The organism is Streptomyces abyssomicinicus, assembly GCF_008974245.1.
Lineage (GTDB): Bacteria > Actinomycetota > Actinomycetes > Streptomycetales > Streptomycetaceae > Streptomyces > Streptomyces abyssomicinicus.
The window spans coordinates 255154-343894 of record NZ_BBZI01000007.1 but is presented as its reverse complement, the minus strand read 5'-3'; the positions used below and the strand labels follow the sequence as shown (position 1 = coordinate 343894).

Genomic DNA, 88741 nt, shown 5'->3' with positions numbered 1-88741 from the left:
AGGGGCGCGGGGCGGCGCGTAGGGGCCGCCCGGCGCTACGCCCCCGTGCCCCCACCGGCCCCGGCCACGCGCCGCGGGCGGCTGACCGGGGCGAGGAGCATCCCGGCGATCGCGTCGGAGAGGAAGTCGCCGACGGCCGGCCAGTCGGGCTCCTCGCCGTCCCGTTCCGCGCGCTCCTCGATCTCGGCGCACGCCGAACTGATGAGGTGGGCCATCAGCGCCGTCCGGCCCCGCACCACCGCAGGGTCCAGATGGCTCAGCCGGGCGCCCACCGACTGCGCGATCCGCGCGGTGACCGGCGCCGTCGCGGCGGTCCGGCGCATCAGCTGCGAGACCGAGGGGTCGTGGAGCGCGAGGCTGAAGAAGCGGGCCCGCCACGTCGGCCTCGGCAGCTCCGCCAGCACCTCGGTCACCGGGACGACCAGGGCGCGGACGTCGCCCAGCAGCGAGTCGGAGCCGTCGAAGACGGCCCGGCCCCGCACCTCGACCTCCTCCATGTGCCGCTCGACCAGCGCGCGCAGCAGGCCGTCGCGGCCGCCGAAGTGGTAGCCGACGGCCGAGTGGTTGTTGTTGCCGGCCGCCTCCGCCACCTTCCGGTCGGAGACCTGGGCGATGCCCTGCTGGGCGAACAGCCGCTCGGCGGCGTCGAGCAGGGCGGCCCGCGCCCGCTCCGATCTGGCCATGGACGGCTCCTGGGCTCCGTGTGAGATGTCCGACGTTCAGCGCCAAGTTAACCCACCCGAAGAGAGTAAGACACCTGACTTGATTTACTCTGGGCGCTCAAGGCTAAGTCGGGCGACTTAGTTCGGCTCGCTGCACGGAGGAGCACCACACCTTGGACACCGCCACCGCACCCAACGGGGAAACCGGCGCCGCCGGGCTTCCGTCCGGTCGGCCGCCGGAGGACCGCAGGACGCGCATCGGGCGTTACGTCGCCCTGTTCGTGATGCCGTTCCTGATGGTCACGATGATGTACGCGAGCTACGTCGGCACCATGCACGAGCCGACCGCCGACCACATGCCGGTCGCGGTCGTCGGCACCGGGCCCGCCGCCGAGGCGGTCGTCTCCGCGCTCGACGACTCCCCCGGCGGCACCGTCGACGCGCGGCTGGTCGGCGACGCCGACCGGGCGGTCGGCCTGCTGCGGGACCAGGAGGTCGCCGGTGTCCTCGAGGTACCCGCCGAGGACGGCGGCCCGGCGGTCCTCACCACCGCGTCGGCGGGCGGCGCCTCCCAGGCGAGCACCGTCGCACAGCTCCTCACCCCGGTCACCGTGGGGCAGGGCTGGGACCTCGAGACGAAGGACGCGGCGCCCCTTCCGGACGGGGACATGGCGGGCATCGCCGTGCTCTTCGCCGCCATGGGCATGATGCTGGCGGGCTACGTACCGCTGAGCGTGCTGACCATGTCGATGCCGTACCTGCTGTCGGTGCGCCGCTTCGTGCCGCTGCTGGCGGGCTGGTCGTTCGTGACCAGCAGCGTGATCTGGCTGATCCTCGGGCCTCTGGTCGGCGCGGTCGACGGGCACTACCTCCAGTTCGTCGGCATCGGCATGCTGGCGACCGGTGCGGTGGGCTGCGCCCAGATGCTCTTCACCAAGCTGGTCGGGCCGCTGGCCGTGCTCGTCGGCATGCTGCTGTGGGTGTGCTTCGGCATGCCGGCGTCGAACCTGGCGCTGTCCGTCCACACCATGCCGGGCTTCTTCCAGTGGCTGCACGGCGTGCTGCCGCTGCCCGCGGCCGGCGAGTCCCTGCGCAGCCTCCTCTACTTCGACGGCCGCGGCCTGGACGGCCACCTGATCACCCTGGGCGTCTGGCTGGTCGCCGCGCTGGCGCTCGCCCTGCTCAAGGAGCGCAAGGGGCACCTGATCCCCGCCGCTCCCCCGGTGACCGACGGCAGCACCCCGCTGCCCGCGCTGGCCGGCGGGCCGGTGCGGCCGCTGTGGGTGCGCCGCCTCGCGGCGGTGGCGTTCCCGCTGTCGATCCTGGTGATGGTGGTCGGCCTGATGGGCGCCTCCATGCACAAGCCGCAGATCCACGACATGCCGGTCACCGTGGTCGGGGCGACCACCGGGCAGGCCGGGCAGGTGACGGCGGCGCTCGAGCCCGAGCTGGGCGGGATGCTCGAGCTGTCCACCGGCGACTCGGTGGAGGAGGCCGAGGAGCGGATCCTCGACCAGGAGATCGTCGGCGCCTACGTCCTGCCCACCGAGCGCGGCGGGGCGGCCACCCTGCTGACCTCCTCGGCCGCGGGCAACAGCCAGCACATGGCGCTGCGCCAGATGTTCCAGCAGATCGCCGCGGGCTCGCAGACGCCGCTGGAGACCAAGGACGTCAAGCCGCTGACCGCGCACGACACCATGGGCAGCAACAGCATGTACGTCGGCATGTCGTGGATCATGGCCGGCTTCCTGCTGATGGCGGTGCTGCGCGGCGGCGCGCCGGAGCTGACCCGGACCCGGCGGATCCTGCCGTTCCAGGCGGGCTGGGCGGTGGGAATCTCCGCCTGGCTGTGGCTGCTGTTCAACGTCATGATCGGCGCGATCGACGTCCCCGCGTGGCAGTTCGTCGCCTGCGGTGCGCTGACCGTGTTCGCCGTGTCGCTGGCCACCGCCGTGTTCACCCGCACGGTGGGCCTCGCGGCCATCGTGCCGGTGATGGTCGTGATGATGCTGGCGGGCGTGCCGGCCTCGGGCGGCGGCATGTCGGTCCACATGGTCCCGGAGGTCTTCTCCCACCTGAAGGACGTGCTGCCGCTGCCGGCGGCGGTGGACGTCGCGCGCAGCATGGTCTACTTCGACGGCCACGGCATCGGGCGGAACATGCTGGTCGTCGGCGTCTGGGGCGCGGCGGGCCTGGTCCTCAACCTCGTGGTGGACGTGTGGCTCAAGCGGCGCGAGGCACGCGCCGGCGGGGCCCCGGCCGCCGCTGTCCCCGCCGGGGGCGCCGCGGCCGACGCCACGGGCGGGGCCTCCGACGCCTCGCGGGCCCGGGACGCCTCGGCGGCCTCCCTCCGCGCCCCCGTGGGCGCCGACGCGGAAACCGGGGCGGCCACCGACGCGGACCTGGACGAACCGCAGCCGGCCGCGGCCCGCTGACCCCACGGCGCCTGACGCGCCGTGAGCAGTGAGGGAGGGCCGGCCCGGGGATCCCCGGGCCGGCCCTCCCTCACGTCACTCCCGGCGCGTCAGGCGCCGGAGGCGAGGCGGCCGGAGCGCAGCGCGGCGACGACGCCTCCGTCGACGAGGAGATCGGTGCCGGTGACGAAGGTGGCCTCCGGGCCGAGCAGGAAGGCCGCGGCGGCCGCTATGTCGTCCGGCGTGCCCAGCCGGCCGGTGCCGGAGGCCTCGACCATGGCCCTCATGTGCCGCCCGCTCTCCCCGGAGAGCTCCTGCCGGCCCATCGGCGTCGAGATGACGCCGGGGCTGATGGAGTTGACGCGCGCCCCGCGCCTGCCCCATTCCGTGGACGCGGCGTGGACGCGGAGCCGGTTGGCGTACTTCGACAGCGGATAGGCGCCCTGCGCGCCGAGGGCGTCGGCGTCCAGGAAGGGCAGCGCGAGCAGCTCGTCGGCGGGCGTGTGGGCCAGCGCCTGCTCCGTCTCGGCGGTCAGCGCCCCGGGCGGCAGCATGTGCCCGGCCATGCTGGCGATCACCACGCCGGCGCCGCCGGGGGCGACCACCCTGCCGAACTCCTCGAGCACCACGGCGGTGCCCAGCAGGTCCACCGCGAGGATCGCCTTCGCGGGGGCCTGCACCGGGGAGAGGCCCGCCGTGTGGACGACCTGGGTGACCCGCCCGAGGCCCGCGGCGGCGTCCGCGAGGGCGGCGACGGAGGCGCGCGAGGAGACGTCAACGGCGTGGGTGACCACCGAGTGGCCCTGCCCCCGCAGCTCCTCGCCCACGGCCCCCAGCGCCTTCTCGTCGAAGTCCGCGAGCACCAGGGTCCCGCCGGCGCCCTGCCGGCGGGCGATCGCCCGGCCCATGCCGCCGACGCCGATGACGACGATCACGTTGCTGCTGCTCATACACATCTCCATTAACGTTACGATCCGTTTCGTTAAGTATTTTACCGCTCGTAGAATGACCCGCATGGCACCGGAACGGCGACGTGGCAGGCCCCGCGACACGGGCACGGACGAGGCGATCCTGGACGCCGCGCGCGACCTGCTGCTCCGCGACGGCTACGCCCGGCTGTCGATGGAGCGGATCGCCGCGGAGGCGGGCGTCGGGAAGCCCACCGTGTACCGCCGCTGGCCGTCGAAGGCGGCGCTGGTCGCGGACGTCACCCGCCGCGCCTCGCTCGCGGTCGTCCCGGACGGGGAGTTCCCCTCCCCCGCCCCGGGGGAGGTCGTGCGGACCCTGGTGGCGTGGTTCGGGGCGCACGCGAGGACGGTCACCGACCCCCACAACGCCGCGCTGGTCCTCGCCCTCACGGCGGCGGCCGCGGAGAGCCCCCAGGACGCCGAGTCCCTGTACCACGCCAACACCCGCCACCAGCACGCCGTCATCGCCGGCCTGCTGCGCACGGGCGTCGAGACCGGCGAACTGCGCCCCGACACGGACGTGGACGCCGTCGTCGGGGCGCTCATCGGGTCGAGCCTCTACCTGCTGCTCACCGGCAGGCCCGCGGAGGCGCCGGAGCGGGCGGAAGGACTCGTCCGCGCCCTCCTGGACGGCCTGCGCCCACCGCCTGCCTCCGCCCCCGCCGCGCCGCGCGGCGGCCGCAGCGGCTCTCCCGGCTGACCCGCCGGCCCATGACCCGGGCGGTGCCGCGACCGCCGCGCCACCTGCCGGGCCGCTCGCCGCGGCGCCTGTCGCACCACTCGCCGCACCACATATCATGCCGCGCTTCATGCTGTTATATGACTGATCAGTCGTCACCCACCCGATCGCGCGCTCGCCCGGAACCCCGTGCGCCCCAGGGGTCACGGCACCGGCGTTTCGGCCACCGCCCGGACCTCCGGGGACCTCCCGGCACTGCGACGGCGCTCCCCGTCCCTTGCGCCGTACGGGTTGCGGCCCGTCCGAAATCGAGCGCGTTCGATTCGCCGGTCGCGTCGTTGTGCTGTGCACCGGCGCATCACCGCACCGTCGTGAACCCGACGCACCGTTCAGGAGGACCGCGTTGACCGCACAGGAAGCAGTACCCCCGCCGACCTCGGCGTCCGGCCCGCCCTCGTCCCCTCCCCCGCCACCCCCGCCACCCCCGCCCGCACCGGCGGAGATCACCTACCAGGGGCACTACTCCGTCAACCCCCTGGCCCAGGTCTCGTTCCGGGCCATGTGCGCGCAGATCCCCCGGGTCCTGGGCCGGATCGGTGCCCTGTGCCTGCGGACCGACCGCCGGGCGGTGCGGCTGCTGGTCGGCTGCCAGGTGGTGACGGGCGTGTCCGCGGCGGTCCTGCTGACCGCGACGGCCCGCGCGATGGGGCCCCTGCTGGCCGGCGGGGCGGTCACCGACCGGCTGCGGGGCGCGCTGCCCGCGCTGCTGGTGGTGGCCCTGGCCGCCGCGCTGGCACGCGTCTGCGGCGCCGTGGCGGTCTACGCGGAGCGGCGGGTGACCCCCGTGCTGACCACCGCGACGGACACCATGCTGGTGGAGGGGGTGTGCCGGGTGGAGGCCTCGGCCTACGCCGTCGACGGCTTCTCCGACCGCCAGGAGGCGGCCGAGATGGGGGTCATGCGCACCCAGGTGATGGTCGGCGACGCGCAGCGGTTGCTGTCCGCGCTGATCCGGATGGTGACGGCCGGCGGCGTGCTGGCGGTCCTCGATCCGGTGATGCTGCCCCTGCTCCTGCTGGCCGTGCTGCCCGCCGGGGTCGGAGCGGTGCTCACGGCCCGGGTGGACTACGGCATCCACTACGCCAACGTCGCCGACCGCAACGTCCGGGGCATGATGCGCTGGTGGGCGACGACACCGAAGTACGGCGACGAGGTCCGGGCCAACTCGATGACCGACTACCTGGTCTTCTGGTACCGGGCGCTGTCGGAACGCTGTGACCGCCGGACCCTGTCGGCGGCCCCCCGCACCTTGTGGATCTCGCTGCTCTCGGCGCTCGCCGGAGGCGTCTTCCTGGTCGCGACCTGGGGCACGCTGGCCTGGCTGGCGGCCACCGGGAGGATCGAACTCGCCGTCGCCGCCACCGCCGTCGTCGCCGTGCAGACGACGCTCGCCGCGCTCTCCCAGGTGGTGGTCAACGGGGCCGCCGTCTTCCACACCAGCCTCTACCTGGGCGACATGCAGACCTTCCTCGACGACGCCGCCGCCCGCGCCCCCAGGCGCGGCGGGCACGCCCTGACCGCCCCGGTCGAGGAGATCCGGCTGGAGGAGGCCGTCTACCGCTACCCGGGCAAGGACAGGCCCGCCGTGGACGGCGTGTCACTGACTCTGCGCCGCGGCCAGATCCTCGCCGTCGTCGGGGCCAACGGCTCCGGCAAGTCCACCCTGACGCGCCTGCTCACCGGCGTCTACCTGCCCGACCAGGGCAAGGTCACCTGGAACGGCGCCGACCTCGCCGGCACCGACCCCGCCACCGTGTGGGCCCACACCGGGCTGGTGCCGCAGATCTTCGCCCAGTGGCCGCTGCGCGTCCGGGAGAACATCACCCTCGGCCAGCCCCGCGGCCACGACGACGGGCCGGTCTGGGACGCCGTCGACGCGGTGGGCCTGCGCGAGGCCGTGGAGGACCTGCCCGCCGGGCTCGACACGCTCCTGGCCCGCGACGTGTTCGGCGGGGCGGAACTGTCCGGCGGCCAGTGGCAGCGCATCGCGTGCTCCCGCGCCCTCTACCGCAAACCCGCCCTGCTCATCCTGGACGAGCCGACCTCCCAGATGGATCCCCGCGGCGAGCACCGGATCTTCGAACGCGTGAAGGCCATCGCGGCCGACCGGATCACCATCGTCGTGACCCACCGCCTGGAGAACACGAAGATCGCCGACCACATCGTCGTCATGGAGCACGGCCGGATCACCGAGCAGGGGCGCTACGACGACCTCGTCCACGCCGGCGGCACCTTCGCCGAGCTCCTCACCCTCTCCCAGGACCGCTGACCCGGGAGACTCTGAGACCCGGCAGACTCTGGAGACCTTGGAGACCCGCCGGCCCTCCTCCCGCGCGGGGGGAGGGCCGGCGGCTTCCGTCAGGCGCAGTACTGCGCCTGCTTGCCGATCGACCGGTACATGCAGTCCGCGTTCTCCAGGAGCTGCAGCACCGCGTCACGGTTGCGGGACGTCTCCCGCTCGATCACCTCGTCGGGCGGGTAGAAGCCGCCGCCGGAGCTGGACGAGGGGTACATCTCGAAGGTGTACGAGAAGATCCTGTGCACGCCCCAGAGGTAGTCGTTGATCGACCCGTCCGTGATGTACAGGTCGCTGGACTGCTCGGCGGTGTAGCCGTTGCTGGCGGCCATCTTCTGTCCCACCGCGGCGAAGGCGTTGCGGTCGTCGGCCGTCATTCCGGTCGCCGTGTCGGAGTAGGTGTAGCCGTACGGCCACAGCACCAGCTCGCTGTAGGTGTGGAAGTCCACGCCCGCCTTGATCTGCTGCGTGCCGCCCACCACCCGGCTGCGCACGAAGTCGGCGACCACCTTGACCTCCTTGGCGGACTCCCCCGCGGTGCCCCGGTAGGTGTCGGAGGACGCCGAGCCGGAGGAACCGCCGCAGCAGCCCCAGCGGTGGGCCCAGTTGCGGTTCAGGTCCGTACCGACGTAGGAGGAACCGGAGTTGGGCTGGCGGTTCTTGCGCCAGGAGCGGTAGGAGCCGGAGGCGATGTCGTACTCGCCGCCGTCCGGGTTGAGATCCGGGACGATCCAGATCTCGCGGCCGTTCACCATGCTGGTGACCCGGGAGTCGGTGCCGTAGTCGCTGGTCAGTTCACGCAGCAGGTACAGCGCCATCTCCACCGTGAGGTGCTCACGGGCGTGCTGGTGGTGGGTGAACAGCACCTCCGGTTCGGCCTCGTCGGTGCCGACGTTGTCGCTGATCTTGACGGCGACGATGTTGCGCCCCTGGTACGAGGTGCCGATCACGCGCTGGGAGGCGATCTGCGGGTTCGCCTGGACGATCGCGTTGATCTCGCTCGTCATCTCCGCGTAGTTGTGGTACCTCGAGTCGGCGGACGGGAAGTCGAGCGGGGTGACGCCGTCCGCGCCGGCGGAACGGTCGGGGACCGCGGCGAGCGGGGTGATGTCGTAGCCCTGCGCGCGGAGTTTCTTGATGTGGCCGGCGGTGCCGGAGACGACGACGCCGTGGCCGTGGACCTCGTCGACGGTCACCCCGGCCCGCTGGATGGCGGTGCGGTCCTCGGCGGTGGAGTGCAGGTGGACCTCGTACTGGCGGATCTCGTCCGCCGCCGCGGCGCCCGTGGCCGGGGTGTCGTCGGCGGACGCCGAGACGGGGGCCGCGATGGCCAGGGCGAGCAGAACGGCGAGGGCGGCGGTGCGTCGGCGGCTTCGGGGTACCGGGCCGTGGAGGCGGAGTCGCATGAAGTCTCCTCGATTCTCCGGGAGTTCGGGATGGTTCCGGATCTGGGGAGTGGCGCGGGGTGGTGCCTCGGTGCGACGTGCGCGGTACGACGTGCTGGCGCGGGTGTGGCGCCATCGTGCGGCGATGGCATGCCCCGGTCAAGAGCGGCGAACCGGAACCTGGCCGGAACCGGCCCGGCCGCGCGGTGGTTGAATGCCCGCATGCCACAGCAGGAGACACTCGTCGAACGCCTTGCCGAGGCGGGCTTCACCGCCGTGGCGGTGGAGGAGGCCACCGGCGGAGCGATAGCCGTCGCCGGCCTGGCCACCCTGCGGGACGGCACGGAGGTCTTCGCGAAGACGGTGCGCGGGCCGGGGCCTGACCTGTTCACCGTGGAGGCCGCCGGGCTGGCCGCACTCCGCGGACTCGGCGGGGTGCGCACGCCGGACGTGCTGCTGGCCTCTCCACGGCTGCTCGTGCTGGAGCGGATGCGGCCGCGGGTGGACACCGAGGCGTTCTGGGAGGCGCTCGCACGCACCGTCGCCGCCCTGCACCTGTCCACCGTCACCGACCGGTTCGGCTGGCACCGCGACGGCTGGCTCGGCCGCATGCGTCAGGACAACACGTGGGACACGGACGGGCACCGGTTCTTCGCCGAGCGGCGGATCCTGCGGTGGCTGCCGGAACCGCGGGTCGAGGCGGCGTTCGACGCGGAGGACCGCCGGGCCCTGGAGCGGCTCTGCGCGGCCCTGCCCGAGCTGGTTCCGGACGGACCGGCGTGTCTGACCCACGGCGACCTGTGGGGGGCGAACGTCGTCGCCACGGCCGAGGGCGCACCGGTGCTCGTCGATCCCGCCGTCTCCTGCACCTGGCCGGAGGTCGACCTCAGCATGCTCTGGTGCTCGCCGCGCCCGGCCGCCGCGCGGCGGTTCTTCGCCGCGTACCGGGAGGTGGCGGGCCTCCAGGACGGCTGGGAGGAGCGCATGCCCCTGCTCAACCTCCGCGAACTGCTCAGCGCGGTCGCCCACGGCGACGACAGCTGGGGCGCGGTGGAAGAGGTCCGCAGGCTCGTCCGGCCGTTCCGCCGCACGGGGAGCGCCCCCGGGCGTCAGGCGGTCACGCCGTCGTGAGCCTCTGCTTCGACCCGGTACCCCTGCTCGGAGAGACCAGGACGGTCTTCGGCAGTGCATGGGAAGACCGTATGCGGCTGAACGTGCCCGGCCCCTTCCACGGCGCGCGGACGGGCGACGGGCCGCTCGCCCACGCCGGACGACCGGCTGCCGGATCTGTGACGGTGCCGTACGCCGGAACCGGGTCCGCACATGGCGGAACCCGGGAGCGGTATCCGGCTCCCGGGCCCCTGGGGATGCCACCCGTTGCGCACGCCGACGGCGTTTCAAGAGGCGGGATCAGACTCAGAACCTCGTGTTCTTCCATTGAACTACCGCGCCGGGAAGAGGCGCAGGCGAGAGTCGAACTCGCACTTCGAGGAGGTTCGTCCCACCCCGGTCGAACCGGCGATAGGTGGCGATGCTGAAATTCGAGCGAGAGTCTGAGATTCAGGCGGCGTGCCTCTGCCGATTGGGCCACCCCGGCGCGTGGTGCCGGGGGAAGGATTCGAACCTTCACCGTCGCCGCTTGTTCAGGCTGATGTCGTTCAGTTTCAGCTTGCGCTCGCGGTACGGACCGGTCCTCACCCGGTCCGCGCCCGATACGCACCCCCGCGCTCGCACGCGGGGGCGATCATGGGGCCACCCCTGCGACCTCAGTCGAAGAGGTAGCCGAACACCGCGTCGCCGACCCGCTGGTCGGTGACCTCGGCCGAGTTGGCCTCCTCGCGGGCGAACTTGACCGCCCGCTGGAGCTTCTCGACCCGTTCGAGCAGCTCGTTCACCCGCCGCGCCGGCAGCGCTCCGGAAAACTTCACCGTGGTCCAGTAACCGATCGGCACGTCCTCGTAGTAGACCTCGACCTGCGCCGGGTGCTTCTCGGTCGCCTCGGCCTTGACGTGGTTGCGCGGCACCTTCTTGGTGCGGATGGTGCGGACCGGGTCGGTCTTCCACCAGTCCGTGGACGGGTCGAGCGACCAGGACTCGGCGGCGTCGAGCACGGGGAGCTTCTTGACGAAGGTGTGCAGGTCGGTGAGCTGCTTCTCCAGGAAGAGCAGGTAGCTGACGGGCACGTCGGCGGCGAGCGTCCGGCCGTCGACCGTGACGTCGGCGGAGGCCGTGCGGTTGGCCCAGTCCTTGGTCGCCGTCACGTCGAACAGACGGGTCAGGGACGCGGCGGTCTCCCGCAGCACGTCCTCCGCCTTGACCTGCACGCGCGTCGACTCGGGCGGCAGCTGCTCGCCCTCCTCGTCCTTCGGCTGGTACGACCGCGAGATGCCCGCCAGCAGCGCGGGCTTCTGCACCTTGTGGTGCGCCGCGGTGATGTCCTGGAACGACTTGCTCTTGACGCCCTTTTCGACAGCGATGATCTGGTTGAGCTTCGCCATTGCGTCCCCCCTTTCGAACACGAGGACCATAGACCACGGAGGCCGGGCGTCTCCTCCGGTTTTCCGGGCCGCCGGGGCCGGCGGCACCGTACCGGAGCGCGCCGCCTTCTGGCACCATGCATCACCGGTCCCGGCCCGCTCCCCCGCCCCGGAGGACACATGCGTATCCGCTCCCTGCCTGCCCTCACGATCGTGGCGCTCTCCCTCCTCGCAGGCTGCTCCCAGGACGACGAAGCGGCGGACCACGGGTCCGGGGCCGCGTCGTCGGAGTCGTCGTCGGAGAACAAGCCCTCCGCCGGGGAGGCCAGCGCCCTGGAGCGGGCCGTGGAGGCCTATGTCACCGCCTATTTCGGCAACGACGCCCCGACGGCGCTCGGCATGATGTCGCAGCGCTGCCGGACCGTGCTCGTCCACGAGGCGGAGCACGCCGACAAGCGGGGCGAGGAGGCGTACGCGGCCGCGGTGGAGCAGGTCGCCGGGGAGCACGGCCCCCGGAAGGCCGCGGACGTGACGGTGGACGAGGTCACCGGCGACCGGGCGCGCGTCTCCTACCGGGTCGAAGGCCTCCCGGAGTTCGACCAGAAGGGGCAGCCCTGGGCACGCGAGGACGGGGCGTGGAGGTACGACGCCTGCTGACGCCCCCGCCGCCCGCGCGGCGGGCGGGTCCTCACGGCCGGGGCAGCACGAGGCGGAACGTGGCCCCGCTCCCGGGTCCCGGGTCGAGTTCGAGCCGCCCGCCGTGTCCTTCGGCGACGGCCGCGGCGATGGCCAGCCCCAGCCCCGACCCGCCCTGGGCGCGGGAGCGGGACGGATCGGCCCGGTAGAAGCGCTCGAAGACGTGCTCGGCGTCGTGCGGCGACAGCCCCGGGCCCTCGTCGGCCACCTCGACGACGACCACCCGGGTGCCGGGCAGGAAGGCGGGCGCCGTGCTGACGCGCCCCGGCGCGTCGGTCCCGCCGACGCGGGCGCCGGCCGGACCGGCGCCCACCCGGACGTGGATCGGCGTGCCGGGCGGTGTGTGGGTCCGGGCGTTCGAGAGGAGGTTCTCGACGATCTGCCGCAGCCGGTGCGGGTCGCCCAGGGCCTCGACGACGTCCAGTTCCGGGGCGTCGTCGCCGCCCGGTCCGTCACCGAGGGGTTCCAGGGTGACGGGGTGGCCCGGACGCTGGAGGGCCGCGTTGCTCACCGCGTCCGCCGCCAGCGACAGCAGGTCGACGCCCTCCCGCTGGTAGGCGGGCTCGCGGTCCAGCGTGGCGAGCAGCTGCAGGTCGTCGACGAGCAGGCCCATGCGCTCGGCGTTCTGCGCGACGAGCCGGTCGGCCTCCCGTCGCTCCCCCTCGGTCCGGCCGTCCGCGCGGAGGGCGAGCTGGGCGAAGCCCTGGATGGCGGTCAGGGGGGTGCGCAGCTCGTGACCGGCGTCGGCGACGAACTGGCGCAGCCGGCTCTCCGATGCCTGGCGTTCCTGCAGCGCCTTCTGCAGCCGGTCGAGCATGGTGTTGAGCACCCTGCCCAGTCGTCCGATCTCGGTACCGGGATCGGTGTCCGGCAGCCGCAGGTCCAGCCGTCCGGCGGTGATCGCCCCGGCGGCGCGCTCCATGCGGGTCAGCGGCAGCAGGCCGAGGCGCACCACCCCGCGGGCCAGTGCCAGCAGGGCCGCGACGGTGACGGCGAGCAGCAGGGCGTCCATCCAGAGGAGTTTGGACGTCGCCCCGTCCACGGTGTCGAGCGGCAGGGCGACGACGGCTCCCATGCCCTGCGGTCCGGTGCGCAGCAGCACCCGCCAGTTCCCGTCGCCGCTCTCCGCCTCCACCGTCTCGGGCCGGCCCTCCGTCAGGCCGAGTTCCTCCTCGGTGCCGGGGAGCCGTGGGCCCGGCGTGTCGTCGGAGCCGAGCACATAGTCCAGACGCTGTCCGGAGGCGTTGTAGAAGTAGACCCGGAAGTCCGACGGCAGTGCGCCCGCGCCCGCCACGGGCGGGGGGCCGTCGGGCCGCCGGGCGTCGCTGAAGGCCGGCGGACGCGGCTGGAACGCGGCGAGCTGCTGGTCGACCCGGTCGAGGAGCCACGACCGCAGCACGAAGAACCCGGCCAGTTCGGACGCGAGGACCGCCACCGTGGCCAGCACGGTGACACCGAGGACGAGGCGGCCGCGCAGCGAACGGGGGGCGACGGGACGACGGAACGCGCTCACTGCTCGGAGTTCCCCTGGTTCTCGCGCGGCAGCCGCAGGCAGTAGCCGACCCCCCGGACCGTGTGGATGAGCGGCGGCTCGAACCGGTCGATCTTCTTGCGCAGGTACTTGACGTAGGTCTCCACCACGCGGGTGTCGCCGGCGAAGTCGTAGCCCCACACGTGGTCGAGGATCTGCGCCTTGCTCAGCACCCGGCCGGCGTTGTCGAGGAGGTAGGAGAGCAGCTTGAACTCGGTCGGTGAAAGCTGCACGTACTGACCGGCCCGGTGCACCTCGTGCGCGGTCTCGTCGAGTTCGAGGTCGGCGTAGCGCAGGACCGTGTCCGGCAGCAGTGCCTCGGATCCCAGGGTGCGCCGCAGGATGGCCTGGATGCGCAGCAGCACCTCCTCGATGTTGAACGGCTTGGTGACGTAGTCGTCGGCGCCGGCGCTCAGCCCCTTGATGCGGTCGTCGACGCCGGCGCGGGCGGTCAGGAACAGCACGGGCACGTGGTTGCCCGCCTCGCGCAGCCGGCGGGTCACCTCGTAGCCGTCCAGGTCGGGCAGCATGACGTCCAGGAGCAGCAGGTCGGGGTGGAGCCGGTCGGCCTCGGCCAGGGCGGACCGGCCGGTCCCGACGCTGCTCACCCGGTAGCCGCTGAGCCGCAGGGTCGACTCGAGCAGGGTGCGGATGCTGGGTTCGTCCTCGACGACGAGGAGCCGGTGCTGCGGCTCCGCTCCGGAAGGGTCGGTCATGGTGCTGTGCGGTCCCGTTCTTTCGCTGAGGTCCACGGCGTGCCGGGGCGTGGGCCCGTACCGGACGTTACCTGCGGTGGGCCGCGAGCCGTGCTCGCGGCGGGCATGTCTCCTCCGGCAGGAGCGGGGGCGGGAGCATGCCCGGGCGCCCGGACGGGGCCTCGGGGGGCTCCGTCCGGGCGCGGGGGTCAGCCGGTGACCTCCTCGTCCTTCGCCAGCGCCGCGGCGCGTTCGGTGACCGTCGTGCGCAGGTTCTCCACGGCGGAGTCCAGGCCCTCGCCGTCGGCGCCCGACTCGCGCGCCGCGTCGGCGACCCGGTCGAGCGATTCCACGGCGGCACCCGAGCCGTAGAACTTCTCGTACAGCTCCTGGTAGGCCTTCTTGTACACGTCGTCGAACGCGTCGGACTCCAGGAAGCGGTCCTTGAGGGCGTGGCCCGACATTCCGCCGCCGCCCATGCCTCCCCGGCCGCCCTCGCCCTCGGCGCCTTCCTCGCCCTGGGCCGCCTCCGGGCCGCCCGGCACGCCGCCCTCCGGCATCCCTTCGGGCATTCCCCCGGGCATCCCTTCCGGCATTCCCTCGGGCATCCCTTCCGGCATTCCCTCCGGCGTCCCTCCGGGCGCGCCGCCCATGCCGATCTCGTCGTCCGGGCCGGCCGTCGCGTCACCGGAGAAGGTGAGGTTGTAGTCCCAGCCCAGAACGGTGAACTTCTTGGTGCCCAGGTCGTACCGGAGCAGGTAGTTCCTGCCCGGTCCGGCCATGTCGTCGAAGTTGAGCAGCAGATTCTGCGCCGCCACGTAGGTGGCGAAGGACTCCACGTCGACGTGCTGGCCGAGCTCCGCCGCGAACTCCTCGTCCGACGCCTCCTCGACCCACTTGACGAGCTTCATGACCGGTTCCAGGTCCTGGCTGCCGACCTTGTTCAGCTGCTTGAACGAGGACTCGTAGTCCGTCGGGTCGTCCCCCACGTAGGCGAAGCTGCTGCCGGCCCGCGCCTTGTACACCACGCCTTCGCCGTCCCCGGAGGTCTCGGCGTACTCGGTGTCGGGGCTCTCCACCATGAGCCGGGTGGTGACGGGCCGCCCGTTCACCTCGAACGAGGTGAACGCGTAGCGCTCGTTCTTCAGGCCGCTGGAGTCCATCAGGCTCAGCGCCAGCGCCTCGTTGACCGGGAGTTGCTCGTCGGTGCCGGGGCGCAGCGAGATCTCCCGCTCGCCCTGGTAGGCGCGGCCTTCGACGAATTCGTCGATCTTGATGAGCCAGGGCAGTTCCTCCGGCTTGTCCTCGGACAGGTCGTACTGCGTCATCCCTCCCCGGCCACCGCCACCGCCCTGCTGCGGGTCCTGCGCGGTACCGCCCTGCCCGGCTGCCTCCTGCGCGGTGCCGCCCTGCCCGGCCGCGGCGCCTTCCGGCGCCGTGCGGCCGCCGCCGGGCATGCCCGCACCGCCGCCGCGCAGGGACATGAGCGTGGAGTTGCCCTTGAGGCGCAGTCCGACGTCCTCCAGGTACACCCCGTCGACAGTCAGGTCCGCCTCGATGTACTCCTTGTTCCCGTCGTCCTGGAACTCCTTCATCATCTTGTCGAACTCGGTCTGGGCGTAACTGACCTGCACGCTGTGCGCCACCGAGGTGTCGTACAGGTCGACGGTGCCCTTGATGTCCTGGGTGATGGGGTCGCCCTCCGCCGTGGAGGAGGAGGTGACGTACGGCGAGATCCGGGCGTCGCCGAAGCCGTACACCATGACCGCCAGGCCCGCGCAGAGCGCCCCCACCGGTTTCCAGTGGTGCCGCAGCCGGACCGGAACGCGGTCACGCAGGCGGCGCCGGGGGGCCTTGACGTCGCCGGCCATCACAGATCGGTCGTGTCGTAACCGGTCAGCACGGTCACCCGCTGGCCGGAGGTGCGTGCCTGCAGCGCGCTCACCAGCTCGCCCGGCTCGGCACCCTTCTTCATGCGCACCGTGTAGAACACCTCGTTCAGCGCCCCGCCCCGGATCGTCTCGGTGCTCACCAGCTCGAACTCGGTGGTGTACTTGATGAGCACGTCGCTGATCGCGGGCGCGTAGTCCTCACCGGCCGGGACCTGCACCTTGACCACCTGGCGCTGGACGTTCAGGGCGAACCAGTTGAACTTGGACATCACGAGGACGACGGCGCAGATCACGACGGCGCCGACCGCGGCCAGCGTGTAGAAGCGCGCACCGCAGGCCATGCCGATCGCCATCGCCAGGAATATGAAGCCGACGTCCCTGGTCTCCTTCACCGCGTTGCGGAAGCGGACCACGGACAACGCGCCGACCAGGGAGAACGCCCGGGCCAGGTTGGAACCGACGACCAGCATGATCAGCGCGACGATCATGCCGACGATGACCAGCGTCTGGACGTACGACTGGCTGTAGGAGACGTTGCGGTGCGTGTAGCGGTACACGTAGCCGATCAACGTGCTCAGGACGAACGACAGCGCCATGGCCGCCACGACGTCGGCGACGCTGAACGTGCCGCTGAGTTCCTGCAGTTCGAAGTTCACTGTGCTCCTGCTTTCACCGGCGCATCGGACGCCGGCCGCTGCGCGGGCAGCGGCTTGTCGGTAGGGGTGGTGGGCGGCGGGTAGTCCGCCTCGTGGACGTGGAAGACGGACCGCGGGGCCCGCCCGAACGCCTCGATGGACTGCACGTACTTGGAGACCCGGACGAGGTTGAGGTTCCGGCGCGCGGTCAGGTCGGTGATCCAGTGCGGGGTGCGCTCGTTGACCTTGATCTCCATCACCGCCAGGTGGGGCGGGACGGTGAAGCGGTTCTCCGGACGGGGGGTGCCGAAGTGGAAGTCGCGGTCCCGGCCCCGGATCCGCCGGTCGAAGGTCACGCGCAGACCGGTGTCCGCGTCACGGCCGACCAGGGCCTCGCGCTGGTACCCGGTGATCGCGGTGGGCCGCAGGTTCAGCCGTACGACCAGTTCGAGGACCTCCTGGACGAAGGCGCTCTCCTTGGCCGAGTGCTCGATGAGCTGCCGGCCGTCGCAGAGCTGACGGGCGGCCCCGTAGCCGAGGGTGATCCGGCGCTTCTGGGTGACCCGGTTGACCCGCTGCTTGATCTCCACGCACACGGGGGACTCGTCGGTCACGCCGTCGAGGTCCCCGTAGTGGCGGATGCGGAGCTTGCGCCGGAACTTCAGTCCCTCGATCTTCTCCCAGTAGAAGCGCAGGTCCGGAGTGTCGTAGTAAAGGCTCCAGACTCCGTAGCCGCCGACCGGGCTGTGCAGGTCCCGGTCCATCCGCCCGGCCAGCTCGTCCCTGATGCCGGCGGCCTCCTCCACCGGCACGAGGTACTTCAGCTCGAACCGGTTGAACGCGTGCAGCCTGCTGGCCACGTGCAGGGGTTCCGTCACCCTGGGCCTCCTTCGTCGTGCGGTGCCGTTCGATCGGCACCGCACACGGAAGCAGCGCTGTGTGAGAGAACGCCGAGAATTGCGCGGCAAACGCGAGAGAGACCAGGGATGGCCGGAAGGTGAACCCGCGCCTTCCGCCCGGCACGCGTCCCCCGACGGCGGGCGCCCGCCGCCCGGCGCGGAGGGTTACCGCACGTCCGGCGGGCGGGGCGCGACGCGCGTCGTCAGGTCCTCGTCCGTGATCTTCCGGACCACCCGGCACGGCGTCCCCACCGCGACCGTCATCGCGGGGACGTCACGGCTGACGACGCTGCCCGCACCGATCACCGAGCCGTGTCCGACGCGGACGCCGGGCAGGACGACCACGTTGCTGCCGATCCACACCTTGTCCTCGATGTGGATAGGTTCCGAGAACCGCCCGAAGCCGGCGCGGCGTGCGGGGTGGACCGGGTGGCCCGTCGTGGTCAGGGTCACGCTGGGCGCGATCATCACCGCGTCACCGATGCGTATGTCCACGTCGTCGACGAAGGTCAGGTTGACGTTGCCGAAGAAGTCGTCGCCGATGTGGACGTTGCTGCCGTAAGCGGCGTGGAACGGCGGCAGCAGCACCGGGCGCTCACCGATCGAGCCGAAGATCTCGCGGAGCAGGGCCAGACGACGCCCCGTCTCGCTCGGCGGTGTCCGGTTGTAGGCGAAGACCTCGTCCGCGCGGCGCAGCGGGTCCATGAAGGCCGCGTCCGACTCGTTGTACAGCAGTCCTGCCGCGATCCGGGCCCGGACCTCCTCCTCGCGGGCACGGTCGTGGGCCTGTCCGTCCGTCACAGGGGTGCGCCCTCCCTCTTCCGCCCCCGACCGGGGGTACACCTGTCCGATCCTCCGATCCCGACCGTACGCGGACACGTGCGGTGCGCGTCGGGACTCCCGGAAAGTCGGGGCCCCCGGGGCGGTCGGCAGGGGCACCGGCCGAAGGATGTAGTCCTCGGGTCGTCCCTGACGACGATGTGCCGGTCATGTGATGTATGCGACGTTTGTGGTGTCCCTGATTCCGGCCTTTCCCTTCGAGGGAGGAACCCGATCATGACCGGCACCATGGCCCTGCCCGGCAGCTCCACCGAGGTCACCGCGGCCACCGTGGCCCCCGGCCCCGCAAGGCCGCGCCCGGTGGCCGTGACCCACGAGTGGGGCGTCCTCGAGGAGGCCGTGGTCGGCCGGACGGCGGACTTCGTCGTGCCCGCCGACCTCGCCCACGGCTTCCCTCCCGAACTCACGCACCTGCCGGAGCCTCTGCGCGCCGCTCTGCGGCGGTGGGCGGGCAGGCGCTGGTCCGAGGCCGATCCGGGCCACTACGCGGCGGCGGTCGAGCAGCTCGACGCCCTGGCCCGCTTCCTCGGACGGCGCGGTGTGACCGTGCACCGGCCGCGCGAGCTGACCCCGCACGAGATCCACGCCTACCCGGAGGGCGGCCCCGACCCGGCGGGCGAGGACGGCGCCGACCGCTTCGTGTCGCAGACCTATGTGCGCGACCCGATGGTCGTCGTCGGTGATCAGGTGATCGAGGCCGCGATGCGGCTGCCGAACCGCTTCCCCGAGCGGTTCGGCCTGCGCCCGGTCTTCGAGCTGGCCGCCGCCCGGGGGGCCCGCTGGACGGTGATGCCGCCGCCCTCCCCCGTGCCGTTCGGCGAGCTGTCCCGCGCCCGGGGTCCCTTCCTGGAGGGCGGTGACGTGATGCTCTTCGGCCGGGACGTCCTGGTCGGCTGCGGGGCGTCCTCCGACGAGGCCGGGGCCCGCTGGCTGGCCGGCCTGCTCGGGGACGGTCACCGCGTGCACCCGGTGCCGCTCGCGGCCGAGGCGATCCACCTGGACGTCGGCATCACCGCGGTCCGTGAGGGCCTGGCGGTGGTGTGCCGCGAGGTCTTCCCCCACGGCCTGCCCGCCGTGCTCGACGGCTGGGACCTCGTCGAGGTGGGCCTGAAGGAGGCGGTGGAGCTCCTGGCGGGCAACAGCCTGGTGCTGGGGCCGGGTGAGGCACTCGTCGACGACCGCCTCACCCGCCTCGCCGAGGACCTCACCGCCCGCGACGTCACGGTCCACACGCTGCCGTACGACGCGGTCTCCCTGTTCGCCGGCGGCCTGCGCTGCTCCCACCACCCGCTGGTGCGCGCACTCCCCGGCGGGCGCTGATCCCGGCCCGCGCACGCCGGCCGACCTCGCCGGCTGGGTCCCGGGCACCGCGGGCCGGGCGGCGCCGTCCACCGGCCGACCGCCGGCCGCCGCCCCCGCGCGACGGTCGCGGGCCGCGGCCGTCGTCGCGCGCGCCGGGCGAACGGATCCGGCCGCCTCGGCTCCGGGGGCTGTACCGGCGGCCCCCGAGGCCGAATACTCGGCCCGTCAGCCGAACGCCCGCCGTCCACCACTCCGCCGCCCCTCCTTGCGAAAGGCATGCGCAAATGCGACTTCCGGAGCGTCCCGTCGTTCCCGGGTTCCACCCCGACCCCAGTGTCTGCCGGGTGGGGAGCAGCTACTACCTGGTCTGCTCCAGTTTCGAGTACGCCCCCGGCGTTCCGGTGTTCCGCTCGCAGGACCTGCGGACCTGGCGGCAGATCGGCAACGTGCTGGACCGTCCCTCGCAGCTCGCGGTGAACGGGGCCGGCCCCTCCGGCGGCGTCTTCGCGCCGACGCTGCGGCACCACGACGGCCGGTTCTGGATGATCACCACCAACCACACCCACCGCGCGGGCCTGTTGCTGGTGACCGCCGAGGATCCGGCCGGGCCGTGGTCGGACCCGGTCTGGATCGACGCCCCGCCCGGTGTCGACCCCGACCTCGCCTGGGACCAGGACGGCACCTGCCTCGTCACCTGGTCGGGCGCCGACGCGTCCGGGCGCTCGGTGGTCGTGCAGGCGGAGCTCGACCCCGTCGCCGGCAAACTCCTCGAGGAGCCGCGGCAGTTGTGGAGCGGCACCGGCGGAAAGTACCCCGAGGCGCCTCACCTGTACCGGATCGGCGAGCACTGGTACCTGCTGATCGCCGAGGGCGGCACCGAGCGCGGGCACACCGTCACCATCGCCCGGGGCCCGTCCCCGGCCGGGCCCTTCGAGCCCTGCCCGGACAACCCGCTGCTGACCGCCCGCAGCCTGGCCACGACGGTGCAGAACACCGGGCACGCGGATCTCGTCCAGCGCCCGGACGGCAGCTGGGCCATGGTCTACCTGGGCGTGCGGGCCCTCGGCGGCACGCCGCACTGGCACGTGCTGGGCCGTGAGACCTACGCCGGCGAGGTCGTCCTCGACGACGACGGCTGGCCGCGCCTGGGAGACCCGATCGAGCCGGACGCGCCGGCCGCCCTGACCGAGGAGCTGACCGGGCCCGCCCTGCCGCTGTCCTGGGTGGCGGCGGAGAGGTTCCCGGCCGAGGTGCTGCGCCCGGCGGAAGGCGGAGGATGGCGGCTGACCTCGGCCGCCGGTGCCGACCCGGTGTTCGTGGGACGCCGTCAGCAGCACCTGACCATGCGGGCGCGGACCACCCTGGACGTCTCCGGCGGCACCGGCGGGCTGGAACTGCGGGTGGACGCCCGGCACGCCGTCACCCTGGAGGCCGGTCACGGTGCGGTACGCGCCGTGGCGACGATCGGCGAGGTCCGCGCGGTGCTCGGGGAGCGCGAGGCCGGTCCCGACGTCACCCTCGAACTGCGCACCGGCCCGCCGTCCGGCCCCGGCCTCTCCCACGGCCCCGGGCCGGACGAGATCGTCGCCGGCGTCGTGGACGGCGCGGGATTCCACGCACTGGGCAGGCTGGACGGCCGCTACCTGTCGACGGAGACCGCGGGCGGCTTCACCGGCCGCATGATCGGCCTCACCTGCTCCCGGGGCCAACTCGCGGTCGCCGCCTTCTCCTACCGGGGCAGCGACGAGCCGGCCCCGCCCGAGGGCGCCGGGGCGTGAGGAGGCCCGCCGGCACCCGGTCGCCCCTCAGGGCGTCCGGCGTGCCCCGGTCTCCTCGGCCGCCTCGGCCTCCCTCGCCTCCCGCGCCTTCTCGGTGAGGAACGCCGCCAGGCCGTCGAGGAGGCGCTGGAGCCCGAACTCGAACAGGGCGTCGAGGTCGAAGTCGTAACCGCCCGTGGTGACGAGGGAGAGCATGGGGAACCGGCCGGTGGCCATGACCTGCTGGAACGCGGCCTCCTGGCTGTCCAGCCACTCCTCGTTGTCGAGGCCGGTGTGCGCCTCGGCCTCCCGTTCCGTCTCCAGGTGGACGGCGATGCCGCGGGCGTGGTTGAGCAGCGTGAGATGCGTGGTGAACGCGGTCTGCGGGTCCAGCCCCTCGCCGAGCATCGTGGTGAGCATCCACTCGCTGTACTGCATGCCCGCGAGGAGCATCTGAGGGCGGGTCACCGACATGGCAGGTGCCAGCCAGGGGTGGCGGCGGAAGACGGTCCAGAGCTGCCGGGCCGCCAGCTCGACCGCCTCACGCCAGTACGCCGGCCGCTCGGCGGGCAGCGGATGCTGGGCGATCACGGTGTCCAGCATCCGCGTCAGCAGGTCGTCCTTGTCGGCCACATGACGGTACAGCGACATGGTCGCCACCCCGAGCTCGGCGGCCACCCGGCGCATCGACACCGCGGCCAGCCCTTCCGCGTCGGCCACGGCGACCGCGGCGGCGACGATCCGCGGCAGGGTCAGCGCCCCCGCGGCAGGCTGCGCGGCGCCGGGCGCGACGGGGCGCGGCAGTGCGGCGGCGGCGCGGGCCGGGCGCGCCGGGCCGGGGCCGCCCGGGGTCTCCACCACGGTCCCGACGCCGGGAACGGCACGCACCAGGCCCTCGTGGCGCAGCTCGGTGAGCACCTTGGTGGCGGTGGCCATGGCGACGCCCCACTCCTTGGTGATCTCCCGGGTCGAGGGCACGCGCTCGCCGGGCGCCAGTTCGCCGCTCGCGATCCGCTGCCGGAGTTCGGCGACGATCCGGCTGTACCGCGGTCCCGCCTGCTCACCCATGGACACCCTCCGCACTAGTGCACTCCGAGGGGGTCCATCCTAGCCGCGTCGACTGCGGATCCGCGCCGGAGCGCCGCCCGACCACCTTGAGCGCACTAGTGCGCAATACGCCAACGACCCACACCAGCAAGGCTTTTACCGCTTGCGACACATTGAGCGTACGGCGTATATTCGCCGCCATGACGAACAACGAGATACTCGTGTCCGGTGCCGGCATCGCGGGCCCCGCCCTGGCGTACTGGCTACGCAAGGGCGGTTTCACCGTCACCGTCGTGGAACGCGCGCCGGAGCCCCGCCCGGGCGGGCAGACCGTGGATCTGCGCGGCGCCGGCCGTACCGTCGTCGAGCGGATGGGCCTGATGGACCGGGCGAGGGCCGAGAGCGTGGACCAGCGGGGCCTCGCGAACGTGGACGCCTCCGGCCGCGTCACCGTCCGGGTTCCCGCCGACACCTTCGGCGGCGAGGGGATCGTCTCCGAGATCGAGATCCTCCGCGGCGATCTCGCCCGCCTGCTGTACGAGGCCACCGTGCCCGGCACCGAGTACCTCTTCGACGACACGGTCACGGAGCTGGCCCAGGACTCGGACGGCGTCACGGTCTCCTTCGAGAAGGCCGCACCGCGCCGGTTCGGGCTGGTGATCGGCGCGGACGGGCCGCACTCGGTGGTGCGCGCGCTGGCCTTCGGGCCCGAGGCACGGTTCGTCCGGCCGCTCGGCCTCTACAACGCCTGGTTCACCGCCACCGACGAGCTGGAGCTCGACGGCTGGTACCTGATGCACAACGCTCCCGGCGGCCTGGTCGCGTCAGCGCGGCCCGGGCGCCTGCCGGGCGAGATCAAGGCCGGTCTCAGCTTCCGCTCCGCACCCATCGCCTACGACCGCCGCGACGTCGACGCCCAGCGGGAGATCGTGGCCCGGCGCTTCGCCCACGTCGGCTGGGAGACCCCTCGCCTGCTGCGCGCCATGCGCACCGCCCCGGACTTCTTCCTCGACTCGATGGACCAGGTCCTCCTCGACAGCTGGTCGCGGGGCCGGGTGGCGCTGCTGGGCGACGCCGGGTACTGCGCCTCGCCGTTGACCGGCCTCGGGACCAGCCTCGCCCTGGTCGGGGCCTACGTCCTGGCCGGGGAGATCGCGGCCGCCGGGGGCGACCACCGCGTCGCGTTCCGGCGGTACGACGAGGTGATGCGCCCGTACGTCGACCGGGCCCAGCAGCTTCCGCCCGGCGGCGCCGCGGGGTTCGCCCCCTCGGGCCGGCTCGGCATCCGCCTGCGGGACCTGTCGATGCGGCAGATGACCCGCTGGCCGATGAAGTCCCTGTTCGCCGCCCAGTTCGCGAAGGCCGGGGACATCGCGCTGCCGTCGTACGAACGGTGACGAAACGCCGCCTGAGAGCGCTCTCAGACGATCGGCCGGCGACCGTGGCGAAGCCCTCGGGTGACGTCCGGCTGTGCGTCAGGTGTTGACACCCACCCCTCGGAGCCCTACGTTTCCCGCGACTTGAGAGCGCTCTCTGAACTCTCGGGTGATGTCCCAACGCTCCTTCCCCCCCGTTCCATCACGTCCCCCCGCCACCCCCGTGATGACAAGAGGTGTCCTCCATGCCAGCCCTCCCCCTGCGGCCCCTGCGGGCCTTAAGGCCGGCCTCCGTGCTGGCCGTGGCCGCGTCGCTGGCCGCCGTCGGACTCGGTCCGGCGGCGGCCCCCGCGGCGGCCGCCACCGTCCCCGTGGGTGCCGGAAGTTATTCCGACACCCGGCCTTCCGGTACGTCCGGACCCACCACCAACACCGGCACCCCGGTCAAGCCGAAGGTGACCGCTGCGGCACAGGGCAAGCCGGTGCCCACCAACGACTGGTGGTCCTCGCTCGCCTTCCAGCGTTACGGCGACAACCCGTACTCGACGCCGATGTACGGGCACCCGCTCACCTACCAGGCAGTCTCGGGCGGTCTGGAGGTCGGCTACCCGACCTCGGCCACGATCGTCGGTGAGGGCCGGCAGTACGAGTTCGCCCACAAGCGGGACCTGACCCTCGGCCTGGCGGGGCTCAACTCGCCGGACACCAAGGCGGACGCCTGGTCCGACTGGACGGTCACCCCCTACTGGTCCGACGGCTCCCGCACCCTGCGGACCACCATCGGCCACGGCCTGCCCTTCGTGTACGCGCAGGGCACCGGCGGCAACGCCCGGATCAGCACGGCCTCGACGCCGTCGGTCTTCTCCGACCAGGGCAACGTCCTGGGCATCACCGTGGGCGGCCACCACTACGCGCTGTTCGCCCCGACGGGCGCGGACTGGAACGTCTCGGGCACGGAGATCACGGCCGGGCTGGCCGGCAAGGACTACTTCTCCCTGGCCGTGCTGCCGTCCACCGACGCGCTGGCGACCTTCCGCAAGTACGCCTTCAGCTTCGTCACCGGTTCGAAGGCCGACTGGAGCTACTCCTCCGGCTCGGTGAAGGCCACGTACTCGCTGACCACGGAGGCCAAGGAGGGCACCGAGCGCGGCACCCTGCAGGCCCTGTACCGCCACCAGTGGCTGTACACCTCCGACGCGCTCACCTCGTACACCTACGTCTCGCCGCGCGGCCAGATGAAGGTCCGTGAGGGCGCCTCCTTCAGCACCACCATGAAGGCCGCCCCGTCGCTGCCGCAGATCCCGAAGAGCAGCGCGCTGGACACGGCCCGGCTGCGCACCTACGTGAACGAGGTCGCCAACTCCTCGGACCCGTTCTCCGGGGCCACGGACACGTACTGGACGGGCAAGGCCCTGGGCAAGCTGGCCCAGCTGGTCACCATCTCCGACCAGATCGGTGAGACGGCCACCCGCGACAAGCTGCTCGGCCTGATCAAGGGCAGGCTGCAGGACTGGTTCACCGCCGGCGGCGCCAACGAGTTCTCGTACGACAAGGACTGGAAGACCCTGACCGGTTACCCGGCCTCGTACGGCAGCGACACCGAGCTCAACGACCACCACTTCCACTACGGCTACTACGTCCACGCCGCCGCGATCGTCGCCCAGTACGACCCGTCGTGGGCCGCCGACTCGGCGTGGGGCGGCATGGTGAAGACGCTGGTCCGCGACACCGCCAACCCGAGCCGCACCGACAGCGCCTTCCCGTTCCTGCGCGGCTTCGACGTCTACGCCGGTCACGGCTGGGCCTCCGGCCACCAGGGCTTCGCGGCGGGCAACAACCAGGAGTCCTCCTCGGAGTCGACCAACCTGAGCGCCGCACTGGTCCTCTACGGCTCGGCCACCGGCGACACCTCGCTGCGCGACCTCGGCATCTTCCTGCTCACCACGGAGAGCGAGGCCATCGCCCAGTACTGGTTCGACAAGGACCAGCAGGTCTTCCCCTCCTCCTACACCCACGACACGCTCGGCATGGTGTGGGGCAGCGGCGGCGCGTACTCCACCTGGTGGACCGCCAACCCGGAGGAGATCCACGGCATCAACACCCTCCCGGTGACGGCCGCCAACGCCCTGCACATGGGCGCCCACAAGGACGCCATCCGGCGCAACCTGGCCGAGATGGAACGGGAGAACGGCGGTCCCGCGGTCGAGTGGCGGGACATCCTGTGGGAGTTCCAGTCGCTGGCCGACCCGGCCACCGCCAAGGGCAAGTTCGACGCGCAGAACGGCAACTACACGCCGGAGGACGGCGAGTCCAAGGCGCACACCTACCACTGGCTGTACGGGCTGGACTCGACGGGCGCCCCGGACACCTCGGTGACCGGTGACATCCCGACCTCCGCCGTATTCGCCAAGAACGGCACCCGCACCTACGTGGCGCACAACCACGGCTCCAGCGCGCGGACGGTCACCTTCTCCGACGGCCGCACGCTGAGCGTCCCGGCGCGCTCCACGGCGACCGCGACCGGGGCCGGGGGCACCGATCCGGGCACTCCCCCGGCGTCGGGGAACACCTTCCGGCTGCGGACCGGCGGCGTCCTCACCACGGCCACCGACGGCTCGGCGGGCAGCGACACCGTCGCCTCGGCGGGCGGGACCAACCGTGACGGCACCCCGTACCAGCCGCTGGTCTACGAGGTGAAGGGCGTCAACGGCACGCTCACCCCGGGCGGTTCCACCTCCTTCCGGCTGGCCGTGGACGCCGGCACCGCGGTCGGTCTCGGCCAGCAGGCCCGGATCAGCTACGACCTGACCGGTGACGGCACCTTCGACCGGACGGAGACGTACCACTACTTCGCCACCGACCCGGTGGCGGGATGGGAGCGCTACGACCAGACCCGCGGTCTGAGGTCCGCCACCGGCACGCTGGGCAACCTGCGGGGCGGGACGGTCCGGCTGGAGGTCTGGAGCGCGATCGGCAACGCGACCTCCAGGCTCCAGACGAACTCCGACTCCTCCGTGGTGGTGATTCCGTTCGGCTGACGCCGTCCGACGGCACCGCGACAGCGGCGGCGGTCACCGGGTTCCCCCCGGTGACCGCCGCCGGCGCGTTTCCCGGCCGGGCCCCCGTCAGGCCCGGCCTCAGGCCCGCTGTCCCCTGACGTCGAAGCTGGACCGTTTGCCACTGAAGTTGGATCGGGGAACGGCCGGCTGTGGCTGGTCGGGTAGGCGTCGGCTGTATCGGCGATCACAGCCCTCGTGCCCGCGCTCTGCCCGGACGCACATCGGACGGCGGCGCGGGGCCGGACAGTGGTGCTCGAGCGGTGCTCGGAGGTCAGGCGGAAATGCCGGCCCTGTCCAGAACGGCGGCCATCTCGTCCTCGGGCAGTGCCGGGTTGCCACCCGCGCTGAAGGCCAGTTCGGCGACATGGAGCGCCTCGCGGAGCCGGCGGAGCGGGAGGCGCGGATCTCCGGCCGCCGCCTGGCGCGTCCAGACCTCAGGGTCGTGGCTCAACCGTTCGATCAAGGCGGGCGTGGCGGCCGGGTCCCGGACGGCCAGCCGACGGTAGTTGCCGTCCGGGTGGTCCGCGTAGCGGGCGGCGAGGCCCTCGCGGGGGAAGCGGGGGTGGGTCTCTGCCATCCAGGCGGAGAACGTGCCACCGAGCCGCGCGTACACCCGCATCAGGACCTCCTCCGAGGCGTCGGGGTGGTGAACGCCCAGGCGGTTCTCCACCACCGGGTCCTCGGTGCGTGCGAGCAGACGCAGAAGGTCGAGCGGCAAATGGGGACTCTGGGCGGCGGCGCGCCGGAGCAGCGGGTGGGCAGAGGCCGCGGCCCGTCGCAGCACCTCGAGGTCGGCGAGCCCCTCTCGTACCCACCACACGCCGTCCCCCCTGTCCAGGTCCCCGACCGTGAAATCGATCGACATGCGCCGTGCCTCGTCCAGCTCCGGCCTGAGGGACACCGCGAGCCGTACGGCGTCGTCGGGGTCGACAGCGAGCCGCTCCACAAGGTCGGCGGGCAACGACGGGTTCTCCGCGAGGGCGGCCAGATGCGCCCCTTCGGCGACGCACCGCTCGGCGTCGGCGCGGCGCAGGAGCCCACGTCGCAGCGCCTCGGCGGCGGAGGTCGGATCGCGGAGGAGTTCGGCGGTGACGCGTGCGTCCCGTCGGCACTCCCACAGCGCGGCGGCCCGCCGCACCTCGGGTTCAGGGTCGGCCAGCAGCGCCGACCGCTCGCCCGGCATCAAGATCTCCCATGCACGCGCCGCGCCCCGGCGCGCCGCCGGATCGCGGTGCGTGGCCAGCGAGGCGACGAACGACGGCGCAAGATGGGGCGAGTCCAGCAGGGCCGCCCGTACGGAAGGGTCGGGGTCGTCGAGCAGTCGGGCGCACACGTCGTCCGGCAGTGGTGCGACTGTCGTACGCGGTTCGCGCCACTCGGGTCCGTACGCGAGAGCGGCCCGCACCTTGGGGGAAGGGTCATCCGCGAGCCGGGCCCGCTGCGCGGGCTCGGTCCTGGCGCTCATCGCGAAGTCGACGCGGGCGCGCGGGTTCGGGTGAGCCAGGATCACCGCGACGGCCTGCTCGGGAAGCCCGGCCCTCTGCAGGGCGTGACGGGGTGGTCCGTCATCGCCGTCGAAGGTGAGCAGGCGCAGAAGCAGTGGTGTCGGCAGCGCCGGGTTGAGGGCGACTCCGTCCAACGCGGACGAGTGGAAGGCGGCCATGATCCCCCGATCTCTCCGTCGACCTCGCGGCCTTCATCGATATCCCCACGCAAGAATGACCAGATCAGGGGCAAGAACCGCAGCGACCTCGTACGCAGGAGCCGGTGCCTCGCCCTGCCCCAGCCCTCTCGGTCCAACATCAATGGCAGGAACGTAGTGGTTGTCCAATTTCCCTGGCAACCGGTCCAGGTTCGGCGTCGGAGGACACCCGCCGTCACGCCCGCCGTCAGGCCCGCCGTCACGCCCGCCGTCACGCCCGCCGTCACGCCCGCCGTCAGGCCCGCCGTCAGGCCGATGCCCGGCGGACCAGCGTGGTCGGGGTGATCACGGACCCGGGCGCCTCGTCGCCCGGCCGGTCCAGCAGCCGCATCAGGAGCCTCACCATCAGCCGGCCCATGCCTTCGATGTCCTGGCGGACCGTGGTGAGGGGCGGGTCGGTGACCCCGGTGACCGCCGCCATGTCGTCGAAGCCGACCACGGCCACGTCCTGCGGCACCCGCACGCCCCGCTCGCGCAGGGTGCGCAGTGCGCCCGCCGCCATCAGGTCGTTGGCCACGAAGACGCCGTCGAGGCCGGGGCACCGCTCCAGCAGTTCGGCCATCGCCCGGGCGCCGCTCTCCTCGGTGAAGTCGCCCTGGCACAGCAGTGATTCGGGGGCGTCGACCAGGACGTCCCGGTAGCCGTCGATCCGGTCCAGGGCGGCGAACTGGTCGCGCGGCCCGGCGATGTGCGCGATCCGAGTGCGGCCCAGCGACACCAGGTGACGCACCGCCTCCCGGGCGCCGCCGCGGTTGTCGCAGTCGACGAACGGGGCGGTGGGCCCGTGCCCCGCCGCCGGGCGGCCCCCGAAGACCGCGGGTATCCGGGTCCGGGCTATCAGGGCCGCCAGCCGGTCGTCCTTGTGCAGGGAGAAGGCGAGCGCCCCGTCCACGTGGCCGCCCTCCAGGTAGCGGGCGATCCGTTCGTGGTCACCGGCGCCCTCCACCCAAAGCAGCACCAACTGGGTTTCGTGCACGCTGAGTTCACGGCTGATCCCGCGGATCTTCTGCTCGAAGAACGGGTCGGAGAACACCCGGAACTCGGGCTCCGCGATGATCACGGCGACCGCACCGGTGCGCCGGGTCACCAGGGACCGGGCCGCGTGGTTCGGGACGTACCCCAGTTCCTCGACGGCCTTGCGCACCTTGTCGACGAGCGGCGGACGCACCCCGGCGCCACCGTTGACCACCCGGGAGACCGTCGCCCGGGACACCCCGGCGCGTTCCGCGACGGCCTCGAGCGTCGGCCGGGGTCCCATGGTCTGCTCGGGCAACGGTCGGCTCCTTGTCTGCGTCCGCGGGCTCCCTCGCCCATAGCGCGCCGGTAGCCCGGCGCGGACCAGGATAGGCGCTGCGGGGGCCGCCGCCGGGAGCGCTCACGGCGAGGCCGCCGAACCGTGACCTGCCGCCGAGGCCCCGGTCAGGCGTGGGTCTCGCGCAGTTCGACCTTGCGGACCTTGCCGGAGACCGTCATCGGGAAGGCGTCCAGCACGGCCAGCCGGCTGGGGACCTTGTAGTGCGCCAGCCGGCCCTCGCAGAACGCCCGCACCTCCTCCAGGGTCGGCGGGTCCGCGGGGTCGCGGGGGATCACGCAGGCGAGCACCTCCTCGCCGTACCGCTCGTGCGGCACCCCGACGACCTGGACGTCGGAGACCTTGGGGTGGGCGTACAGGAACTCCTCGATCTCCCGGGGGTAGATGTTCTCGCCACCGCGGATGATCATGTCCTTGATGCGGCCGACGATCTCCACGTAGCCGTCCTCGCGCATCACGGCCAGGTCCCCGGTGTGCATCCAGCGGGCGGCGTCGATCGCCTCGGCGGTCCGCACGGGGTCGTCCCAGTACCCGAGCATCACGCTGTAGCCGCGGGTGCGGAGTTCGCCGGTCGCGCCCCGGGGCACCGTCACCCCGGTCGCCGGGTCGACGACCTTCACCTCGATGTGCGGCAGCGCCCGGCCGACGGTGGCGGTGCGGTGCTCGAGGTCGTCGTCCATCCGGGTCTGGAGGGAGACCGGCGAGGTCTCGGTCATGCCGTAGCAGATGGACACCTGCGCCATGTGCATCTCGGTGACCACGCGCTTCATCACCTCCACCGGGCAGGGCGAGCCCGCCATGATGCCGGTGCGCAGGGTGGACAGGTCGTAGGAGGCGAAGTCGGGGAGGGCGAGCTCGGCGATGAACATGGTCGGCACCCCGTACAGGGAGGTGCAGCGCTCCTCCTGGACGGCCCGCAGGGTGGCCGCCGCGTCGAAGGCGGGAGCGGGGATCACCATGCAGGCGCCGTGCGAGGTCGCCGCCAGGTTCGCCATGACCATGCCGAAGCAGTGGTAGAAGGGGACCGGGACGCAGATGCGGTCCTGCTCGTCGTACCCGATCGTCCGGCCCACCCAGTAGCCGTTGTTGAGGATGTTGTGGTGCGAGAGGGTGGCGCCCTTGGGGAAGCCGGTGGTGCCGGAGGTGTACTGGATGTTCACCGGGTCGTCGCAGCTCAGCCGGGCCGCGATCTCCGCTGTCCGCCCCTCGGGCACGGAGGCGGCCCCGGCGGTGAGGGCGTCCCAGGTGGGGTCGCCGATGTAGACGGCCTCACGCAGCAGCGGACAGGCTCCCGCGACCTCCTCCACCATCGCCCGGTAGTCGCTGCCGCGATGGGCGAGCGAGGAGATCAGCACCGAGACGCCGGACTGGTCGAGGACGTACTCCAGCTCGTGCGTGCGGTACGCGGGGTTGATGTTCACCATGATCGCGCCGATCCGGGCGGTGGCGTACTGGACCATCACCCACTCCGGGCAGTTCACCGCCCAGATGCCGACCCGGTCGCCCGTGACCACGCCCAGGGCGAGCAGTCCCCGGGCCACCTCGTCGACGGCGGCGCCGAACTCGGCGTAGGTCCAGCGGCGTCCGGAGGCCATGTCCACCAGGGCCTCGCGGTCCGGGTGTGCGGCGACGGTCCGGTACAGGTTCGCGCCTATGGTGTCGCCGAGCAGCGGGGTCGTGCCGGTGCCGTGGGTGTACGACGGCTCGGCCGGGGTCCGGGTGGTCATGGGCTCCTCCTGGAACTGGTCGCGGCACCATTGCCGGGCGGCTCCCCGCCATCGTGTAATCCGTGACACGGATCTCACCACCCCCGAACGGGGGTACGGCGGAAGACACGGAAGACGACGAAGGGCGGGGCGAGTCGTGCCGAGGGAAGGGACACGGGCCGCGGTCGGCGGGGACGCGGCGGCCGCCGCCGCGCTGAGGGCCGCGCTGACCCGGCTGAGCCGCGGCAGCGGACTGCCGGTCGTCTTCGGCGGGCTGGTGGAGTCCGCGCGGCCACGGATCCGGATCAGCGAGCTCAGCGGCACCCGCACCTCGGCGCTGCGCTCCCTGGCCGTCTCCTCGGGCACCGGGCTGGGCGGCCGGGCCGCGGTGCTGCTGCGGCCGTGCGCGGTCAGCGACTACGCGGCGTCCCGGCGGATCAGCCACGAGTACGACGCCGCGGTCGCCCAGGAGGGCCTCCGTTCGGTGCTGGCGGTGCCGGTGGTGGTGCGGCACCGGGTGCGCGGGGTCCTCTACGGCGCCCTGCGGACCGCCGAGCCGCTGGGCGACCGGGCGCTCGGGGCGGCCGTGGAGGCGGCCCGGCAGGCGGCCCGCGGGCTCGTCACGGCGGAGGCGGCGGCGGAGGCGGCCGTGGCGGCGCGGGAGGAGGCGTGGCGGAAGCAGGCGTGGCGGGAGGAGACGTGGCGGCCCGGGCCTCCCGAGCCGCCGCGCGAGCCCACCGGGGCCCCGCTGCGGGAGCGGGCCCGGGACGCCTACGCGGCCCTGCGGGCGCTGGCGCCGCAGGTGACCGATCCGGCGGTGCGCGCCGGGCTGGACGAGGTGTGCGCGCTGCTCGGCCCTTCCCCGGCCGACGCCGCGTCGGCGCCCCCGGCCGTCCTGACGCCGCGGGAACTCGACGTGCTGGCCTGCGTGGCCACCGGCGACAGCAACGCGGCCGCCGCCCGGCGGCTGGGACTGCGGCAGGAGACGGTCAAGGCCTACCTCGGCTCGGCGTCGCGCAAGCTGGGGGCGCGCGGACGCTGGGCGGCGGTGACGGCGGCGCGCCGGTCGGGGCTGCTGCCCTGACCTCACTCCTGCGAACGCGGACAGCGCGGAGAGCGCGGAAGGCGCCCGGCCGCGCGACGCGGGCCGGACGCCCCTTCCGTGGTTCCGTTCCCCGGCCCGCCGGCGACAGGCGGGCCGGTGGGCCGAGGACGTGCGTGGCGGCCGGGCGGCCGGCACGTCGGGCAGTCTGACCGTCAGGCGCTCGCCCCGTCACGCCGGCAGGACGTGGCGGCTTCCCTCCCCCGGTCACCGCGGTCGCCGGGCTTGCCGTGGCAGTCCTTGCCGTGACCGTGGCAGGGCTTGCCGTGACCGCCGTCGCACGGCTTGCAGTGCTTGCCCTCGCACGGCTTCCCCTCGACCTGGACGGTCACCGAGTCGGGCTCGGAGCGGACGCCGCCCTCGGCCGTGGCCACGGCCGTGTTGGTGATCCGGCCCCGCCTCGCGTCGGCCGCGGTCACCGTGTAGGCGCCGGTGCACGTCATGTCGTCGCCCGGTTCCAGCGTCGTGGAGGGACAGACGACGCGACCCACCCGGTCGTCCCGGACGACCACGCGCGCGAGGGCGGAGTCGCCGGTGTTGGTGACGACGTACCGGTAGGTGACGACCTCACCGGCCCGGTAGGTGCGGTCGTCGTCGACCCGCTTGTCGACGGTGAGTCCGGGCTCGCCGCCCCCGCCGACGCCGATCCGCGCGGTGTCCGGCTCGGACCGGACCTCGGAGCCGTCCAGGTCGCCGACGGCCCGTGCGGTGTTGGTGACGGATCCGGCCTCCGCGTCGGCCTCGGTGACCACGTAGGTTCCGGTGCAGGTGGTGTCCTCACCGGGCTCCAGGGTGGTGTCGGGACAGGTCACGGTCGCGACGCGGTCGTCCTCGATCCGCACGCCGGTGAGCGTGGTCCCGCCCGTGTTCCTGACGACGTACCGGTAGGTGACGACGTCACCGGCCTGGTAGGTGCGGTCGTCGTCGACCTGCTTGTCGACCGACAGCCCCGGCCGCCGGCCGGTCACCTCGACCAGCGCGGTGTCCGGTGGGGACACGACGTCGGTACCGCCGGACTCGCCCAGCGCCCGCGCCACGTTCACGACGGATCCTTCCGCCGCGTCCTCCTCGGTGATGGTGTAGGTGCCCCGGCAGGTGGTGGCGACGCCCGACGCCAGGGTGGTGTCCTCGCAGGTCACCCGTTCCACCCGGTCGTCGTCCACCCGGATGCCGGTGATCTCCCGGTCACCGGTGTTGGTCACCGTGTACACGTAGGCGACCTCCTCGCCCACCCGGTACTCGCGCGGGTCCTGCACCTCCTTGACGACGCTGAGGCGGGGCGCCCCGGGAGTGATGATCTGGATCTCGGCGCTGTCCGGCTCCGACACCGTCTCCCGGCTGCCGGAGCGGCCCCGCGCGAAGGCCAGGTTGACGACGCCGCCCTCGGCGGCGTCCTCCTCCCTGACGGTGTACGTTCCCCGGCAGGTGGTGAACGCGTCCGGCGCCAGTGTGGTGGCGTCGCAGGTGATGCCGGTGACCCGGTCGTCCACGACGGTGAGGCCGGTGATCTCCAGGTCGCCGCTGTTGGTGACCCGGTACTCGTAGGGGACCGTCTCGCCCACCTCGTAGGCGCGGGAGTCGTCGACCGACTTGTCCAGGAGCAGCACCAGGCTGTTGGCCACGCCGACGGTCGCCTCGGCCTCCGGGGACCTGACGTCGTCACCGTTCGCCCGGCCCGCGGCGGTGACCTGGTTGGTCACGTATCCGGTGTCGGCGTCCTGCGCCGTCACCGTGTAGGTGCCTCTGCACTCGGTGCTGTCACCGTCCCGGCCCTCGGGCGCGAGGGTCTCGGCCGCGCAGGTGATGCCGGTGACGTGGTCGTCGTCGAGCGTCAGCCCGGTGATCTCCACCGGCCCGGTGTTGGTCACCGTGTACCGGTACTCGACCACCTCACCGACCCGGTAGGCGCGGGTGTCGTCGGCGGTCTTCTCGATCCGCAGGCCGGGGCCGCGCTGGACCGGCAGGGTCATTTCGGCGGGTGGCGCGTCGACCTCCGTGCCGTTCGATCTGCCGGAGGCGCCGGCCACGTTGTGGACCCGGCCCGCCGTCGCGTCCGCGGCGGTCACCGCGTAGGTCCCGGTGCAGGTCATCGATGCGCCGACGGCGAGCGTGGCCCGGGGACAGGTGATCTCCGGTACCCGGTCGTCCCTCACCGCGACGTCGGTGAGCGGGGTGTTCCCGCTGTTGGTGACGACGTACTGGTACGGAACCTGCTGGCCCGGCACCAGCGGCAGCGGCACCTCGGGCTCCCTGGCCACCTGCTTGACCAGGTTGAGCCGGGGCAGTTCGGCGGCCGGGTGCACCGTGACGTTGCGGATCAGGTGGACGTCGGTCCAGAGCCCGGTGGACGCGGCGAGGCCGAACTTGTAGCTGGCGGGAACCGGCTGGGGGGCAGGCGTGCTCAACACCTGCTGGAATCCGCGGCCGTCCCTGAAGTCGATCCGGACGGTCACCGTCGGGTTCGGTCCGGGCGACACCTCCACCTGCACGGTGCGGCGGGACTCCTCCAGCAGCGCCTCGGCCTCCTGCGGGGTGGCGTTGGGCGGGATGGCGGTGGTCGGCCCGTGCAGCTGGCCGGGCAGGGTGCTGGGCCAGGGCCCCGTGGGGCTGTTCAGGTTCTCCGCGGTGGACGTCAGGAAGCAGTAGCCCTCGGTGCCGTCGCCGGGGCCCCGCAGGGTGACCTTGTTCGGCTCGGACTCGCGGATGGGCGTGCCCGCCGGCGAGCGGGTCTCGCAGCCGTTGCCCCGGTGCTCCCAGTCGCCGAAGAAGTTGCCGAGGACGTCGAGGCCGACACCCAGGTAGCCGTGGTCGACGCCGGGCAGGAACTCGTTGGCCGGATTGTTGTCGGGCAGCTTCTGCGCGTACCCGAGGCTGCCGCCGAAGGCACCGGGGGCCGTCAGCTCGGCCGCGCCGTCGATCAGGAAGAAGGAGATGCCGTCGGCGGACCTGGCGGTCGTACTGCCGTACTGCCACTGGTCGAAGGTGACCACCACCCCCTGGTTGGCGGGCAGGGCGTGGTCGTACAGCACGGCGGCGGACTGGTCGTTGTCCGCGGTGGTGAGGCGGAGGTAGCCGTGCGGCGCGGCGTTGTTGGGCGGGAGCGGACCGGCCCCGCCGGGCGGACAGCCCGTCAGCGGGTGGGGGCCCGTCGGGGGCGTCGGCGCCTCCGGCGCACCGGTCAGACACGCCGGGCCGTACCCCAGGAACTCGGAGTCGGCCGCGGCGCCCGTAAAGGTCTCGTCGACCAGCGGCACGCCGGCCGGCTGTGCCTGGGCCACGGGATGCAGTCCCAGGCCGGCGGCCACCATGCCGGCCACGCCCAGTGCGCACCCGACGCGGCGACGGGCGGCGCCGCGACGCTCGGACGGCAATCGCAGAATTGATCTCATGCCCGGAAAGTAGCGTTACGGCCTGGTGTACGCCTTTCTGGTGCGCAGACGGAGGAGACGACACGCCGTGACGCGGGCGTGTCGTCCCTGCGTCCCGGTGCGCGGACGTGCCGGGGCGTCACCTGCTCGACCACCGGGACGTGGCGCCGCCCCGGCCCGTCCGTCACCGGCTCCGCGCGGGCGGGCGGCTCACGTCGAAGGCACGAAAGGAATGCCGGAGGGCTTCGCCTTCTCCAGATGGGAGACGTAACTGCTGTCCTTCAGGCCGAAGTTGGCGCTGCCCCAGTTCGCCTGCGCGAGCTTGTCGCGCAGCCCCGCCGGATAGCCGTCCCAGCCGACCAGCGGCGGGTACTGCCAGGTCCCCTCGTGGTTCTCCGGCGGCTCGTCGCCCGCCGTGGCGGCGCGGAAGCAGTGGGTCCCTATGCCGTCCTTGTGGTAGACGACCTTGGGGTGGGTCCCCTCCCACGGGATGCGGTCACGGCCGTGCACGGTGAAGTCGCCGTGGTTGGACGTCGCCACGTACCGGGCGGTGCCGGTGGACTGCTCCACCCAGACCACGATGTGCTCCCAGTCGTGCCGGTGCCCGCCGATGCTGGTGCCGGCGAGGGCCTGGTCCTTCTCGAAGTAGAGCCCGTAGACCACGGCGCACCAGCCGTTGTTGCAGGTGGCGCGGGAGTAGGCGTTGGTGTTGTCGAGGTCGAAGGCGTCGCGGCAGGAGCCGTTGAGGGCGCCGGTCGGGTTCAGGCCGCCGTTGAGCGAGCCGTCGGGGCCGATGGCGGGGGTGGCGTAACAGCCGTCCCGGTCGTAGTCGAGGGCGGGCTGGAACTGCCGTTCCATCGCTGTGGCGTTGGCCGGCAGCGCGGCCGGCGGGGCGGCCTGCGCGGGCCCGGCGAGCGCGAGCAGCAGCGCGAACGCGCCGCCGGTGATGCCGAGCGCGCGAGTGGTGCGGCGGGTGCGGGATCTGACGGGGCGAGAGGTTCGTCCGGACAAGGGTTTCTCCCTGACTCGTCTGCGAGCGGCGTGACGTGAGCGCAGGGGACACTCTGCCGGGAATCGATGACGTGCTCATGAAAAACGCCCCAACGGGGGCGGGAGATACGGGGGTTGGCCGTCGTGCGGCCGGGGGACTCCCCGGCCGCACGGAGGCCCGCGGCCGTCAGAGCTGTTCGGTCACCGCCATCGCCGCGTTGTGGCCGCCCAGCGCGGAGACCGCGCCGCCGCGGACCGCGCCGGAACCGCAGAGCAGCACCGAGGGGTGGCGGGTGGCCACGCCCCAGCGGGAGGCGGGGGTGGACAGGTCGGCGTCGTCGGCGGCCCAGGGCCAGGACAGGTCGCCGTGGAAGATGTGGCCGCCGGGCATCGCCACGTCGGCCTCGACGTCCTGCGGGATCTTGGCCTCGACGCAGGGCCGCCCGTCGGCGTCCCGGGCCACCACCGAGTCGATCGGGTCGAGGAGGTGCTCGTCCAGCGAGGCGACGGCCCGCCGCACCGCCTCCGCCGTGCGTTCGGCGCGGGTGGCCGGGTCGTCGAAGAGGGTGGCGGGCAGGTGGAGGCCGAAGTAGGTGAGGGTGTGGGTGCCCTCCGGGACGTCGCCGAGGACGGACGGGTCGGTGAGCGAGTGGCAGTACACCTCTCCGGGCAGACGGCCCGGGACGCGGCCCGCGGCGGCCTCGGCGTACGCGGTTTCCAGCTCGTCGTAGTCCTCGCCGAGGTGGAGGGTGCCGGCGAAGGCGACGCGGGGGTCGGCGCCGGACCTGAGCCGGGGCAGCCGGTCGAGCAGGAAATTGATCTTCAGCTGGGAGCCGACCGGCTTGTCGGCCGGGTCGCGGTGCTCGCCGAGGAGCCCGTCGAGCACCCACGGCGCGGCGTTGGCGAGCACGAACCGGGCCTCCAGGGCGGCTCCGCCCGCGATCTCCACCTCGGCGCCACTGGGGCCGGGCCGGACGGCGGTGACCTCGGCGCCCCTCACCAGCTCGGCGCCCGCGCGGACGGCGGACGCGGCCAGGGCGTCGGTCACCGCACCCATCCCGCCGACCGGGACGCGCCACTCCCCGGTGCCGTTGCCGATGAGGTGGTAGAGGAAGCAGCGGTTCTGGATCAGCCGCGTGTCGTGCAGGCCGGCGAAGGTGCCGATCAGCGCGTCGGTGGCGACCACGCCGCGGACGGTCCGGTCCGCGAAGCGCCGCTCCAGCGTCTCCCCCAGCGGCCGCCGCACGATCTCCTCCCAAAGCCCGGCGTCGACGCGCCGCCGCAGCTCGCCCTCCCTCGGCAGCGGCTCGGTGAGGGTGGGTGCCAGGACCTCGGCCAGCTCGCCGACCTGTGCGTAGAACGCGCTCCACGCCTCGTACTCGGCGTCCGACCCGGTGAGGCGGCGGAAGCTGTCCCGGGTCACCGGGCCCTCGGGGCGCTCCACCAGGAGTCCGCCGGGCACCCCGTCACGCAGCACCGGCGTGTAGGAGGCGGTGGAGCGGGAGGCCAGCTCGAGGTCCAGGCCGAGGTCCCGGGCGATCCGCTCCGGCATCAGGGAGACCAGGTAGGAGTAGCGCGAGAGCCGGGTCGGGCGGCCGGGGAACGCCTGGGCGGAGACCGCGGCGCCGCCGGTGCGGTCCAGGCGCTCCAGCACGGCGACGGACAGACCGGCACGGGCCAGGTAGGCGGCCGCGGCGAGACCGTTGTGGCCGCCGCCGACCACGACGACGTCGTAGGCGGTGCGGCTCGTCCTGATCGGTTTGATCGATGTCATGGCCCATACCCTGGCGCACGGTTCGCGGCCGGCGTGCATGGGACCGCGCTCCCGCGGTGACCCGGAGGGGGTACGCGGAGGCTGCCGGGCCCCTCGAGGGAACCCCGCGGCCCGAGGGACACGTTCCACCACTGCGGGTACTGTGAGCGCACGCCGCCAGGGGGAAGGACCAGAAGATGATCATTTTTGGCACCAAGGGCTACCTGTACCAGCTCGCCATGCTGACGCTGGTGTGCGGCAACTGCGGCAATCCCGCCGCGCACGCGCTGCGCAAGCACGTCACGAAGTTCACGCTGTTCTTCGTGCCGCTCTTCCCGGTCTCGGTGAAGTACTCGACGCAGTGCACCTTCTGCGGTGCGCAGCGGCGGCTGAACGCCGCGGAGGCGGAGCAGCTCCAGGCGGGCGCGGCGAGCGGCCAGGGCGATCCGGTCCAGGGCCGGCCGCAGCAGCCGTACCAGTCCTGACCTCACGGCGGTCTCGCGCCCTGCCTCGCCGTGCGGGACGGCGGCGGGCCGGGTGCGGCCCGCCGCCGTCGCGCGTCCCTGTGCTTCCGGCGGTACTCCCCTACCGGTGGGAGCGGAACTCGACGACCTGCTGGTAGGTGGGACGGTTCTGCCAGCTGACCGGGGCGTGGGTGATGCCGCCCAGCGCCCGGTGGATCACGGCGTCGGCGCACCACTGGTCCCCCGCGTCGCAGTGCTCGTCACCGGGGTAGACCTGCGCGGCGGTCCGGCCCGCGGCCTCCTTGAGCGTCCGGGCCAGCACCGCCCGGCAGTCGGCGAGGTCGCCTGCGCCGCAGTAGGGGCGGGCCAGGCCGCCGTCCACCTCGTCGCCGAGGACGGCCCGCACGTCCTTGTCGACATAGCTCCACCAGCCGTACTGGAAGGCGCTTCCGGCGTGACCGCCGGTGGGGCCGTGCGAGGCCCCCGGCGGTTCGTCGACGGGCAGGTTGGCCTCGAACGCGGTGTACAGGTCCTCGCCGAGGCCCGGCTGGAACTGTGCCTCGACCAGCAGCGGCCACCACGCGTCGAGGATGCGTATGGCGTCGGCGTGGGCGTACCGCTCGGAGCCGGCCGAGGTCTCGGTGCGCAGGGATCCGGCCGACACCCAGGCGGAGAGCCTGCCGACCGCCTCGGTCACCGCCGGGTCGTCCACCGGGCCGCTGCGCAGCACCCGCAGCAGCTTGGGCAGGACCTGTTCGGCGCGCAGGTCGGCGAGGCCCGCCTCCGCCATGGCGCGGGTGAGTGACGCCCGGGTGACGTTCCCCTCGTCGACCAGTTCCCGGACGCGGTCGTCGAGCAGGTCGCCGCGGTGGACGGAGCCGTTGCCCCAGGAGGCGGCGGTGTAGCCGTCGGCGAGCTTGTTGTTCCAGGAGATGTAGTAGTCCTGGTCGACGGACTGCGGGTGCTCGGCCGGCGGCGTGTAGGAGGCCCGGTTGTTCTCCGGGTTCCAGTTCCGCCACTCGTAGCGGGGGTCGGCCCAGGCCGGGAAGTCCGGGTCGACCCCGGCGGCGCGGACCGGGTTGTCGCCGCTGTTGTAGTAGGCGGTGTGGCCGGCGTCGGCGTAGAGCCAGTTGAAGGTGAAGTTGATGTGCTGGGTGGCCTGCTGGAAGGACTGCGGGCCGGTGACGTGTCCGGGGTCGTTGAGCATCTGGAAGCCGACGATCGAGTCGACCTCGTGCCGGTAGGAGGTGCGCAGCGTGGTGTAGGCGACCTTCTTGCCGCCGACGGTGGCGCGGTACTCGACCGGACCGTACTTGGTCAGCCAGGCGCGCATCGTGTAGGAGCCGGCGGGGGTGGAGTCGGCGACGGTGGGCTTCCAGGAATTGGTGTGCTCCACCTTCTCCATGGCCACGCACTGGCCGCGGTACAGGTAGTGGAAGTCGTCCTGGCACAGTTCCACGGCGTAGGTGTCGATGATGTCCTGCGCCGAGGTCGTCGCGGACCAGGCGTAGTCCTGGCCCCGGCCGAGCTGGACGTACATCGACAGTCCCGCGAAGGAGGCGCCGCGGGCGCTGATGCCGGGGCCCTGGATCTCCTGCAGCAGCAGGAGTTGCGGGGCGAAGTAGCCGGTCTGCGGCCCGAACACGGCGACGGGGTGCCCGCTCGCGGTGTGCTCGCCGCTGACCACCAGGGCGTTGGACATGCCGCGCCGGGCCGAGCCGACGGCGGCCTCGGTGGCCGCCCTGGTGGCGGCGTCGGCCTTGGCCGTGGTGGCGCTGCCGGTGCGGTTGTGCACCAGCGGTTCTCGGGTCACCGAGCCCGGGTCGGGCAGGGCCGTGCCCTGCGGGTCGTCGGGCTTCGCGGCGTAGGGGAACGAGGCGCCGCGGACCGTGACGGCCGCTTCCGGGTCGTCGCGTTCGCGGAAGGACTCCCAGACCCGGGTGCCCTCCTCGACGCCGTAGCGGGACTGTGCGGCGAGCAGCGACAGGGCGTTCTCGACCTCGCCGCCGCCGCCGGAGCCGAAGAGGGCGCCGATGACGGAGGCCAGGGCGACCAGGTCGGTGAGCTTGAAGCGCTCGATCCTGCCCAGGTTGAGGATGGCGTCCTTGTGGCCGGTGAGCACGTACTCGCCGGGGAAGTAACGGCCCTTGTCGGAGGCCTCGATGTAGGCGTTGATGCCGTCCACGTAGGCCTGTGCGTCGGCCAGGGCCTGGCGGCCGCGTTCGCCGTTCTCGGCGGCCACCCGGTCGATCTGGGCCTGGAGTTCGGTCTCGGTGTAGGGCGCGGAACGCCAGAACTCCTGCTCCAGGGCCTGGTTGCCCAGGGCGCCGCCGGCGAAGGAGGTGAGCCGGCCGCGTCCCACGTGCCGGAAGACGTCCATCAGCCACAGCCGGTCCTCGGCGGCGGCGTACCCGGCGCCGAACTCGGTGCCGTAGCGGGTGGTGCCGGTGATGTGCGGGACGCCGGTGGCCTTGTCCCGGACGATGGTGACGTCGGTGCGTCCGGCGGGCCGCTTGGTGGAGGCGACCTGGTCGGCGGGGACCCCGAAGGAGGCGTCGTTGAAGAACTCGTCGATGGTGGAGTCGGTCAGCTCCGGATAGCCGGTGGCCAGGTCGGCGTAGGGGCCCAGCTGGTCGTCGCTGTGCGCGGGGACGATGCCGACGGTCTGGTCGAGCAGGATCTCGGCGAGGGTGGCGGTGCCGTCCGCGCCGGGCGGCAGGATGTCCGCGCAGCCGTCGCCGCAGTGGTCGGTGGCCGCGGCGGGCGCGGCGGGCGCGGCCGCGGGGGCGTTCGGTGCGGCGGCCGACGGGAGGGCGGGAGCGAGCAGGGCGCAGATCATGGCGCCGGTCAGCAGGCCGGCGGTTCTCCGGCCGGCGCGTCTGCGGGTGGTTCCTCTGTCAGGGGCGGTGCGTACGGTGTGCCGGGTCACGGCGGCTCCTCCCGACGGGGACGGGAGCAGGAGGTTACCGCCGGTAGTTCGGCAGTTGAAGATGCCGGTGCGCCAGTTTCCGTGCAGGAGTCCCGGGGTTCATGGCGGACCGGTGGAGGGTGACCACGCGTCCGTACGCCGGCCGGGCCGCGGCGTCGCGCCCGGCTCGTGACACTCGCGCCCGGTCCTGCCCGGTCGTACCCGGAGTTCCCAACTGGTCTCTTTATTCCGGAAATTGGGCTCCTTCACCACCCAGACCCTCGCGTAACGACCCGGTGGAGGAGGCCCGGGAGCCGGGGACGGGCCCGGCGCCGGGAGGTCCCCCGTATCGTGGGCGCATGGATCTTCGATTGCCCAGGTGGCCACGGAACCGTGTGCTCGCGGCGGCAGCGGCCGCCGTCGTGCTGGCGGGCGCCGGGACCTGGACGGCCGTGGCCTCCGGCGACGACGCGCCCGCGGTACGGCACACCGAGCGGATGATGACGATGGACGGCGGGGTGCGGATCGACACCTCGTACTTCACCTCCGGCCCGTCCGGCGAGCGCCGCCCCGCGGTCCTCCTCGGCCACGGGTTCGGCAACGACAAGAAGGAGGTCCGCGGGCAGGCGGAGGAACTGGCGAGGAACGGGTACGCGGTGCTGACCTGGTCGGCCCGCGGGTTCGGGGAGTCCACCGGCAAGATCGGACTCAACGACCCGAAGGCCGAGGTCGCCGACGTCTCCCGGCTGATCGACTGGCTGGCCGCCCGCCCCGAGGTGCGGCTGGACGAGAAGGGCGACCCCCGGGTGGGCGCGGCCGGCGCCTCCTACGGCGGCGCGATCGCCCTGCTGGCCGCCGGGCACGACGGCCGGATCGACGCGCTGGCACCGGCGATCACCTACTGGAACCTCTCCGACGCGCTCTTCCCCGACGGGGTCTTCAAGAAGCTGTGGGCCGGGACGTTCATCAGCTCCGGCGGCGGCTGCTCCCGCTTCGAGGAGGAGCTGTGCCGGATGTACCAGCGGGTCGCGGAGTCCGGCGAGCCGGACGTCGAGGCCATGGAACTGCTGGCCGAGCGCAGCCCGGTCGCCGTCGGTGACCGCATCAAGGCGCCGACGCTGCTGATGCAGGGCCAGAGCGACTCGCTCTTCCCCCTGGACCAAGCCGACGCCGCCGCCCGGACCATCGGCGCCAACGGAGCCCCGGTGGCGGTCGACTGGCTCGCCGGCGGGCACGACGGCGGCGACGTCGAGGGCGACCGGGTCCTGGCCCGCACCACGGCCTGGTTCGACCGCCACCTCAAGGGTGACGAGAACGCGGCCACCGGGCCCGCCTTCCGCGTCACCCGCACCGGGGGCGTGGACTCCCGGGACGGCGACGCGCAGCTGGCCGGCGCGTCCGGCGCGGAGTACCCCGGCCTGAACGGCGACCCGCTGCGCATCCCGCTGTCCGGGAAGGAGCAGCGGATCGAGAACCCCGCGGGCGCCGCGCCGCCCGCCGTCTCCTCGCTGCCCGGTCTCGCCGCGGGCGGCGGCATGTCCCAGCTCTCCTCGCTGGGCGTCGGCGTCTCCCTGGACATCCCCGGCCAGTTCGCGGCGTTCGAGTCGCGGCCGCTGGCCGAGGACGTCCGGATCACCGGGTCCCCGACCGCCACCCTCCACGTCGGGTCCACGGCGGACGACGCCGTCCTCTTCGCCAAGGTCTACGACGTCGGCCCCGACGGCCGTCAGCAGGTGCTGCCCTCCCAGCTGGTCTCCCCGCTGCGGGTGCCGGCCGGCCAGGACGCGCGGATCGCGCTGCCGGTCATCGACCACGAGGTCCGCGCCGGGCACCGGCTGCGGCTGGTCCTCGCCGCCACCGACCTCGCCTACTCCTCGCCGGTGGCACCCGCGACGTACACGGTCTCCCTGCGCGGGGACCTGATGGTCCCGACCGCGCAGGACGTGAGGACGGCCGCCACCCCGCTGCCGGCCAGGATCTGGTGGCTGCCGCTCGCCGGTCTGGTGATCGCGCTGGCGCTGCTGCTGGCCGGCCGCCGCCGCGCGGCCACCCCGCCGCCGTCCGGCGAACTCGCCGGTGTGCCGCTGCAGATCACCGGACTGAGCAAGCGGTACGCCGGTTCCGCCGACCGTTACGCGGTGCGGGACCTGTCGTTCCGGGTGGAGAAGGGCCAGGTGCTGGGCCTGCTCGGCCCCAACGGCGCCGGCAAGACCACCACCCTGCGGATGCTGATGGGCCTGATCCGGCCCGACGAGGGGGAGATCCGGGTCTTCGGCCACGCGATCCGGCCGGGCGCCCCGGCGCTCTCCCGGGTCGGCGCCTTCGTGGAGGGCGCGGGCTTCCTGCCGCACCTGTCCGGCCGCGAGAACCTGGAGCTGTACTGGCGGGCCACCGGCCGCCCCGCCGTGGACGCCCACCTGGACGAGGCGCTGGAGATCGCGGGCCTGGGCGACGCCCTGCAGCGCGCCGTGCGCACCTACTCCCAGGGCATGCGGCAGCGCCTGGCCATCGCCCAGGCCATGCTGGGGCTGCCCGACCTGATGATCCTCGACGAGCCCACCAACGGGCTCGACCCGCCGCAGATCCGTGAGATGCGCGAGGTGATGATCCGCTACGCCGCGGCCGGCCGCACGGTGATCGTCTCCAGCCACCTGCTCTCCGAGGTGGAGCAGACCTGCACCCATCTGGTCGTGATGGACCACGGCCGGCTGGTGCAGGCCGGTCCGGTCGCGGAGATCGTCGGCACCGGCGACACGCTGCTGGTCGGGACCGCCGAACCGGTGGCCGCGCCGCTGGTGGAGAAGGTGGCCGCGCTGCCCGGGGTGGACACCGCGGTGGCCACCGACGACGGCCTGGTGGTCCGGCTGAAGGCCGGCGGCGCCTCGAGCCACCTGGTCGCCGAGCTGGTCCGGCTCGACGTCCCGGTGGAGTCGGTGGGCCCGCACCGGCGGCTGGAAGACGCGTTCCTCACCCTGATCGGAGGCCCCGCATGAGCACGACGCTCACCGAGCCCGAGGCCGGCCCGGCGACCACCGCGACCGCCGAGGGCTACCGGCCGGGGCGGACCCTTCCGCTGCGGGTGGAGTTCGCCCGGCAGCTCAAGCGCGGACGCACCCTCGCCATGGGGGCCGTGCTGACGCTGCTGCCGGTGGTGATGGCGGTGGCCTTCGCCGTCGGCGACGACAGCGAGGAGGGAGCGGGCCGCCGGATCAACCTGATGGACACGGCCACCGCGTCCGGCGTCAACTTCGCCGCGACCTGCCTGTTCGTCTCGGCGAGCCTGCTGCTGGTGGTGCCGGTGGCGCTGTTCTGCGGCGACACCGTGGCCTCCGAGGCCAACTGGTCCTCGCTGCGGTACCTGCTGGCGGCGCCGGTGCCGCGGATGCGGCTGCTGTCGTCCAAGCTGGCCGTCGGGCTGGCGATGAGCCTGGCCGCCATGGTGTGGCTGCCGCTGGTGGCGCTGGCGGTGGGGTCGGTCGCCTACGGCTGGGGTCCGCTGCGCATCCCCACCGGAGGCTCGCTGCCGCTGACCGAGGCCCTCTGGCGCCTGCTGCTGATCGTCGGCTACCTGTTCGTGTCCCAGCTGGTCACGGCCGGCCTGGCGTTCTGGCTCTCCACCCGTACCGACGCGCCGCTGGGCGCGGTGGGCGGCGCGGTCGGCCTGACCATCGTCGGCAGCGTCCTGGACCAGGTCGAGGCGCTCGGGCACTGGCGTGAGTTCCTGCCCGCGCACTGGCAGTTCGCCTGGGCGGACGCCATCCAGCCGCAGCCCGTGTACGACGGGATGCTGCAGGGCATGTCGGTCTCGGTGACCTACGCGCTGGTGCTCTTCGCGCTGGCGTTCCGCGGGTTCGCCCGCAAGGACATCGTGTCCTGACCGGCACGGGCCCGCGTGCGCTCGCGGACGTACGCGTGGGGCGGCCGGGATGCCGTACGGCATCCCGGCCGCCTTTTCTCACGCGCCCCGGTCAGGCACGCCAGGTGTCGTTCAGCGTGATCTGTCCGGTGGACGGCACCGTGAGGGTGCGGTTGGCGCCGGACTCCCAGGTGACGGCGCCGGCCGCGTTCTTGCGGATGTACTTGTAGGAGCAGGTGGTCCCCGCGGGCACGGACACGTCCAGGCTCCAGACCGGGTAGGCCGCCGGGTCCAGCTTCGGGGCCTTGGAGGTGTCCCAGCCGCCCAGCTGCGAGCAGTCACCGGCGACATGGATGTTCTCACCGAGGACGGTGGTGGCGTTCACCCGGAACGCGGCCCCGGCGGTCGGCTGGACCCCTCCGGAGCAGTTGCGCGCCCCGGTGTGCAGTGCCAGCGCGGTGCCGGCGCCGAGGGTGGCGGTGAACTGGCCGGCGGAGTTGACGGTGACGGCTCGGCCGGACTGCACGTCGCAGTAGTCACCCGCTGCCAGCGAGGTCTGGAACGTCCGGGAGAACGACGAGGTGGTGTGGTTGATCGCCACGTACGCCTTGCTGCCGCGGCCGAAGGCGATCCGGTCCCCGCCGTCGTCCCACCAGTTGGTCACCGCCTGCCCGCGGGCGGTGTTGCGGAGGGCGACCATGGAGGATATCTCCCGCCAGGCGTGCTGGCACTTCCACCCGTCGCTGTAACAGGCGTTCACCTGGCCGCCGTTGGGCGGGCCGGCGTCGTGGTCGGTGAACTCGTAGCCGGAGTGGACGTCCGGCGAGCCGTAGGGCCAGGCCAGCATGAAGACGCTCGCGAGGGTGTAGGCCGAGCCGGCCTTGTAGTTGAGCGTCTCGCCGTTGCGTTCGGTGTCGTGGTTGTCGACGAAGACGCCGGCCCTGGAGGAGCCCAGGTAGCCCCAGGACTCGCCGTAGTTCTTCAGGTGGGCGAGGTTCTCGTTGGTGAAGACCCGCTTGAGGTCGCGGGCGTAGCGGAACTCCTGCACGTCACCGGTGTTGACGTACTCGTCCGGCTGGACAGCCTCCCCGGCTCCGTGGATCACCTCCTGCTTCCAGTAGGCGTTCGGGTCGGTCAGCCGCGACTTGATCGCCGCGAGGTCGGCCGCGGGCATGTGCTTCGCGGCGTCGACCCGGAAGCCGTCGGCGCCGAGCGAGAGCAGGTCGTTCATGTACGCGGCGATGCGGCCGCGGACGTAGTCCTCGCCGGTGTCGAGGTCGGCCAGGCCGACCAGCTCGCAGTTCTGGACGTTGCCGCGGTCGCCGTAGTTGCTGATCTGCGCCGTGCAGTTGTCGAAGTCGGGGGCCGAGTAGATGCCCGGGTAGTTGTACTTCGTGTACGAGGAGCCGCCGGTGCCGGTGCCGGACCCGGCCGACATGTGGTTGATCACCGTGTCGACCACGACCTTCACACCCGCCGCGTGGCAGGTGTCGATCATGCTCTTGAACGCGGTGCGGTCGCCCAGGCGGCCGGCGATCCGGTAGCTCACCGGCTGGTAGGAGGTCCACCACTGGGAGCCCTGGATGTGCTCCTGCGGGGGCGAGACCTGAACGTACCCGTAGCCGGCGGGACCGAGCTGGTCGGTGCACGCCTTGGCCACCGAGGCGAACTTCCACTCGAACAGGACCGCCGTGACGTCCTTGTCGCCGGGCGGTGCGGCCTGGGCCGGCGTCGGAGCCGCCACGACGGCTGTCGCCGCGCCCGCCACGAGGGCGAGAGCCGCGGCCGTGATCCTTCTGGCCATGTGTCCTCCACTGGGGGGAGAGGGGAACGGTGCGGGTGATTGCGGGGGGAGGTGCCGAGGGACACGCGACCGACTGCAAGAAATGGATGAGGCTTGCTGCAAGCTCTTGCAAGGACGCGCGGTCGCGACCGTACGAGCGGCCTGACCGGGCGTCAACCCCTCTCGCACGCAGGGGTTTCGCTGATCGTCGGGGAAATGCGGGCGCTTCGCCCGCCACCGCCCAGAACGCACGCCGCGACGCCGCCCACGCGTCCCGGGCGGATCGCGGGCGGATCGCGGGCAGGCACCCCGCGCCCTCCTCCGCGCTCGCCACGCCCACCGGAGGCCGTTCTCCACACCCCTTGACAGCCCTCCCGCACGGCTGAATTACTGGCCCTGCGCACGAATACCGAATGTTCGGTCGGTTACACAGGGTGGTGGAATCCGTGACGCGGACTACTCAGGGCTCCCTTGACACGGCGGAGGCCATGTTCGCCGCCGACGAGGCCTCGGCCCGGCTCGGCATCGAGCTGGTCGAGTCCTGCGCGGGGAAGGCCGTGTGCCGGATGCGGGTGACCCGCGCGATGGTGAACGGGCACGGCATCGCCCACGGCGGCTACCTGTTCCTCCTCGCCGACACCGCCTTCGCCTGCGCCTGCAACAGCCGCGGCCCGGTGACCGTCGCCGCGGGGGCCGACATCGCGTTCGTCGCCCCCGTGCACGAGGACGACGTCCTGACGGCGACCGCGGAGGAACGCATCCTTTTCGGCCGCAACGGCGTCTACGACGTCACGGTCCGGCGCGGGGACGTGGTGGTCGCGGAGTTCCGCGGCCGCAGCCGCGCGGTCGGCGGCGGAGCCGGCCGCCTCCAGCACCCGAGGAGTCGTGATGACCGCTGACCCGTCCGCCGTGCGGACCCGCCCCGCCCGCCTCGGGGAGCCGCTCCCCGGGGAACTGCTGGACGCGGCCGAGCGCCTGACCCGGGAGGAGTTGCGGGACCTCCAGCTGGAACGGCTGCGCTCCTCGTTGCGGCACGCCTACGACAACGTCGAGCCGTACCGGCGGAAGTTCGACGAGGCCGGGGTCCGCCCGGAGGACTGCCGTTCCCTCGAGGACCTGTCCCGCTTCCCGTTCACCACCAAGAGCGACCTGCGGGACACCTACCCGTTCGGCATGTTCGCCGTGCCGATGTCCGAGGTCCGCCGGGTGCACGCCTCCAGCGGCACCACCGGCCGCCCCACCGTGGTCGGGTACACGGAGAACGACCTGTCGGCCTGGGCCGACCTGGTGGCCCGCTCCATCCGCGCCGCCGGCGGGCGCCCCGGCCACAAGGTGCACGTCAGCTACGGGTACGGCCTGTTCACCGGCGGTCTCGGGGCCCACTACGGCGCCGAGCGGGCCGGCTGCACGGTCATCCCGGCCTCCGGCGGGATGACGGCCCGCCAAGTGCGGATCATCCAGGACTTCCGTCCCGAGATCATCATGGTGACGCCCTCCTACATGCTGACCCTGCTCGACGAGTTCGAACGCCAGGGGATCGATCCGCGCACCACGTCGCTGCGCGTCGGCATCTTCGGGGCCGAGCCGTGGACGGAGGAGATGCGGCGTGAGATCGAGGAGCGCGTGGGCCTGCACGCCGTCGACATATACGGCCTGTCCGAGGTGATGGGGCCGGGCGTGGCCCAGGAGTGCGTGGAGACCAAGGACGGGCTGCACGTCTGGGAGGACCACTTCCTCCCCGAGGTCGTCGACCCGGTCACCGGCGAGGTGCTGCCGGACGGCGCCGAGGGCGAGCTGGTGTTCACCACCCTCACCAAGGAGGCGCTGCCGGTGGTCCGCTACCGCACCCGCGACCTCACCCGGCTCCTGCCGGGCACCGCCCGGCCGGCGTTCCGCCGCATCGAGAAGATCACCGGGCGCTGCGACGACATGATCATCCTGCGCGGGGTGAACGTCTTCCCGACGCAGATCGAGGAGGTCGTGCTGCGTGTCCCCGGCCTCGCCCCGCACTTCCAGGTGCAGCTGACCCGGCGTGGCCGGATGGACCACATGACGGTCCTGGTGGAGGCCGCCCAGCGGGACTCCGGCGACCGGCGGCGCGAGGAGGCGGCCCGGGCCGTGGCCCAGGGGGTCAAGGACGGTGTCGGCGTGACGGTCGAGGTGCGGGTCGTCGACCCGGAGACGCTCGAGCGGTCGGTCGGCAAGCTGAAGCGGGTCAAGGACCTGCGGGAGGACTGACCCGGGGCCTGCCGGGGGGTGCCGTGGGCCTCCGGGAGAACCGTTCCGCCCCGCCCGGCGGTTTCCCGGTACCGTGCCGCGACAGAGCCTCGACCACTCGATCGGGGCGGGCGGGGCGGGGCGGGGCGGATGAGGATCGACGGCCGGACGGTACGGGCGCTCAACGGGCTGACGGCGCGGTGGGCCGACGAGGCGCCTGCCGAGGGCAGGGGCACGGTGTTCTCCGCGGCGGGCGTCTGGCCACTGCTGGCGTTCCTGGCGGACGGGGCGGGCGGCGCGGCCCGGGCCGAACTGGCCGGCGCCGTCGGCCTGGCGGCCGGTGAAGGGGCGCGCGCGGCACGGGAGCTGATGGCCGCGCTGGACGCCGAGCAGGCGCTGGGCTTCGCACTCGGCCTGTGGACCCGCCGCACGCTCGGGATCAGGCCCGAGTGGTCGAGCCGTCTCCCGCCCGGTACGCACGGAGTGCTCACCGACGATCCCGTGGCCGACTCCGCGGCCCTGGACGCCTGGGCCGGGGAACGCACCCGCGGCCTGGTCGACCGCATGCCGGTTCCCGTCCGCGAGGGGACCGAGATGGTCATGGCCACCGCGCTCGCGATGACCACCGAGTGGTACCGGCCGTTCCAGCCCTGCGAGGCGCTGCCGGACTCCGGTCCTTGGCGGCGGGGAGAGTTCCTCACGGCGCTGCACCGCTCGAGCACCGTGCTCGACCGGCTCGACCTGGCGGACACCCCGCACGGCGCCGTCACCGGACTGACCGTCATGGGCCGTCAGGGTCTGGACGTGCGGCTGCTCCTGGGCGAGGAGTCGATGCGTCCGGCCCAGGTCCTCCGGACCGGGCTGGACGTGCTGGAGCGCCGCCGCCCGGTCGTCCGCGGCGGGCGGCTCCCGCTCGGTGAGCCGGGCCCGGGCCTCGAGGTGAGCCGGGAACTGAGCGTCGCGCCCGCACCTCCCACGCTGCACGTCCTGACCGTGCCTTTCACCGTGGAGGCCCACCACGACCTGACGCGCCACCGGGAGCTGTTCGGCCTCACCACTCTCCTGGACACCGGCCGGGGCCACCTCCCCGGCGTCGGCGAACAGCCGCTGGCGCTGGGGGCGGCGGCCCAGACCGCGACCGCCACCTTCACCGGACACGGCTTCCGGGCAGCGGCGGTCACCGCCGTCGGGATGGTCGGTGGCTGCGCCCCGGACCGGCCGCGTTACCGGGTCACCGAGATCGACGCCCGCTTCGACCGGCCGTTCGGCTTCCTCGCCGTCCACCGGCGGAGCGGGCTGGTCCTGGCGGCCGGCTGGGTCGCCGAACCCAGCCACCAGGAGTTCCCCGCGGACGATCCCGACGCCGAGGCGGACGACCGGGGCGACCGGGGCGGCCCAGGCGCCTGAACGGAGGCCGGAGCGCCGCGTGGCAGGATCGTCGGCATGTCCACGGCCAGCCACGCCCTCGCCCACCTCGGCGTCGCCCCCTCGGCGTCACTCACCCGCGTCACCGGCGAGCACGTCGCCGCCCTGACCGCTTTCCTCGACGAGGCCGACCTCACGCTCAGCGGTCTGGACGCGCCCTCCGTGCGGCTCTGGGCCGACCGCGGCCCGGACGGGACGATCACCGGAAGCACCGGGTACGAGCTGAGCGTGGACCGGCGGCACGCGCTGATCCGCAGCGTGGCGGTGAGCCCGGCGGCACGGCGCGCCGGGTACGGCTCCGCCCTGGCCCGCTTCGCCCTCGCCCGCGCCGCCGAGGAGGGCGCCGAGCACGCCTGGCTGTTCAGCCGCCGCTCCGGCCCCTTCTGGCAGAAGCTCGGCTTCGTCGCCGCCGACCGGGACGCGATGGCCACCGCCCTGGCCGACACGCACCAGGTCCGGCTCTTCGCCTCGACCGGGCAGCTGGCACGCGAGGTCGCCTGGTCCCGCCCGCTCACGGGCGGCCGGGGGGACGGCTGAGGGGTCACGGCAGCTCGGGCAGCACCAGCGCGTCGGCGACGGGCGTCCCGGTCCGCCCGGCGTACGCCAGCCGCTCCCGCACCTCGCGCAGGGTACGCGGGCGGTACCCGGCGCCACAGCCGCTGCAGTCGTTCACGTGGAAGCGGACGCCCGCGTTCAGCAGCACGGTGAGCACTCGCCACCCCTCATGGTCCCGCCGCGCGGGCGCCGCGAACACCGAGCCGGCGAGGATCAGCGGCCCCGCACAGCGCGGGCACACACGCGTCCGCCCCGCCTCACCCCGCTCGGGGAACCCCTGCTTCCACGAGGCCCGGCAAGGCAGGCAGACGAACGACGTCCTGGCGATCCCCATGCCGCCACGTTAGCGGCGGCGGTCCGCGACCGCGACAGTTCTGTGGACTGGTCCCCGACCGGCCGACGACCTGGGTCGGACGCCCCAGCTCCGCACCCGAGTGGAAGACGGAGTTCCACTACGCCATGGACCGCCCACAGCCGAACGCCGGCGGCGTACCAAGAGGTGACGTCGTCGACGTTGGCCGCGATCGTGATGACCTTGAGCGGGGTGCCGCGTCCGCCGCGCCGGTCGGCGGCGCGACGGACCGGTGTCGGCTCCCCCTTCCGGGCGCGGACTTGGGAACCGTCGACGCACGCCCTGGAGGGTCCAGCTCGCCGGCCGCGGGCAGCTTGGCGAGCAGGTGCGGCGCAGATGCTCGATGACTCCGGCCTGCTGCCATCGCCCGAGGCGCCGCCGGCAGGTCCGTCCCGAGCCGGACCCCAGCTCCAGGGTCAGCGGTTGCCAAGCGATGTCGTTGTGCGGCACGTGGAGGATGCCCTGCAGGCGCAGCCGGTCCGGCACGGCCTGGTTCACGCCGCCCAGTAGAAGTTCTTGAAGCCGCCGTCCTCGAACAAGAAGCGGAACTTGACGCCGTCCTTCACGTCCGTGGCGACCTCGTTCCACTGGCCCGCGTACCCCGAGGTCCAGCTCGCCTGGCAGTAGTTGAGCGTGTTGTCGCTGTAGTAGAAGCAGACCTTCACGCGCCCCATCGGACCGTACCCAGTCGGTTTGATGTTGATATCGGCGCAATTGCTCGTCGTTTTGGGAGGGGTCGTCCCGGTGGGGGCGATGTAGATGTTGCCGGTGGAGACAAACTGCTTCGCGCCGCCGTAACAGGTCGCTGCGGCAGCAGGCGTCGTGGTGACCATCAGGCTCCCGCCCACGATGGCGCCGGTCACGGCCAGGGCAGCCAGTTTCCTCATGTCGCGTTCCCCTCGTAGTTGCTGACCGCCGCGGCTTCCGCAGCGGCAGAACGACCATCCGGCACCGATCGTGAACGGACCTTGCGGAAACCTGGAACCGCCTGATGAACCGCCGTATCGGATCAGGTGGTGTTTGCCGCCGTCTTCCGCAGGTCGACGAGCGACGGACCGGTGTCGGCCCCCTCCTTCGGTGCGGACGGCGGAACCGTCGACGCAGGCGCTGGACCGGGACAGCTCGCCGGCCGCGCGGCGTGATCAGCGTCTCCAGCGCGGCCGCCGCCTCCTCGGCCAGCCGGTCGCGGAGCGAGCCGGCCCGCGCGTGGTACTCCGACGAAGCATGCGGGGGCATGCGTTCGACTCAGGGTGTGACCCCGTCGCCGCGCCGGCGCGTCGGGGCGGCCGGGGCGGCGCCGTCCATGTCCACGTCGGCGAAGAGGTCGAGCATCCGGCCGAGGACCTTCAGGCAGGCGTCCACCTCCTGGTGCGTGAGGTCGCCGCCGACCTGGCGGAGCAGCGTGCGTTCGTGGGCGGTGACCGCGGCCACGGCCTCCGCCCCGGCGGGGGTGAGGGCGATCAGCGGGGAGCGGCGGTGGGCGGGATTGGGGCGGCTCTCCGCGTAGCCGAGCGCGACCGCGTCGTTGACCATCCGCTGCACGAACTGCCGGCTGAGGGCCTGCGCCCGGCTCATCCGGGGCACGGTCAGCGGTCCGTGGCGGTGCAGCAGGTCGAGCACCGCGCGCACGCCGACGCTCACCCCGTCGACCGGTGTCTCCTGCTCCACCTTGCGGAAGACCTTGTGGTACAGCGGGCCGACCAGGTCGAAGACCTCCATCAGCCGCCGGGCCCCCTCGTCGGGGTCCATGGGGCCGGGTGCCGCCCGCCGCGCGTCGTCGCTCATCTCGTTCACCCCTCCATAGTGACACCTCGGTTGTCAAAAGAGCGAAACAATGACACCTTGGTTGTCATGAAGACCTTCGTCAGTCACGACGGCCCTCTCGCCTACGCCGAAGCGGGATCCGGCGCCGGCCCCTTGGTCGTCCTCCTGCACTCCGGCTACACCGACCACACCACGTGGGGACACCAGCTCACCGCGCTGGCCGAACGCTTCCACGTGGTGGCGCCCGACCTCCGTGGGCACGGCGAATCGGCCAACGCGAGCCGCCCCTTCCGCCAGGCGGACGACGTGGCCGCGCTGGTGCGCCATCTGGACGCCGGCCCGGCGGTCCTCGCCGGTGTCTCGATGGGCGCGTTCGCCGCCGTCGAGACGGCGCTCGAGCACCCCGGAGCGGTACGGGCCCTGGTGCTGTCCGGTGGCGGGGTCGCGGAGCCGCCGCCGGGCCACGACCCCCTGGAGCCGCCGCCGGTGCCCGAGTTCCCCTCCGACTGGCCGCTCTCCCTGCTGCACCGGAAGGATCCGGAGACGGTGCGCGTGCTGCGCGAGGCGCTGGCCAGGACGTTCGCCAAGCACACCGCGGACGAGGACAACCCGCTGGTGCCCGTGCCCGACGCCGCCGCGCGAGTGGGCGCGGGTGAACTGTCCGCGCTGCCGGTCCTGGCGCTGGACGGCGAGTACGAGGAACCAGGTCACCTCGCCTGCACCGCCGCGGTGACCGGTGCGGCCACGCGCGGCGAGAGCGTCCGCGTCCCCGGGGCGCTGCACCTTCCGAACATGGAGAACCCGCAGGCCTACAACAGGGAGCTGTTCGCCTTCCTCGACTCCCTCTGAGGGTCCGCGGAGACCTCCACGGGGTGAGGGGGGCGGGAGCGGGGGCGGCCGGTCAGACCTCGACCGGCAGCGGGACCTCCCAGGTCAGGGTGGTGCCGCCGCCGGGCGGGGTGGTGAGTTCCAGCGAGCCGCCCCGCTGTTCGGCCCGTTCGGCCATGTTCCGCAGCCCGCTGCGCCGTCCGCCGGGGGCCACGCCCACACCGTTGTCGCTCACCGTGAGCCGCACGGTGCGGCCGTCGGTCTCCACCACCACGTCGGCCCGGTCGCCGTGGGCGTGGCGGGCTATGTTGGCGAGTCCCTCGGCGAGCACCGCCACCAGGTCGTCGGCGGTCCGGGCCGGGACGACGGTGTCCACCAGACCCTCCATGCGCACGCCGGGCGCGAAGCCCAGCACGGGCGCGGCCTCCCCGGCGACCCGGACCACCCGGGAGCGGAGTGTGTCGGCGCCCTCGCCGTCACGGGCGCGCAGCCCGAAGATGGTCGATCGGATGATCTTGATGGTCTGGTCGAGGTCGTCGACCGCGCGCAGCACGCGGTCGGCCGCCACCGGGTGCTCGATGAACCGCCCGGCGCTCTGGAGGGTCATCCCGGTGGCGAACAGCCGCTGGATGGCGAGGTCGTGCAGGTCGCGGGCGATCCGGTCGCGGTCCTGGAGCACGGCCATCTGCTCCGCGTCGCGGCGCCGCTCGGCCAGCTCCATGGCGATCGCCGCCTGTGCCGCGAACGCCTGGAGCTGTTCGGTCTCGTCACCGGTGAACGCGGCGCCGCCGGCCTGGCGGGCGAGCAGCACGACACCGCGGACGCCCTGGCCGCCGTCACCGATCGGCACCGCGACCGCCGGGCCTTGGCCGGGCAGCAGCGAGACATCGTCCGGCAGTCCGCCGCCGTCGGCCCCGGACGCCCAGAAGGCGGGCGCGGCCGTCGAGAAGGAGCGCCCCATCAGGCTCTCCCCGGCGTCGAGGACGAGGCCGCCGAGTTCGTCGGCCCCCTCACCGGTGGCCAGCTCCACCCGGAGGGAGGAGCCGTGCGCGTCGTCGTCCAGCGGCACCGCGACGACGGCGCGGGCGGCGCGGGTGATCTCGCGGGCGCGCTCGGCCATCAGGCCCAGCACGTCGGCGCGGCCGGTCCCGGACATCAGGCTGTGGGTGATCTCGGCGTTGGCGCGCAGCCACCGCTCGCGCAGCCGCGACTCCTCGTAGAGGCGGGCGTTGTCGATCGCGACGCCGGCCGCGACGGCGAGCGTGGAGAGGACCGACTCGTCGTCCTCGTCGAACTGGGCGCCGCCGCGCTTCTCGGTCAGGTACAGGTTGCCGAAGACCTGGTCGCGCACGCGGATCGGGACGCCCAGGAAGCTGTTCATCGGCGGGTGGTGGCGCGGGAAGCTGTGCGAGGCGTGGTGCTCGGAGAGCTTGGTGAGCCGCAGCGGCTCCGGATGGCGGATCAGCTCGCCGAGGATGCCGTGCCCCTCGGGGTAGGGGCCGATCCTGGCGATCTCCTCGTCGCTCACCCCGATGGTGAGGAAGGCGGAGAGACGGCGGCCGTCCGGCCCGATCACGCCGAGCGCCGCGTACTGCGCGTCGACCAGCACGGCGGCGGCCTCGACGATGCCGTGCAGCGCCTGCTGGAGGTCGAGTTCCCTGCCCACCGATAGCACGGCCTCCAGGAGGCTGTGCACGCGGTCGCGGGTGCCCCTGGCCGCGTCCAGCCGGGCCTGCACCTCGCCCAGCAGTTCGTCGAGCCTCAGCTGCGGCAGCCGCACCCGCGGCTCCAGAGCTTCCTCAGCCACCGGTCGGCCCCCTCCATGCTTCTCCGACAACGGGTTTCTCCGACAACGGCCCGCAACCGTGAAGATTACGTGACCGGCACCGGTTCGTGGGGTGAGGGGCCGGGAAAGCCCGTCACCCCCGCGCGGCACGCGCGCGGGGGTGACGGGGCGGGGCGGAGCCGCGGGAGGGCGGGCGTCCGGGGCGTCAGCGGCCGGCCTGGAGGGCTCCCCACGTGCCGGAGCCCACGATGCCGTCGACGGTCAGGGTGCGGCTGCTCTGGTACTCCCGGACCGCCGCGTCCGTGCCCGGGCCGAAGACGCCGTCGGCGTCCACCGTCCGTCCGAGCGCCGCGGTGAGGCCTCGCTGCAGGCGTTCCACGGCGGCGCCCGTGCTTCCCTGCTGGAGGACGGGCCTGGTTCCGGCGGTGAGCAGTGCGGTCCAGGTGCGCTTGCCGACCACGCCGTCGGCGGTGAGGCCCTTGGCGGTCTGGAAGGACCGCACGGCGCCGGCCGTGCCGGAACCGAAGATCCCGTCGGCCGTGCCGGCGTTGTACCCCTGCTGGTTGAGCAGGTACTGGGCGGCGCGGACGAGGTCACCCGTGGACCCGGTGCTGACCGAGGTGTAGGCCGGGAAGGTGAGCCGGACCTCGCCGCCGGAGTTCGAGCCGCCGACCAGCTGCATGTAGTACGACCAGTCCCAGTACGGCCCGGGGTCGGTGTGGTCGTTGCCGGGCACCTCGACGTGGCCGACGATGTGCGCGCGGTCCTTGGGGATGCCGTAGCGGTCGGCGAGGTGCTTGGTGAGGGCGGCGGACGAGCGGTACATGGCGTCGGTGAACCACGCGGGCTCGCTCACGTACCCCTCGTGCTCGATGCCCACGCTGTAGGGGTTGCCGGAGCGGGCGTGCCAGGCGGTGTCCTTCTCGCGGACCGACTGGGTGACCTGGCCGTCCGAGGAGCGGATCGTGTAGTGGGCGCTCACGTCGGAGGAGGGGTTCTGGAACCAGCTGATCGACCCGGCGTACGACCCCTGGGTGACGTGCACGACCACGTGGGTGATGGCGGAGGTGCGGCCCACCGTGAAGTTGGAGGAGTCCGCGGGGACCCACAGGGCCGGCGCGTAGTCGGTGCTCTGTATGCCGAACTCGTCCCCGGCGGCCCGCTCCAGCTTCCCCCGGTCGGGCTCCACCGGACGGGGGGCGACCCGCAAGGTCTCGCCGCCCGCGGCGCGGGCGGCCAGGCCCTGGCCGAGGAAGTCGTAGACCGCGTCGGCGTACAGCCGGGCGGTCGCGTCGTCCTCGGCGCCGCCGTAGGCGGCCACGGCCTCGTACCAGGCCCCCGCGTCCCGGCGGTCGGCGGCGCTCAGGCCCCGTTCGTCGGCGAGGGCCCGCAGGACGGCGGCGCCGCCGCGGATGTTGGCGGCGGTGTCCTGACGCAGCCGGTCCGGGGACAGGCCGGTGAGCCCGGCGGCCTGCTCCAGGGTCCGGTGGTCCGGGTTGCTGACCAGGTGCATCACGCCGTAGCCGTTGGCCTGGCTGGGCCGGCCGTCGTGGTCGTCGAGGCGGCTCTCGCCGTAGGCGACGGCGACCAGCAGGTCGCGCGGCACGCCGTACTCGGCGGCCGACCGTTCGAAGGCCCGGGCCAGCGGCCCGGCGGACGCCTCGGCCGCGGCACCGTGGTCCGCGGCGCCGCGGTCCGGGGCCGCGACGCCGGCGGGGGCGCCCGTGACCATCAGGGCGGCCGCGAGCAGCGCGCCCAGGGCGGGGACGGCGGTGCGTCTGAACAACGCCGTACGTGCCCGGTGCGCCGTTGGTGTGGTCACAGTTCCTCCAGATCGCCGGAGCGGGCCCTGGGGCCGCCGATGTCGTGCGTGGCGCGCACCACTCCAGCCGATCCGTCATGCACGCGTCAAGAGCGCCGTGGTGTTCCGAGGGCCTGCGGCACGCGTGGTGACGGGGCATCGGCGGGAATCCGCTCCAGGACCCCGCCCGCGAAGACGTCGTACAGCGGCAGTGTCTCCAGGTGGACGTAGCCGATGTGACAGTCGCAGACCGCGAGCGGGCAGGTACGGGGCCGCAGAGCCGCACGGAAGGAATCGTCGTACAGGTTGCCCAGTTCCGCACGGACGAAGTGGCAGCGGCGGACCGTCCCGTCGCCGTCCACGGAGACCACCGACTCCCCCGTCCGGCAGGGCAGGCCTGCGCTGCGGTGCGGGTGACGGCTGTACGGGAAGAGCGGGTCGAGCTCCGTCCACGGTTCGGCCCCGGCGTCGGTATAGGTGTGTCCCTCGGCCGCGTTGACCCACAGGTACACCCGCTCGGGGAGGTCCGCGCGCAGCCGCCGGGCGTGCTCCAGGTGCTCCGGAAGGCCCACCACGCCCACGCTGAAGCGGACCCCGCGCGCCGCCAGGTCGTGCGTCTTGGCCAGGAAGCGGTCGTAGGGCGTCTGGCCGGGATGGTAGGTGCACCACAGGGCGAGGGTGTCCAGGTCCGCCTCGGCCAGCCAGTCGGTGCGGCAGCTGAGGTTGGTCTGGATGGCGACGCGGCGGACGTGCGGCAGCCGGGACAGCCGGACCATGGCGCGGCGGTACCAGGAGCGCACCAGGCCTTCGCCCCAGGGGGTGAGGAGGATTGACAGCGTGTCCTCGGTCCGGGTGGCCGCCCAGTCGGCGAACCGCTCCAGCGCCGCCCGGTCGGCGCGCAGTTGCTCGGGGGTGTCGCGCCGCTTGGCGAAGGGGCAGTAGGGGCAGTCGTAGTCGCAGGAGGCGAGCGGGCCCCGGTAGAGGAGTGTCAGGTCCATCGGCGGCCGCTCACTTCACGTCGTAGGCGGCCATCGCGGCGCGGACGGCCGGCGAGAACAGTTCGGGTCCCAGTGCGTCCGAGTGGGCGAGCCCTTCCTCGGAGAGCCGCAGCAGCCCGTCGGGCGCGGAGCCGTCCAGCCAGCCCCTCTCGGCGAACCGCGCCAGCTCGGCCGGGAAGTCCGCCTCGGGGCCGGAGCCGAACCGGGCGGTGTAGCCGGCCCGCTCCATCCCGTCGGCCTGGAGCAGCGACTGGAGCAGGTGACGGCGACGCGCCTCGTCGCCGTCGATCACCCTGCCGTACTCGGCGTACCGGAAGTCCTCGGCGGGACGGGCGGTGTAGTCGTCGACGATGGCGCGGATCTGCCGCATGTCGACGGCGTAGTCGAACGAGTAGTGCAGGCCGCGGGTGTAGGACCGGGCTCCGCAGCCCAGGCCGATCATGCCGTCCGTCTGGCAGGCGTGGTCCTCCTCGCCCGTCGCGGGCGCGTCGGCGCGGCGGAACATGCGCATCGACCGCTGCTCGTAACCGCGGTCCCGCAGGTGGTCGCGGCCCTGGCGGTAGAGCGCGAGGCGGTGGCGGTCCCAGGCGGCGTCCGCGTCGGCGCCGAGCCGTCCCAGACCGGTCAGCGGGCGGACGTAGAGGGGGTAGAGGTAGATCTCCTCGGGGTCCCAGGCGAGCGCGGCGTCCAGCGACTCGGTCCAGGTCCGTTCGGTCTGGCCGTCGATGCCGTAGATGAGGTCGATGTTGAGGACGGGTATCCGGGCCTCCCGGATCCGCCCGAGCGCCGCCTCGACGTCGGCCCGCCGCTGGGGCCGGACGGCGGCGCGCGCCTCGGAGTCGACGAAGCTCTGCACCCCCAGGCTGAGCCGGGTGGCGCCGCGGTCGGCGAGCACGGCGAGCCGGTCGGCCGTGGCGGTGGCCGGGGAGGCCTCCACGGAGAGCGGGACGGCCCGCAGGTCGACGCCGGCGCGGCGTTCGGCGATGTCGCAGAGCCGCTCCAGTTCGGCGGCGGTCAGGAAGGTGGGCGTGCCGCCGCCGAACGCGGCGGTGGCGAACCGCACCGGCTCCCCGTCGCCGAGCGCCTCGCGCACGGCGGTGGCCTGCCGGTCCAGGGCGTCAAGGTAGGCGCCGGTGAGCCCGTCGGGGGCGCCGATCCGGGTGAACAGGTTGCAGAAGCCGCAGCGGACCTCGCAGAACGGGATGTGCAGGTACAGCGAGAGGGCGTCCTTGGGCTCCCCCGCCCACAGCTCCCGCAGCGAGGGCCGGGGCGTCAGGCGCCGGTAGGCCGTCTTGTGGGGATAGGCGTAGACGTACTGGCTGTACGGGCGGGGAACCGCGGGGGCGGGGGCGGGGGCGTTCATCGGGCCTCGTCGTGGTCGAGGAAGAAGTGGGCGTAGGGGACGGTCCACACCACTGGGTGGCCGAGGCGGTGTCCGGTCCAGCCGTCGTCCCCGTAGGCCGTGCCGTGGTCGGAGCAGACGACGGCGAAGCAGCGGCGGCGGCTGCTCATGGCGTCGAAGAGCCGGCCGATGTGCCGGTCGACGTACTCCAGGGCGGCCGCGTGGCTGGCCCGGGTGTCCCCGTCCTCGGGGGTGGCCCCGGGCAGGTGGAACCAGTTGGGCTGGTGCAGCGCCGAGACGTTGAGGAAGAGGAAGAGCCGCCGCTCCCGCGGCAGCCGGGCCACCGCCTTCTCGGCGCAGGCCACCTGCGCCTCGAACGAGGTCGGCGAGGGCACTCCGAACTCCGGCTCCCAGTGCGACTCGGCGAAGAGTCCCGGCAGCACGGAGCCCAGCGGGCCCTGCTGGTTGAAGAAGCCGACCCCGCCCACGCACACCGTGTGGTAGCCGGCCCCGGCCAGCCCGGAGACCAGGTCGGGCGTGTCGTACACGAAGGTGCGCGGGGCCGTGGTCTCGCTGCCCGCGAACCGGGCGGCGAACAGGCGCGGGTGCGGGCCGGGCCGGGCCGGCGTGGGGAGGAAACCGGCGAAGATCGCCTGGTGGGAGGCGTAGGTGAAGCTCCCCGGCGCGTGCCGCTCCTCCCACCGCCCGCCGGGGAGGTGGCGCGCGATGTTCGGGATGCGCCCGGCCTCTGCCAGTTCGACGGCCACGTCGTACCGAAGCGTGTCCAGGGTGACCATCAGCAGGTCGTGGCTGCCGACGATCTCGTTCATGTCCGGCTCAGGCACGGCCGGCGGATCCTGCGGGGCCTGGGGAGGCCGTGGGGGCCGCGGGGACTGCGACGGCTGAGGCTGCGGTGGGATCTGTGGCGGCATGGCGGAGCTTCCTCGGGCTGTGCGGTGGTACGGAGGCGGGGTCGGTGCGCAGGACCGCGCGCACCTGGGCGGCGTAGGTGTCCAGACCCTCGGCGCCGCTGCCGGGCAGCCCGGTGAGCCGGGGCAGGAGATCACCGAAGGCGTTGACCTCGCCGACGGCGAACCGGCGCCAGCCGACGGCGGGCAACAGGTCGACGCCCACGCACAGGGTGCGCGGGAAGCAGGCGGCGGCCCGCTCGCAGACGGCGAGCAGGCCGGCCCAGTCGCCGCCGGCGGTCTCGACGGCGGCGCGGACCGCGGCCAGGTCGCCGCGCTCACCGCCGAGGTGGAGGTTGGTCATGGGCGACCGGCTGGTGCGGGCCACGGCGTGGGTGGCCCGTCCGGCGACGACCACCACCCGCAGGTCGCAGGTCCGGCCGCCGACGGCCGCCTTGGGCACCCAGCGTTCGAGGTGCAGTCCGTCGGGGGCCAGCGCGTCGACCACGGCGGCGATCTCCCGCTCGTCGTGGTGGCGCCGCAGCCGCAGGGAGTTGAACATCCGCCCGTCGTCCGCCCGCTCCACCGAGGTGGTGGCGCGGATCCGGCCGCCGGAGGCCGTCTCGATCGCCAGGACTCCGGAGGCGGAGGAGCCGTGGGCGAGCTTGAGGAAGACCCGGGGCAGGCGGTGCTCGCGCATCAGGGCGCGTACGTCCTCCCAGCCGCGGACCGGCGCCGCGCCCGGCCCGGAGGTCGGCGACGCGGGCACCGGGACACCGGCCTCGCGCAGGACCGCGTGGCAGCGGCGCTTGTCGAAGAGGACGGCGAGTTCGTCCGCGTCGTCGAGCCTGTGGCCGCCGGTCAGCGTGCGGGCGGCGGCGGTGAACCGCCGGTACCAGCGCGCGGATCCCTCCACCCGGGCGGGGTCGGTGACGTCCCGCAGCATCCGGTCGACGTCCGGGTTCTCTCCCGGCGAGTCGACCCGGACGGTCTCGTCGTCACCGAACCGCGCCCCGCCGGCGCGCAGGACGTCCAGCCACGGCACCACCCGCGGTCCGGGCAGCCCGGCGGCGCGCACCGCGGCCGAGAAGAGGGCCACCCGCCGGTTCTCCGGGTTGCCGACCACCGCGAAGCGGGTCACGTGGTCACTCCGAGACGGCGACATACCGCCAGTTCCCGGTGAAGACGGGTACACGGCTCATCAGCAGCCGCACGCCGTAGGGCTCCAGGGCGAGGCGCATCCTCGCCGTCATCGGATCGCTGAAGCAGTGATGGCGGAGGTCCAGGGTGCGCAGATGGGTGAGCGGCTGCCCGGCCAGGAGCGCGGAGCCGCCCTCGTCGCCGAGCGTGCCCATGGACAGGTCGAGCGACTCCAGTTGCGGCACCACGGGCGCTCCGGCGACGGCGGCCGCGATCTCGTCCTGGATCTCGCTGTTCGCCAGGCCGAGGTGGCGCAGCGCGGGCAGGCGGCCCCCCGGGTGCAGGAGTGGCAGCAGGTCCTCCACGGTCGTGTCCGCGCCGTACTCCTCGGCACCCAGCCAGATGTCGAGGTGCTCCAGCGCGGGCAGCTCGCAGCCGCCGAGCCCCTGGACGGGCCGGCGCGGCAGGTTCCCCGACTCGATGCGCAGTTCCCGCAGCGCCTCGTGGCGCAGCGGCTCGAGATCCAGGTCGTCCCCGCCGCGCACGCCCAGCTTCTCCAGCCTCGGGAAGGCGTGGAGCAGCGGTGTGAGGTCGCAGAGCCGGATCCAGGAGATCTCCGACTCCTCTCCCACCACGTCGGCGAGCTGGAGGGCGCGCAGGGCGGGGAACCGGTGCCGCTCCTCGATCAGGCGGCCGACGGTGGAGGCGATGCCGGTGGTGTGGTCGTCGTCCCACCAGGCGCCGATCACCAGGGCGGTGACCTCCTCCACCGCCACCTCGTCGAGGAACCTCCGCCAGACGGGTGTGAAGGCTCCGTCCCACGCCTCACCGGCCACCCGCCAGGCCACGGTGGACGCGGCAGGGAAGGGGCCGTCGCCCTGCCCGGGGGCGAGGAGCGTGAACACCGGCAGGCCGTGCAAGCGGCTCAGGTGGCCGGAGCGCGGGTCCACGACCGGGCTCATTCGGCCACCGCGATGTAGCGGCGGACGCCGTCCTCGTCCTCGTCGGACTCGGCGCCGCCCTCCTCGAGGTCGAGTTCCACACCGGCCGGTTCGAGGGTCTCCTTGAGACGGGTCCGGAGCTCCTCACCCACGAAGTGGTGGTGCAGGTCCAGCTTCCGCAGGTGGGTGAGCGGCTGGCCCGCCAGCAGGGCGGCGGCGCCCTCGTCGGACAGGGTGCCCATGGACAGGTCCAGCACCTCCAGCCGGGCCACGACGGGGGCGCCCGCCAGGGCCTCGGCTATCCGGTCCTGGACGACGCTGTTGCGCAGCGCCAGGTACCGCAGCGAGGGCAGCCGGGTGCCGTCCAGGATCTGCTGGAGGTCGGCGGGGCCGGCGTCACCGCCGTACCAGTCGGAGCCCAGCCACAGGTCCAGGTTCTCGAGCGCCGGGAAGTCGCAGGCCGCCACGTTGCGCACCACTTCCGCGCCGAGGCCGCCGGTCTCCACCACGAGCGTCTCCAGCTGTTCGTGACGCACCGGCGGGAAGGCCAGCCCGTTGCCGCCGCGCACGCCGAACCAGCGCAGCCCGGGGAAGCTCTCGAGCAGCGGGGTGACGTCCGACTGCGTGATCCAGGAGATCTCCGACTCCTCGTACGTCATGTCCCCGAGGAAGAGGGCGCGCAGTGCGGGAAGCCGGTCGCGCGCGGCGGCGAGCGCCTCGACGATCTCCTTGCTCGACTCCTCGTAGGCGTCCTGCCAGGAGCCGACGATCAGGGCGCGCACCCGCGACAGGTCCACCGCCTCGGAGAACCGGGCGAAGGCCTCCAGCCACTCCTCCTCCGGCTCGTCCACGTCCACCGCGAGACGCCAGGCGACGGTCTCCGGCTCGGGAAGTTCCAGCGTCTCCCCCACCCCCGGGAAGGAGAAGGCGGGCAGGCCGTACAGCTCTTCCAGGTGGTGATTGACGGTCATCGCGCGTCTCCTGACACATCCCGGCTCGAACAGCGGACTGCTGTTCCGCCAGCAGTTCTACCAAGGGCCACTGACAGTGACGACGGCGGGCCCTTCGGCGACGGTGCGTTGTCGGTGGCGGCCCCTACTGTCGAAGACGTGCTCCGGGGGACGGCCCCGGCACGGAGTCGAGGGGAGAACTCTGTGTACCGGCAGGGAGACGTGCTCATCGTGCCCGTCGCCGCGGACGCGGTGCCGCGGCGGGCGCTGGACGCGCCGGGCGAGGCGAGGGACGGGCGGGGGCGGCTGGTGCTGGCCCTGGGCGAGGTCACCGGCCACGCCCACGCGGTGGTCGGCGCCGGCCGGCTGGTGCGCGAGAGCGGCCCGTTCGGGCCGCTGCTGCTCCATCTCCCGGAGGGCGGGCGGGTGGTGCACGAGGAGCACGCGGCGATACCGCTCCCCAAGGGGTGGTACCGGGTGATCAGACAGCGGGAGTACGTGCCGGGTTCCGTGCGGCTGGTCGCGGACTGAGCAGGGTACGAGAGGGCGGGAGAGCAGCGCGATGACGATGACGACGGACACCGCGGGCGCCGGGGACACGGCGGCCGGTGCGGCCGCACGGCCGGTGGACTGGCGCGGCGTGGCCTCGGCGACGGCTCCGGCCGACCGCGCCGCGGCGGAGGAGGGTCTGCGCCTCGCCTACCGCAGGGCGGGGCTGGCCGGACCGGGACGCGTCCTGTGGGCCGGCTCCCCGCGCGAGGCGGTGACCCTGCTGCTCGAGACGGAGGGGCTCGGCCGCAGCGTGCGCGAGACGGTCCGGACCACGCCGTGGGCGGCGGAACGCGAGCGGGTGGCCGGCGCGGCGGGGGCGGCGGGCTGGGGCGCGCACTGGGCGGCGACCGGCGGGCGGCTCTGGGACACCACCCGCCTGCTCACCGACCGGATCACCGGCGCGGTGGTCGACGAACTGGCCGGGAACCACGCGGCGTCACGGGCCCGGATACGTCTGGTCCTCCTCGACGCGGTGCTCGGCCAGCACGACGCCGCCTGGCTGGCCGCGTTCGACACGGACCGGGCCCCGTTGGACGGCCTGGCCGCGGTGGCGCGCAACGCCGGCTGGTGGTGGCCCTACGAGAAGGCCGCGGTGCTCTGCGAACGCCCGGTGGAGCTGCACCGGGACGAGAACGGGCGGCTCGACCGCGGCGACGGCCCGGCGCTCGCCTATCCGGACGGCTTCGCGCTGTACGCGTGGCGCGGGATGCCGGTGCCGGCGGAGTTCCTCGACGGCCTCGCGTCGCTGACGCCGGAGCGGATCCGTGGCGAGGAGAACGCGGAGCTGCGGCGGGTGATGCTGGAGCACTACGGGTACGACCGCTATCTCGCCGACTCCGGCGCGCGGCCGCTGCACCGCGACGAGTCGGGAGTGCTGTGGCGGATCGACCTGCCGGACGACGAGCCGGTGGTGATGGTCGAGGTGGTGAACTCCACGGCGGAGCCGGACGGGACGTTCCGCACGTACTGGCTGCGGGTGCCGCCGCGGACCCGCACCGCGCGGGAGGGCGTCGCCTGGACCTTCGGCCTCGCCGAGGAGGCCTACACCCCCGTCCGCCAGACCTGACCCGAAGAACGGCCCCCACCACGGGGCCAGGCGCCCCACGCCACGCGCCACGCGCCCGGCCGGCACACACACCCTGCGGGCGATCGTGCCGCCCGGGCGGCACGGGTGGGCGCAGGCCGCCACGACCGCGGAGGACGGCCCGCACAACCAGGGCCAGGCACCCGGCAGGTCCGCATCCCCGCGACCCATCGTGCCGCCCGGGCGGCACGGACGGTGGCAGGCCGTCACCTCTGCGGAGGGCGGTCCGCGCAACCAGGGCCAGGCACCCGGCAGGACCACGCCCCCGCGGCCCGTCGCGCCGCCCGGGCGCGACCGGGGCCCGCACCGGGCGGGCGTCGCCCACACGCCAACGCCCGCCCCTCGGGCCGTCCTCCACGGCGGGAGCACCCACCGGCGCCGCGAACCCCGCGGCGACCGCATCGGCCCCGCCGCCGTCGTCACCCGGCGGACAGGGCGACCTTGAGCGCGCCGGTCTCGTCCGCGCGGCCGAAGACGTCGTACGCCTCGTCCATCTCCTGAAGTCCGAACCGGTGGGTGATGAACCCGCCCACGTCCAGTCCTCCTGAGCCGACCATCGTCAGCAGGGTCGGCGTGGTGCTGGTGTCGACCAGGCCCGTGGTGATGGTGATGCCCTTGATCCACAGGGTCTCGAGGTGCAGGGTCACCGGCGCGCCGTGCACACCCGCGTTGGCGATGTGGCCGCCGGGCCGGACCAGGTCGGCGCACTGCTCGAAGGTCGCCGGGATGCCGACCGCCTCGATGGTGACGTCCGCGCCCAGGCCGTCGGTGAGTTCGAGGACCTTCGCCTTGACGTCCTCGTCCGGCGAGAGGGCCACGTCCGCGCCGTGCCGCAGGGCGGCCTCGCGCCGCTGCGCGGCCGGGTCGACGGCGATCACCTGACGCGGCCCGAACAGCTTGGCGGTGGTCATGGCGGCGAGTCCCACCGGCCCGGCGCCCACCACCACGACCACGTCACCCGGCGAGACCCGGCCGTTGAGCACACCGATCTCGTAGGAGGTCGGGAGGATGTCGGCGAGCAGCAGCGCGTCCTCGTCGGAGACGCTGTCGGGCAGCTTGTAGGTGGAGGTGTCCGCGAACGGCACCCGCACGTACTCGGCCTGCACGCCGTCGATCAGGTGCCCGAGGATCCAGCTGCCGCCGCCGGTGCAGAGGCTGTAGCGGGACTCCCGGCAGAAACGGCAGCGGGCGCAGGAGGTGATGCAGGAGATCAGCACCCGGTCGCCCGGGGCGACGTTGGTGACGGAGTCACCGACGCTCTGCACGGTGCCCACGGCCTCGTGGCCGAGGATGCGTCCGGGCTTCACGGCGGGCACGTCGCCCTTGAGGATGTGCAGGTCGGTGCCGCAGATGGTGACCGCGTCGACCTTGATCACCGCGTCGGTGGAGTCCTGGACGACGGGGTCGGGGACGTCCTCCCAGGAACGCTTGCCGGGTCCGTGGAACACGAGCGCCTTCATGGTGCGGCCTCCTGAGCTCGGGCGGGAACACCCCCCGTGGAACACCCCTCGAACCAGGCTAGGGAGGGTTCCCTCCGCCCGCACCCGCGGACGCCTCACCCCCGGCGGCGCGCCCCGCCGCTCCCTCGCGGGCCGACCCCCGCCTCGCCTCGCCGCTCCCTCGCGGGCCGGCCTCCGCGCCTCACCCTCGCAGCGGCACTCGCCACTCCAGCCGGGTTCCCCCGCCCTCGCCACGTTCCAGCGTGAGGGCGCCGCCGAGCGTCCGGGCGCGTGCGGTCAGCGCGTCGAGCCCGTCGCGCGGCGACGCCTGCGCCGGGCTCGCGCCGTCGTCGGTGACGGTGAGGACGACCTGTCCGTCGACCGCCGCCAGCACCACGTCGGCCCGTCCGGCCCCGGCGCGCCGGGCGACGTCGGTGAGCGCCTCGGAGAGGACGGCCACCACCTGGTCGGCGAGGGCCGCGGGGACGTCGTTGTCGATCAGGCCCTCGGTCCGGACGCCGGGGGTGAAGCCCAGGTCCCGCGCCGCCTCGGCGACGGTCCGCACCACCCGGGAGCGCAGTCCGGCACCGGAGACCGCGTCGCGGGAGCGCAGCCCGAAGATGGCCGAACGGATGATCTTGATGGTCTCGTCCAGGTCGTCGACCGCCTGCGTCACCCGCTCGGCCGCCTCCGGATGGCTGATGAAGCGGCCCGCGCTCTGCAGGGTCATGCCGGTGGCGAAGAGCCGCTGGACGGCCAGGTCGTGCAGGTCCCGGGCGATCCGGTCGCGGTCCTGGAGCATCGCGATCTGCTCGGCCTCGCGGCGCCGGTCGGCCAGCTCCATCGCCACGGCCGCCTGAGCCGCGAAGTTCCGCAGCGGCTCGATCTCGGTGGCGGTGAACGCCGTCCGGCCGGTCTCCCTGACCAGCAGCACCACGCCCCTCACGTCGGCGGCGCCGCTGCCGATGGGCAGCGCGACGGCGGGTCCCATCCCGGCGGTGCGGGGCAGCGCGGAGAGGGCCCGGTGGTCCTTGGAGACGTCGTGCACCACCACCGGGTGGCCGGTGGCGAAGGCCCGCCCGATCAAGCTGTCGTCCTGGGCCGGCACCAGCCCGCGGTACTCCTCGGCGTCCTCGCCGATGGCGAGTTCCAGCACCAGCGAGCCGGTGTCCTCCACCGGTACCGCCACGACGGTGATCTGCGCGCCGGTGACCTCGTGGGCCCGTTCGGCGATCAGGGCCAGCGCCTCGCCGCGGTCGCTGCCGGACATCAGGCTGCGGGTGATCTCCGCGCCGGCCCGCAGCAGCCGCTGCCGCAGCAGGGACTCCTCGTAGAGGCGGGCGTTCTCGATGGCCACCCCGGCCGCCACGGCCAGGGTGGAGAGCACGGCCACGTCCTCCTCGTCGAAGCCCTGCCCGTTGCCCTTCTCGGTGAGGTAGAGGTTGCCGAAGACCTTGTCCCGGACCCGGACGGGGACGCCGAGGAAGCTCTCCATGGGCGGATGGTGCGCCGGGAAGCCGAAGGACTCCGGGTGGTCGGAGAGCCGGTCGAGGCGCAGCGGCTCCGGGTGCCGGACCAGCTGGCCGAGCACGCCGTGCCCGGCGGGGAAGCTGGAGATCTGCGCGATCCGGTCCTCGTCCACGCCGACCATGTAGAAGGAGGAGAGCCCCTGGCCGTCGGGGGTGAGCACGCCGAGCGCGCCGTACCGGGCGTCCACCAGCACGGTCGCGGCTTCGACGACGCCGCGCAGCACCTGCTCCAGGTCGAGGTCGCGGCCGACCGACAGCACCGCCTCCAGCAGACCGTGGACGCGGTCCCGGGTGCCGCGCGCGGCCTGCAGACGGCCCTGGAGCTCGCCCAGCAGGTCGTCGAGCCGCAGGTGCGGCAGGCGCACCTGGCTGGCGGCCAGGTCGTCCGCGTCGTCCACCGGTGTCCTCCCCATCGGCCCGCCGTGCGCACCTCGGCGCATATGCCAACGGTAGCGGCCGGAACGCGACACACGGTACGTGCGGGGTCGGATCGGCGACGGCCGGCGCGCGACGGTCTCCGGCCACGGCTCCCCGGGCCGGGGAGGCGGCCCCCACAGGGAGCTCGGGCCCCACAGGGAAACCGGCGGCCCCACAGGGGGCCTGCGGCCCGCACGGTCCGGGCGGACCTGCGAGGGAGGGCGCGACGAGGACCCGCGGGCCCACGGGACCGGGCGGGGGCCCCGGAGGCCCCGGAGGCCACGCGGGACGTTACCGGTGGCCGTCCCGCATCTGCGTGGCGATGACCGCGGCCTGGACCCGCCGTTCCACGCCGAGCTTGGCCAGCAGCCGGGAGATGTGGTTCTTGACCGTCTTCTCCGCCAGGAACAGCCGCTCGCCGATCTGCCGGTTGGTCAGCCCTTCCCCGATCAGCGTCAGGATCTCCCGCTCGCGCTCGGTGAGGTCGGGGAGCCGGTCGGCGGGCCGCCGGGTCTCCTCGCCGCGCAGGCGGCGCATCAGCCGGGCGGTCGCCGCCGGGTCGAGCAGCGAGCGCCCCGCGGCCACCGCGCGGACCGCGGCGACCAGGTCGGAGCCCTGGATCTGCTTGAGCACGTACCCCGCGGCCCCGGCCATCACGGAGTCCAGCAGCGCCTCGTCATCGTCGAAGGAGGTGAGCATCAGGCAGGCGAGGTCCGGCATGCGGGAGCGCAGCTCCCGGCATACGCTCACCCCGTCGCCGTCGGGCAGCCGGACGTCCAGCACGGCCACGTCCGGGCGCAGCGCGGGAGCCCGGACGAGGGCCTGGGCCACCGTGGCGGCCTCACCCACCACGGTGACGTCCGGCTCGTCGTTCAGGAGGTCGTGCACCCCGCGCCTGACCACCTCGTGGTCGTCGAGAAGAAAGACCCGTATCGGGCTCGCGGGGCCGGCCGGCCGGCTGTCCGCCATCGGTTGCTCCTTGTCGTTCGGCAGGGGGTTCCCACCGACGATCCTGCCTCGGTCCCGGGCCTTCGGGCCAGGGCCTGTCGGCCCTGACCAGGGTCCGCAGGGCCCGCGCGGCCCGTACGACACCCCGTACGACATCGAGGGAGCGGCGCCATGGCGCGTTACGTGTACGACTTCGCGGAGGGCGGCCGGGAGATGGCCGGCCTGCTCGGCGGCAAGGGGTCGAACCTGGCCGAGATGACCCGGATGGGCCTGCCGGTGCCTCCGGGCTTCGTCATCACCACGGAGGCCTGCCGCGCGTTCCTGGCCACCGGGTCGGAGCCGGAGGGAATGGCCGGGGAGGTGGCGCGGCACCTGGCGGCGGTGGAGGAGTCGGCGGGGCGGACCCTTGGTCTGGCGGACGACCCGCTGCTGCTGTCGGTGCGCTCCGGGGCCCGGTTCTCGATGCCGGGGATGATGGAGACCATCCTGGACGTCGGCCTCAACGACGAGTCGGTGCGCGGCCTGGCCAGGGTCTCGGGCAGCGACCGGTTCGCCTGGGACTCCTACCGGCGGCTGCTGCAGATGTTCGGCGCGACGGTGATGGGCGTGCCCGCGGCCCGTTTCGAGGAGGTGCTGGACGCCCTCAAGCGGCGTCGCGGCGCCTCGGACGACCTGGGGCTGGACGCGGACGACATGGCGGCGCTCGCCGGCGCCTACCAGGAACTGATCCTGCGGGAGACCGGCGAGGAGTTCCCGCAGGCCCCGGCGGAGCAGCTGCGCAGGGCGGTCCTCGCCGTGTTCGCGTCGTGGAACGGCGAGCGGGCGCGGCTCTACCGGCGGCGCGAGCGCATCCCGGAGGACCTGGGCACGGCGGTCACCGTGCAGCGGATGGTCTTCGGGAACCTGGGCGCCGACTCCGGCAGCGGGGTGGCGTTCACCCGCGACCCGGCGACCGGCCGCCCGGGGGTCTACGGCGACTACCTGCCGAACGCGCAGGGCGAGGACGTGGTGTCCGGCATCCGCAACACGGTGCCGCTGGCCGACCTGGAGGAGCTGGACCCGGCCTCCTACGCGCGGCTGCTGGACATCATGGAGACGCTGGAGGGCCACTACACGGACCTCTGCGACATCGAGTTCACCATCGAGCGCGGCCGTCTGTGGATGCTGCAGACCCGGGTCGGCAAGCGGACCGCCGAGGCGGCGTTCGCCATCGCGGACGCGCTGGTGCAGGAGGGGCTGATCGACCGCCGGGAGGCGCTGTCCCGGGTGAGCGGCGAGGGTCTGGCCCGGCTGATGTTCCCGCGGTTCGACGTGAGCCGTACCCGTGAACCGCTGGCCCGCGGGGTGGCCGCCTCGCCCGGCGCCGCGGTCGGCGCGGTGGTCTTCGACTCGGCGGAGGCGGCGCGGCGGGCGGCGGCCGGGGAGCGGGTGGTGCTGGTCCGCCAAGAGACCAACCCGGACGACCTGCCGGGCATGGTGGCCGCCCAGGCGATCCTGACCAGCCGGGGCGGCAAGACCAGCCACGCGGCGGTGGTGGCGCGCGGCATGGGCAAGGTGTGCGTGTGCGGCGCCGAGGAACTGGTGGTGGACACCGCGGGCCGCCGCTTCACCGGACCGGACGGCACGGTGGTCGAGGAGGGCCGGGTCGTCTCGGTGGACGGCTCGTCCGGCGCGGTGTACCTGGGCGAGGTGCCGCTGGTGCCGTCCGAGGTGATGCGCCACCTGGAGGCCGGCGCGGACGGCACGGCGGACGGCCCCGCGACGGACGGCACGGCGGCGGGCGGCACCGTGGACGGCCCCGCGACGGGCGGCGCCGTGGACGGCCCCGCGGCGGGCGGCGGCCTGGTGGGTGCGGTGACCCGCGCCCTGGCACAGGCGGACTCCGCGCGGCGCCTGGAGGTGCGGGCCAACGCGGACACCCCGCAGGACGCGGAACGGGCCCGCCGCTTCGGCGCGCAGGGCATCGGCCTGTGCCGCACCGAGCACATGTTCCTGGGCGAACGCCGCCTGCTGGTGGAGCAGATGATCCTGGCCCGCTCCCCCGGCGACCGCGAGCGGGCGCTGGACGCCCTGCTGCCGCTGCAGACGGCGGACTTCACCCGGATCCTGGAGGCGATGGACGGCCTCCCGGTCACTATCCGGCTGCTGGACCCGCCGCTCCACGAGTTCCTGCCCGACCGGGTGGAGCTGTCGGTCCGCGTCGCCACCGCGCGGGCGCGCGGGGAGCGGCCCGAGCTGCGTGACCTGGAGCTCCTGGAGGCCGTCGACCGGATGCACGAGGAGAACCCGATGATGGGCCTGCGCGGCGTCCGGCTGGGCCTGGCGGTGCCCGGCCTGGTGGGCATGCAGGTGCGTGCGGTCGCCTCGGCGGTGGTCGCCCGGCGGCGGGCCGGCGGGGATCCCCGGGCGGAGATCATGGTGCCGCTGGTCGGAGACGTGGAGGAGCTGCGGCTGGTGAAGGCGGAGGTGGAGCGGGTGCTGGCCGAGGTGGGTGAGGAGGCCGGGGCGCCGGTGGACTGCCCCGTGGGCACGATGATCGAACTGCCCCGCTCCGCGCTGACCGCCGGGCCGATCGCGCGGGAGGCCGCCTTCTTCTCCTTCGGCACCAACGACCTCACCCAGACCACCTGGGGCTTCTCCCGCGACGACGTGGAGGCCGAGTTCTTCCCCGCCTACATCGACCGCGGCGTCTTCGCCGCCTCGCCGTTCGAGACGCTGGACGAGGAGGGGGTGGGACGGCTGGTGCGGATCGCCGTCGAGGAGGGACGCGAGGCCCGTCCCGGGCTGGAGATCGGGGTCTGCGGCGAGCACGGCGGCGATCCGGCGTCGGTCCACTTCTTCCACGCCGCCGGGCTCGACTACGTGTCCTGCTCGCCCTTCCGGGTTCCGGTGGCGCGGCTGGAGGCGGGCCGGGCGGCGCTGGGCGACGGGGGCGGCGGGGGCGGCAGCGACAGCAGGTGAGACGGCCGGGAGCCCATGGGCCCACGGGGGGCCGACGGGGGCCGAAGGACCCTGGCGTCACCGGTGTCCGCGCTGTTGCATGGCAGGACCACCCCGGTCGCGCGCCCGGCGCCGGCCCCGACCCCTGGACACCATGCTCATGCCCCTCGACAACGCCACCCCGCGCACCGCGACGGCAGGCGGTCCCGCTGAGCCGTCCGCCCCGCTCCACGCCGACGGTCCGCGAGCCGCTCCCCCCGAGGCCCGGCGCAGCATCGCCCTCGACGCGTCCGAGGCGCTGCGGCTGATGTCCACCGTCTCGCTGGGGCGACTGGTCTTCACCCGGCGGGCACTGCCCACCGTGCGGCCGGTCAGCCATCTGCTGGACGACGGGCACATCGTCATCCGCACCCCGGACGCCGCCGCGCTGCTCACCCGCGGCCTCCCCGACGGCGGCCACGGCGTGGTGGTGGCCTACGAGGCGGGCGCCATCGACCCGGGCACCCACCTGGGCTGGAGCGTCTCGGTCACCGGTTACGCGCTGCCGGTCGAGGACGCCGCCGACCTGGAGCGCTACCGGACGCTGCTGCGTCCGCTGGGGTCTCCGCACTCCGACCGCCTGGTGCGGATCCGCCCCGAACTGGTCACCGGGGTGCTGCTGGTCCGTCAGGACGGCGGCGCCGACTGAGGGGCGCCGGGGCGCCGGCGCAACGTGGTCGCAACCTCGCGTGCGGTGGGATGGCCGCATGGACGACGACACCCCGCGCGTGGAACTCACCGAGGAGGCCGCCCGCCTGGTGCGGCGGCTGAGCGAGCGACACGGGCCCTTGATGTTCCTCCCCCGAGCTCTCGGCTGACGCTCGAGCAGGGGGGACCCCCATGTCGGGCGGCTGCTGCGACGGCAGCGCTCCGATGTGCTACCCGGAGGGCGAGTTCCGCACCGGCGACTCCGACGTCCGCCTCGCCAAGCTGCGGGTCGAGGGGGTGCAGCGGCCGGTGGGGTTCTGGATGTCACGCACCCAGTACGAGGTGTGGCGGCACACCCGGCTGATCGTGGACGTGGTCCCCGGCCGGGGCGGCGGATTCTCGCTGGAGGCCCCGGAGGGCGTCCGGTTCCTCATCCGCTCCCGGCTCCTCCGGGCGCCCGGGGAGTCCCCGCGCCCGGACCGGGACGGCGGCTCACGGGCCCGGACGGCGCACGAACCGGGACCGCTCACGGATTGAGGCTGCTCACGATCTCCGTCGTCGCGGCGAGGCCGTTGTGGATGGTGGGGGCCATGCTGGTGCCGGCGAGGCAGAACCCGAGCAGGACGCAGATCGTGGCGTGCGACAGCTTGAGCGATCCGCAGCGCAGCAGGATGGTGGCCAGGATCAGCAGCAGAACCACCACAGAGATGGAAATGGCCATCAGGAATCTCCTCCACTGCGCGCCCGGTTCACGGCTTTCGGCCGCAAGTGTGACGCAGCGGGGGTAATGTCCGAGTGGTTGACGTGTCCGCCGAACGTGTGGTGTTCCGGCGTGCGGGAGGCGGCGGTCCGTGCCGACGGACCGCCGCCCCGGGCGCGTTCCTAGGCCGACGGCCCGCGCAGGTCGACCAGTTCGGCCAGCCGCTCCTTGTGCCGTCCGGCGGAGCCGTAGGCGAGGGAGTCGGCCTTGGCCCGCTTGAGGTACAGGTGCGTCGGGTGCTCCCAGGTCATGCCGATGCCGCCGTGCAGCTGCACCGCCTCCTCCGCCGCGTGGACGGCGACCCGGCCCGCGTAGGTCTGGGCGACGGCCACCGCGACGTCGGTGTCCTCGCTGCCCGTGGCCAGCGCGTCGGCGGCACTGCGCGCGACGGCGCGGAGGTTGACCAGGTCCAGCCAGATCCTCGCCAGCCGGTGCTTGAGCGCCTGGAAGCCGCCGACCTGCCGGTTGAACTGCCTGCGGTCCTTCAGGTAGCCGACCGTCTCCGTCAGCACCCTTTCCGCGATGCCCAGTTGCTCCGAGGCGAGCAGTCCGGCCCCGGCCCGCAGGGCGCGTTCGACGGGCCCTGCGGCGTCGTCGGCGACCCGTGTCGCGGCCGCCCCGTCGAGGGTGACGGTGTCCACCGGCCGGGTGAGGTCGAGGGAGACCCGGGGGGTGACGGCGACGCCGCGGGCCGTCGTGTCGACGGCGTACAGCGCGCCGTCGCCGCCGGGCACCAGCAGCACGTCGGCGGCCCGGGCGTCGGCGACTCCGGTGAACTCACCGTGCAGCGCGCCGTTCTCCACCGTCGCCGTGCGCGGCGCGTCGCCGGGGGTGCCGGTCAGGGAGACGGCGAGGACGCCGACGGTCCGGCCGGAGGCGAGGCCGGCAAGCAGCCGGTCCGCCTCCGGGCCGGTGCAGGCCAGCAGGGCCTCGGTGGCGACGACGGCGCTGGTCAGGTACGGGACCGGCGCGACGGCGCGGCCCAGTTCCTCCAGCACGACGGCGGCCTCCCGGTGCCCGGCGCCCTGGCCGCCGCGCTCCTCGGGCACCAGCAGGCCGGCCAGGCCCATGTCCTCCGCGAGGCTCTTCCACAGCGTCGGGTCGTGCGCCTCGCCGGACTCGATCCGGGCCAGCACGGACGCCGGGTCGCACCGGTCGCCGAGCAGGTCGCGGACGGCGGCGCGGAGGTCTTCCTCCTCCTGCGAGTAGAGCAGGTCCGGGGTGGTGGCGGGGGCGCTCATCGGGCCAGGTCCTTCCAGGCGACGTCCTTGTCGGTGCGCGGCTCGGCGGGCAGGCCCAGCACGCGCTCGGCGACGATGTTGAGCAGGATCTCACTGGTCCCGCCCTCGATGCTGTTGCCCTTGGAGCGCAGGTAGCGGTAGCCGGCGTCGCGGCCGGTGAAGTCCACCTGCTCGGGGCGGACCATCGTCCAGTCCTCGTAGAGCAGACCCTCCTCGCCGAGGAGTTCCACCTCGAGACCGCTGATCTGCTGGTTGAGGCGGGCGAAGGACAACTTCATCCCGGCGCCCTCGGGGCCGGGCTGGCCGGCGACCAGCTGCTGGCGCAGCCGCGCGCCGGTGAGGCGGGCCGCCTCGGCCTCCACCCACAGGTCCAGCAGCCGCTGGTGCAGGTCGTGGGTGCGCAGCTCGGGGCGGTCGCGCCAGGTGGCGGTGACCTTGCCGATCATGCCGCCCTCGCGGGGGACGGCCGAGCCGCCGATGGCGACGCGCTCGTTGTTGAGCGTGGTCTGCGCGACCCGCCAGCCGTCGCCGACCTCGCCGAGACGGCGGTCGTCGGGGATGCGGACGCCGCTGATGAAGACCTCGTTGAACTCGGCCTCGCCGGTGATCTGGCGCAGCGGGCGGACCTCGACGCCGGGGTCGGTCATGTCGCAGACGAAGTAGGTGATGCCGCGGTGCTTGGGCACGTCCGGGTCGGTGCGGGCGATCAGGATGGCCCAACGGGCGATGTGGGCGCTGGAGGTCCACACCTTCTGGCCGTTGACCACCCAGTCGTCGCCGTCACGCACCGCGCGGGTGCCGAGCGCGGCCAGGTCGGAGCCGGCTCCGGGCTCGCTGAAGAGCTGGCACCACACCTCCTCGCCGAGCCACAGCGGCCGCAGGAAGCGCCGCTTCTGCTCCTCGGTGCCGTACTGGAGGATGGTCGGCGCGGCCATGCCGAGGCCGATGCCGATGCGGCGCGGGTCGTTGTCGGGGGCGCCGGCGGCGGCGAGTTCGGCCTCCACCACGGCCTGCAGGGTGCGCGGCAGGCCGAGGCCGCCGAGGCCCTCGGGGAAGTGGACCCACGCCAGGCCGGCGTCGAAGCGGGCCTCCAGGAAGGTCGTGCGGTCGGTGGTGGCGGGCGGGTGCGCGGCCAGGAGGTCCTGGGTCCGGCGGCGCAGGTCGCTTGCGTCCGTCATGCGGCGGCTCCGTTCTCCAGCGAGGGGACCACCACGACGCGGCCGGTGGTGACGCCGTCCCAGACCCGCTGCACGGCGTCGGCGGCGCCGCTCAGCGGCACCCGCTCGCTCACCAGCGGCTTGACGGCGCCCCGGGCGGCCAGCTCGGTGAGCTGCTCGTGGCAGTGCTGGACCAGCTTCGGGTTCTTGGTGTTGTACAGGCCCCAGTGCAGGCCGAGGATGGAGTAGTTCTTCACCAGGGCGTGGTTGAGCGCGGCGCTCGGGATGGTGCCGCTGGCGAAGCCGATGACCACGATGCGGCCCTCGAAGGCGACCACCTTGGTGGACTGCCGGAACGCCTCGCCGCCGACCGGGTCGTAGATCACGTCGGCGCCGCGTCCGCCGGTCGCCTCCTTGACGGCGGCGATGACGTCCTCGGCCTTGCGGTCGATCACCAGGTCGCAGCCGAGCGAACGGGCGACGGCGGCCTTCTCCGCGCCGCCGACCACACCGATCACGGTGGCGCCGGCGGCCTTGCCGAGCTGCACGGCGGCGCTGCCCACCCCGCCGGCGGCGGCGTGCACCAGCAGGGTCTCGCCCGCCTGGAGCGCCGCACGGCGGTGGAGGGCGAACCAGCTGGTCTGGTAGCCGATGTGCAGGGCGGCCGCCTCGGCGTCGTCCAGCGCCTCGGGGGCGGGAAGCAGGGCGCGCGCGTCGGCGAGGGCGTACTCCGCGAATCCGCCGTGCGGCAGCAGCGGGCTCGCCAGCACCCGGCGGCCGTCCTCGGTCTCGCCGCAGATCTCCACGCCCGGGGTGAACGGGAGCGGGGGCCGCACCTGGTACTCGCCCCGGCACATCAGGCCGTCGGGGAAGTTGACGTTGGCGGCGCGCACCTTGAGGAGTACCTGGTTCTCGCCGGGCTCGGGCGGGTCGGTCTCCACGGGGCGCATCACCTCACGGGGTGCGCCGTTCTCGTGCACGTGCCATGCCTGCATGGTGGGCCTCCCACGGCTGCCGGTGTCCTCGCCGACGCCGCCGGCGTCGTGTTCGCCCGCGGCGCTGTCGTCGCTGTCGTCCGGCCCGCATACTAAGCGGTCGCTTGCCCCCTGGGAAGCCTTCGGCCCCGGTGGGCCCCCGGCTGCGGGATATGCGTGCCCCGGTGGGGAACCTGGACGGCATGTTGCTGGTGCGTGTTGCCGCCGTGTCGCGTGAGGTCGCCGCCACCTCCTCGCGGTCCCGCAAGAAGGCGCTGCTCGCCGGGCTCTTCCGCGAGGCGGAGCCGTCGGACGTGCCCGTGGTCATCCCGTACCTGGCGGGCAGGCTCCCGCAGGGGCGCCTGGGCGTCGGCTGGAAGACCCTCGGCCGTCCCGTCCCGCCGGCCGCCGGGCCCACGCTCACCGTCCTGGAGACCGACCGCGCTCTCACCGCGCTGAAGTCGGTCGCCGGCCCCGGCGCGCAGACCGGGCGCACCCGCCTGGTGACCTCCCTGATGTCCCGCGCCACCGAGGAGGAGCAGGCCTTCCTGATCGCCCTGCTCACCGGCGAGGTCCGCCAGGGCGCTCTCGACGCCGCCGCCGCGGAGGGCCTCGCCGAGGCGTCCGGTGCCGCCCCGGACGACGTCCGCCGCGCGGTGATGCTGGCCGGCGGGCTCGCCCCGGTCGCCGAGGCCCTGCTGGCCGACGGGCCCGCCGCCCTGGACCGGTTCCGCCTCACCGTGGGCCGCCCGGTGCTGCCGATGCTGGCGCGGAGCGCGGCCTCGGCCGCCGACGCGGTGACCCGGCTGGGCGGTGCGGCGGCCGTCGAGGAGAAGCTGGACGGCATCCGGGTCCAGGTCCACCGCTCCGGCGACGACGTCCGGATCTTCACCCGCACCCTGGACGAGATCACCGACCGCCTCCCCGAGGTGGTCGCGGCCGCCCGCGAGCTGGGCGGCGAGCGCCTGATCCTGGACGGCGAGGTGATCGCGCTGGACGAGCACGGCCGCCCCCGCCCGTTCCAGGAGACCGCTGGCCGGATCGGTTCCCGCACCGACGTGGCCACCGCGGCCCGCGCCGTGCCCGTCTCCCCCGTCTTCTTCGACGTCCTGCACGTCGACGGCCGCGACCTGCTCGACCTCCCGTTCACCGAGCGCCACGCCGAGCTGGCCCGGCTGGTGCCCGGGCCGCGGCGGGTGCGCCGCGCCCTCACGCGCGGTCCCGAGGACGCCGCCGAGGCGGAGCGGTTCCTCGCCGCGACGCTGGAGCGGGGCCACGAGGGCGTGGTGGTGAAGTCGCTGGACGCCCCCTACAGCGCGGGCCGCCGCGGCGCGGGCTGGCTGAAGGTGAAGCCGGTGCACACCCTGGACCTGGTGGTGCTGGCCGCCGAGTGGGGCCACGGGCGGCGCGCGGGCAAGCTCTCCAACCTGCACCTGGGCGCCCGGACGGCCGACGGCGGGTTCGCGATGCTGGGCAAGACCTTCAAGGGCATGACCGACGAACTGCTGCACTGGCAGACCGGACGGCTCCGGGAGCTGGCCGTGGAGGAGCACCCCTGGGGCGTCACCGTGCGTCCCGAACTGGTGGTGGAGATCGCCTACGACGGTCTCCAGCGCTCCACCCGCTACCCGGCGGGCGTCACCCTGCGCTTCGCCCGGGTGCTGCGCTACCGCGAGGACAAGCCCGCCGCCGAGGCGGACACCGTGCGGACCCTGCTCGACACGCATCCGTCGGTCGCGCCGTGAGCGGCCGCCGCAGCGCCGGCCTGCTGCTGCACCGCCGTGGCGCGGACGGCGGCGTCGAGGTGCTGCTCGGGCACATGGGCGGCCCGTTCTTCGCCCGGCGCGGGGCGGGCGCGTGGACGATCCCCAAGGGCGAGTACGACGGGGACGAGGAGCCGTGGGCGGCGGCGCTGCGCGAGTTCCGCGAGGAGCTGGGGCTGGAGCCGCCGGACGGTCCCGTCGTGCCGCTCGGCGAGGTCCGCCAGGCCGGCGGCAAGACGGTCACCGCGTGGGCCCTCGAGGCGGACCTCGACCCCGCCGCGGCCGTTCCGGGGACCTTCGAGATGGAGTGGCCCCGCGGGTCGGGGCGCGTCCAGGTCTTCCCCGAGCTGGACCGTGTGGCCTGGCTGCCCCTCGGCCGGGCCGCCGAGGTGATCGTGAAGGCACAGGCCGAGTTTCTCCGCCGTCTCGCTGAGCACTCGGCCTCCGGCGCACCACACGCGGGCGAACCGCGGGACGAGTGAGGAGTTGGTCGGGCATGCCCATCGCCACCGTGAACCCGGCGACCGGTGAGACGGTCCGGACGTTCGAGGCCATCGGCGCACGGGAGGTGGAGCGCAGGCTCGCGGTCGCCGACACGGCGTTCCGGTCCTACCGGACCACCCCTTTCGCGGAACGCTCCCGGCTGCTGCACCGGGCCGCCGACCTGCTGGAGCGGGAGAGCGAGGAGGTCGCCCGGACCCTCACCACCGAGATGGGCAAGCCGCTGCGGCAGGCCCGCGCGGAGGCCGCCAAGTGCGTCAAGGCGATGCGCTGGTACGCCGACCGCGCCGAGGCCCTGCTCGCCGACGAGCATCCCGACCCGGCCGACGTGGCGGACTCCGGGGGGTCCCGGGCCGTGGTGCGCTACCGGCCGATGGGCCCGGTACTGGCGGTCATGCCGTGGAACTTCCCGCTCTGGCAGGTGGTCCGGTTCGCCGCGCCCGCCCTGATGGCAGGCAACGTGGGACTGCTCAAGCACGCCTCGAACGTGCCGCAGACCGCGCTGTACCTGGACGGCCTGTTCCGGCGCGCGGGCTTCCCGGAGGGCTGCTTCCAGACGCTGCTGATCGGCTCGGCCGACGTGGAGAAGGTCGTGCGGGACCCGCGGGTGCGGGCCGCCACCCTGACCGGCAGCGAACCCGCCGGGCGCGCGGTGGCGGCCGCCGCCGGCGACGAGATCAAGCACACCGTGCTGGAACTGGGCGGCAGCGACCCGTTCGTGGTGATGCCCTCCGCGGACCTCGACCGGGCCGCCGAGGTCGCCGTCACCGCGCGCAACCAGAACGCCGGGCAGTCGTGCATCGCCGCCAAGCGGTTCATCGTGCACGCGGACGTCCACGACGCCTTCGCCGAGCGGTTCGTCACCGGTGTCCGCGCGCTGCGGACCGGCGACCCGATGGACGAGTCCACCGACGTCGGCCCGCTCTCCTCGGAGAAGGGCCGCGCCGACCTGGAGGAGCTGGTCGACGACGCGGTGGCGCAGGGCGCGCGGGTCCTCTGCGGGGGCCGCCGCCCCGAGGGGCCGGGCTGGTTCTACGAGCCCACGGTGCTGGCCGGCGTCACCGGCGCGATGCGCGTCCACCGGGAGGAGACCTTCGGCCCGGTGGCCACCCTGTACCGTGCGGCCGACCTGGACGAGGCGTTGGCGATCGCCAACGACACGCCGTTCGGGCTGAGTTCCAACGTCTGGACACGCGACGAGGAGGAGGTCGAGCGGTTCGCCCGCGACCTGGAGGCGGGCGGCGTGTACGTCAACGGGATGACCGCCTCCCACCCCGCGTTCCCGTTCGGCGGAGTGAAGCGGTCCGGATACGGACGGGAGCTTTCCGGCCACGGGATCCGGGAGTTCTGCAACATCACCACCGTTTGGCACGGAGCGTGACCCTTGCGGGTCTACCATCCCCTTTGTGAACCGCGAAGTGACTCTCCCCCTGATCGTCGACAGCGGCGGCACGTTGCAGGTGGCGGCCGCCGATGTCAGCAAGTTGCTGCGGGCGGTCGGCGGGCGGTGGCTGCGGCTGGTCGAGGACGGCCGCGACGACCTGGACGAGGACACGGTGGCGGCGCTGACCATCGAACTCGCCAAGCTGGCCGACCGGATCGACGTGGCCTGCATCGCCCACAGCAGCGAACGCCCCTGACCGCCCCTCACCTCCCGTCGAGCAGCGCGTCCCAGAACCCGGCCTCGTAGGACAGCAGCAGGCGGCCGTGCGTCCGCACGGCCGCCTCGTCGATGCGGCCGGCGTCGGACCATTCCTGGACGGCGGCCAGCACCGTCTCCTCGTGCTCCGGTGACGGCCCGGCGAACAGGTCGAAGAAGCCGCAGGCCGTGTCGTCCAGCCCGTAGTGCTCCCGCAGGCCCTGCGCGATGCGGGCGCAATAGCCGCCCCACGCGGAGAAGTTGGCGGCCAGGGCGAGCACCGTGCCGGCCGGGGCCGCGTTCAGCGCCAGCCAGGCGACGAAGGCGGGGTAGGCCTGGCAACCCGGGCGCGGCTCGTACCCCTGCCCGCCGTCACCCCCGCCGCGTGTCTCCGGGGTGCCCCCGGTGAGCCCCTCGGCCGCCCGCACGAAGTGCTCCAGCCGCTCGGCCGCCACCTCCTCACCGCGCGCGAGTTCCGCGTAGTACGCCGCGCACCGGGGCATTCCCGCGGCCCGTTCCGCGAGCCGGAGGAAGGCGCGCCGGTCGGCCGCGACCACCGCCCGTTCCTCCAGTGCCAGCGCCAGGAGCAGCCCGGGGCCGGCCTCGCCCCGCTCGACCAGGGGCACCGTCCGGTTGGCCCCGGGGTCCGGGGCCAACGCCGTCCTGGCGCGTTCCAGCAGCTCGCGGGCGTCCGTCGGCCCCATCGCGCTCTCCCGTTCCTCGGTCCTGACGTCACCTTTCCCCGGTTGGACCACTCCCGCGCGATATCCGCGCCCCGCCGGGTGAGGCTGAGTGGTGCACCGACACATCACACGAAAGCAGGTGCGCCCACATGGCCACGTTGTGCAAACCCGCGGTGTCCGTGCCCGAGCACGTGATCACCATGGAGGAGACTCTCGAACTGGCGCGGTCCCGCCACCACGACCACCCCCAACTCCCCCTCGCCCTGCGGCTGATCGAGAACACCGGGGTACGCACCCGGCGCATCGTGCAGCCCATCGAGGAGACCTTGAAGCACCCGGGCTTCGAGGACCGCAACAAGATCTACGAAGCAGAGGCCAAGGCCCGTGTCCCGGCCGTGGTGCGGGAGGCCCTGGACCACGCCGAGGTCCGGCCGAGCGACATCGACGTCATCATCTACGTCTCCTGCACGGGCTTCATGATGCCCTCGATGACCGCCTGGCTGATCAACGAGATGGGCTTCCCCTCCACGACGCGGCAGATACCGATCGCGCAGCTCGGCTGTGCGGCCGGCGGAGCCGCCGTGAACCGGGCACACGACTTCTGCACGGCCTATCCGGAGGCCAACGCGCTCATCGTGGCGTGCGAGTTCTGCTCGCTCTGCTACCAGCCCACCGACCTCGGCGTCGGCTCGCTGCTCTCCAACGGCCTGTTCGGCGACGGCATCGCCGCCGCCGTGGTCCGCGGTCAGGGCGGCACCGGCATGCGGCTGGAGCGCAACAGCTCCTACCTGATCCCCGAGACCACGGACTGGATCTCGTACGACGTCCGCGCGACCGGGTTCCACTTCCTGCTGGACAAGCGGGTCCCGGGCACCATGGAGCCGCTGGCACCCGCCCTCCACGACCTGGCCCGCGCCCACGCGTGGAACGCCTCCGAGCTGGACTTCTACATCATCCACGCCGGCGGCCCGCGCATCCTCGACGACCTGACGAAATACCTGCGCGTCGAACCGCACGCCTTCCGCTTCAGCCGTGCGACGCTGACCGAGTACGGGAACATCGCCAGCGCCGTCGTGCTCGACGCCCTGCGCCGCCTGTTCGAGGAGGGCGGCGTGGAGGACGGGGCGCGCGGCATGCTCGCCGGCTTCGGGCCCGGCATCACCGCCGAGATGTCGGTGGGCACCTGGCAGACCGACAGCGACCGCCTGGCGCGCACGGCGGCCCGAGCGGTGGGGGCGCGGGCGTGAGACGCGGTCACGACACGGCCCGGGACGCGGGCACGAGACGCGGACGGAGACGACACCCGAGATGACCTCCACCACCGACGAGGCCACCGCCTCGTCCTTGCCCCCGGTGAGGAACTGGCCGGCGATCGACCTGCACGGCGCCGACTTCGACCCGGTCCTCGACGAGCTGATGCGCGAGGGCCCGGTCACCCGGATCTCGCTGCCCAACGGCGAGGGCTGGGCCTGGCTGGTCACCCGCTACGACGACGTCCGCGCGGTGACCAACGACCCCCGCTTCAGCCGGGCCGAGGTGATGGGCCGTCCCGTCACCCGGCTGGCCCCGCACTTCATCCCCGGCTCGGACGCGATCGGCTTCCTCGATCCGCCCGACCACACCCGGCTGCGCCGCTCGGTCGCGGCGGCGTTCACCGCGCGGGGTGTGGAACGGGTGCGGGAGCGGTCACGGCGGATGCTGGACGAGCTGGTGGACGACATGCTCGCCAAGGGCCCGCCCGCCGACCTCACCGAGGCGGTGCTCAGCCCGTTCCCCATCGCCGTGGTCTGCGAGCTGATGGGCGTCCCGGCGTCGGACCGGGGCCTGATGCACGACTGGACCCAGCGGATCCTCTCCCAGTCGCACGGCGCCGAGGTCAGCGAGAAGGCGCGCGAGGACATGTCGGCCTACTTCGCCCGGCTGGTCGAGGAACGGCGCGGCGCCGACGGCGAGGACGTCACCTCGCTGCTGGGCGCCGCCGTCGGCCGCGACGAGATCACCGTGCGGGAGGCCGTCGGTCTGGCGGTGCTGGTGCAGATCGGCGGCGAGGCGGTCACCAACAACAGCGGGCAGATGTTCTACCTGCTGCTCACCCGCCCCGAGCTGGCCGAGCGGCTGCGCGCCGAGCCCGGGACGCGTCCGAAGGCGGTGGAGGAGCTCCTCCGGTACATCCCGCACCGCAACGCGGTGGGGCTGTCCCGGATCGCCACCGAGGACGTCGAGATCCGCGGTGTGCGGATCCGCGCGGGCGACGTGGTGTACAACTCCTACCTCGCCGCCAACCGGGATCCCGAGGTCTTCCCCGATCCCGACCGGATCGACCTCGACCGCAGCCCCAACCCGCATGTCGCCTTCGGCTTCGGCCCGCACTACTGCGTGGGCGGCATGCTGGCGCGGCTGGAGTCCCAGCTGCTGGTCGACGCCCTGCTGGACCGGGTGCCGGGGCTGCGGCTGGCGGTGCCGGCCGAGGAGGTGCCGTTCCGCAAGGGCGCGCTGATCCGCGGGCCCGAGTCCCTCCCGGTCACCTGGTGAGCCGCCGATGTCCATGACGGAGGGACTGCTGGTGCCACCGGGCCACGGCCGCACGGTGGCCACGCCCGCCCAGCACGTGACGTTCAAGGTCACCGGGGCGCACTCGCGGACGGCGTCCAGCTTCGAGGTCGTCGTCCCTCCCGGCTTCGACGTGGGAGCGCACGTCCACACCCGCAGCGAGGAGCTGTTCTACGTCCTCGAGGGCGAGCTGGACGTGCTCGCCTTCGAGCCGCGGGTGCGGACGCCGGACGGCTGGCGGCGCTGGGAGTCCAGCTCGGGAAGCCGCGTCGTGCGGGCCACCCCGGGCACGGTCATCGCGGTGCCCCCGGGCTGCCCGCACGCCTTCGCCAACCCGACCGACGCCCCGGCCCGGATGTTCTTCCAGGCCGCGCCGCCGCCGGACCACGAGCGGTACTTCGAGGAACTGCTGGAGATCCTCGCCGGGGGCGGTCCGCCCGACGAGGCGGCGATCGAGGCGCTGCGGGCCCGTTACGACATCCAGCAGCTCACCCCGCTCCGGCACGACGCCTCACCGGAGCGGCTGGTCACCGGATAGGACCGGGGCGCGGCGCCGCCGACGTGACGTCGGCTGCCTCCCGCGCGCCGGTCACGACGGGGCGGCCGGGTACACCCGGCCGCCCCGTCCGGCACGTGTTGCGCACCCACCCGTCCGGTGGTGTCCTCGAAGAGGGGGATACCTGTGCGATGCGGAGGGAGCTCCGTGCCGCGGGAACGCGTCGAACGGCCGCACGGCCGGGTCCGCGTTCCGGGAAGCAGCGAGAAGCAGCGAGAAGCGGAAAGCCGGACCATGCTGTTCTTCTACGACAGGCAGACCCGGGCCGCCGGAACGGGCAGGCTCGACGCCGACGGCGACTTCGTCAACCTCAAGGACTTCCCCGCCGGGCAGTTCGGCTCCTGGACGCACGTCGTGCCCGGTGGCGGACAGCTCTTCTTCTACAACAAGGACACCCGGGCCGCCGGAACGGGCAGGCTGGACGACAGCGGCGACTTCGTCAACCTCAAGGACTTCCCGGCCGGACAGTTCGGGAGCTGGACGCACGTCGTGCCCGACGGCAGCCTGGTCTTCTTCTACAGCAAGGACACCCGGGCCGCCGGAACGGGCGCGCTCGACGCCGTCGGCGGCTTCCATCACCTCAAGGACTTCCCGGCGGGCCAATTCGGGTCGTGGAGCCGCATCGTCTTCGCCGGCGGCGACCTGTTCGCCCGCTACTTCTTCTACAGCGGGGACACACGGGCCGCCGCCACGGGTGAGGTCCGGGACGACGGCGGCTTCGTCAACCTGCGCGACTTCCCCGCGGGGCAGTTCGGGAGCTGGAGCCACATCGTCTTCGACGAGGGATCCTCCCAGCTCTTCTTCTACCGCCAGGACACCCGGGCCGCCGGAACCGGCAGGCTCGACGCCGACGGCGACTTCGTCAACCTCAAGGACTTCCCCGCCGGCCAGTTCGGGAGCTGGACCGCCGTCGCGTCCACCCACCGCCGGCTCTTCTTCTACGACAGGACCACCCGCCGCGCGGCGTCCGGCGAACTCCGCCAGGACGGCGCGTTCCACAGCCTGAAGGACTTCCCCGCCGGGCAGTTCGGGGACTGGACGCACATCGGCGCGACCCAGGCCGGCACCCCCTGACGATCGGCGCGGCCCCCTCCCGGCACCAGGGAGGGGGCCGGACCCCTAGCGGACGTGGACGCCCGAGATGGTGCGGGCGATGACCAGGCGCTGGATCTCGCTGGTGCCCTCGAAGATGGTGTAGATGGCCGCGTCGCGGTGCATCCGCTCGACCGGGTACTCGCGGGTGAAGCCGTTGCCGCCCAGGATCTGGAGCGCCTGGGCGGTCACCTTCTTGGCCGTCTCGCTGGCGAAGAGCTTGGACTGCGAGCCCTCGGCGCCGTTGAACGGCCGGCCGTTGACCGCCATCCAGGAGGCGCGCCAGACCAGCAGGCGCGCGGCGTCTATGGAGGTGCGCATATCGGCGAGCTGGAAGGCCACGCCCTGGTTGTCGATGATCGGGCGGCCGAACTGCTCACGGGTCTTGGCGTACTCCAGGGCGTAGTCGTACGCCGCCCGCGCGGTGCCGACGGCCATCGCGCCGACCACCGGGCGGGACGCCTCGAAGGTCGCCATGGCGGCGTTCTTCACGCGCTCGCCGCCCGACGCCGTCCTGGCCCTCTCCCGGGCACGGGCGAGGCGCTCGTCCAGCTTCTCCTTGCCGCCGAGCAGGCAGGAGCCGGGGACGCGCACGTTGTCGAGGATGACCTCGGCGGTGTGCGAGGCGCGGATGCCGTGCTTCTGGAACTTCTGGCCCTGCGAGAGGCCTTCGGTGCCAGGCGGGACGATGAACGAGGCGTGGCCCCTGGAGCCGAGCTCCGGGTCGACCACCGCTACCACGACGTGGACGTTGGCGATGCCGCCGTTGGTCGCCCAGGTCTTGGTGCCGTTGATCACCCACTCGTCCTTGGCCTCGTCGTAGACGGCGCGGGTGCGCATGGCGGCCACGTCGGAGCCGGCGTCGGGCTCGGAGGAGCAGAAGGCGGCGACCTTCACGTCGTCCGGGGTGCCGTACATCTGGGGGATCCAGGTGCCGATCTGCTCGTCGGTGCCGTTGGCCAGCACACCGACGGCGGCGAGGCCGGTGCCCATGATCGCCAGGGCGATGCCGGCGTCGCCCCAGAAGAGCTCCTCGGTGGCCATCGGGAGGCCGAGACCGGTCTGGTCGAAGTACTGCTGGGCGTAGAAGTCCAGGGAATAGATGCCGATCTTGGCGGCTTCCTGGATGATGGGCCAGGGAGTCTCCTCACGCTCGTCCCACTCGGCGGCCGCCGGGCGCATCACGTCGGCGGCGAACCCGTGGAGCCAGTCCCGGACCTCCTTCTGCTCGTCGTTGAGCTCCATGGTGAACTCGGCCATGACCCCTCCAGTGCTGCCAAACGTGTTACCTGCGGTAACCGCAGTCTGTTACTGGCCGGTAGGAAAGTCAACCCACCTGTTTCCCGGACGTTTCCGCAGGAGGGGACCCCTTCGGCGCATGTGGGCAGCGCCACGAGTTACGAGCCGAAGGGCCGTCGCGGGCCGATCAGTGTTACTTTGCGCAAGCATCACCGATTACGCACGGGTGGGGAGAGCACCGACCATGGAGACGACGCAGCAGGGGACCGCGCAGCAGAGGTCCACCGAGCGGCGCCGCCGCGAACTGCTGGAAGCCGCGGACCGGGTGGTGCTCCGTGACGGCCCGGGCGCTTCCATGAACGCGATCGC

69 protein-coding genes and 1 pseudogene are annotated in these 88741 nt (G+C 73.3%); 31 read left to right on the top strand and 39 right to left on the bottom strand.

Going from position 1 to position 88741, the window contains the following annotated elements; translation table 11 throughout:
- Positions 1 to 35 precede the first annotated feature (35 nt).
- The gene (locus tag GBN72_RS15010; RefSeq protein ID WP_151772294.1) at positions 36 to 683 is read right to left on the bottom strand and encodes a TetR/AcrR family transcriptional regulator; all 648 of its coding nucleotides are present in this window, start codon (positions 681 to 683) and stop codon (positions 36 to 38) included.
- 152 nt (positions 684 to 835) lie between these two features.
- Between GBN72_RS15010 and GBN72_RS15005 the strand changes: the two genes are divergently transcribed.
- Positions 836 to 3097, top strand: coding sequence for an ABC transporter permease (locus GBN72_RS15005; protein ID WP_174887141.1), 2262 nt, complete (start codon positions 836 to 838; stop codon positions 3095 to 3097).
- Positions 3098 to 3186: 89 nt separating this feature from the next.
- On the opposite strand, the gene GBN72_RS15000 is transcribed toward GBN72_RS15005, so the two are convergent.
- Positions 3187 to 4026 (bottom strand): SDR family oxidoreductase, encoded by an 840-nt coding sequence (locus GBN72_RS15000; RefSeq protein WP_151772293.1) that lies wholly within the window; start codon positions 4024 to 4026, stop codon positions 3187 to 3189.
- A 64-nt stretch (positions 4027 to 4090) separates the two neighbouring features.
- Between GBN72_RS15000 and GBN72_RS14995 the strand changes: the two genes are divergently transcribed.
- On the top strand, positions 4091 to 4744 hold the full coding sequence (locus GBN72_RS14995) for a TetR/AcrR family transcriptional regulator (RefSeq protein WP_151772292.1): 654 nt from the start codon (positions 4091 to 4093) through the stop codon (positions 4742 to 4744).
- Between the two features lie 538 nt (positions 4745 to 5282).
- Positions 5283 to 7052: an ATP-binding cassette domain-containing protein gene (locus GBN72_RS14985; RefSeq protein WP_151772291.1), complete on the top strand. Its 1770-nt coding sequence runs from the start codon at positions 5283 to 5285 to the stop codon at positions 7050 to 7052.
- An 89-nt stretch (positions 7053 to 7141) separates the two neighbouring features.
- On the opposite strand, the gene GBN72_RS14980 is transcribed toward GBN72_RS14985, so the two are convergent.
- Positions 7142 to 8485, bottom strand: coding sequence for a M14 family metallopeptidase (locus GBN72_RS14980; protein ID WP_151772290.1), 1344 nt, complete (start codon positions 8483 to 8485; stop codon positions 7142 to 7144).
- Positions 8486 to 8686: 201 nt separating this feature from the next.
- On the opposite strand from GBN72_RS14980, the gene GBN72_RS14975 reads away from it, so the two are divergent.
- Complete coding sequence (locus GBN72_RS14975; RefSeq protein WP_151772289.1) at positions 8687 to 9595, top strand: fructosamine kinase family protein; 909 nt, start codon at positions 8687 to 8689, stop codon at positions 9593 to 9595.
- A gap of 635 nt (positions 9596 to 10230) precedes the next feature.
- Here GBN72_RS14975 and GBN72_RS14970 read toward each other — a convergent pair.
- Positions 10231 to 10962 carry a DUF7873 family protein gene (locus GBN72_RS14970; RefSeq protein WP_151772288.1) on the bottom strand — a complete coding sequence of 244 codons (732 nt, stop codon included), beginning with the start codon at positions 10960 to 10962 and terminating at the stop codon, positions 10231 to 10233.
- A gap of 159 nt (positions 10963 to 11121) precedes the next feature.
- On the opposite strand from GBN72_RS14970, the gene GBN72_RS14965 reads away from it, so the two are divergent.
- Positions 11122 to 11598, top strand: coding sequence for a hypothetical protein (locus GBN72_RS14965; RefSeq protein ID WP_151772287.1), 477 nt, complete (start codon positions 11122 to 11124; stop codon positions 11596 to 11598).
- 31 nt (positions 11599 to 11629) lie between these two features.
- Here GBN72_RS14965 and GBN72_RS14960 read toward each other — a convergent pair whose 3' ends face one another.
- The 6 genes from GBN72_RS14960 to GBN72_RS14935 form a co-directional block, all read right to left on the bottom strand.
- Positions 11630 to 13150, bottom strand: coding sequence for a sensor histidine kinase (locus GBN72_RS14960; protein ID WP_246212497.1), 1521 nt, complete (start codon positions 13148 to 13150; stop codon positions 11630 to 11632).
- On the bottom strand, positions 13147 to 13884 hold the full coding sequence (locus GBN72_RS14955) for a response regulator transcription factor (RefSeq protein ID WP_151772286.1): 738 nt from the start codon (positions 13882 to 13884) through the stop codon (positions 13147 to 13149). The genes GBN72_RS14960 and GBN72_RS14955 overlap by 4 nt, the downstream gene beginning before the upstream one ends.
- A 188-nt stretch (positions 13885 to 14072) precedes the next feature.
- Complete coding sequence (locus tag GBN72_RS14950; protein WP_151772285.1) at positions 14073 to 15734, bottom strand: CotH kinase family protein; 1662 nt, start codon at positions 15732 to 15734, stop codon at positions 14073 to 14075.
- A complete protein-coding gene (locus GBN72_RS14945) occupies positions 15734 to 16411 on the bottom strand; it encodes a DUF4956 domain-containing protein (RefSeq protein ID WP_151772284.1) in 678 nt (225 codons plus the stop codon). Before GBN72_RS14945 ends, GBN72_RS14950 begins: the two co-directional genes overlap by 1 nt.
- Positions 16408 to 17250, bottom strand: a complete 843-nt coding sequence (locus GBN72_RS14940; protein ID WP_151772655.1) for a polyphosphate polymerase domain-containing protein — start codon at positions 17248 to 17250, stop codon at positions 16408 to 16410. Before GBN72_RS14940 ends, GBN72_RS14945 begins: the two co-directional genes overlap by 4 nt.
- A 204-nt stretch (positions 17251 to 17454) precedes the next feature.
- Positions 17455 to 18090, bottom strand: a complete 636-nt coding sequence (locus tag GBN72_RS14935; RefSeq protein WP_151772283.1) for a sugar O-acetyltransferase — start codon at positions 18088 to 18090, stop codon at positions 17455 to 17457.
- 255 nt (positions 18091 to 18345) lie between these two features.
- Between GBN72_RS14935 and GBN72_RS14930 the strand changes: the two genes are divergently transcribed.
- Positions 18346 to 19449 carry an amidinotransferase gene (locus GBN72_RS14930; RefSeq protein WP_246212496.1) on the top strand — a complete coding sequence of 368 codons (1104 nt, stop codon included), beginning with the start codon at positions 18346 to 18348 and terminating at the stop codon, positions 19447 to 19449.
- A gap of 266 nt (positions 19450 to 19715) precedes the next feature.
- Entirely contained in the window at positions 19716 to 21209 is a 1494-nt protein-coding gene (locus tag GBN72_RS14925; RefSeq protein ID WP_151772282.1) for a glycoside hydrolase family 43 protein, read from the top strand.
- 27 nt (positions 21210 to 21236) lie between these two features.
- Here GBN72_RS14925 and GBN72_RS14920 read toward each other — a convergent pair whose 3' ends face one another.
- A complete protein-coding gene (locus GBN72_RS14920; RefSeq protein WP_151772281.1) occupies positions 21237 to 22256 on the bottom strand; it encodes a TetR/AcrR family transcriptional regulator C-terminal domain-containing protein in 1020 nt (339 codons plus the stop codon).
- A 179-nt stretch (positions 22257 to 22435) separates the two neighbouring features.
- On the opposite strand from GBN72_RS14920, the gene GBN72_RS14915 reads away from it, so the two are divergent.
- Together GBN72_RS14915 and GBN72_RS14910 are read left to right on the top strand one after the other, a co-directional pair.
- Complete coding sequence (locus GBN72_RS14915) at positions 22436 to 23632, top strand: FAD-dependent monooxygenase (protein WP_151772280.1); 1197 nt, start codon at positions 22436 to 22438, stop codon at positions 23630 to 23632.
- A gap of 224 nt (positions 23633 to 23856) precedes the next feature.
- Complete coding sequence (locus tag GBN72_RS14910; protein ID WP_151772279.1) at positions 23857 to 26649, top strand: glycosyl hydrolase; 2793 nt, start codon at positions 23857 to 23859, stop codon at positions 26647 to 26649.
- A 292-nt stretch (positions 26650 to 26941) separates the two neighbouring features.
- Here the strand turns inward: GBN72_RS14910 and GBN72_RS14905 are convergent, their stop codons facing one another.
- From GBN72_RS14905 to GBN72_RS14890, 3 genes are all read right to left on the bottom strand, one after another.
- On the bottom strand, positions 26942 to 28333 hold the full coding sequence (locus GBN72_RS14905; RefSeq protein ID WP_151772278.1) for a Mucin-2: 1392 nt from the start codon (positions 28331 to 28333) through the stop codon (positions 26942 to 26944).
- Positions 28334 to 28619: 286 nt separating this feature from the next.
- Positions 28620 to 29630 (bottom strand): LacI family DNA-binding transcriptional regulator, encoded by a 1011-nt coding sequence (locus GBN72_RS14895; protein WP_151772653.1) that lies wholly within the window; start codon positions 29628 to 29630, stop codon positions 28620 to 28622.
- A 161-nt stretch (positions 29631 to 29791) separates the two neighbouring features.
- Entirely contained in the window at positions 29792 to 31411 is a 1620-nt protein-coding gene (locus GBN72_RS14890) for an AMP-binding protein (RefSeq protein ID WP_151772277.1), read from the bottom strand.
- A 136-nt stretch (positions 31412 to 31547) separates the two neighbouring features.
- Here GBN72_RS14890 and GBN72_RS14885 point away from each other — a divergent pair, with 136 nt between their 5' ends.
- A complete protein-coding gene (locus GBN72_RS14885) occupies positions 31548 to 32474 on the top strand; it encodes a helix-turn-helix transcriptional regulator (RefSeq protein WP_246212495.1) in 927 nt (308 codons plus the stop codon).
- Positions 32475 to 32647: 173 nt separating this feature from the next.
- Here GBN72_RS14885 and GBN72_RS14880 read toward each other — a convergent pair whose 3' ends face one another.
- The 3 genes from GBN72_RS14880 to GBN72_RS14870 all read right to left on the bottom strand — a co-directional run bounded on the left by GBN72_RS14880 (position 32648) and on the right by GBN72_RS14870 (position 38624).
- Positions 32648 to 35881, bottom strand: coding sequence for a CLIPPER-2 domain-containing protein (locus GBN72_RS14880; protein ID WP_151772276.1), 3234 nt, complete (start codon positions 35879 to 35881; stop codon positions 32648 to 32650).
- A 189-nt stretch (positions 35882 to 36070) separates the two neighbouring features.
- Positions 36071 to 36808 carry an NPP1 family protein gene (locus tag GBN72_RS14875; RefSeq protein WP_246212573.1) on the bottom strand — a complete coding sequence of 246 codons (738 nt, stop codon included), beginning with the start codon at positions 36806 to 36808 and terminating at the stop codon, positions 36071 to 36073.
- A gap of 229 nt (positions 36809 to 37037) precedes the next feature.
- Positions 37038 to 38624, bottom strand: coding sequence for a phytoene desaturase family protein (locus GBN72_RS14870; RefSeq protein ID WP_151772275.1), 1587 nt, complete (start codon positions 38622 to 38624; stop codon positions 37038 to 37040).
- Positions 38625 to 38800: 176 nt separating this feature from the next.
- Here GBN72_RS14870 and GBN72_RS14865 point away from each other — a divergent pair, with 176 nt between their 5' ends.
- The gene (locus GBN72_RS14865) at positions 38801 to 39088 is read left to right on the top strand and encodes a zinc ribbon domain-containing protein (RefSeq protein ID WP_151772274.1); all 288 of its coding nucleotides are present in this window, start codon (positions 38801 to 38803) and stop codon (positions 39086 to 39088) included.
- Between the two features lie 100 nt (positions 39089 to 39188).
- Here the strand turns inward: GBN72_RS14865 and GBN72_RS14860 are convergent, their stop codons facing one another.
- Positions 39189 to 41996, bottom strand: coding sequence for a penicillin acylase family protein (locus GBN72_RS14860; RefSeq protein ID WP_439959767.1), 2808 nt, complete (start codon positions 41994 to 41996; stop codon positions 39189 to 39191).
- A gap of 338 nt (positions 41997 to 42334) precedes the next feature.
- On the opposite strand from GBN72_RS14860, the gene GBN72_RS14855 reads away from it, so the two are divergent.
- Positions 42335 to 44968, top strand: coding sequence for an alpha/beta fold hydrolase (locus GBN72_RS14855; protein ID WP_164540635.1), 2634 nt, complete (start codon positions 42335 to 42337; stop codon positions 44966 to 44968).
- Positions 44965 to 45852: an ABC transporter permease gene (locus tag GBN72_RS14850; RefSeq protein ID WP_151772273.1), complete on the top strand. Its 888-nt coding sequence runs from the start codon at positions 44965 to 44967 to the stop codon at positions 45850 to 45852. The genes GBN72_RS14855 and GBN72_RS14850 overlap by 4 nt, the downstream gene beginning before the upstream one ends.
- 91 nt (positions 45853 to 45943) lie before the next feature.
- On the opposite strand, the gene GBN72_RS14845 is transcribed toward GBN72_RS14850, so the two are convergent.
- Entirely contained in the window at positions 45944 to 47635 is a 1692-nt protein-coding gene (locus GBN72_RS14845) for a carbohydrate-binding module family 20 domain-containing protein (RefSeq protein WP_151772272.1), read from the bottom strand.
- A 467-nt stretch (positions 47636 to 48102) separates the two neighbouring features.
- Between GBN72_RS14845 and paaI the strand changes: the two genes are divergently transcribed.
- From paaI to GBN72_RS14825, 4 genes are all read left to right on the top strand, one after another.
- On the top strand, positions 48103 to 48513 hold the full coding sequence (gene paaI / locus GBN72_RS14840; protein ID WP_246212572.1) for a hydroxyphenylacetyl-CoA thioesterase PaaI: 411 nt from the start codon (positions 48103 to 48105) through the stop codon (positions 48511 to 48513).
- Positions 48503 to 49852, top strand: a complete 1350-nt coding sequence (gene paaK / locus GBN72_RS14835; RefSeq protein ID WP_151772270.1) for a phenylacetate--CoA ligase PaaK — start codon at positions 48503 to 48505, stop codon at positions 49850 to 49852. Before paaI ends, paaK begins: the two co-directional genes overlap by 11 nt.
- 129 nt (positions 49853 to 49981) lie before the next feature.
- Positions 49982 to 51238 carry a serpin family protein gene (locus GBN72_RS14830; RefSeq protein ID WP_151772269.1) on the top strand — a complete coding sequence of 419 codons (1257 nt, stop codon included), beginning with the start codon at positions 49982 to 49984 and terminating at the stop codon, positions 51236 to 51238.
- 36 nt (positions 51239 to 51274) lie between these two features.
- Complete coding sequence (locus tag GBN72_RS14825; RefSeq protein WP_151772268.1) at positions 51275 to 51793, top strand: GNAT family N-acetyltransferase; 519 nt, start codon at positions 51275 to 51277, stop codon at positions 51791 to 51793.
- Positions 51794 to 51797: 4 nt separating this feature from the next.
- On the opposite strand, the gene GBN72_RS14820 is transcribed toward GBN72_RS14825, so the two are convergent.
- The 3 genes from GBN72_RS14820 to GBN72_RS14805 form a co-directional block, all read right to left on the bottom strand.
- Positions 51798 to 52145 (bottom strand): deoxyxylulose-5-phosphate synthase, encoded by a 348-nt coding sequence (locus tag GBN72_RS14820; protein ID WP_151772267.1) that lies wholly within the window; start codon positions 52143 to 52145, stop codon positions 51798 to 51800.
- Positions 52146 to 52657: 512 nt separating this feature from the next.
- Positions 52658 to 53050 carry a hypothetical protein gene (locus tag GBN72_RS34620; protein ID WP_174887139.1) on the bottom strand — a complete coding sequence of 131 codons (393 nt, stop codon included), beginning with the start codon at positions 53048 to 53050 and terminating at the stop codon, positions 52658 to 52660.
- Between the two features lie 358 nt (positions 53051 to 53408).
- The gene (locus tag GBN72_RS14805) at positions 53409 to 53948 is read right to left on the bottom strand and encodes a MarR family winged helix-turn-helix transcriptional regulator (protein ID WP_151772265.1); all 540 of its coding nucleotides are present in this window, start codon (positions 53946 to 53948) and stop codon (positions 53409 to 53411) included.
- Positions 53949 to 54014: 66 nt separating this feature from the next.
- On the opposite strand from GBN72_RS14805, the gene GBN72_RS14800 reads away from it, so the two are divergent.
- Positions 54015 to 54776, top strand: coding sequence for an alpha/beta fold hydrolase (locus tag GBN72_RS14800; RefSeq protein WP_151772264.1), 762 nt, complete (start codon positions 54015 to 54017; stop codon positions 54774 to 54776).
- Positions 54777 to 54828: 52 nt separating this feature from the next.
- Here the strand turns inward: GBN72_RS14800 and GBN72_RS14795 are convergent, their stop codons facing one another.
- The 8 genes from GBN72_RS14795 to GBN72_RS14760 form a co-directional block, all read right to left on the bottom strand.
- The gene (locus tag GBN72_RS14795) at positions 54829 to 56562 is read right to left on the bottom strand and encodes a GAF domain-containing sensor histidine kinase (protein ID WP_246212494.1); all 1734 of its coding nucleotides are present in this window, start codon (positions 56560 to 56562) and stop codon (positions 54829 to 54831) included.
- A 184-nt stretch (positions 56563 to 56746) separates the two neighbouring features.
- Positions 56747 to 58273, bottom strand: a complete 1527-nt coding sequence (locus tag GBN72_RS14790; RefSeq protein ID WP_151772647.1) for a peptidoglycan-binding protein — start codon at positions 58271 to 58273, stop codon at positions 56747 to 56749.
- Between the two features lie 176 nt (positions 58274 to 58449).
- Positions 58450 to 59340: an STM4011 family radical SAM protein gene (locus GBN72_RS14785; protein ID WP_151772263.1), complete on the bottom strand. Its 891-nt coding sequence runs from the start codon at positions 59338 to 59340 to the stop codon at positions 58450 to 58452.
- A 10-nt stretch (positions 59341 to 59350) separates the two neighbouring features.
- On the bottom strand, positions 59351 to 60703 hold the full coding sequence (locus tag GBN72_RS14780) for an STM4012 family radical SAM protein (protein WP_151772262.1): 1353 nt from the start codon (positions 60701 to 60703) through the stop codon (positions 59351 to 59353).
- Positions 60700 to 61512: an STM4013/SEN3800 family hydrolase gene (locus tag GBN72_RS14775; RefSeq protein WP_151772646.1), complete on the bottom strand. Its 813-nt coding sequence runs from the start codon at positions 61510 to 61512 to the stop codon at positions 60700 to 60702. The genes GBN72_RS14780 and GBN72_RS14775 overlap by 4 nt, the downstream gene beginning before the upstream one ends.
- Positions 61513 to 61519: 7 nt before the next feature.
- Positions 61520 to 62755, bottom strand: a complete 1236-nt coding sequence (locus GBN72_RS14770) for an STM4014 family protein (protein ID WP_170315362.1) — start codon at positions 62753 to 62755, stop codon at positions 61520 to 61522.
- Positions 62736 to 63692, bottom strand: coding sequence for an STM4015 family protein (locus GBN72_RS14765; protein ID WP_151772261.1), 957 nt, complete (start codon positions 63690 to 63692; stop codon positions 62736 to 62738). Before GBN72_RS14765 ends, GBN72_RS14770 begins: the two co-directional genes overlap by 20 nt.
- Positions 63689 to 64642, bottom strand: coding sequence for an STM4015 family protein (locus GBN72_RS14760; RefSeq protein ID WP_151772260.1), 954 nt, complete (start codon positions 64640 to 64642; stop codon positions 63689 to 63691). The genes GBN72_RS14765 and GBN72_RS14760 overlap by 4 nt, the downstream gene beginning before the upstream one ends.
- Before the next feature lie 183 nt (positions 64643 to 64825).
- Between GBN72_RS14760 and GBN72_RS14755 the strand changes: the two genes are divergently transcribed.
- Together GBN72_RS14755 and GBN72_RS14750 are read left to right on the top strand one after the other, a co-directional pair.
- Positions 64826 to 65152, top strand: a complete 327-nt coding sequence (locus GBN72_RS14755; RefSeq protein WP_151772259.1) for a DUF8820 family protein — start codon at positions 64826 to 64828, stop codon at positions 65150 to 65152.
- Positions 65153 to 65183: 31 nt separating this feature from the next.
- A complete protein-coding gene (locus GBN72_RS14750) occupies positions 65184 to 66239 on the top strand; it encodes a DUF6745 domain-containing protein (RefSeq protein ID WP_151772258.1) in 1056 nt (351 codons plus the stop codon).
- Positions 66240 to 66676: 437 nt separating this feature from the next.
- On the opposite strand, the gene GBN72_RS14745 is transcribed toward GBN72_RS14750, so the two are convergent.
- From GBN72_RS14745 to GBN72_RS14735, 3 genes are all read right to left on the bottom strand, one after another.
- Positions 66677 to 67717: an alcohol dehydrogenase catalytic domain-containing protein gene (locus GBN72_RS14745; protein ID WP_151772257.1), complete on the bottom strand. Its 1041-nt coding sequence runs from the start codon at positions 67715 to 67717 to the stop codon at positions 66677 to 66679.
- A gap of 181 nt (positions 67718 to 67898) precedes the next feature.
- Entirely contained in the window at positions 67899 to 69638 is a 1740-nt protein-coding gene (locus tag GBN72_RS14740; RefSeq protein ID WP_151772256.1) for a sensor histidine kinase, read from the bottom strand.
- A 295-nt stretch (positions 69639 to 69933) separates the two neighbouring features.
- Positions 69934 to 70611 (bottom strand): response regulator, encoded by a 678-nt coding sequence (locus tag GBN72_RS14735; protein WP_151772255.1) that lies wholly within the window; start codon positions 70609 to 70611, stop codon positions 69934 to 69936.
- Positions 70612 to 70761: 150 nt separating this feature from the next.
- Between GBN72_RS14735 and ppdK the strand changes: the two genes are divergently transcribed.
- The 3 genes and pseudogenes from ppdK (at position 70762) to GBN72_RS14720 (ending at position 74754) form a co-directional block, all read left to right on the top strand.
- Positions 70762 to 73551 (top strand): pyruvate, phosphate dikinase, encoded by a 2790-nt coding sequence (ppdK, locus tag GBN72_RS14730; protein WP_151772254.1) that lies wholly within the window; start codon positions 70762 to 70764, stop codon positions 73549 to 73551.
- Positions 73552 to 73690: 139 nt separating this feature from the next.
- Positions 73691 to 74218 (top strand): pyridoxamine 5'-phosphate oxidase family protein, encoded by a 528-nt coding sequence (locus GBN72_RS14725; protein WP_151772253.1) that lies wholly within the window; start codon positions 73691 to 73693, stop codon positions 74216 to 74218.
- A 58-nt stretch (positions 74219 to 74276) separates the two neighbouring features.
- Positions 74277 to 74754, top strand: a pseudogene (locus tag GBN72_RS14720) (DUF779 domain-containing protein).
- On the opposite strand, the gene GBN72_RS14715 reads toward GBN72_RS14720, so the two are convergent.
- The 4 genes from GBN72_RS14715 to GBN72_RS14700 all read right to left on the bottom strand — a co-directional run bounded on the left by GBN72_RS14715 (position 74744) and on the right by GBN72_RS14700 (position 78370).
- Positions 74744 to 74938, bottom strand: a complete 195-nt coding sequence (locus GBN72_RS14715; RefSeq protein WP_151772252.1) for a hypothetical protein — start codon at positions 74936 to 74938, stop codon at positions 74744 to 74746. The pseudogene GBN72_RS14720 and the gene GBN72_RS14715 overlap by 11 nt on opposite strands.
- A gap of 161 nt (positions 74939 to 75099) precedes the next feature.
- The gene (locus tag GBN72_RS14710) at positions 75100 to 76218 is read right to left on the bottom strand and encodes an acyl-CoA dehydrogenase family protein (RefSeq protein ID WP_151772251.1); all 1119 of its coding nucleotides are present in this window, start codon (positions 76216 to 76218) and stop codon (positions 75100 to 75102) included.
- A complete protein-coding gene (locus tag GBN72_RS14705) occupies positions 76215 to 77396 on the bottom strand; it encodes an acyl-CoA dehydrogenase family protein (protein ID WP_151772250.1) in 1182 nt (393 codons plus the stop codon). Before GBN72_RS14705 ends, GBN72_RS14710 begins: the two co-directional genes overlap by 4 nt.
- The gene (locus GBN72_RS14700) at positions 77393 to 78370 is read right to left on the bottom strand and encodes an NADPH:quinone oxidoreductase family protein (protein WP_151772249.1); all 978 of its coding nucleotides are present in this window, start codon (positions 78368 to 78370) and stop codon (positions 77393 to 77395) included. The genes GBN72_RS14705 and GBN72_RS14700 overlap by 4 nt, the downstream gene beginning before the upstream one ends.
- A gap of 182 nt (positions 78371 to 78552) precedes the next feature.
- Here GBN72_RS14700 and GBN72_RS14695 point away from each other — a divergent pair, with 182 nt between their 5' ends.
- From GBN72_RS14695 to GBN72_RS14680, 4 genes are read left to right on the top strand one after another with little or no spacing between them, the layout of a single operon-like run.
- Positions 78553 to 80094: an ATP-dependent DNA ligase gene (locus tag GBN72_RS14695; protein ID WP_151772645.1), complete on the top strand. Its 1542-nt coding sequence runs from the start codon at positions 78553 to 78555 to the stop codon at positions 80092 to 80094.
- Complete coding sequence (locus GBN72_RS14690; protein ID WP_151772248.1) at positions 80091 to 80594, top strand: NUDIX hydrolase; 504 nt, start codon at positions 80091 to 80093, stop codon at positions 80592 to 80594. Before GBN72_RS14695 ends, GBN72_RS14690 begins: the two co-directional genes overlap by 4 nt.
- Positions 80595 to 80608: 14 nt before the next feature.
- Complete coding sequence (locus tag GBN72_RS14685; protein WP_151772247.1) at positions 80609 to 81994, top strand: NADP-dependent succinic semialdehyde dehydrogenase; 1386 nt, start codon at positions 80609 to 80611, stop codon at positions 81992 to 81994.
- Between the two features lie 25 nt (positions 81995 to 82019).
- Complete coding sequence (locus GBN72_RS14680) at positions 82020 to 82253, top strand: DUF6213 family protein (protein WP_151772246.1); 234 nt, start codon at positions 82020 to 82022, stop codon at positions 82251 to 82253.
- Between the two features lie 7 nt (positions 82254 to 82260).
- Here the strand turns inward: GBN72_RS14680 and GBN72_RS14675 are convergent, their stop codons facing one another.
- Positions 82261 to 82956, bottom strand: coding sequence for a TenA family protein (locus GBN72_RS14675; protein WP_151772245.1), 696 nt, complete (start codon positions 82954 to 82956; stop codon positions 82261 to 82263).
- 128 nt (positions 82957 to 83084) lie between these two features.
- Between GBN72_RS14675 and GBN72_RS14670 the strand changes: the two genes are divergently transcribed.
- The 4 genes from GBN72_RS14670 (at position 83085) to GBN72_RS14655 (ending at position 87115) form a co-directional block, all read left to right on the top strand.
- On the top strand, positions 83085 to 84182 hold the full coding sequence (locus GBN72_RS14670; RefSeq protein WP_151772244.1) for a type III polyketide synthase: 1098 nt from the start codon (positions 83085 to 83087) through the stop codon (positions 84180 to 84182).
- Positions 84183 to 84243: 61 nt separating this feature from the next.
- Entirely contained in the window at positions 84244 to 85467 is a 1224-nt protein-coding gene (locus GBN72_RS14665) for a cytochrome P450 (protein WP_151772243.1), read from the top strand.
- 7 nt (positions 85468 to 85474) lie between these two features.
- The gene (locus GBN72_RS14660) at positions 85475 to 86023 is read left to right on the top strand and encodes a cupin domain-containing protein (protein WP_151772242.1); all 549 of its coding nucleotides are present in this window, start codon (positions 85475 to 85477) and stop codon (positions 86021 to 86023) included.
- Positions 86024 to 86188: 165 nt separating this feature from the next.
- Positions 86189 to 87115: a hypothetical protein gene (locus GBN72_RS14655; protein ID WP_151772241.1), complete on the top strand. Its 927-nt coding sequence runs from the start codon at positions 86189 to 86191 to the stop codon at positions 87113 to 87115.
- A gap of 45 nt (positions 87116 to 87160) precedes the next feature.
- On the opposite strand, the gene GBN72_RS14650 is transcribed toward GBN72_RS14655, so the two are convergent.
- Positions 87161 to 88393, bottom strand: a complete 1233-nt coding sequence (locus GBN72_RS14650) for an acyl-CoA dehydrogenase family protein (protein WP_151772240.1) — start codon at positions 88391 to 88393, stop codon at positions 87161 to 87163.
- Positions 88394 to 88741: the final 348 nt, after the last annotated feature.

Bases quoted from the DNA above. Each gene is read 5' to 3' on its own strand.
- GBN72_RS14785 (WP_151772263.1), bottom strand. From the start codon at position 59,340: ATGGACCTGACACTCCTCTACCGGGGCCCGCTCGCCTCCTGCGACTAC.
- GBN72_RS14830 (WP_151772269.1), top strand. From the start codon at position 49,982: ATGAGGATCGACGGCCGGACGGTACGGGCGCTCAACGGGCTGACGGCG.
- GBN72_RS14675 (WP_151772245.1), bottom strand. From the start codon at position 82,956: ATGGGGCCGACGGACGCCCGCGAGCTGCTGGAACGCGCCAGGACGGCG.
- GBN72_RS14980 (WP_151772290.1), bottom strand. From the start codon at position 8,485: ATGCGACTCCGCCTCCACGGCCCGGTACCCCGAAGCCGCCGACGCACC.
- paaK (WP_151772270.1), top strand. From the start codon at position 48,503: ATGACCGCTGACCCGTCCGCCGTGCGGACCCGCCCCGCCCGCCTCGGG.
- GBN72_RS14970 (WP_151772288.1), bottom strand. From the start codon at position 10,962: ATGGCGAAGCTCAACCAGATCATCGCTGTCGAAAAGGGCGTCAAGAGC.
- GBN72_RS14930 (WP_246212496.1), top strand. From the start codon at position 18,346: ATGACCGGCACCATGGCCCTGCCCGGCAGCTCCACCGAGGTCACCGCG.
- GBN72_RS14780 (WP_151772262.1), bottom strand. From the start codon at position 60,703: ATGAACGCCCCCGCCCCCGCCCCCGCGGTTCCCCGCCCGTACAGCCAG.
- GBN72_RS14910 (WP_151772279.1), top strand. From the start codon at position 23,857: ATGCCAGCCCTCCCCCTGCGGCCCCTGCGGGCCTTAAGGCCGGCCTCC.
- GBN72_RS14890 (WP_151772277.1), bottom strand. From the start codon at position 31,411: ATGACCACCCGGACCCCGGCCGAGCCGTCGTACACCCACGGCACCGGC.
- GBN72_RS14855 (WP_164540635.1), top strand. From the start codon at position 42,335: ATGGATCTTCGATTGCCCAGGTGGCCACGGAACCGTGTGCTCGCGGCG.
- GBN72_RS14775 (WP_151772646.1), bottom strand. From the start codon at position 61,512: ATGAACGAGATCGTCGGCAGCCACGACCTGCTGATGGTCACCCTGGAC.
- GBN72_RS14700 (WP_151772249.1), bottom strand. From the start codon at position 78,370: ATGCAGGCATGGCACGTGCACGAGAACGGCGCACCCCGTGAGGTGATG.
- paaI (WP_246212572.1), top strand. From the start codon at position 48,103: ATGTTCGCCGCCGACGAGGCCTCGGCCCGGCTCGGCATCGAGCTGGTC.
- GBN72_RS34620 (WP_174887139.1), bottom strand. From the start codon at position 53,050: ATGAGGAAACTGGCTGCCCTGGCCGTGACCGGCGCCATCGTGGGCGGG.
- GBN72_RS14790 (WP_151772647.1), bottom strand. From the start codon at position 58,273: ATGGTCACGGGCGCCCCCGCCGGCGTCGCGGCCCCGGACCGCGGCGCC.
- GBN72_RS14825 (WP_151772268.1), top strand. From the start codon at position 51,275: ATGTCCACGGCCAGCCACGCCCTCGCCCACCTCGGCGTCGCCCCCTCG.
- GBN72_RS14725 (WP_151772253.1), top strand. From the start codon at position 73,691: ATGCCCCTCGACAACGCCACCCCGCGCACCGCGACGGCAGGCGGTCCC.
- GBN72_RS14865 (WP_151772274.1), top strand. From the start codon at position 38,801: ATGATCATTTTTGGCACCAAGGGCTACCTGTACCAGCTCGCCATGCTG.
- GBN72_RS14735 (WP_151772255.1), bottom strand. From the start codon at position 70,611: ATGGCGGACAGCCGGCCGGCCGGCCCCGCGAGCCCGATACGGGTCTTT.
- GBN72_RS14995 (WP_151772292.1), top strand. From the start codon at position 4,091: ATGGCACCGGAACGGCGACGTGGCAGGCCCCGCGACACGGGCACGGAC.
- GBN72_RS14850 (WP_151772273.1), top strand. From the start codon at position 44,965: ATGAGCACGACGCTCACCGAGCCCGAGGCCGGCCCGGCGACCACCGCG.
- GBN72_RS14975 (WP_151772289.1), top strand. From the start codon at position 8,687: ATGCCACAGCAGGAGACACTCGTCGAACGCCTTGCCGAGGCGGGCTTC.
- GBN72_RS14925 (WP_151772282.1), top strand. From the start codon at position 19,716: ATGCGACTTCCGGAGCGTCCCGTCGTTCCCGGGTTCCACCCCGACCCC.
- GBN72_RS14955 (WP_151772286.1), bottom strand. From the start codon at position 13,884: ATGACCGACCCTTCCGGAGCGGAGCCGCAGCACCGGCTCCTCGTCGTC.
- GBN72_RS14710 (WP_151772251.1), bottom strand. From the start codon at position 76,218: ATGAGCGCCCCCGCCACCACCCCGGACCTGCTCTACTCGCAGGAGGAG.
- GBN72_RS14950 (WP_151772285.1), bottom strand. From the start codon at position 15,734: ATGGCCGGCGACGTCAAGGCCCCCCGGCGCCGCCTGCGTGACCGCGTT.
- ppdK (WP_151772254.1), top strand. From the start codon at position 70,762: ATGGCGCGTTACGTGTACGACTTCGCGGAGGGCGGCCGGGAGATGGCC.
- GBN72_RS14750 (WP_151772258.1), top strand. From the start codon at position 65,184: ATGACGATGACGACGGACACCGCGGGCGCCGGGGACACGGCGGCCGGT.
- GBN72_RS14800 (WP_151772264.1), top strand. From the start codon at position 54,015: ATGAAGACCTTCGTCAGTCACGACGGCCCTCTCGCCTACGCCGAAGCG.
- GBN72_RS14985 (WP_151772291.1), top strand. From the start codon at position 5,283: ATGTGCGCGCAGATCCCCCGGGTCCTGGGCCGGATCGGTGCCCTGTGC.
- GBN72_RS14880 (WP_151772276.1), bottom strand. From the start codon at position 35,881: ATGAGATCAATTCTGCGATTGCCGTCCGAGCGTCGCGGCGCCGCCCGT.
- GBN72_RS14805 (WP_151772265.1), bottom strand. From the start codon at position 53,948: ATGAGCGACGACGCGCGGCGGGCGGCACCCGGCCCCATGGACCCCGAC.
- GBN72_RS14760 (WP_151772260.1), bottom strand. From the start codon at position 64,642: ATGACCGTCAATCACCACCTGGAAGAGCTGTACGGCCTGCCCGCCTTC.
- GBN72_RS14665 (WP_151772243.1), top strand. From the start codon at position 84,244: ATGACCTCCACCACCGACGAGGCCACCGCCTCGTCCTTGCCCCCGGTG.
- GBN72_RS14765 (WP_151772261.1), bottom strand. From the start codon at position 63,692: ATGAGCCCGGTCGTGGACCCGCGCTCCGGCCACCTGAGCCGCTTGCAC.
- GBN72_RS14905 (WP_151772278.1), bottom strand. From the start codon at position 28,333: ATGGCCGCCTTCCACTCGTCCGCGTTGGACGGAGTCGCCCTCAACCCG.
- GBN72_RS14845 (WP_151772272.1), bottom strand. From the start codon at position 47,635: ATGGCCAGAAGGATCACGGCCGCGGCTCTCGCCCTCGTGGCGGGCGCG.
- GBN72_RS14895 (WP_151772653.1), bottom strand. From the start codon at position 29,630: ATGGGACCCCGGCCGACGCTCGAGGCCGTCGCGGAACGCGCCGGGGTG.
- GBN72_RS14915 (WP_151772280.1), top strand. From the start codon at position 22,436: ATGACGAACAACGAGATACTCGTGTCCGGTGCCGGCATCGCGGGCCCC.
- GBN72_RS14695 (WP_151772645.1), top strand. From the start codon at position 78,553: ATGTTGCTGGTGCGTGTTGCCGCCGTGTCGCGTGAGGTCGCCGCCACC.
- GBN72_RS14920 (WP_151772281.1), bottom strand. From the start codon at position 22,256: ATGGGTGAGCAGGCGGGACCGCGGTACAGCCGGATCGTCGCCGAACTC.
- GBN72_RS15010 (WP_151772294.1), bottom strand. From the start codon at position 683: ATGGCCAGATCGGAGCGGGCGCGGGCCGCCCTGCTCGACGCCGCCGAG.
- GBN72_RS14670 (WP_151772244.1), top strand. From the start codon at position 83,085: ATGGCCACGTTGTGCAAACCCGCGGTGTCCGTGCCCGAGCACGTGATC.
- GBN72_RS15000 (WP_151772293.1), bottom strand. From the start codon at position 4,026: ATGAGCAGCAGCAACGTGATCGTCGTCATCGGCGTCGGCGGCATGGGC.
- GBN72_RS14820 (WP_151772267.1), bottom strand. From the start codon at position 52,145: ATGGGGATCGCCAGGACGTCGTTCGTCTGCCTGCCTTGCCGGGCCTCG.
- GBN72_RS14685 (WP_151772247.1), top strand. From the start codon at position 80,609: ATGCCCATCGCCACCGTGAACCCGGCGACCGGTGAGACGGTCCGGACG.
- GBN72_RS14965 (WP_151772287.1), top strand. From the start codon at position 11,122: ATGCGTATCCGCTCCCTGCCTGCCCTCACGATCGTGGCGCTCTCCCTC.
- GBN72_RS14745 (WP_151772257.1), bottom strand. From the start codon at position 67,717: ATGAAGGCGCTCGTGTTCCACGGACCCGGCAAGCGTTCCTGGGAGGAC.
- GBN72_RS14770 (WP_170315362.1), bottom strand. From the start codon at position 62,755: ATGTCGCCGTCTCGGAGTGACCACGTGACCCGCTTCGCGGTGGTCGGC.
- GBN72_RS14740 (WP_151772256.1), bottom strand. From the start codon at position 69,638: ATGGGGAGGACACCGGTGGACGACGCGGACGACCTGGCCGCCAGCCAG.
- GBN72_RS14650 (WP_151772240.1), bottom strand. From the start codon at position 88,393: ATGGCCGAGTTCACCATGGAGCTCAACGACGAGCAGAAGGAGGTCCGG.
- GBN72_RS14715 (WP_151772252.1), bottom strand. From the start codon at position 74,938: ATGGCCATTTCCATCTCTGTGGTGGTTCTGCTGCTGATCCTGGCCACC.
- GBN72_RS14660 (WP_151772242.1), top strand. From the start codon at position 85,475: ATGTCCATGACGGAGGGACTGCTGGTGCCACCGGGCCACGGCCGCACG.
- GBN72_RS14870 (WP_151772275.1), bottom strand. From the start codon at position 38,624: ATGACATCGATCAAACCGATCAGGACGAGCCGCACCGCCTACGACGTC.
- GBN72_RS14705 (WP_151772250.1), bottom strand. From the start codon at position 77,396: ATGACGGACGCAAGCGACCTGCGCCGCCGGACCCAGGACCTCCTGGCC.